This is a genomic window from Luteibacter sp. Sphag1AF, assembly GCF_014192715.1.
In the GTDB taxonomy this organism is placed as follows: domain Bacteria; phylum Pseudomonadota; class Gammaproteobacteria; order Xanthomonadales; family Rhodanobacteraceae; genus Luteibacter.
Genome location: NZ_JACHYH010000007.1, coordinates 1 through 115,343, shown reverse-complemented (window position 1 = coordinate 115,343; position 115,343 = coordinate 1). Strand labels below are relative to the sequence as shown.

General features: G+C 63.2%; 89 protein-coding genes and 2 pseudogenes (1 of these 91 running past the window's edge). 46 read left to right on the top strand and 45 right to left on the bottom strand.

What is annotated here, in order from left to right; translation table 11 throughout:
• Together FHW69_RS15885 and FHW69_RS15880 are read left to right on the top strand one after the other, a co-directional pair.
• On the top strand, positions 1-563 hold the 3' portion of the coding sequence (locus tag FHW69_RS15885) for an NAD-dependent epimerase (RefSeq protein ID WP_183424078.1). 448 nt of this gene lie to the left of the window's left edge; 563 of the gene's 1,011 nt are visible here — the last part of the coding sequence; its start codon lies off the left edge, out of view; it ends in the stop codon at positions 561-563.
• A 32-nt stretch (positions 564-595) separates the two neighbouring features.
• A complete protein-coding gene (locus FHW69_RS15880) occupies positions 596-2,254 on the top strand; it encodes a GMC oxidoreductase (RefSeq protein WP_183424077.1) in 1,659 nt (552 codons plus the stop codon).
• Positions 2,255-2,325: 71 nt separating this feature from the next.
• On the opposite strand, the gene FHW69_RS15875 is transcribed toward FHW69_RS15880, so the two are convergent.
• Together FHW69_RS15875 and FHW69_RS15870 are read right to left on the bottom strand one after the other, a co-directional pair.
• Positions 2,326-3,576: a hypothetical protein gene (locus tag FHW69_RS15875; protein ID WP_183424076.1), complete on the bottom strand. Its 1,251-nt coding sequence runs from the start codon at positions 3,574-3,576 to the stop codon at positions 2,326-2,328.
• On the bottom strand, positions 3,573-5,978 hold the full coding sequence (locus tag FHW69_RS15870; RefSeq protein ID WP_183424075.1) for a type IV secretory system conjugative DNA transfer family protein: 2,406 nt from the start codon (positions 5,976-5,978) through the stop codon (positions 3,573-3,575). Before FHW69_RS15870 ends, FHW69_RS15875 begins: the two co-directional genes overlap by 4 nt.
• A 306-nt stretch (positions 5,979-6,284) precedes the next feature.
• Between FHW69_RS15870 and FHW69_RS15865 the strand changes: the two genes are divergently transcribed.
• Positions 6,285-7,685: a TIGR03013 family XrtA/PEP-CTERM system glycosyltransferase gene (locus tag FHW69_RS15865; RefSeq protein ID WP_183424074.1), complete on the top strand. Its 1,401-nt coding sequence runs from the start codon at positions 6,285-6,287 to the stop codon at positions 7,683-7,685.
• Positions 7,686-7,699: 14 nt separating this feature from the next.
• Here FHW69_RS15865 and FHW69_RS15860 read toward each other — a convergent pair whose 3' ends face one another.
• On the bottom strand, positions 7,700-8,332 hold the full coding sequence (locus tag FHW69_RS15860; protein WP_183424073.1) for a DnaJ domain-containing protein: 633 nt from the start codon (positions 8,330-8,332) through the stop codon (positions 7,700-7,702).
• Positions 8,333-8,476: 144 nt separating this feature from the next.
• Between FHW69_RS15860 and FHW69_RS15855 the strand changes: the two genes are divergently transcribed.
• From FHW69_RS15855 to FHW69_RS15780, 16 genes are all read left to right on the top strand, one after another.
• Positions 8,477-9,139 (top strand): hypothetical protein, encoded by a 663-nt coding sequence (locus FHW69_RS15855; protein WP_183424072.1) that lies wholly within the window; start codon positions 8,477-8,479, stop codon positions 9,137-9,139.
• Between the two features lie 23 nt (positions 9,140-9,162).
• On the top strand, positions 9,163-10,113 hold the full coding sequence (locus tag FHW69_RS15850) for a transcription factor jumonji JmjC domain-containing protein (RefSeq protein ID WP_183424071.1): 951 nt from the start codon (positions 9,163-9,165) through the stop codon (positions 10,111-10,113).
• 172 nt (positions 10,114-10,285) lie between these two features.
• A complete protein-coding gene (locus FHW69_RS15845; protein WP_255494848.1) occupies positions 10,286-17,464 on the top strand; it encodes a polyketide synthase in 7,179 nt (2,392 codons plus the stop codon).
• Positions 17,461-22,374, top strand: coding sequence for a non-ribosomal peptide synthetase (locus FHW69_RS15840; protein WP_183424070.1), 4,914 nt, complete (start codon positions 17,461-17,463; stop codon positions 22,372-22,374). The genes FHW69_RS15845 and FHW69_RS15840 overlap by 4 nt, the downstream gene beginning before the upstream one ends.
• A 33-nt stretch (positions 22,375-22,407) precedes the next feature.
• A complete protein-coding gene (locus FHW69_RS15835) occupies positions 22,408-23,538 on the top strand; it encodes a glycosyltransferase family 2 protein (protein WP_183424069.1) in 1,131 nt (376 codons plus the stop codon).
• Complete coding sequence (locus tag FHW69_RS15830) at positions 23,532-24,641, top strand: polysaccharide deacetylase family protein (RefSeq protein ID WP_183424068.1); 1,110 nt, start codon at positions 23,532-23,534, stop codon at positions 24,639-24,641. The genes FHW69_RS15835 and FHW69_RS15830 overlap by 7 nt, the downstream gene beginning before the upstream one ends.
• The gene (locus tag FHW69_RS15825) at positions 24,629-25,891 is read left to right on the top strand and encodes an O-antigen ligase family protein (RefSeq protein ID WP_183424067.1); all 1,263 of its coding nucleotides are present in this window, start codon (positions 24,629-24,631) and stop codon (positions 25,889-25,891) included. The genes FHW69_RS15830 and FHW69_RS15825 overlap by 13 nt, the downstream gene beginning before the upstream one ends.
• Positions 25,891-27,243 (top strand): phenylacetate--CoA ligase family protein, encoded by a 1,353-nt coding sequence (locus FHW69_RS15820; protein ID WP_183424066.1) that lies wholly within the window; start codon positions 25,891-25,893, stop codon positions 27,241-27,243. The genes FHW69_RS15825 and FHW69_RS15820 overlap by 1 nt, the downstream gene beginning before the upstream one ends.
• Before the next feature lie 2 nt (positions 27,244-27,245).
• Entirely contained in the window at positions 27,246-28,364 is a 1,119-nt protein-coding gene (locus tag FHW69_RS15815) for a glycosyltransferase (protein WP_183424065.1), read from the top strand.
• Positions 28,361-29,530 carry a glycosyltransferase family 4 protein gene (locus FHW69_RS15810; protein ID WP_183424064.1) on the top strand — a complete coding sequence of 390 codons (1,170 nt, stop codon included), beginning with the start codon at positions 28,361-28,363 and terminating at the stop codon, positions 29,528-29,530. Before FHW69_RS15815 ends, FHW69_RS15810 begins: the two co-directional genes overlap by 4 nt.
• On the top strand, positions 29,527-30,168 hold the full coding sequence (locus FHW69_RS15805) for a polysaccharide deacetylase family protein (RefSeq protein WP_183424063.1): 642 nt from the start codon (positions 29,527-29,529) through the stop codon (positions 30,166-30,168). The genes FHW69_RS15810 and FHW69_RS15805 overlap by 4 nt, the downstream gene beginning before the upstream one ends.
• Entirely contained in the window at positions 30,168-31,337 is a 1,170-nt protein-coding gene (locus FHW69_RS15800) for a glycosyltransferase family 4 protein (protein WP_183424062.1), read from the top strand. The genes FHW69_RS15805 and FHW69_RS15800 overlap by 1 nt, the downstream gene beginning before the upstream one ends.
• The gene (locus FHW69_RS15795; protein WP_183424061.1) at positions 31,334-32,494 is read left to right on the top strand and encodes a hypothetical protein; all 1,161 of its coding nucleotides are present in this window, start codon (positions 31,334-31,336) and stop codon (positions 32,492-32,494) included. The genes FHW69_RS15800 and FHW69_RS15795 overlap by 4 nt, the downstream gene beginning before the upstream one ends.
• On the top strand, positions 32,491-33,285 hold the full coding sequence (locus tag FHW69_RS15790; RefSeq protein WP_183424060.1) for a formyltransferase family protein: 795 nt from the start codon (positions 32,491-32,493) through the stop codon (positions 33,283-33,285). Before FHW69_RS15795 ends, FHW69_RS15790 begins: the two co-directional genes overlap by 4 nt.
• Positions 33,282-34,055 (top strand): polysaccharide deacetylase family protein, encoded by a 774-nt coding sequence (locus FHW69_RS15785; RefSeq protein ID WP_183424059.1) that lies wholly within the window; start codon positions 33,282-33,284, stop codon positions 34,053-34,055. Before FHW69_RS15790 ends, FHW69_RS15785 begins: the two co-directional genes overlap by 4 nt.
• A gap of 115 nt (positions 34,056-34,170) precedes the next feature.
• On the top strand, positions 34,171-34,395 hold the full coding sequence (locus FHW69_RS15780) for a hypothetical protein (RefSeq protein WP_183424058.1): 225 nt from the start codon (positions 34,171-34,173) through the stop codon (positions 34,393-34,395).
• A 17-nt stretch (positions 34,396-34,412) separates the two neighbouring features.
• Here the strand turns inward: FHW69_RS15780 and FHW69_RS15775 are convergent, their stop codons facing one another.
• The 9 genes from FHW69_RS15775 to FHW69_RS15735 are packed head-to-tail and all read right to left on the bottom strand — an operon-like array spanning position 34,413 to position 44,539.
• Complete coding sequence (locus FHW69_RS15775; RefSeq protein WP_183424057.1) at positions 34,413-35,945, bottom strand: oligosaccharide flippase family protein; 1,533 nt, start codon at positions 35,943-35,945, stop codon at positions 34,413-34,415.
• Positions 35,942-37,588 (bottom strand): hypothetical protein, encoded by a 1,647-nt coding sequence (locus tag FHW69_RS15770; RefSeq protein ID WP_183424056.1) that lies wholly within the window; start codon positions 37,586-37,588, stop codon positions 35,942-35,944. The genes FHW69_RS15775 and FHW69_RS15770 overlap by 4 nt, the downstream gene beginning before the upstream one ends.
• Complete coding sequence (galE, locus tag FHW69_RS15765; RefSeq protein ID WP_183424055.1) at positions 37,585-38,589, bottom strand: UDP-glucose 4-epimerase GalE; 1,005 nt, start codon at positions 38,587-38,589, stop codon at positions 37,585-37,587. The genes FHW69_RS15770 and galE overlap by 4 nt, the downstream gene beginning before the upstream one ends.
• Positions 38,586-39,422 carry an alpha/beta fold hydrolase gene (locus FHW69_RS15760; protein ID WP_183424054.1) on the bottom strand — a complete coding sequence of 279 codons (837 nt, stop codon included), beginning with the start codon at positions 39,420-39,422 and terminating at the stop codon, positions 38,586-38,588. Before FHW69_RS15760 ends, galE begins: the two co-directional genes overlap by 4 nt.
• The gene (locus FHW69_RS15755; RefSeq protein ID WP_183424053.1) at positions 39,415-40,203 is read right to left on the bottom strand and encodes an alpha/beta hydrolase; all 789 of its coding nucleotides are present in this window, start codon (positions 40,201-40,203) and stop codon (positions 39,415-39,417) included. Before FHW69_RS15755 ends, FHW69_RS15760 begins: the two co-directional genes overlap by 8 nt.
• Entirely contained in the window at positions 40,200-41,513 is a 1,314-nt protein-coding gene (locus FHW69_RS15750) for an outer membrane beta-barrel protein (protein ID WP_183424052.1), read from the bottom strand. Before FHW69_RS15750 ends, FHW69_RS15755 begins: the two co-directional genes overlap by 4 nt.
• Positions 41,514-41,569: 56 nt before the next feature.
• Positions 41,570-42,331 (bottom strand): polysaccharide biosynthesis protein, encoded by a 762-nt coding sequence (locus FHW69_RS15745; RefSeq protein ID WP_255494847.1) that lies wholly within the window; start codon positions 42,329-42,331, stop codon positions 41,570-41,572.
• A gap of 3 nt (positions 42,332-42,334) precedes the next feature.
• Positions 42,335-43,879: an XrtA system polysaccharide chain length determinant gene (locus FHW69_RS15740; protein ID WP_343204037.1), complete on the bottom strand. Its 1,545-nt coding sequence runs from the start codon at positions 43,877-43,879 to the stop codon at positions 42,335-42,337.
• Between the two features lie 36 nt (positions 43,880-43,915).
• Positions 43,916-44,539, bottom strand: coding sequence for an XrtA/PEP-CTERM system exopolysaccharide export protein (locus FHW69_RS15735; RefSeq protein ID WP_183424051.1), 624 nt, complete (start codon positions 44,537-44,539; stop codon positions 43,916-43,918).
• A gap of 173 nt (positions 44,540-44,712) precedes the next feature.
• Here FHW69_RS15735 and FHW69_RS15730 point away from each other — a divergent pair, with 173 nt between their 5' ends.
• Both FHW69_RS15730 and FHW69_RS15725 read left to right on the top strand, forming a co-directional pair.
• Positions 44,713-45,507, top strand: coding sequence for a YdcF family protein (locus tag FHW69_RS15730; protein ID WP_183424050.1), 795 nt, complete (start codon positions 44,713-44,715; stop codon positions 45,505-45,507).
• 118 nt (positions 45,508-45,625) lie between these two features.
• On the top strand, positions 45,626-46,189 hold the full coding sequence (locus FHW69_RS15725) for a hypothetical protein (RefSeq protein ID WP_183424049.1): 564 nt from the start codon (positions 45,626-45,628) through the stop codon (positions 46,187-46,189).
• A gap of 230 nt (positions 46,190-46,419) precedes the next feature.
• Here FHW69_RS15725 and FHW69_RS15720 read toward each other — a convergent pair whose 3' ends face one another.
• The 6 genes from FHW69_RS15720 to FHW69_RS15695 all read right to left on the bottom strand — a co-directional run bounded on the left by FHW69_RS15720 (position 46,420) and on the right by FHW69_RS15695 (position 50,740).
• A complete protein-coding gene (locus FHW69_RS15720) occupies positions 46,420-46,734 on the bottom strand; it encodes a response regulator transcription factor (RefSeq protein WP_183424048.1) in 315 nt (104 codons plus the stop codon).
• 209 nt (positions 46,735-46,943) lie between these two features.
• Positions 46,944-47,594, bottom strand: coding sequence for a response regulator transcription factor (locus tag FHW69_RS15715; RefSeq protein WP_183424047.1), 651 nt, complete (start codon positions 47,592-47,594; stop codon positions 46,944-46,946).
• Entirely contained in the window at positions 47,567-49,138 is a 1,572-nt protein-coding gene (locus FHW69_RS15710) for a histidine kinase (protein ID WP_183424046.1), read from the bottom strand. The genes FHW69_RS15715 and FHW69_RS15710 overlap by 28 nt, the downstream gene beginning before the upstream one ends.
• 228 nt (positions 49,139-49,366) lie before the next feature.
• Positions 49,367-49,753 carry a VOC family protein gene (locus tag FHW69_RS15705; RefSeq protein ID WP_183424045.1) on the bottom strand — a complete coding sequence of 129 codons (387 nt, stop codon included), beginning with the start codon at positions 49,751-49,753 and terminating at the stop codon, positions 49,367-49,369.
• A gap of 90 nt (positions 49,754-49,843) precedes the next feature.
• Positions 49,844-50,383, bottom strand: coding sequence for a DUF4142 domain-containing protein (locus FHW69_RS15700; protein ID WP_183424044.1), 540 nt, complete (start codon positions 50,381-50,383; stop codon positions 49,844-49,846).
• Positions 50,384-50,500: 117 nt separating this feature from the next.
• A complete protein-coding gene (locus tag FHW69_RS15695; protein ID WP_183424043.1) occupies positions 50,501-50,740 on the bottom strand; it encodes a hypothetical protein in 240 nt (79 codons plus the stop codon).
• A 160-nt stretch (positions 50,741-50,900) separates the two neighbouring features.
• On the opposite strand from FHW69_RS15695, the gene FHW69_RS15690 reads away from it, so the two are divergent.
• Positions 50,901-51,380: a hypothetical protein gene (locus FHW69_RS15690; RefSeq protein WP_183424042.1), complete on the top strand. Its 480-nt coding sequence runs from the start codon at positions 50,901-50,903 to the stop codon at positions 51,378-51,380.
• A gap of 23 nt (positions 51,381-51,403) precedes the next feature.
• Here FHW69_RS15690 and FHW69_RS15685 read toward each other — a convergent pair whose 3' ends face one another.
• Entirely contained in the window at positions 51,404-53,071 is a 1,668-nt protein-coding gene (locus FHW69_RS15685) for a methyl-accepting chemotaxis protein (RefSeq protein WP_183424041.1), read from the bottom strand.
• 244 nt (positions 53,072-53,315) lie between these two features.
• Between FHW69_RS15685 and FHW69_RS15680 the strand changes: the two genes are divergently transcribed.
• Positions 53,316-54,443 (top strand): sterol desaturase family protein, encoded by a 1,128-nt coding sequence (locus FHW69_RS15680; RefSeq protein ID WP_183424040.1) that lies wholly within the window; start codon positions 53,316-53,318, stop codon positions 54,441-54,443.
• Here the strand turns inward: FHW69_RS15680 and FHW69_RS15675 are convergent.
• Positions 54,440-55,819, bottom strand: coding sequence for an FAD-containing oxidoreductase (locus FHW69_RS15675; RefSeq protein ID WP_183424039.1), 1,380 nt, complete (start codon positions 55,817-55,819; stop codon positions 54,440-54,442). The genes FHW69_RS15680 and FHW69_RS15675 overlap by 4 nt on opposite strands.
• A gap of 206 nt (positions 55,820-56,025) precedes the next feature.
• Here FHW69_RS15675 and FHW69_RS15670 point away from each other — a divergent pair, with 206 nt between their 5' ends.
• Together FHW69_RS15670 and FHW69_RS15665 are read left to right on the top strand one after the other, a co-directional pair.
• Positions 56,026-56,841, top strand: a complete 816-nt coding sequence (locus FHW69_RS15670) for a class III extradiol ring-cleavage dioxygenase (protein WP_183424038.1) — start codon at positions 56,026-56,028, stop codon at positions 56,839-56,841.
• A 78-nt stretch (positions 56,842-56,919) separates the two neighbouring features.
• On the top strand, positions 56,920-57,258 hold the full coding sequence (locus tag FHW69_RS15665; protein ID WP_183424037.1) for a hypothetical protein: 339 nt from the start codon (positions 56,920-56,922) through the stop codon (positions 57,256-57,258).
• Between the two features lie 3 nt (positions 57,259-57,261).
• Here FHW69_RS15665 and FHW69_RS15660 read toward each other — a convergent pair whose 3' ends face one another.
• Positions 57,262-57,759, bottom strand: a complete 498-nt coding sequence (locus FHW69_RS15660; RefSeq protein ID WP_183424036.1) for a nuclear transport factor 2 family protein — start codon at positions 57,757-57,759, stop codon at positions 57,262-57,264.
• A 295-nt stretch (positions 57,760-58,054) separates the two neighbouring features.
• Here FHW69_RS15660 and FHW69_RS15655 point away from each other — a divergent pair, with 295 nt between their 5' ends.
• The 4 genes from FHW69_RS15655 (at position 58,055) to FHW69_RS15640 (ending at position 63,588) form a co-directional block, all read left to right on the top strand.
• Positions 58,055-58,213: a hypothetical protein gene (locus FHW69_RS15655; protein ID WP_183424035.1), complete on the top strand. Its 159-nt coding sequence runs from the start codon at positions 58,055-58,057 to the stop codon at positions 58,211-58,213.
• A 79-nt stretch (positions 58,214-58,292) separates the two neighbouring features.
• Positions 58,293-59,132 carry an endonuclease/exonuclease/phosphatase family protein gene (locus tag FHW69_RS15650; RefSeq protein WP_183424034.1) on the top strand — a complete coding sequence of 280 codons (840 nt, stop codon included), beginning with the start codon at positions 58,293-58,295 and terminating at the stop codon, positions 59,130-59,132.
• A gap of 50 nt (positions 59,133-59,182) precedes the next feature.
• Positions 59,183-60,475, top strand: coding sequence for a YCF48-related protein (locus FHW69_RS15645; RefSeq protein ID WP_183424033.1), 1,293 nt, complete (start codon positions 59,183-59,185; stop codon positions 60,473-60,475).
• A gap of 188 nt (positions 60,476-60,663) precedes the next feature.
• The gene (locus FHW69_RS15640) at positions 60,664-63,588 is read left to right on the top strand and encodes a TonB-dependent receptor (protein WP_255494846.1); all 2,925 of its coding nucleotides are present in this window, start codon (positions 60,664-60,666) and stop codon (positions 63,586-63,588) included.
• Here the strand turns inward: FHW69_RS15640 and FHW69_RS15635 are convergent, their stop codons facing one another.
• Positions 63,589-64,710, bottom strand: a complete 1,122-nt coding sequence (locus FHW69_RS15635) for an NADH:flavin oxidoreductase (protein ID WP_183424032.1) — start codon at positions 64,708-64,710, stop codon at positions 63,589-63,591.
• A gap of 103 nt (positions 64,711-64,813) precedes the next feature.
• Here FHW69_RS15635 and FHW69_RS15630 point away from each other — a divergent pair, with 103 nt between their 5' ends.
• Together FHW69_RS15630 and FHW69_RS15625 are read left to right on the top strand one after the other, a co-directional pair.
• The gene (locus FHW69_RS15630) at positions 64,814-65,224 is read left to right on the top strand and encodes a helix-turn-helix domain-containing protein (protein ID WP_183424031.1); all 411 of its coding nucleotides are present in this window, start codon (positions 64,814-64,816) and stop codon (positions 65,222-65,224) included.
• Between the two features lie 504 nt (positions 65,225-65,728).
• Positions 65,729-67,240 (top strand): acetyl-CoA hydrolase/transferase family protein, encoded by a 1,512-nt coding sequence (locus FHW69_RS15625; RefSeq protein WP_183424030.1) that lies wholly within the window; start codon positions 65,729-65,731, stop codon positions 67,238-67,240.
• A gap of 4 nt (positions 67,241-67,244) precedes the next feature.
• Here FHW69_RS15625 and cyoD read toward each other — a convergent pair whose 3' ends face one another.
• From cyoD to cyoA, 4 genes are read right to left on the bottom strand one after another with little or no spacing between them, the layout of a single operon-like run.
• The gene (cyoD, locus tag FHW69_RS15620) at positions 67,245-67,568 is read right to left on the bottom strand and encodes a cytochrome o ubiquinol oxidase subunit IV (RefSeq protein WP_255494845.1); all 324 of its coding nucleotides are present in this window, start codon (positions 67,566-67,568) and stop codon (positions 67,245-67,247) included.
• A 59-nt stretch (positions 67,569-67,627) separates the two neighbouring features.
• Positions 67,628-68,233, bottom strand: a complete 606-nt coding sequence (gene cyoC / locus FHW69_RS15615; RefSeq protein WP_183424028.1) for a cytochrome o ubiquinol oxidase subunit III — start codon at positions 68,231-68,233, stop codon at positions 67,628-67,630.
• A 4-nt stretch (positions 68,234-68,237) separates the two neighbouring features.
• Positions 68,238-70,214, bottom strand: a complete 1,977-nt coding sequence (cyoB, locus tag FHW69_RS15610; RefSeq protein WP_183424027.1) for a cytochrome o ubiquinol oxidase subunit I — start codon at positions 70,212-70,214, stop codon at positions 68,238-68,240.
• A 6-nt stretch (positions 70,215-70,220) separates the two neighbouring features.
• A complete protein-coding gene (cyoA, locus tag FHW69_RS15605; protein WP_183424026.1) occupies positions 70,221-71,171 on the bottom strand; it encodes a ubiquinol oxidase subunit II in 951 nt (316 codons plus the stop codon).
• A gap of 222 nt (positions 71,172-71,393) precedes the next feature.
• Here cyoA and FHW69_RS15600 point away from each other — a divergent pair, with 222 nt between their 5' ends.
• Positions 71,394-72,716: a PLP-dependent aminotransferase family protein gene (locus FHW69_RS15600; protein WP_255494844.1), complete on the top strand. Its 1,323-nt coding sequence runs from the start codon at positions 71,394-71,396 to the stop codon at positions 72,714-72,716.
• Between the two features lie 9 nt (positions 72,717-72,725).
• On the opposite strand, the gene FHW69_RS15595 is transcribed toward FHW69_RS15600, so the two are convergent.
• Positions 72,726-73,121 carry a helix-turn-helix domain-containing protein gene (locus tag FHW69_RS15595; protein WP_183424024.1) on the bottom strand — a complete coding sequence of 132 codons (396 nt, stop codon included), beginning with the start codon at positions 73,119-73,121 and terminating at the stop codon, positions 72,726-72,728.
• A gap of 82 nt (positions 73,122-73,203) precedes the next feature.
• On the opposite strand from FHW69_RS15595, the gene FHW69_RS15590 reads away from it, so the two are divergent.
• Entirely contained in the window at positions 73,204-74,061 is an 858-nt protein-coding gene (locus FHW69_RS15590) for an SDR family oxidoreductase (protein ID WP_183424023.1), read from the top strand.
• Positions 74,062-74,097: 36 nt separating this feature from the next.
• Here FHW69_RS15590 and FHW69_RS15585 read toward each other — a convergent pair whose 3' ends face one another.
• Together FHW69_RS15585 and FHW69_RS15580 are read right to left on the bottom strand one after the other, a co-directional pair.
• Positions 74,098-74,595 carry a hypothetical protein gene (locus FHW69_RS15585; protein ID WP_183424022.1) on the bottom strand — a complete coding sequence of 166 codons (498 nt, stop codon included), beginning with the start codon at positions 74,593-74,595 and terminating at the stop codon, positions 74,098-74,100.
• Between the two features lie 84 nt (positions 74,596-74,679).
• Positions 74,680-74,949, bottom strand: coding sequence for a hypothetical protein (locus FHW69_RS15580; protein WP_183424021.1), 270 nt, complete (start codon positions 74,947-74,949; stop codon positions 74,680-74,682).
• 242 nt (positions 74,950-75,191) lie between these two features.
• Between FHW69_RS15580 and FHW69_RS15575 the strand changes: the two genes are divergently transcribed.
• On the top strand, positions 75,192-76,454 hold the full coding sequence (locus FHW69_RS15575; RefSeq protein WP_183424020.1) for a gamma-glutamyl-gamma-aminobutyrate hydrolase family protein: 1,263 nt from the start codon (positions 75,192-75,194) through the stop codon (positions 76,452-76,454).
• 7 nt (positions 76,455-76,461) lie between these two features.
• On the opposite strand, the gene FHW69_RS15570 is transcribed toward FHW69_RS15575, so the two are convergent.
• Positions 76,462-77,118 carry a TetR family transcriptional regulator gene (locus tag FHW69_RS15570; RefSeq protein WP_183424019.1) on the bottom strand — a complete coding sequence of 219 codons (657 nt, stop codon included), beginning with the start codon at positions 77,116-77,118 and terminating at the stop codon, positions 76,462-76,464.
• A gap of 90 nt (positions 77,119-77,208) precedes the next feature.
• On the opposite strand from FHW69_RS15570, the gene FHW69_RS15565 reads away from it, so the two are divergent.
• Positions 77,209-77,874, top strand: coding sequence for an O-methyltransferase (locus FHW69_RS15565; RefSeq protein ID WP_183424018.1), 666 nt, complete (start codon positions 77,209-77,211; stop codon positions 77,872-77,874).
• Positions 77,875-77,933: 59 nt separating this feature from the next.
• The gene (locus FHW69_RS15560) at positions 77,934-78,806 is read left to right on the top strand and encodes an SDR family oxidoreductase (protein WP_183424017.1); all 873 of its coding nucleotides are present in this window, start codon (positions 77,934-77,936) and stop codon (positions 78,804-78,806) included.
• Between the two features lie 52 nt (positions 78,807-78,858).
• On the opposite strand, the gene FHW69_RS15555 is transcribed toward FHW69_RS15560, so the two are convergent.
• Entirely contained in the window at positions 78,859-79,782 is a 924-nt protein-coding gene (locus FHW69_RS15555) for a hypothetical protein (RefSeq protein WP_183424016.1), read from the bottom strand.
• A 384-nt stretch (positions 79,783-80,166) separates the two neighbouring features.
• On the opposite strand from FHW69_RS15555, the gene FHW69_RS15550 reads away from it, so the two are divergent.
• The 4 genes from FHW69_RS15550 (at position 80,167) to FHW69_RS15535 (ending at position 84,107) form a co-directional block, all read left to right on the top strand.
• On the top strand, positions 80,167-80,484 hold the full coding sequence (locus FHW69_RS15550; RefSeq protein ID WP_183424015.1) for a hypothetical protein: 318 nt from the start codon (positions 80,167-80,169) through the stop codon (positions 80,482-80,484).
• A 169-nt stretch (positions 80,485-80,653) separates the two neighbouring features.
• Positions 80,654-80,836, top strand: coding sequence for a hypothetical protein (locus FHW69_RS15545; RefSeq protein ID WP_183424014.1), 183 nt, complete (start codon positions 80,654-80,656; stop codon positions 80,834-80,836).
• Positions 80,837-80,922: 86 nt separating this feature from the next.
• Positions 80,923-81,354: a hypothetical protein gene (locus FHW69_RS15540; protein WP_183424013.1), complete on the top strand. Its 432-nt coding sequence runs from the start codon at positions 80,923-80,925 to the stop codon at positions 81,352-81,354.
• Positions 81,355-81,557: 203 nt separating this feature from the next.
• Entirely contained in the window at positions 81,558-84,107 is a 2,550-nt protein-coding gene (locus FHW69_RS15535; RefSeq protein ID WP_183424012.1) for a TonB-dependent receptor, read from the top strand.
• Positions 84,108-84,153: 46 nt separating this feature from the next.
• On the opposite strand, the gene FHW69_RS15530 is transcribed toward FHW69_RS15535, so the two are convergent.
• From FHW69_RS15530 to FHW69_RS15500, 7 genes are all read right to left on the bottom strand, one after another.
• Positions 84,154-85,833, bottom strand: a complete 1,680-nt coding sequence (locus tag FHW69_RS15530; protein ID WP_183424011.1) for a ShlB/FhaC/HecB family hemolysin secretion/activation protein — start codon at positions 85,831-85,833, stop codon at positions 84,154-84,156.
• A 50-nt stretch (positions 85,834-85,883) separates the two neighbouring features.
• Positions 85,884-94,118: a YDG domain-containing protein gene (locus FHW69_RS15525; RefSeq protein ID WP_183424010.1), complete on the bottom strand. Its 8,235-nt coding sequence runs from the start codon at positions 94,116-94,118 to the stop codon at positions 85,884-85,886.
• Positions 94,119-94,478: 360 nt separating this feature from the next.
• Positions 94,479-98,009, bottom strand: a complete 3,531-nt coding sequence (locus tag FHW69_RS15520; RefSeq protein WP_183424009.1) for an ATP-binding protein — start codon at positions 98,007-98,009, stop codon at positions 94,479-94,481.
• Positions 97,999-98,781: a response regulator gene (locus tag FHW69_RS15515; protein ID WP_343204040.1), complete on the bottom strand. Its 783-nt coding sequence runs from the start codon at positions 98,779-98,781 to the stop codon at positions 97,999-98,001. Before FHW69_RS15515 ends, FHW69_RS15520 begins: the two co-directional genes overlap by 11 nt.
• 90 nt (positions 98,782-98,871) lie before the next feature.
• A complete protein-coding gene (locus FHW69_RS15510; RefSeq protein ID WP_183424008.1) occupies positions 98,872-99,762 on the bottom strand; it encodes a LysR family transcriptional regulator in 891 nt (296 codons plus the stop codon).
• Positions 99,763-100,026: 264 nt separating this feature from the next.
• Entirely contained in the window at positions 100,027-102,237 is a 2,211-nt protein-coding gene (locus FHW69_RS15505; RefSeq protein ID WP_183424007.1) for a CocE/NonD family hydrolase, read from the bottom strand.
• A 131-nt stretch (positions 102,238-102,368) separates the two neighbouring features.
• A complete protein-coding gene (locus FHW69_RS15500) occupies positions 102,369-103,196 on the bottom strand; it encodes a LytTR family DNA-binding domain-containing protein (RefSeq protein WP_183424006.1) in 828 nt (275 codons plus the stop codon).
• 176 nt (positions 103,197-103,372) lie between these two features.
• Here FHW69_RS15500 and FHW69_RS15495 point away from each other — a divergent pair, with 176 nt between their 5' ends.
• From FHW69_RS15495 to FHW69_RS15485, 3 genes are all read left to right on the top strand, one after another.
• On the top strand, positions 103,373-104,539 hold the full coding sequence (locus tag FHW69_RS15495; RefSeq protein WP_183424144.1) for an AAA family ATPase: 1,167 nt from the start codon (positions 103,373-103,375) through the stop codon (positions 104,537-104,539).
• A 111-nt stretch (positions 104,540-104,650) separates the two neighbouring features.
• Positions 104,651-105,037 carry a VOC family protein gene (locus tag FHW69_RS15490; RefSeq protein ID WP_183424005.1) on the top strand — a complete coding sequence of 129 codons (387 nt, stop codon included), beginning with the start codon at positions 104,651-104,653 and terminating at the stop codon, positions 105,035-105,037.
• Positions 105,038-105,085: 48 nt separating this feature from the next.
• Positions 105,086-105,478, top strand: a complete 393-nt coding sequence (locus tag FHW69_RS15485; protein ID WP_183424004.1) for a hypothetical protein — start codon at positions 105,086-105,088, stop codon at positions 105,476-105,478.
• Between the two features lie 116 nt (positions 105,479-105,594).
• Here FHW69_RS15485 and FHW69_RS15480 read toward each other — a convergent pair whose 3' ends face one another.
• A complete protein-coding gene (locus FHW69_RS15480) occupies positions 105,595-108,198 on the bottom strand; it encodes a TonB-dependent receptor (RefSeq protein ID WP_183424003.1) in 2,604 nt (867 codons plus the stop codon).
• 699 nt (positions 108,199-108,897) lie between these two features.
• Between FHW69_RS15480 and FHW69_RS15475 the strand changes: the two genes are divergently transcribed.
• A complete protein-coding gene (locus tag FHW69_RS15475) occupies positions 108,898-109,566 on the top strand; it encodes a dihydrofolate reductase family protein (RefSeq protein ID WP_183424002.1) in 669 nt (222 codons plus the stop codon).
• A 30-nt stretch (positions 109,567-109,596) separates the two neighbouring features.
• On the opposite strand, the gene FHW69_RS15470 is transcribed toward FHW69_RS15475, so the two are convergent.
• Both FHW69_RS15470 and FHW69_RS15465 read right to left on the bottom strand, forming a co-directional pair.
• Positions 109,597-110,097, bottom strand: coding sequence for a hypothetical protein (locus FHW69_RS15470; RefSeq protein ID WP_183424001.1), 501 nt, complete (start codon positions 110,095-110,097; stop codon positions 109,597-109,599).
• 55 nt (positions 110,098-110,152) lie between these two features.
• Positions 110,153-110,578: a hypothetical protein gene (locus tag FHW69_RS15465; RefSeq protein WP_183424000.1), complete on the bottom strand. Its 426-nt coding sequence runs from the start codon at positions 110,576-110,578 to the stop codon at positions 110,153-110,155.
• 261 nt (positions 110,579-110,839) lie between these two features.
• Between FHW69_RS15465 and FHW69_RS15460 the strand changes: the two genes are divergently transcribed.
• Together FHW69_RS15460 and FHW69_RS15455 are read left to right on the top strand one after the other, a co-directional pair.
• Positions 110,840-111,814 (top strand): phytanoyl-CoA dioxygenase family protein, encoded by a 975-nt coding sequence (locus FHW69_RS15460; protein ID WP_183423999.1) that lies wholly within the window; start codon positions 110,840-110,842, stop codon positions 111,812-111,814.
• A 64-nt stretch (positions 111,815-111,878) separates the two neighbouring features.
• Positions 111,879-112,442, top strand: a complete 564-nt coding sequence (locus FHW69_RS15455; protein ID WP_183423998.1) for a hypothetical protein — start codon at positions 111,879-111,881, stop codon at positions 112,440-112,442.
• Here the strand turns inward: FHW69_RS15455 and FHW69_RS15450 are convergent.
• The 4 genes and pseudogenes from FHW69_RS15450 to FHW69_RS15430 form a co-directional block, all read right to left on the bottom strand.
• Positions 112,439-112,660 (bottom strand): annotated as a pseudogene (locus tag FHW69_RS15450) (DUF1428 family protein); the annotation flags it as partial. The gene FHW69_RS15455 and the pseudogene FHW69_RS15450 sit on opposite strands and share 4 nt — an antisense overlap.
• A gap of 81 nt (positions 112,661-112,741) precedes the next feature.
• On the bottom strand, positions 112,742-113,083 hold the full coding sequence (locus FHW69_RS15445) for a hypothetical protein (RefSeq protein ID WP_183423996.1): 342 nt from the start codon (positions 113,081-113,083) through the stop codon (positions 112,742-112,744).
• 1,176 nt (positions 113,084-114,259) lie between these two features.
• A pseudogene (locus tag FHW69_RS15435) lies at positions 114,260-114,503 on the bottom strand (transposase); the annotation flags it as partial.
• 40 nt (positions 114,504-114,543) lie between these two features.
• Positions 114,544-115,056: a hypothetical protein gene (locus tag FHW69_RS15430; RefSeq protein WP_183423994.1), complete on the bottom strand. Its 513-nt coding sequence runs from the start codon at positions 115,054-115,056 to the stop codon at positions 114,544-114,546.
• Positions 115,057-115,343 lie beyond the last annotated feature (287 nt).

Genomic DNA, 115,343 nt, shown 5'->3' with positions numbered 1-115,343 from the left:
CACTTTACGCGGCCACGAAGAAAGCCAACGAGCAGATGGCCCATAGCTACGCGCACCTGTACGGGCTTGCGTGCACCGGCCTGCGCTTCTTCACGGTGTACGGCCCGTGGGGTCGTCCGGACATGGCGCTGTTTCTCTTTGCGCGAAAAATGCTTGCCGGGGAACCGATTCCCGTGTTCAACCACGGCAAACATACGCGCAGCTTCACCTATGTGGACGATATCGCCGAAGGGGTGGTGCGCACGCTGGACCACCTGCCCGTGCCCGATCCGCAGTGGGACGGCCGCATGCCCAATCCGGCCACCAGCGGCGTGGCACCGTATCGCCTCTACAACATCGGCAACGAAGAACCCGTGCCGCTGATGCACTACATCGACGTGCTTGAATCGTGCCTTGGCCGCAAGGCCACGCTGGAGATGCTTCCGCTGCAACCGGGCGATGTGCCCGACACGCAGGCCGATGTGTCCGGCCTGATATCGGCCGTTGGATATAGACCGAAAGTGTCGGTAGAAACCGGTGTTGCCGAATTTGTACGCTGGTACCGCGACTATTACCGGGTGTGACGCCCCAACAAGCACCTTGGCCGGGAGGCTCCGTGATCGTCGATTACTTCCATCACAACGGCCCATCCACGGTGGATGCCGACTTGTGCATCGTGGGCGCGGGCGCCGCAGGCATCGCCATCGCCCGGAGTTTTCTCGGCACTGCTACCACCGTGTGTATCGTGGAAAGTGGCGGCCTGGGAGGCGAAGAGCGCACGCAGGCGCTGTACACCGGAAGCTCCGTAGGAAGTCAGCCATTTGATCCGGGCAGCTCGCGCATGCGCGTGTTCGGCGGAAGCTGCAATCTGTGGGGTGGCGGTTGCATACCGCTCGGCCAGCAAGACATGGGGCCGCGCGACTGGGTGCCACACAGCGGCTGGCCCCTGGCCTATGAAGAACTGGAGCCCTACTACCTGCGCGCACGCGACTATTGCCGCATCGAGCCGCACGATTTTGCCAACGGATCGTTCCTTGCGCCGCTGGCTCACACGCCCATACCGTTTGATGCGGACAAGCTGGTCAACCAGGTTTTCGCACGCAGCCCGATCCTGTTCGGACGCGCCTACCACGATGAACTCGCCCAGGCGCCCAACATCACGGTGCTGTTGCACGCCAACCTGCTGGAGCTGATGCCTTCGGACGACGGTGCCACCGTACGCGAAGCACGCATCGGCACCTTGAGCGGACGTCAGGGCAGCATTCGCGCGCGTCACTACGTGCTGGCGTCCGGTGGCATCGAGAACGCCCGTCTGCTGCTGCTTTCGTCCCATGTGGTGAAAGAAGGACTGGGTAACGCGCACGATCTCGTCGGCCGGTTCTTCATGGACCACCCCAGCGGCAGCCTGGGCACCGTGCATACCGAAGACCCGGCACGGCTCACCACACCCTACGACCGCAGCCTGGGCAAGGGCGTCGCGCCCTCGTTTCCGGAAATCGGCCTGTCCACCCAGGCTCAACGTGCGCACGGCATGCTGAGTGGTCGCGTCCACCCCTTCCCTGTCGAAGGCGACGTGCCCAAAGGATTGCGCGCACTGCGCGAGTTGCGCGCGTCGTTGCGCACGCGAAAACTGGACGAGAACGCCGTGCTGGAAGCGCGCCTGTGTGCTGCGATGAAGAATGGCCCTTCGGCGGGCGACAGCACCGTCGCCGGCAGCACCAGCAAGCTGACACTTGCATGGCGGCTTGGGCTCGGATTGGGTGACATCGCCAAAGCGGCTTACCAGAAACTCGCCCGCCGACCGACCGTCGCCAGCCAGCACGTCGAGCTGATCGGTTATTTCGAGCAGGCCCCCAACCCCGACAGCCGCATCACGCTGAGTAACGACGTGGACGCACTTGGCCTGCGCAAAGTCAGTGTCGATTGGCAACTGACCTCACTGGATCGCCACACCTACCGCACCTCAGCCGCCCTCTTCGGCGCCGAACTCGCAGCCGCATGCAACGGACGGTTTGAACCGGCGCCCTGGATCACCGATGAATCACTTCCAGTGGAAGTGCATGGCACCGCCCACCACATCGGCACCACCCGCATGTCCCCCGACCCCGCACAGGGCGTGGTAGACACCAACTGCCGCGTGCACGGCATCAACAATCTCCACATCGCCGGAAGCTCTGTCTTCCCCACCGGCGGCTGGGCATTCCCCACCTTCACCATCGTGGCCTTGAGCCTGCGTCTGGCCGAACACCTGCGCGAAATCATGACCGTGGTTTAGCCGCTGTATGCGTGTGGGAGCGAACTTGCTCGCGAAAAAAGTGGCTCCCAGCCCGATCGCTTGCCAAACCACTACAACCGCATCACCGGTCCCCGATGCCGCATGGTCACCTCCTGCCGCGCCACCAGCTCCCGTTCCATCGCCTGCTGCATGGCCAGTTGCCTGGCCTCTTCATCCAACTGCTGCGCCAGCTCCATGCTTTCCTCCCGGGGCGGTACGCGCGTCTCCATGTCCAGGGTCAGCGTGCGGTCGGGCATGCTGATCGTGATCTGATTGTCTTCAAGCTGCGCGTCCTGCACACAGCCGGGCCGGCGAAAACCCGCCCGCCGCACATCGCACGCCAGCACCGCGACCTGATCGTCGGATACCTGCATCGGCAACTTCACCCGCAGCTCGGCATATAACGGATCATCCCCGGGCACGGGCGTACTCGCCCGCGGCTTGCGCACGGCCACCGGATGCGGCGAAGGCAGCAGCTCGCTGCGGTCTTCGGGGTGAATTTCATCGCGGGCGCGCTGGCGTTCAAGCCGGAGCCTGTAGGTATCTTCCAGCCACGCGTGCGCGTCCGGATGAGTTACGCGGGTCATCAGCGGCGGATGTCGGGGCGTGACGGCGGCCTGCACGTGCGTCCACGCACCCATGCGGTCGCGCTGGTAGTAGTCGTGCCTTGTGCCGATGAGCGTGGGATTCGTGTGTGGGCGCTCGATCGTCGCAGCGGAATACGCGCTCATCATGTCCACACTGTAGCTGCGTTGTTCGCGTGCCGGCATGCTGTCCAGCGTGACGACCTCGGCGAGTGTCCTGGCCATGCGGTTTGCGCCGCCAAAGCGGTTGTCGAGCATGCTTTTCCAGAGCGCCGCGGTCTTGATCTCAGCGCCTCTTTCGTCGATGCGAAGAGCCTGAAGGACTTTGCGCGGGGTCCACGCGTCCCGATCCACGTGGATCTTGTCGAAGCTCAGTTCGTGAGCCGTCTGTACATCGATGACCGGCAGATTGAGGGCCAGATCAGCCCGCTGATATTTGTTCATCCGCTGATGACGAAAGGACAGATCTTGTCTGATCAAATCAACGCCAAAGGCGTCCCATTCGCGCTCGGTCAGCACCCTGCCGTTATGGGTCTTCGCATACTCCTGTGCATACAGATTGGCGACCGCGCCGGGCATGTTGTCGTTGCGGACCACGCCCAGAGCGAGAAGACCATAGCCATCGTTTCCGGGGAGACTGGCCAGGTAGTTCCAGTAGCGTTCGCGATTTCCCCTGCCAGCGTAGTAGGCAAGTATTCGCAGGTCTTTCTCGGACAACCCTGCAAGCGCGGCCGTCATGCATGGACCTCCGCGTTCTTGAGCAGTGCACGAACATGCGCTTCAAACTGCGCCCAGTACGGCAACAACACGCGCATGTAGTGGATCGAGACATGGGCTTTGTACTCAGGAATCAAAAATTCGTGAGTGCAATTGGACCGGCGACCGTCACGCTCGATGTCATCGATGACACGCCCCTGTTCGATATGCAGCCCATCCGGGAATAGGTGCGATGAGCAGCGGATGAACGTGGTGGGAATACCTTCCCTATCGAGCTGCACGAACCAGTCATCGTTATTTTCCGGCTCGGAAGCGCGGCTATTGGGGCCGTGATATTTCGTATAGTGCGCCTTGATCTTGTCGAAGTTTGCGTAGTACGGCGTCAGCCCGTGGACCGGCTCACCCTTGATGCGCATATCCAGATTCCAGGCCGGATTGTCGCGTTGCTCCGGATCATCCGGACTCATCGGTTGGATCGATGTCATCATGAGGGTTCGATACCCTTCGTCCGTTCGCCGTGATACGTGTACGACCGTTATCCGCAGCGTTGAAAAATACGTTTCCGGATCGTCGTGAAAATCCACGCCCATCGGTATCGGCTGCATGGCGGGCCAGCGCACAGCGAGGTCAAGGGTGTCCCGATCATCCTGACCGTCCTGCCAATTGAACAGGTTTTTGGGCAGCTGAAAACGCTGCCTTCCCAGACACGCCTCCAGCATCTGATTCCCCGGACGCCGCGCGGGCGGACGGGCGCCGCACGGGTTCGGCCCCGTGGTGTCGTTGATCGGCACGGGGGAGGTGGTGCATGCCGCCATCAGGGAAGCGACAAGGGCGATGATCGGTTTGGGCAGGGGCATGGGTTCTCCGGGAACATGAGGCGGCGGTGACAACGGTGGGGGGTACCGTGGCGTGCGGCTGAGTACCGCCTGGCGAATACCGGGGCCGGTGATGACTTGCTGACGTCGACGCAGGGTCATCAGCTCGGCGGACGTGGGCAGGCCAAAGGACGCCCGGCTGGCCCCCTGGGCCACATGCGCGTCGTGAAACACGTCCAGTGCCGCCCTCTGCGCCTCGGCCCCGGCAAGATGGGATGGCGCCTGCACCACGCATCGGCTGAAGCGCCGCATCACCTCCGGCGTGGTTCGGTGGTAGACCGCCTGCAAACCTTCCAGCCCTTCGACGGTGGCGAGCCAGCGCATCGTGTGCGAGCCGTGGGTCAGGCTGTTCAGGCGACCGAACCCCTCCAGCTGATGGATCACGACCAGCGGCCGGGCCTGGGGATCGTGGTGTTGCAGGTGCGCCCGCCACTGGGCAACGAAGGTGTCGATCACCAGCGATGCGCCTCGACGCCGGTCGGCGGGGATATGCAGGTAGAGCGTCGTGCGGCGCGGATCGCGACGTGCAAACACGTTCCCGCAGCGGTCCACGGCATCGCTGTCCGCGTGACGCGGCGCAAAGGGTGCCAGCGGCTCGCGCAGTTCCTGCCAGACCCTGGCGAGGGAGGCTGAGTCCAGAGCAAGCCACTCCTGGAGGGCATCGCGCGTGGAAGGCTTCAGCCCCGGATGATCGGCCAGCATCCTCAATGGGCGGTGATCCGGATCATCCTCGCACGCACGGCACACCCGACACAGGTCAGTCAGTGAGACGACGGTGCCCGGCTCGTCCCCTCCATGCAGCACGTCGTCCAGCGCGTAAATCAGCGTCACGAAGGCATGGCGGACCTGACTGGCAAGCAAAGGATGTCGCGACGACGTGGCGGGATACCAGTGCGCGGCCAGTTGCCGTAACGCCTCGTCATCCCAGCCATGCGGTGTCCACGCCTGCCGCAGCGGATTCCACGCATGGCCACCGCCGAAGGGCATGACACTCACCACCGCGTCTCCACGGGCGGCACGCCATTGCGCCGTTGCCTTATACGTGACGCTATCGGTGTCGATGACCAGCACCGGGCCATCGACATGCCGCAGCGTGGCCATCAGCGCCAGGCCCTTCAGGCGAGGTCCTGCCACCAGCACCGAGGCCGTCTCCGGCGCGAACAGGTTTTGTCCGAAGCGTGACCCCATGGCGATGCTGCCTCTGCGCTGGCCTTGCCGCATCCACTCGCGAAGGCGCGGCTTTGCAAACGGAGGAACCGGGGCCGGCCAGCAAGTGCGCTGGTAGTCGTGCAATTGCCAGCCCAGCCACGCAAAGAACAGCAGCGTGGGAAGGAAGCCAGCAAGGCTCCAGCAGAGGAGGCCGGTGGCGATCGGTTTGATGTTGGGCGCGCTGAGGTTGTTCCAGAGCACCAAGGTCATCAGGGGGCCATGCACCGGATGCCGAACGTTGTACACCCAGGAAATCAGGGCACTGGCTACGCTCATCGAAACGACCAGCGCAATGAATACAAAAACCAGCGCACAAAAACGTTTTGCCCATGGCTCCATGCCAGGTCCTCAAGAAGGTGAATACGATCCGTGTCCGACGATGATGGCATAGCGCTCGAACGCGCGCCGAGTCGATGGGCACACGTCACGCGTGGAAAGTGATGGGGTTGGCGGGTGTCATGTGACGAGTCCACGTCGCGAGCAATCTCGCAGGAATTCGCGAAAACCCACCCCACCCCGGCCGGCTACACCATCCGGCCTATCCAATCCTGACCGTTCGGCGCATGGCGCGCGGGCATCCCGAAGACTAACGTCGGCTTCGCCTCCAGGGAGGTTCTGCACACAAACGGCAAAGAGGTCATGAGGATGCTTCGGATTCTGCGTCTGCGCATCGTGCGCTGGCTCCTGCTGCTGGGCGTCTGTGAACTGCTTCTTCTGGCAGGTTCGCTCAACGTCGCCATGTATCTGCGATTCTTCCTTTACCCGGACGATCTGGCGGAGTTCACCCAGCATCTGCCCCAACGGTCGTTTGTTTTCGCCGTGGTCATCTTCCTGGGCATGCTGGCTCTTGGCGAATACCGCACCCACCTTCGCACCAACTGGCTGGGCATCGTGGCGCGCCAGGCCGTGGCTTTTATACTGGGCGGCATCGGGCTGGTGGTCGTTTATTACGCCATTCCCCAGGCGTACGTCGGCCGCGGTGTCCTTTCCATGGCGCTGGTGATCGGCTTCCTTGCCGTCGCCACGTTCCGCATCGCATTCATGCGGCTGGTGGAACTGGAAGCCCTCAAACGGCGCGTCCTGATCCTGGGCGCCGGCGAACGCGCTGCCCAGATTCACAACCGCATGCGTCGCCGTTCCGACCGTCGCGGCTTCACCGTGGTGGGTTACGTGCGCTGCCCCAACGATCCCATGGTGGTACCCGAGCCTCTGGTCATCACCACACAGCTGCCGCTGCATGCCATCGCCACGCATTACCAGGTCGATGAAATCGTCGTGGGGGTCGACGACCGTCGCGGGCGCCTGCCCATGGACGATCTGCTGGAATGCCGCCAGGCCGGCGTCACCATCACCGACCTGACGACCTTCTTTGAACGTGAATCCGGACGCGTGCAGCTTTCCCTGCTTGACCCGTCCTGGCTCGTATTCTCCCGGGGTTTCAATGCAACACCCATGCATCTGTTCGTGAAGCGATGCTTCGATATCGCCGCCGCGCTGCTGATGCTAGCCCTGCTCTGGCCGCTGATGCTGCTGGTCGCACTGGCCATTGCCATTGAATCAGGCCGCGGCCAGCCCGTGATGTATCTGCAAGAGCGCGTGGGGGAACACGGCAAGCCCTTCATGCTCTACAAATTCCGCAGCATGCGCACCGACGCCGAATGCGACGGCGTGGCCCGCTGGGCCTCACAGGGTGACAGTCGCGTGACCCGCGTCGGCCGCATCTGCCGCAAGCTGCGCTTTGATGAACTGCCGCAGCTATGGAATGTGCTCAAGGGCGAAATGAGCATCGTGGGACCGCGCCCGGAACGTCCGCAATTCGTTGCCGATCTGGCGACCAAGATCCGTTACTACACCCTTCGCCATTGCCTCAAGCCCGGATTGGCCGGATGGGCCCAGCTCAGCTATCCGTACGGAGCATCGGAAGAAGATGCGGCGGAGAAGCTGAAATACGATCTGTTCTACGTGAAGAACCACAACCTCTTACTCGACATGGTGATCCTGATCGAGACGGTGGAGGTCGTGTTGTTCGGACGTGGTGCACGCTGATGAAAACGCACCGGTCAGCGTTGTGGTCGGGTCTGGCTGGTGGCAAGGGTATGCATCGGCGAGCTGTACCAGTCACTGACACGGTCATGCTCGAAACGAATCCAGGAGGGACCATAGTCCCATTGATCGTCGTGCATGAGCAGCGGCTCCCCCTGCACGCTGCGCACTTCGTCACGCGACATGCCCAATGTCAGCGTCGGCACCTCACTGCTGCTGGCAGAGCGGCTGGCTACGCCATCCACGGCTACCGCACTCCCGCCTTCGTCGGCCGTAGCGAACGGATCCAGTTGCCACACCAGTACCGCGCCGATCACCACGGCGGCGAGCAGCACCCAGCGCATCCGCGATGCCGGGGCCTCACGGACATCACGCCCGGGCAAGGGCTGCGATACGTAGTCACGCGTGATCGTGACGCGCGGCCCGGCCGAGGCGCCGGGCAATCGACCGTGCCTGCGCAGGAAATCCATCGCCGCGCTGTATTGCGCGGTAACGCCCTGAAGTTCGTTCGCGCTGTCCGCACCGGGAAAACGATCCGGGTGCAGTTGGGCGACGTGGCGGCGATACGCCTGCTTGAACTCGGCCACGGCACAGTCGGGACCGACTCCCAGCTTCTGGTAAAGGTCGAGGAAATCGGTCTCACCGGACACAGCACATCCTCTTCATTGCCGTCGGCCCCCAGCGTCGCGCACAGCGCGCACGGCGGCAAGCACAATTTGCACACGGGCCGCCGGATCAGAAGCCTCATATGGGCGACGGGTGCCTGTCTTGCGATGGCCGCATCAGGAGTCGCCATGGCCACCTCGCCCCCGGCGCTGGGCGCGCATACGCTGCTTGGCGTGGGTGAGGGATCGGGCGTGTCGCCCGCTGTCACCGCGCCGCTGACCACGCAAACCACGGGCAGCTCTTTCCTGGTGCTCGATGGTGGCTACATCAGCAACAACGGCACGCCGGCAGACAGCTATGGCAACCGCTGGAAGCGTGTGGCCCAGGTGCCCTACGGCAACGAGTACGGCGACCGCTTCGACGTGAAAGCCTATGTGGCCGACAACGCCCACGGCGGCCCGGACCACACGGTTCGCATCAACAAGCCCGGTGAGCCCGCTGGCGAGATATCCGTGCCCTTCATCGAGATTCGCGGCGCGAACACGCTGCACGCGATGACCAGCACCTATGCGCCGCCTGCGCTCGTCGTCACCAGTGGCGCCGTGCAGACGACCGGGCCGGCCACGCTGATTGCCGTGTGGTGGGGCGATGGCGGCGTGAAGAAGATGACTGCCGAAGCAGGCGATGGCTTCACCGTGATTGACCGCTTTACCGACCTGCCCGACGAAAGCGGAGTGCAGGTCGCGGTTGCAACGCGCCAGGTGGCAGGACCTGGTGTCTGGCAGGTCACCTGGACTGCCGCCCCCGTACAGGGCGCGCTTCTGTTCCTGTTCGCCTTTCAGGCGCCCTGACCTCACGCGCGGAGAGCACTGTCATGCTCGGCACCTATCTTTCGACCTCGCGGTACGACGAACTGCTTCAGCACGGACGCACGGTCTCCACGCCCCTGCTTCATTTCGACGAGGAAGTGGTCACCCAGTCATACAACCGCGCCCCGTTCCTGATCGGCCATGACCTCACGGCTCATCCGATGTTTTCGCTGACCAGCCTGTTCGCGCTTTGCCGCCGTATGCCCGTCGAAAGCATCCTCTATCGCATGGGCGCCATCCCCGGCAACGCTGACCTGGATACGTCCTACGACCGTTACCGCGCCGGTCTCACTCTGGACAGCGTGCTGGACGGCTTCGAGGAACATCAAGCGTACATCTGCATCAACAATCCCGAACGCGACCCCGCATACGCCCCGCTGATCGAAGGCCTGATGGGTGAAGTAGCGTCGCGCACGCATGCGCTGGACCCCGGCATCACCTGGTTTTCCACCTATGTGTTCATCTCCACGCGCGATGCGGTCACGCCGTATCACATGGATCGGGAGATGAACTACCTGCTTCAGTTGCAGGGCAAAAAGACCGTATATCTGTGGGACCCCATGGATGAAACCGTGATGTCTTCCCGCGAGAAGGACCACCTGCTTGCCCATGTGGGTGGCCGGCCACCCTACAGCGAGGCGATCGAGCCACTGGCCACCGAATGGAACCTCACCCCCGGCCTGGGCGTGCATCACCCGTTCATTGCTCCGCACCGAGTGCATACCGGTTCGGAGCTGTCGGTGTCGCTGGCCCTCACTTTCCGCACGCGCCACTCGGACATGGCCACCGATGCACATCGTCTCAACGCGCGCCTGCGCGGCCTCGGTCTGCATCCCCGCGCCGTGGGCCGCAGCGAAGTCGTTGATCGCGCCAAATGCCACGTGGCGAGGCTGGGTCAACGGGTGCACCGGGGCTTCGATGCACTGGCTCATCGGGGCATAGACCAAACGGCCTAAGGCCAATAGCCCGGCAAATGCAGGAAAAAACGCGCCTGACCACACTTCGGTTAGCCCGTATGCCGTATTCCACCAGGCGCGCTTCGCACTGACGATAGGCACAAGGGGAAAGGGTCGTTCCATGCCGGGCAACGCATGGCCTTTTTGAGGAAGCGTGAGAGAGCGAGAGTCCATGAATCCGTTCATTACGGCCAACCGCACCCAGGACGATACGCCGCCAACGCTGGTCGATGTGCTGCCCTGCCACGTCGCCCAGGTGGGCCCGCGCTGGAAGCACTACGAATACGCGCTGGACGCGGCCCTTCCCGAACTGGTCGAACACGCCGTGCTCAAGCATGGCGTGGGAGCTGAGATGCTTTTCTGCATCGCGCTGGGCCTCGTGGAAGCGCGCCTGACCGGCGCCAGCCGCGTTCCCGCATGGCGCAGCTACGATGGCGTGAATCTGCGCGCTTACCTCACCATCGACGACGATGCCAGCCACGACGCGTGGCTGACGCAGCAGATCCATGCGCTGCTCGCCGCCGAAGTTCACGCCCGCGGTCATGCGCCATGGATCGTGGTGGACACCGATACGCGCCCGGCCTGCGATGGCCCGAATGCCAGCGACGAACCCTGCTGCGGCAGCCGCTGGCGCCTGATGATCGAATCGCCCGCCCGTATCCAGGTCGACTTTCCGGCACCGTTCACCGATGCGGCCATGGATCTTCTGGCCGGCGCCGTCGTTGAAGTGCTCTGCACGCTGCTTCACGAAGGCGCGCGCTCCATGCACGACGTGGGAGTAATGAGCGCCGACGAGCGCCGCCGCATCCTGGAAGACTTCAATCACACGGCCCGTCCGCGTCGTGCCGGAGACACCGTGCACTCCCTGTTTGCCGAGGTCGCCGCTTCCAGTCCCGACGCTGTGGCACTGGCATGGCAAGACGGCACGCTGACCTATGCGCAGCTGGACGCGCAATCCTCGCGCGTGGCAGCCGGCCTTCTGGCTGCGGGCATTCACGCCGAAGCGCCTGTTGGCCTGCTCGCCCTGCGCTCGCCGGGCGCGATTGTCGCCATGCTGGGCATCCTCAAGGCCGGCGCGGCCTATCTGCCTCTGGACCCCTCCCAGCCGACAGAGCGCCTCAATTTCATGCTGGCCGATGCCGGCGCCACCACCGTCATTGCCTGTGGCGCCACGGCAACCGCCGGGCTGACCGCCACCGTGCTCGACATCAGCCATCTGCCCGCCGAAATCGCCCCTGCGCTGCCGCCTGGCACGGGCGAGTCGCTGGCGTACGTGATGTACACGTCCGGCTCCACGGGTACCCCGAAGGGTGCGCAGATCGAGCATCGCTCCATCATCCGGCTGGTGCGCGATGTCGGCTACGTTGCGCTGACCGCCGACACGCGCGTGCTGCACGCCGCGCCACTGGGCTTTGATGCAGCCACCTTTGAAATATGGGGGCCGCTTCTGAATGGTGGCACCTGCGTCGTGCACCACGAAGCCGTGCCCACCGCATGCGGGCTGGAGGAAAGCATCGTTGTCCACGGTGCCCGCGTCGCCTGGCTGACTGCCGCTCTGTTCAACGCCATCATCGACGAGAACCCGGCCAGACTCGCTGGCCTGAAACACATCATCACAGGCGGCGAAGCGCTGTCGCTCGTGCATGTGCGCAAGGCGCTGGAAGCGCTGCCGAACACGCAGCTCAGCAATGGCTACGGTCCCACCGAATGCACGACGTTTGCGACCACCTGGGCCATTCCCCGCGAGCTGGACCCGGCGCTGCAAAGCGTACCTGTGGGTCGGCCCATTGCAGACACCACGCTGTATGTTCTGAACGCGCGTGGAGAACCCGTCCCAGTGGGCGTAACCGGTGAGCTGTACATCGGTGGCGCGGGCGTGGCGCGTGGTTATCTCGGCCGCCCCGAACTCAACGCGCAGCGCTTTCTCAACGACGTATTCGCAGGCTCAGGCGGACGCCTGTACCGCACGGGCGACCTGGTGCGCTGGCGTGAGGACGGCACACTTGAATTCATCGGCCGCCGCGACGGCCAGGTGAAGATTCGCGGCTACCGCATCGAACTGGGCGAAATCGAACACGCCATGCATGCGCTGCCGGGTGTCCGAGACGCGGCTGTGATCGCGCGCGACGACGATCACGGCGGCAAGCGCCTGCTGGCCTACTACGTGCCGTACCCGGATGCACCTGCGGCCGCCGCCTTGCGCGACGCGCTGGCCAGGACGCTTCCCGCCTTCATGCTGCCCGCCGTCTTCGTACCGCTGGAGTCCATGCCGATCACCGCCAACGGCAAGCTGGACCGCCGCGCGCTTCCCATCCCCGGCAACGACCGCCCGGCGCTCGCTGGTGACTATGTGGAACCGGTGAACGACAACGAACGTGCGCTTTGCGGCATCTTCTCCGACCTGCTTGGTATTGCCCGCATCGGTCGTGACGATCACTTCTTCGACCTCGGCGGTTCATCGCTGCTGGCGACGGCTGCGCTTGCGCGCATTCATGCCGGTATCTCGACCGCCGTCAGCGTAGCCAGCTTTTTCGCTGCTCCCACGCCCGCCGCCATCGCAGCGAGCCTGGCCCAGGCAGCCCCGGCACCGGTCGCCGAAGCGCCACGCGATATGCCCGCAGCCTCGCCGGTCGCGATCACCGCCATGGCCGGGCGCTTCCCGGGCGCCGCCGACGTGGAAACGTTCTGGGACAACCTGTGTGCATCGCGCGAATCCATTACCACCTTCACGCGCGAGGATCTTGATCCTGGCGTGCCTGCGGATGAGCGCGACGATCCGAACTATGTATTCGCGCGCGGCATTGTCGATGGCGTGGAAGATTTCGATGCCGCCTTCTTCGGTATGTCGCCCCGCGAAGCCGAGCTGACCGACCCGCAGCAGCGCATTTTCATGGAGCTGTGCTGGGAATGTCTTGAGCGCGGCGGCTACGTGCCCGATGCCCAGACGGCGCCTGTCGGCATCTTCGCCGGCATGCACAACGCCACATACTTTCAGCGTCATCTGCAAACGCATCCGGAGCTGATTGCCCGCTTTGGTGCTTTCCAGACCATGCTGGGCAACGAAAAGGACTATCTGTCGACGCATGTTGCCCACAAGCTCAACCTCACCGGCCCCGCCATCAGCATGAACACGGCGTGCTCCACGTCGCTGGTGGCCATCGCCCAGGCATTCGATGCGCTGCGCGCCGGCCGCTGTGACATGGCCCTGGCGGGCGGCTCGTCGATCACCTGTCCGCCGCGCAGTGGCTACATCGCGCAGGAAGGCTCCATGCTGTCTCCCGACGGCCATACGCGCAGCTTCGATGCGAACGCGCGTGGCACCGTTTTCAGCGATGGTGCCGCCGTGGTCCTGCTCAAGCGGCTGGACGACGCACTGCGCGACGGCGATCCGGTGTATGCCGTGATCCGTGGCGCCGCCGTCAACAACGATGGCGGCGGCAAGGCCAGTTTCACGGCCCCCAGCAGTGCCGGTCAGGCCGCCGTCATCACGGCCGCGCTGCGCAATGCAGGCGTCGATGCAGGCTCGCTCTCGTATGTGGAAACCCACGGGACGGCAACTCCGCTCGGCGATCCCATCGAGATCGAAGGCCTCACCCATGCGTTCCGCAGGCACACCGCGGCTACCGGCTTCTGCGCCATCGGCTCGGTTAAGAGCAACGTCGGTCACCTGGTCATGGCGGCCGGTGCGGCAGGCGTTATCAAGACGGCGCTCGCGCTGGCCACAAAGCAGATTCCCGCTTCACTGCATTACGTCGCACCCAACCCGGCACTCTCCCTCACATCCTCCCCCTTTGTGGTCAATGCCGCGTTGACGCCGTGGACGCACGGCGAATCGCCACGTCGCGCAGGCGTCAGTTCGTTCGGTGTGGGCGGCACGAATGCCCATGTGATTCTGGAAGAAGCACCCGCGCGCACACCGTCCGACCCCGCTGAAGGCGCGCAACTGTTGCTCGTTTCCGCGCGTTCAGACGCTGCCGTGCAGCATGCCTGGCAGCAGCTGGGTGCGCATCTTGCCCGCGCGCCGGAAAGCAACCTTGCGGACGTGGCGCTGACGCTGGCTCACGGCCGCAAGGCGTTCGCGCAGCGTAGCTGGCTGGTGGCGGACGATGCGGCCCAGGTGGCAAGCCAACTCGCCGATCACGCTGCGCCCGTGCGCCAGGTGTCTGCGCAGCACGCGCCTGTCGTCTTCCTTTTCCCGGGTCAGGGCTCGCAGTACGCCGGCATGGGTCGTGAACTGTATCGCCGCGAACCGGTTTTCCGCGATGCGCTGGATGCCTGTGTCGAAGCACTGCGTGATGACCTCGGTTTCGACCTTGCCGAACGCATGTTTGCCGATGATCCGGAAGCACTTCGCGAAACATCGCTTACTCAGCCGGCGACGTTCGCTATCGAATACGCGCTGGCCAGGCTGTGGATGAGTGCGGGGGTGCGTCCTGCCGCCATGATCGGCCATAGCGTCGGCGAGTTCGCTGCCGCCGTGCTCGCGGGTGTCATGTCGCTGGGTGACGGCGCGCGGCTCGTTGCCCGGCGAGGCAAGCTGATGCAGGCGATGGCACCCGGGACCATGCTGTCGGTACGCATGGATGCCGCCTCGCTCGCTGCGCGCCTGCCCGCCGAGCTTTCACTCGCTGCGGAAAATGCGCCGTCCGCGTGCGTCGTTTCCGGAGAAACCGCGCCTATCGAAACCTTCCGTGCAGCGCTTGATGCCTCTGGCATCGCCTGCCGCGTGCTGCATACCTCGCACGCGTTCCACTCCGCCATGATGGACCCGGCACTGGCTGCGTTCCGCGCCGAAGTCGCCGCGATCACCCTGAATGCTCCGGACATGCCGATCATCTCCACCCTGACCGGCATGACCCTGACCGACAACGAAGCGATGTCCGTCGACTACTGGACACGTCATCTGCGCGGCACGGTACGCTTTTCCGGGGCCCTTACCACCCGGCTCGATCAGGGCACGCATGTGTTCCTCGAAGTGGGCCCGCGCAACACCCTGACCCTGTTGACCCGCCAGCATCCGAATGCCCGCCAGCATGTGACCGTCGCTTCCCTGGCCGACTCGGCGACCGCCGAGCGCAGCACCTGGCTGGACGCGATGGGCCAACTCTGGGCCAGCGGCGTGGACGTCGATCTATCTGTGCTTGACCGCCGCCAGCATCGCCAGCGTGTGCGCCTGCCCACTTATCCCTTCGAGCGTCGCCGTCACTGGGTGGACGCCTTGCCGCAAGGCATCGCGCCGGCCATCGCGCCCGATGTCACCCCTGCCACTTCCATGCCCGCGTCACCGGAGCCGTCCATGGCCATGCCTGCCGCCCCCCGCACGAGCCGCCTCATTCCCGAGCTCGCGGCCCTGTTTGAAGAGGTTTCCGGCAACGACTTTGCCGACAGCGCGCCGGATGCCAACTTCCTCGAACTGGGCCTGGATTCGCTGTCGCTCACCCAGGTGGCGCTGCAATTGCAGAAAACGTACGCGCTGAAGATCACCTTCCGCGAGCTGATGGAAAACTGCTCCTCGTTCACCGCACTGGCCGCGCACATCGACCGGCTTCTGCCACCGGAAGCCAGCGCGCCTGTCGCTCAGCCCGCGCCTGCCGCCCCATCTGTCGCTGCCGCGAGTGCGCCCGCCACCACCGTCACGGGAAATCTGATGCAGGACGTGATCCAGCAGCAGATGCAGATCATGCAGCAGCAACTGGCACTGCTTGCCGGTGCGCCGAGCGCGGCTGTACCAGCGCCTGCCGCGGCAGTAGCCAGGACACCGGACGCGCCCGTCGCCGACACCGAAGAAGCCGCACTGGCCCACACCACTTACGACGTCAAGAAGGCATTCGGCGCCATCGCACGCATCCATTCCACGTCGACCGAACTGACCACGCGCCAGCGCGGACGCCTGGATGCTTTCATGCGCCGCTACATCGCGCGCACCGCTGCGTCGAAGGCCTATACGACAGAACATCGCGACCATCTGGCCGATCCCCGCGTGGTGAATGGCTTCCGTCCGTTGCTGAAGGAAATGATTTATCAGATGGTTGTAGAGCGCTCGAAAGGCTCACGGGTCTGGGACATCGACGGCAACGAATATATCGACGCACTCAACGGTTTTGGCATGAACCTGTTCGGCTGGCAGCCGGACTTCGTGACCAGCGCCGTGCGCGCACAGCTAGACACCGGCTACGAAATCGGGCCACAGCACCCTCTGGCAGGCGTGGTGGCGCGGCAGATCTGCGACCTCACCGGCTTCGACCGCGCTGCCCTGTGCAACACCGGCTCTGAAGCGGTGATGGGCACCGTACGCATCGCGCGCACTGTCACGGGCCGCGACACGCTGGTGATCTTCACCGGCTCGTACCATGGCATCTTCGATGAAGTGATCGTGCGCGGCACGAAGAAGCTGCGCTCGGTTCCGGCGGCTCCCGGCATTCTGCGCAACACGGCCGAGAACGTGCTTGTGCTTGATTACGGTACGCCCGAGTCGCTGGCCATCATCCGCGAGCGCGCCTCCACCATCGCCGCCGTGCTTGTAGAGCCCGTGCAAAGCCGCCGCCCGGATTTCCAGCCGCGCGAATTCCTCCAGGAACTGCGCGCCATCACCGAAGACGCGGGCGCGCTGCTCATCTTCGACGAGGTGGTCACCGGCTTCCGCACGCACCCGCGCGGTGCGCAGGCCATGCTCGGCATTGATGCCGACCTGGCTTCGTACGGCAAGGTGGTCGGTGGCGGATTCCCCATCGGCGTCATCGCAGGCAAACGCCGCTTCATGGACGCACTGGACGGCGGCCACTGGCAGTACGGCGACGACTCCGTACCCACCGTAGGCGTCACGTATTTTGCCGGCACGTTCGTACGCCATCCGCTGGCGCTCGCCGCCGCTCATGCGGTGCTCACGCATTTGTCCGAAGCGGGCCCGGCGTTGCAGGAATCGCTGAACGAGCGCACCGCTGCATTCGTGGACGAATTGAACATCTTCTGCACCGCCGTCGGCGCGCCGATCAAGGTGGTGCACTACGCCTCGGTGTGGAAGACCACGTTCCCGGAAGACCACCCGATGCAGGAATTGCTGTTCGCCATGATGCGCAGCCGGGGCATCCACATCCTGGATAACTTCCCCTGTTTCTTCACCACTTCGCACAGCGAAGAAGACTTCGCTGCGATGGCGAAAGCCTTCAAGGATTCCGTACTGGAGTTGCAGGAAGCCGAATTCCTGCCGCGCCACATCCTTGAAGCCCGCACGCTGGACGTGGATCGGCCGCCGGTCGAAGGCGCCCGCCTGGGCCGCGACGCCGAAGGCCATCCCGCCTGGTTTGTCCCCCATCCCGATGTCCCCGGAAAGTATCTGAGGGTGAACGCATGACTCCGAACGACGTGATGGCGGCTACCCAGGCTGTCGACTACGATCCCTTCGCTGGCGTGGCGCTTGCGCGCGTCGTCCCGACCACGGCGCCGCAGCGCGAAATCTGGCTGGCCTCCACGTTGTCCGAAGAGGGATCGCTCGCCTATAACGAATCTGTCTCGCTGGAACTCACCGGCCCGCTCGACACCACCGCTCTCGTCGCGGCTCTCGCGGACCTGGTTACCCGGCACGAAGCCCTCCGCGCGACCGTGAGCGTCGACGGCGAAGAACTGTGCATCGCACAGGAGCGCGACCTGCCGTGCCCCCTGGTCGACCTGGCCACGCTTGATGCAGCGGCGCAGGCCGCCGCCATTCAGGCCGCGCTGGACGACGCCGTCACCACACCGTTTGATCTCGAGCACGGTCCCCTGTTGCGCGCGTCACTGCTGCGCCGCGGCCCGCTGCATCATGTACTGGTCCTCACCGCCCATCACATCATCTGCGATGGCTGGTCCTTCAGCGTGCTGATGAATGATCTGGCCACCCTGTATGGTGCGCGCGTCGCCGATGGCTTCGCACCGGCACCCGCGGATTCATTCGCCGCCTACGCGATGGAAGAAGCCGTGCGTGCCCGCGGCGCGGACAACGCGGACGCGCGCTCCTACTGGGTGTCGCGCTTCAGCGGCAGCGTGCCGTCCCTGGATCTGCCCACCGACCGGCCACGCGCCCGCCGCCGCACGTTCACCTCGCGCCGCGAAGACCGTGTGCTGGACGCTGAACTCGTCTCGGCCATACGCCGCATGGGCGCCAAACGCCATGCCAGCCTCTACGCCACGCTGCTTGCGGGCTTCGCGCTCGCTCTTGAACGCATCAGCGGCCAGCAAGACCTGGTGATCGGCATTCCGTGCGCAGGACAGGCTGAGGGAGGTCACGATGCACTGGTCGGACACTGCGTCAACGTGTTGCCGCTGCGCACAGAAGTGAAGCCGGAGCAGTCGTTCGGACAGCTGGTGGACGACGTGCGCGGCGGCCTGCTGGATGCGTTTGACCACCAGCAGTACACGATTGGCAGCCTGCTTGCCCACCTCTCGCTGCCGCGTGATCCTGCGCGTCTTCCGCTGGTGAGCGTGCTGTTCAATCTCGATCAGGCACTGGACACCTCCACGCTCAGTTTCCCGGGCCTTGGCTTCACCTTCTCGGCGAACGCACGCCGCTACGAAAACTTTGAACTCTTCATCAACGCCGTACAGGTCGACGGCACCCTCCGTCTGGAATGCCAGTACAACGCCGACCTGTTCCAGCCGGCCACCATCGCCGCATGGCTTGAGGCCTACGAGACACTGCTGCGCGGTGCCACCGAAGCACCCGATGAGGAAGCCCGTCGCCTGCCTGCCGTATCCGATGCGGGCCGCCAGGCGATCATCGCCATGCAGCCCGCGCCCACGCCGTATCCGGAGAACCGGCTCGCCCACGAAGCCATGGAGCAGCAGGTCGACGTCACGCCAGCTCGCGCTGCCGTACGCCACGGAGCCGAGCGGCTGAGCTATATCGACCTGGAGCATCGTGCCAATCGCATCGCTCACTGCCTGCGCAAGCGCGGCGTGGGACGCGGCTCACTCGTCGGCTTGTGCGTGTCGCGCGGTACCGACATGGTGGCGACGCTGCTTGGCGTGCTCAAGGCAGGCGCAGGTTATGTGCCGCTGGATCCGGCGTTCCCTGCTGACCGCCTGGCCTTCATGGTCGAGGATGCAGCACTGGCTGCACTCATTGTGGACGTGCCGCCCACCGCGTTTCCGTTTGATCCGGCGAAAACGCTGATCCTCACGCATGATCGCGACGAAATCGAGCACGCCCCCGCCACGCGCCTGCCACGCGACGAACTCTCTGCCACCCCGGATTCCGTAGCGTATGTGATCTTCACCTCTGGCTCGACGGGCCGCCCCAAGGGTGTGCGCGTGCCCCATGGCGCGCTGTCCAACTTCCTCACCAGCATGCAACGCGTTCCCGGCATCTCCGAAGCCGACCGGCTGGTAGCCGTGACCACGCTGTCGTTCGACATCGCTTTCATGGAACTGATGCTCCCGCTGTCCGTGGGAGCCGAGGTGATCGTGGCCGATCACGACGACGTGCGTGATGGCGCCGCGCTGCGCAACCTGGTGGAGCGCAGCCACGCCACCATGATGCAGGCCACCCCCGCAGGCTGGCGCATCCTTATCGAGTCCGGCTGGCAGGGCCATTCCGGATTCCGCGCCGTGTCGGGTGGCGAGCCGCTGGCCGTCGATCTGGCCGAAGCGTTGCTGCAACGCTGCGGCAGTGTCTGGAACGGCTACGGCCCCACGGAAACCACCATCTATTCCACGTACTGGGCTGTGAAGGCGCCCCGCGAAGGCATCGTCATCGGCACGCCCATCGCCAACACCACCGTCTACATTCTCGACGCTGCCGGCTCGCCGTGCCCGCTGGGAGTGCCTGGCGAAATCCATATCGGTGGCGCGGGCGTCACGCTGGGTTATCTCAATCGCCCTGAACTGACCGCCGAGCGCTTCGTGCGGGATCTGTTCTCACCCATGCCGAACGCACGCATGTATCGCACGGGCGACCGCGGTCGCTGGCTGGCCAGTGGCCAGATCGAACACCTGGGTCGCCTGGATTTCCAGGTCAAGGTGCGCGGCTATCGCATTGAGCCGGGCGAAATCGAGTCGGTACTGGTCGACCTGCCGGAAGTGGCACGTGCGGTCGTCATGGCTCGCGAAGATCGTCCGGGCGATGTGCGGCTGGTGGCCTATGTCGTCGGGGTGGATGGCGCCAGGCTGGACGAAGGCACGCTGCGCACGGAAATGAAGATGCGCCTGCCCGATTACATGCTTCCGCAGCACGTGATGCTGCTGGATGCCATTCCGCTGCTCCCCAACGGAAAGACGGATCGCCGCGCGCTTCCTGCACCACCCGTGCAGTCGGTGGCCACCGCGACGGATCGCACGCCGCCGCGCAACGACGACGAACGCCGCGTCGCCGCCGCGATGGAAGCGGTGCTCGCCCTTCCGGACCTCGATGTTCGCGACAACTTCTTCGCGCTGGGCGGCCATTCCCTGCTGGCCGCGCAACTGACCGCGCGTCTCAATCGCGAATTCTCGGTGAACCTGTCGTTCCGTACGCTATTCGACGCACCAACCATCGCCGAACTTGCCCTGGCCATCGCAGACCTGAAGGCCGCCGGGCATGAGTTCGCGCATCACCCCATCGTTCGCCGGCCCATTCAGGACCGCGCGCCCGCCTCGCTGATGCAGGCGCGCCTGTTTGCCCTGGAAGAGATGCAGCCGGGCCGCGTGACCTACAACGCGCCTTCTGCGCATCGCCTCACCGGCCTGCTGGACACGGCCGCATTCGAGCAGGCCTTTGCCGCACTGGTGGCACGCCAGGCCAGCCTGCGCACGTCGCTTCGCCGCGAGGGTGACGCCATCGTGCAGGTGGTGGCGCCGCACTTGCCCACCAGGCTTTTCCCCGCCGAAGACCTCTCAGCGCTGCCACCGCATGAACGCGAACGCACCCTCATGCGCCGCCTCCAGCAGCTCACCGACACGCCGTTTGATCCGGCCACCGCTCCGCTGTTCAGCGCGAAGATGTTCCGCCTGTCCGACGAGAACCACGCGTTCTTCTTCATGCCGCATCACATCATCTGGGACGGCTGGTCGTTCGACATCCTTTATGCCGAGCTGTCGGCACTGTATCGCGCCTTCTCGCGTGGTGAACCCTCGCCACTGGCTGCGCTGCCGGTCAGCTACGGCGATTACGCCACCTGGCATACCCAGTGGCTGGAAGGTCCGCAGTTTCGTGAGCAGCTGGAATTCTGGAAGGACCGCCTGTCGCGTTGCCCCGCCGCGCAGGCGCTGCCCACCGACATGCCGCGCCGCCCGGGCATGTCCGGCAAGGGTTCTACCGAATGGATACGCGTGTCACGGGACACCACCGATCTTCTGCACGAAGTGGCACGCAGTGCTGATGCCACGCTCAACATGACGCTGCTTGCGCTGTACTACGTGCTGCTATCGGGCATGTCCGGGCAACAGCACCTGGTCGTCGGCACACCCGTTCGCGGGCGCAACCAGACCGAGGTCGAATCGGTGATGGGTTACTTCAACAACCTGCTCCCGCTGCACGTCAGCATGCATCCGGAGATGACCTTCCTCGACTTCGTTCGCCATGTGAAGAGCGTAGCCCTGGAAGGGTTCGGTCATCCCGATGTGCCCATGGAATACCTGACCCGCGAGCTCAAGGTCAGCCACGGCGGCGGCAACGTGCTGTACCAGGCACTGTTCTCCTTCCAGGATGCACGCCAGCGGGTGGTGGACTGGGGTGGTCTGGAACATGAGCAGATCCTGCTGTTCCAGAGCGGTGCCACGGAAGACCTGGGGCTCTGGTTCCTGGAGAATGCACGCGGCATGGTCGGTGGCGTGACCTACAACGCCGACCTGCTTCACGCGACCACGGCAGCCACCATGCGCGACCGCTATCTGTCACTGCTGGCCAGCGCCGGGCGGGATGCGCGGCAAACAGTGGGAAGCCTGCGCGAACTGGCCGAGGGCATGATGCGACCGGCGACAAGCGCGACGGTCACCCCGACGCCTGCACCGATCCTGGCGACGCACACGGCGACGCGTACACCGTCCGAAGCGATGCTTGCGAAGCTCTGGGGCGAACTCCTGGATGTATGCGACGTGCATCCGGGCGACAACTTCTTCGACCTCGGAGGTCACTCACTGCTTGCCGTCGACATGGCCAACCGTGTACGCCAGGGCACTGGCGTACAACTGAACCTGCTGGACATCGCGAACGGCACACTCGGGACGCTGGCGGCGGAACTGGATGCCGCCGGTGCACGTGGGGCGCGCAAGCCAACCTCTCTGTTCGGCAAGCTTTTCGGCCGGCGCTGAGACCATGTCCAGCATCGGTTCGGGGGGGACCGAATGACTTACCTGGCCGAACTCGCCTGTTGGGGCAGCCTGTTGCTGCTCGCCCACGTGTTCGTCGGCTATCCGCTGATGACCTGGGCGCTTGCGCGCATGTCGCCGCGCCCTGTGGCCCGCGCGCCGATCACGCCAACGGTCAGCATCGTGGTGGCGGTGTTCAACGGCGGGCGCCGCATCCGCGCACGCCTGGCCAACCTGCGCGCGCTGGACTATCCCGCCGACCGCATCCAGATCATCATCGTCTGTGACGGCTGCACTGACGCCACCGCCGCACTGGCCCGTACCAGCGGCGACACGCGCGTGATGGTCATCGAGAATCCCGTGCGTCGCGGCAAGGCCGCATGCATCAACGACGGCGTGGATGCTGCAACCGGCGAGGTGCTGCTGTTCACCGACCTGCGCCAGAAACTGTCGCCACGCTCGCTGCGCGAGCTGGTTGCCAACCTTGCTGACCGCACGGTGGGCGCCGTGGGCGGCGAGTTGCAGATGGAAGATGTCCGTACCGGCTTTGCACAGGGTGTGGATGCCTACTGGCGCTACGAAAAACGCATCCGCCTTTCCGAAAGCCAGTCCGGCTCCACCATCGGCGTCAGCGGCGCGCTGTATGCCATGCGCCGCGAACTCTTCCTTCCGCTGCCCGACGGCACCGTGCTGGACGACGTGCTGGTGCCCATGCGTGTCGCCGCCGTCGGCAAGCGCGTGGTGTTCGAGCCCCGTGCCATCGCCTGGGATACGCCCTCCCAGCATCCTGAGGCCGAACGCAAACGCAAGATCCGCACCCTGGCCGGGAACTACCAGCTGCTGCAACTGGCGCCCTGGCTGCTATCGCCGGCAAGCAATCCTTTGTGGTTCCGTTTCATCAGCCACAAGCTCCTGCGCCTGATTGCTCCCTGGCTGATGGTTCTTTTTGCGATTTCCACGGCCGCGCTTGCCACGCGGCACTTGCTCTACGCAGCCATGTTTGCCGGCCTGCTGGCCTTTGCCGCCCTGGTCGTCGCCGGGCACCTGCTTCCACGCGTTGCGCGCTGGCTGCCCGTCCGGCTGGCCACGGCGTTCTATTACCTGAATCTTTTTTCGGCGCAGGCCCTCTTGGCCTTCGCCCGCCATCAAGGACTGCATTTATGGTGAAGATGACGATAGCTGAAGGCCGGGCCTCGGGCATTCGCGGACGCCTTGGGGAGCTGTGCTACTCCAGCGGCCTGCTGCATTCGTTGCAGCGCGCGCGCTCATGGTGGCGCAAGGATCTGCGGATTCTCGCCTATCACCGGATCATGGATTATCCCGATCCGGATACCTATGACTTCGATCTTGAACTCATCAGCACGTCGCCGGAGCGCTTCCACGACCAGATGAGCCTGCTGCGCAGGCGCTTCCGGCCCATGCGCCTCACCGATGTGGCCGAGGCACTGGATGCCGGTGAGGCGCTGCCCCCGGATGCTGTCGCCGTGACCTTCGACGATGGTTACGACGATAACTATCGCGTGGCTTTTCCCATACTGCGCGACCTGGGCATACCTGCCACGTTCTTCGTTTCCACCGGCCACATCGACACCGGCAAGCCGTTCCTCTATGACTGGCTGGTACACATGCTGCTGCGCACGGGTGCGCCGTCGCTCGTGCTGCCGGAGCTGAACATCGACATGCCGATGCCTGCACGACGTGACGAAAAGCGCGCACTGGCGGGCCTCGTGCTGCTGCGCATGAAAGACATCAGCGCCCTGGAACAGTCGGCCATGATTGACCGTCTGGAACGCGACTGGCGGATGCCGTCGCTGTGCGCGCCTGCACAGTGCCGGCCCATGACCTGGGATCAGCTGCGCGAGATGCACGCAGCGGGCTACGAAATCGGCTCTCACGGCGTGTATCACCGCATGCTGGCCAAGCTGCCCGAAGACGAAATGATCCGCGAAATCCGCGCATCGAAGGCAACGCTGGACCGGGAGCTGCCCGAGCGGGCGGCATTGATGTCCTATCCGGTGGGCGGTGACCGGTCGTTCAACCAGTCGGTGATCGAGGCGACACGCGAAGCCGGCTTCCGCGCCGCCTGTTCGTACATCTGTGGCACCAATGCTGATCCGTCCACCAATCGTTACGCCCTGTACCGGTTGCCGGTGGAGCGTGACATGGGGCCGGGCTGGTTTGCCGCCATGCTGACTCTGCCAAAACTCATGAGCTACCCGACCATTCACCACGAAACGGGTAGCGATCCGGTGGCTGCATGTTCCCCCTGATTCTCTGCTATCTGGTTCTCACGATCATTCGCCCGCAGGATTATCTGCCGGGCCTGGTCGGTGTCCCCGTTTTACCCGTGGTTCTGGTGCTGGCCTTCGTGGCGTGGCTGGCGTCGGGCAAGAAGAGCTGGAACGCCCCGCAGCTCATCCTCCTGCCGATATTCCTGGTCGTCCTGATGATTTCCCAGCTGGTCAATGGCTGGGCGGGCGGCGCGGTGGATGAGCTGGTGAAGTTCGGGCCCACGGTCATCTCGTTCTGGATATTCGCTGCCGGCTGCACCTCCCGACGCAATGTCGTGCTTGCCATGGCGACCTTCACGCTGTGCGCCATGGTGCTGGCGGTGCATGGCGTGCAACAGGCCACCACGGGCGTCGGCTGGACCGGCATGCCGCTGGGCGAGGAAGGCCGGATCCAGTATGTCGGCATCTTCAACGACCCCAACGATCTGGGTCTGCTGTTCGCCGCCACGTTGCCCATGGCCGTCTTTCTGAGCAAGCGCGGTGGCTTCCTGGGCCGCGTGTTCTGGCTGGCCGGCGCATTGCTGCTGCTTTACGCCGTCTACCTCACCAACTCACGCGGCGCCCTGCTTGCCGTGCTGGTGGTGGCCGGCGTGTATGTGTGGCACAAGCGCGGACTGCTCACGGCCGGCGTGCTCGGCGCGGTGGGCCTCGCTGCCATGAAACTGGTATCTGCCCGCATGCAGGAACTGGACGCGGACGAAGAATCCGCGCTGGGCCGTGTGGATGCCTGGTATTCCGGCCTGCACATGTTCACCTCCCATCCCATCTTCGGCGTGGGTGCCGGCAACTTCACCGAATACAACGACCTCACGGCGCACAACTCCTTCGTTCTTGTGCTCGCAGAAACCGGTTTCGTCGGCTTTGTGCTGTGGCTGGCCTTCGTTGGCTACAGCTTCTGGATGATGCTGACCGTGCTCCGGTACAAGCCCGACTTCAGTGACGACCCGGCCAGGGCTGCGGAATGGGCGAAGGAGCGCACCATCGCGCTCACCCTGCTGCTGGTGCTGTGCGGCCTGTTCGCCGCCGCATTCTTCTTGAGTCGCAGCTACATGATCGTTCTATACCTGCTGGCCGCGATGGCCGTGGGTTACTACATCGGGGCACGCCAGCGCTTCCCCGACCTGCCGGCCTTTGAGCTCTCGCGCAGCGGCTGGCGCTGGGTGCCGGCCGCCATGGGGGGCGTTGCTGCCCTCTTCGTGCTGGTGGCCGTCCTGCTGAGGACCGGGTGATGAACACGCTCTACGAACACGCCTTTCGCCACGTGCTGTTTCCGGCGTACGAAAAAGGGCTGCGCCGCCGGCACACACTGGACTACATGAAGCGTTACGAAGCCGACCAGTGGCTGGACCCGGAACGTCTGGCCGCCCTGCAATGGGAACGGCTTCGCCGCCTTCTGGAACACTGCGCGCAAGAGGTGCCCTACTACCGCCGCCGCTGGCGCGAGCTGGGCATCCAGGTCGGCGACCTTCGCAACCTGGCCGACTTCAGCGCCCTGCCGGTTCTGGACAAGGCAGAAATCCGCGCCCACTTCGACGAATTCAAAGCCGACTCGCTGAAAAACCAGTTGCTCTACAAAGCCACCGGCGGATCTACCGGCGAACCACTGCGCTTCGGCTACACGCGGGAAAGCAACGACCGGCGCATCGCCGTGATGTGGCGCGGCTACGGCTGGGCGGGCGCGCGCATGGGCAGGCGCACGCTGTTCCTGTGGGGTGGTTCGGTGGGCGAGCCCACGCGTGCCCACCGGATGAAAGACCGCATCTACAACGCCGCCTTTGGTCGCCGCATGCTCAACACTTTCCGCATGAGCGAGTCGACCATGAGCGACTTCGCCGACCAGATCGACCGCTACCGCCCGGCCGTCCTGGTGGGCTACGTCGGCGCGTTGTACCGGCTGGCCGAATGGCTGATTGCCACTGGCCGGCGCGTGTACGCGCCCGAAAGCATCATCGCTGCCGCCGAGACGCTGCATGATTTCCAGCGCGATGCAATGGAAGAAGCGTTTGGCGCCCCGGTGTTCAATACTTACGGCTGTCGCGAATTCATGCTGATCGCGGCCGAATGTGAACACCACAGCGGTCTTCACATCAATGCCGACCACCTGCTGGTGGAACTGGCCGGCACCCATGGCCCCGTGCCCCCCGGCCAGACCGGCACGGTGGTCGTCACCGACCTGTCCAACTACGGCATGCCCCTGCTTCGCTATGGAAATGGCGACATGGCCACCTCCTGCACGCAGGGATGCCCGTGCGGACGCGGTCTGCCGCTCCTCGCCCGGGTGGACGGGCGCATTCTGGACGTGATCCGCACGGCTGACGGCCGTGTGCTGCCGGGTGAATTTTTTCCCCACATGCTCAAGGACGTACCCGGGGTCACCCGCTTCCAGCTGGTGCAAAAGCGCCTCGACAGACTCGATCTGGCCATCGTCAGAAACGCAGCATTTAACGATGCCTCATTGGCCTATATCCAACGGGAAATCGACAAGGTCCTTGGCCAAAGCGTAGAACTTCATTACCACTTTCCAGACGATATTCCCCTGACGCGAAGTGGAAAACTCCGCGTCACCATCTCAGAGCTTTGACCATGAATATCACCCATGTCGTTGAAAGCCTGGATCGCGGCGGACTGGAACGCATGGTTCTTGAGTTGGTGAAGCTTCAGCATATCCAGGGTCACCGCTGCCAGGTGGTGTGCCTTTACGAAACCGGTTCACTGGCGCACGAACTGGACGCCCTCGGCATCCCCGTCATGGCCTGCAAGAAGCGCAATGGTGTGGACTTTCGTGCCCTGGCCCGCGTCCGTGAGCAGGTTCGCCGGCACGACACCGAGGTGATGCATACCCATAACGCGGTAGCGCATTACCAGTCGGTACTTGCCACCTGGGGCATGTCCCTTCGTGTCATCAACACCCGGCACGGCATGGGCGGCAATCAGCGCGCACGCCGCCGCGAATGGTTCTACCGCCGCGCGCTGAGCCGCACGCATACCGTGGTGGCCGTCTGTGAAGCGGCACGCACTGATGCCATTCGCCGGGGCATCGTGCCGCGCGCCAAAGCGATGGTCGTGCCCAACGGCATCGACGTGGGGGCGTTTCACGTCACCAATGCGCAGATGCGCCTGCGCCTGAAGCGCATCCTCAGGCTGTCCGAACGCAGCGAGATCATCGGCACCGTCGGCCGGCTGAACTGGGCAAAAGATCAGGTCAACCTGATCCGTGCCTTTCGCCACGTGCACGACCGTCGTCCCGACACCGCGCTGGTGCTCATTGGCGACGGCGAATTGCGCGACGAGCTGGAAATCTGTGCCGCGTCCGAAGGCGTCAGCAACAGCGTGTACTTCCTGGGAGATCGCAGCGACGTGCGTGACCTGCTCCAGGGGCTGGACCTGTTCGTGCTTCCCTCCATCAGCGAAGGCTATTCCATGGCACTCCTGGAAGCGTGCGCGACAGGGCTACCCATCGTCGCAACGGCCGTGGGCGGCAATGCGGAGATCGTGCACGATGGCTTCAGCGGACACCTGGTGCCCGCACGCGATGCCTGCGCACTGGCCGAGGCCATGCTGGAGCTGCTGCGCGACCAGACCGAAGCCCGCCGTTATGGACAGGCTGCGCGCGCGTGGGTCGAGCACCACGGATCACTTCGCGCCATGGCCTCGCGCTACGGCGCGCTGTACGACGGACAGGCCACGCGGAGTCCGGCATGAAGATCCTCATCCTCACCAACCTCTTCCCCACCCCCTACGATCCGCTGCGGGGCGCGTTCAACCGTCAGCAATTTACCCGGCTGGCAGAGCGTCACGAAGTGGAAATCATCACGGCCGTCGACTTTCGCCAGCGCATGCGCGGAACGAAGGGAGATCTTCAGTTTCCCCACATGAAGACCGGTCACTTTGTGTTCGTGTACCCGCCGCGCTTCGGCCGCGCGTGGCACGCGCTGTGCTGGTACTTCTCACTGATGTGGCAGCATGGAAGACGGCTGGCCCACGAACATTACGATGTGCTGCTGGTGAGCTGGGCCTATCCGGACGGCGCCGCGGCAGGCTGGGTCGGCAGGCGCCTGGGCATCCCGTATGTCATCAAGGTGCACGGCAGCGACCTCAACGTGCAGGCCAACCACGTGATGCGGCGATTGCAGATTCGCAATGCGCTCAAAGGCGCTGGTGCGGCCATTGCCGTCAGTCGTGCACTGGGCGGCAAATTGCGCACGCTGGGTTGTTCGCCGGATCGCGTGCACGTGATCTACAACGGCATCGACAGCGACGTGTTCTCGCCCGACCCGGACGGCCAGGCACGTGACCGCCTGGGCCTGGTCGATGGCCCGATCATTCTTTACGTGGGCAACCTCAAGACCAGCAAGGGCTGCGTCGACCTGGTCGAGGCCATGCCGGAGGTGATTGCCGCCCATCCCACTGTCCGCTTCGTGGTGATCGGCTCCGGCGCAGATCGTCAGGCCATGATCCAGCGTGCCAACGAACTGGGATGCGCGGAACACCTGGACCTGCGCGGCGCATGGCCCCACGCGCAACTTCCCGACTGGTTCCGCGCAGCAACCCTGCTGTGCCTGCCCAGCCACAACGAAGGAGTGCCCAACGTGGTGCTGGAAGCCATGGCATGCGGCACCCCGGTGGTAGCCACGCGCGTGGGTGGCATACCCGAGGTAGTTCCTGATTATGCGGGCGCGCTGGTACCCCCTCACGACGCGCGCGCGCTTGCCCACGCATTGACCGACACGCTTTACCGCACGTTTGACCACGAAGCCATCGCGGCACACGCCGCGGGCTTTCGCTGGAACGACAACGTGGATGCACTGGAACAGGTGCTCCATGACGTCGCGCTCGCCCACTCCCTCCCCGTTGGCGCCTCCGCATGAGCTGGAAACCCAGCAAGAACGATCTGCTCGGCCTGCTTCCCGACCGTCTGGTACTGACCCGCGGCGGTGCTGCGGGTCAGGCCCGCTACCTCAGTTTTGACGACGGCCCGGATCCAGTCCACACCGAACCACTGCTGGACCTCCTGGCCCGGCATGACGCGAAAGCAAGCTTCTTCCTCGTAGGCAAAAAGATCGAAAAGCATCCCGACATCGTGCGCCGCATCGTTGCCGACGGCCACATGATCGGAAACCACTCCTACAGCCACTGGTCGTTCACGCACATGAACCTTCAGAAGCAGCTCGATGAAGTCCATCGCACCGATGCCTTGCTGTCGAAGTTCGACAGGCGCGATCACCATGCGATGCGGCCACCCCATGGCTACGTCGGTGCGGGCCTGATGCTGCATTTCGCAATAAAGCGGCGCAGCTTCATCTACTGGTCCTACGACAGCCTCGACTACCAGGTGGATATGGCCCGCGAACACTTCATCAGGCGTCTGCGTGAGCAACCACCCGGCCCGGGCGACATCGTGCTGATGCACGACGACAATGCACGCGCGCTGGACGCCCTGGAAATACTGCTGCCCGAATGGCGTCGCAGCGGGTTTCATTTCCGCGCCCTGCCGGCGGGTGACTGATGAACATCATCTACCACCACCGCACCCGCGGCCGGCACGTGGAAGGCGTGCACATCCGCGGCATCGTGCATGCGCTGCGCGAGATGGGCCACGAGGTCACGGTGGTGTCGTTCCCCGGCGCCGATCCAGAGCACGAAGCGGCGCCGGCCGCAGGGCATGCGCGTCGCAGTGGCCTGGCACGGCTGATATCGGGCATGCCCGGCGTGCTGTTTGAACTGCTGGAACTGCTTTACAACCCCGTTACCTGGTTCCGCGTGGGTGGCATGCTGCGCAATCCGCGGCCAGACCTGATCTACGAGCGCTACTCGCTGTTCCTGTTTGCCACCGTCTGGCTGGCCCGCATGCGCGGCATACCCATCGTGCTGGAAATCAACGACTCAGCGCTGGTCCAGCGCGTGCGCCCGCTGCGCCTGAAGAAACTTGCGCGGTACATCGAGGGCTGGTGCATGCGCCAGGCCACCGGGCTGGTCTTCATTTCCACGTGGTTCCGCGATCAGGCCATTGACGCCTACGGCCAGATAGCGCCATCGGTCATCTCCCCCAACGCCGTGGACCTCAGCCGTTTCGATCCTGCACGGTTCGACGCCCGGCGCCTGCGCGCCGAACGTGGCCTGAGCTATCGCATCGTATGCGGACACATCGGCGTGTTCGCTCACTGGCATGGCGTAGATGCCTTCGTGGAAGCCATTGCGGCACGGCTGGCCGAAGTACCCGAACTGGCACTCGTGTTCGTGGGTGACGGCGTTACCCTGCCGGCCGTACGCGCGCTGGTGGCCGAACGCGGCCTGGCTGACCGGGTGATCCTGCCCGGCCGCGTGGGCCACGACGAAATCGCCAGCTGGATCGCGTGCATGGATTACGCCGTGCTGCCCAATTCCAACCACTACGGCTCTCCCATGAAGTTGTTCGAGTTCATGGGCATGGGTGTTCCCGTGGTCGCGCCCGACTATGCCCCGGTCGCCGAAGTCATCCGCGATGCGCAGACCGGCTGGCTGTTTCCTCACGGGGAAACCGCCGCGTGCGTGGAACGGGTACTGGCACTGGCGCTGTGCGTGGAGGAACGCAGGCGGATCGGAACCGCTGCCCGCGACTACATCCGCCGCGAGCGGCAATGGCGCAACAACGCCGAGCAACTGCTCAGCCTGCTGCCGTCGGCATCCGCGTCATGACTGCCCTGATCGTGGTCATCTTTTTGCTGATCGCGTTCGCGGTGCTTCTCACGCTGGCCCTACGCGCGCGCAACATGCAGATCTGGCTCTGGGGCTATCTCACGCGCCGCCGCCCTGAACTTAAGGACGGGCCGGTCCATGTGATGTTCTGCTTCGTCGACCATTTCGAGCCCGGCTGGGGCAAGGTGAACCTGGATACCCAGCGGGCGCGCGTGGACCGCTGGTGCCGCGAGTACCGGCAGATGGCCGAGCGCCACCGGGATGCCGATGGCGTGCCGCCGCAGCACAGCTTCTTCTATCCGGAAGAGGAATATGCCGAGGAACATCTGAACAAGCTGGCCAGCCTGTGTGCAGACGGATACGGCGAAATCGAAATCCACCTGCACCACGACAACGACACGCCGGACAACTTCATCGCCACCATCGACCGCTTCAACAAGCTGCTGCACGAGCGCCATGGCGCGTTGCCCGCCGACCCGGTCACCGGCCAGTTGCGCTTCGGTTTCATCCACGGAAACTGGAGCCTGGACAACTCGCGCGCGGACGGTCGCTGGTGCGGCATCAACAACGAACTGATCCTGCTGCGCGAACTGGGCTGCTACGCGGACTTCACCCTCCCTTCGGCACCCAGTGACACGCAGACCTCCACGTCCAACGCGATCTACTACGCGACCGACGACCCGCACGGCTGCAAGTCCCACGACAAGGGTGTGCCCGTACGCGTGGGCGGCCGTGCCAGCGGCGACCTGATGATCGTGCAGGGCCCGCTTGGCCTCAACTGGCGCGAACGGCGCTGGGGCATCATCCCGCGCATCGAGAATTCCGATGTGCGCAAAGCCTGCCCACCCACACCGTCACGCGTCGATGCGTGGGTTCAAGCCGGTATCCACGTGGAGGGCCGGCCCGAGTGGATCTTCATCAAGGTGCACACGCACGGCACCCAGGAGCGCGACATGGACACGCTGCTCGGCGAACCTGCCGACGCCATGTACACCCATCTGGAAACCCGATACAACGACGGCCAGAACTACGTGCTGCATTACGTTACAGCGCGGGAAACCTACAACATCATCAAGGCCGCAGAAGCGGGAAAGAACGGCGACCCGAACCGGTGGCGCGACTTCTCGCTTCCCCCGCCGCCCAATCGCGCGCCATGAGCACGCCCCGCAGTGTGTTGATCTGCCACGCAGGTGACCGCTTCGACCGCGAAGGCCTGGCCGCGTGGCTCGACTCGTTCACCACACTGGCCGGCATCGTGGTGCTTGAAGAAACCCGCGCGCAGGTCATCGCCAGGTTGCGACGTGAGATCAAGCGCGTTGGCTGGCTGCGCATCACCGACGTGCTGGCCATGCGTGTGTATCAGCAACTGGTGCTGGCACGCGCCAACCGGCGCTGGCTCGAAAGCGCGTTGCAAACCATGGAAAGCGAGTATGGCGGCGCGCCCCATGTCCCCGTGCTGGTCGCGTCCGATGTCAACGACGAGCGCGTGCTTGAATTTCTGCAAGCCCAGCGACCGGACATGGTCATCGCACGATGCAAGCAGCTGCTGAAACGCAAGGCGCTGTCGCTCGCACCGCTGGGCACCTTCGTGATGCACCCGGGCATCTGCCCCGAATACCGCAACGCGCACGGCTGCTTCTGGGCGCTTGCCGAACGTGATCTCAACCGGGTAGGCATGACGCTTCTGAAGATCGACGCTGGTGTGGACACCGGGCCGGTCTTTGGACGCTACTCTTATCCGTTCGATGAGAAACGCGAATCGCACGTGGTGATCCAGTACCGTGTCGTGTCCGAAAACCTCGAAAGCCTGCGCGACAAGCTTCTGGAAATTGCCCACGGTTACGCGGTCCCTGAAACCAGCGAGGGCCGCAGCAGCGCCGTCTGGGGACAGCCCTGGCTCACGCGCTATCTGCGATGGCGCATGGCAGCGCGGCGGGTTGCGTCATGAAACGCACGACGCTGATGTATCACGACGTGGTAACCGACAGCGCACACTGCGATGACAGTGGCTTTACGGGGGCTGCGGCAGCTCATTACAAACTGGATACGGCACTGTTCGAGCGCCACCTGAAGGCATTGCTTGCCACGGGCCTGAGATTTCCGGCAGTCCAAAGCAGCACCGATACCGATGTGATTCTCACCTTCGACGACGGCGGCAGCAGCGCCAGGCACATTGGTGCCTTGCTCGACGAGCACGGTATGACGGGTCATTTCTTTATCACCACCGCACGCATTGGCCAGCCCGGCTTCGTGACGCCCGCCGACCTGCGGGCATTGCGCGAGGCCGGTCACGTCATTGGCAGTCACTCGCACACGCATCCTCACGACATATCGCGATTGCCGCGCGCACAGCTTGAAAGTGAATGGACACAAAGCCTCAGCATCCTGTCTGGCTTGCTCGGCCAGGCGATCGACTGTGCCTCTGTTCCTGGTGGATTCACCTCGGAAAGCGTTAAAAATGCCGTTTCTTCATGTGGCATCAAATATCTGTTCACATCCGAACCCGTCACGACAATAGGCAAATCCGCCGGATGCGATGTCCTTGGACGCTACGCCATGTTTCGTGCGAGTAGCGAACGCGATGCGCACCATCTCGCTTTAAACAAGGGTTTTTTGCGCGAAAGCCAGTGGCTTTCCTGGAATGCAAAGCGGCCGTTAAAACGTTGGGCCCGTCCCGCTTATGCGCTGATTCGGCAGTGGAAACTGGGCGCTGATTGACGCCTACAACCAACGGGATATTGTCGCCACCTTCACACACCCCCGACTATGCGACGACAGGGCAATGCTTTCGGCGACGGTCCATTGTCGCCGTCCCAATCACGCTGGGGTGCACATGGCAATCGGCACGCTCGTGAAATACAACGCCCGCAAGGGATGGGCCATCCTCCGTCCGGACGACGGCGAACCCGAACTGCTCGTCGACATGGTGGACATCTACGCCCTTGCCGCCGAAGCGGGATGGGACCCGGTACGCGCACGCACCCGCGTGCACTTCGAGTTGAAGATCGTCGACCGTGGACGACGTGCGTACCACCTGCACTGTTGCGAGCCCGCGTAAGTCTCCTCAGTGAGCCGCTATGACGCTCCCTGCCACGGGGCCAGTCCACGCATCAGCCAGCGCCCGGGCGCGCCCAGGCGTTCGGCAATGGCACCGATCAGGCGATAGTCGTCGTCGTTCCAGTAACGCATCACCACGCTCGCGGGCAGGAAGATCACGGTGAAGAGCACCGAGCCCACAAGAAACGCGTAGCGCCCCGGAATCACGTCGGTCACCCACCAGCCAAGGCCCGTGGCCACCAGCGCGATCACGGTGAGCTTCAGCATGGGTCCAAGCGGCAGCCCCCATGCGGTGGCGCGACGCAGGTAGTAGATCGACAAGGCCAGTTCGCACAGTCGCGTGCCTGCATACGTCAGCACCGCACCGGTCAGGCCAAAGGCGGGGATCAGCGCAATGCCCAGCACCGCATTGGCCGCCAGCGAGATCACCGCCATGCGCACACGGTCGCCCTGCCGGTCCACCACGGTCTGGAACGCCGTGATGCCGTTGACGATCAGCAACAGGCCGGCAAGCACCAGCGTGGCTTCAATGGCGGGAATCGCGTCTGTATAGCGGTTGCCGTACATCAGGTGCACCAGATCCGGCGTGGCGATGACGCCGATGCCGGCGATGGCCAGACCCGTGGCCCAGTAGAAGCGCGTGGCTTCCGCGAGCAGGCGCGTCGCGTGCTCGTGACCGCGTTCGCCATAAGAGCGCGCCATGTAGGGCAGCAACGTGGACGTGAGGCCCACGGAGAACATCTGCACGGCCCCGCGGGTCAGCGTGGCGGCGATGGCAAAGAAGCCCACGGCCGTCGAGGTGCTGAACGCGTTGAGCAGGAACACCTCGATAGTGCTCGCCTTGAATGAACCCAGCAGCACGATCAGCGCGGTCAACCGCAGATGCCGGCGCAGACGTTCGCTGATGTCGTCAGGCACCGGGCCGGCGGAGAACGGCTTGCAGTAGTGGCGATACGCCATGCGGTTGATGACGTTCAACATAAGGCAGGCCACAGCGAAGAGAGCCACAAATCCCAGTAGCCCGACGTGCGCGAAGGCGGCTGCCACGATCAGCCCGACACCAATCACTCCCGCCACCACCGTGGCGATGGCCTCGGTTTCAAAATGCTCCTGGCCCTTGGCAATCGCCACCAGCATGGCGTAGTTGGCCTTCGCCGCCACAGCGATGACCACCAGCAACGTCGCAGGGAACAGGAAATCGTGCCATTCGGACGGCTGCCAGAACATCACCACGATGAGGAAGAGCGAAATCACCACCAGCGAGCTGAGGTGCTGCGCCCGGGAGAGCCGGTGCGAAATGTGCGAGGCGATATCCGGTCGCCCTGCCCCTTCCGCTTCTGCGATGAATTTCATCGACGAAGTAGTCAGCGCGTGGTTGCTGCACACCAGCAGCCAGCCGCACAGCCAGACGGTGAACGCATAACGGCCGAAATCGGCCGGACCCAGCGCGCGCGCGATCCACACGCTCATCAGGAGGCCCAGCGCGTACTCGATATACGTGGCCACCGATACGATGGTCACACTGCGCAACGCAGCCAGACGGCGATTCATGGCGACACTCCCGTCGTGACGGCAACCGCCCGGGTACCCGATGCACCGCTGCCTGACGGCTGGCGAATCATCCACTGGGCCACACCGGCTCCCCGATTGTTCCAGTTGAAACGGCGCGCCGTATCCGAGATCGCGGCGCAGGAGGGCGCATAAGAGGAAGCCAGTGCGGTGAAGCGGCGTTTCTGTGCGGCAGCGGCAGCCGGATCGGTTTCAAAGTACCAGGCAGCAGCGACGGCCAGCCCCAGCTCCACGGTGTGTGCGTCGCTGTACCAGCCTTCGGAATCCTGAATCGTGTCGAGGTTGTGCGAGTCCGCATGGGCGGATGACCAGTACCAGGCAATCTGCCCATCCGGGCCAGAGCACGGGTTGCGCCAGTCGTGCGGATTCACCAGATGATCGTGCGCGATCCAGCCATAGCGTTCGAGGTAGCGTCCGAAGCCGGAAATCATGCCGGGGATGCGCGGATCGGCGGTGACCAGCCAGGCATGCCACAGGCCGTCGATGATGTTCTCACTCATCCATGGCGAGGCACCGCGCACGTCGGTAGCTGCGTCGTACGTGTCGTTCTCGTGCATGGCCCAGCTGTTGCGCCATGAGCCATCGTTGCCCAGCCCATCGGGGTTGGCGCGCTGATGATCGGCCAGCCAGTCGAGACGTTTCTTCACGTAGGCCAGGTAGTCCGGATCGCCGGTCAGCTCATAGCCGGACACGGTCTCGATAAGCCCGAGGCCTGCAAGCCGTTCGGTGAAATAGTCCGAGGGTGCCTTGTAAGCACCGGCGCGGGGGTTCCAGCCGCCGTTGTCCCACAGGGTCATCATGTGATCGACGGTTTCGGTGTCGTGCATGCTGTCGTCGCCGGTCAGCCCCACGGCGAGAAGAATCGGTTCGATGTACACGTATTTCACGTCGCAGGGCTTCTTGTCGTATGTCCATCCGCCCGCACACATCGGACTCATGGCAAAGCCGTCTCTTCGGATGCCGCTCATGTAATAGCGGTAGCTCGCTTCGGCCGCCTCAAGATAATCCTCACGACCCGTGCGTACATAAGCCTTGAACAGTGTGCTGGGGCGATCAAACAGCCACGCTGTAGGATCGGCGGTCGGCAGCTTTTTCGCCCACGCAAACTGCGCCGACACATAGCCCGCATAGGGTTCATCACGGGTAGCCGGTATCTGCGGGCCGGCCATCTGCGATGCGCACAGCCAGGCGGCGGTCAACACGCCCAACGCCGCTGGCCGCGCCTGGGCACCGCTGCCTTCCAGCCCATCGGCATAGTTCCAGCCGGCATCGTCACGCGTGCGTGGCTGGCCCACGATGAAGTAATAGGTACTGTCCGCGCCGGTACCCTGCGCGACAAACTGCGCCCGCACGGCGCGAACGCCGCCGCCGCGCACGTACCACTTCAGCATCGTCGTCACGTGCGCGGGTACTTCCGTGCCCTGCTCGTCCACGATGCGCACCAGGTGTGGATCGGCAAGCGAGGCCGGAGCAAACGGAATGCCGACCGAAACGCGCACCGGTCCACGTCCCGTGCCCAGCCGGTGCACCACGATGCGCTGCGCGGCTGGCAACGGCGTGGCCGCATGCACGACACCGAAGCACGCAAGCGCACCGAGAAAGACGATCAGCAGGCGCCGCATCATGCGACGAATGCAACGCGATGGTCCAGCGAAAGCAGGCGGTATTCCCACTTCAGGGCAGTACCAACAATCGCATCCAGATCATCGAAACGGGGCGTCCAGCCGAGCCGCTGTTTCAGCTGGTCGCTGCATGCGATCAGCATGGGCAGATCGCCCGGGCGGCGTGGCAGTTCGCGCACGTCCAGCGCGTGACCGGACAGCCGGGCCACGGCATCGATCACCTGACGCACACTGTATCCGTGTCCGTAACCGCAATTGAGCACGAGGGAATCGCCACCGTCGCGCAGATGGTCAAGCGCGTTCAGATGTGCGGTGGCCAGGTCTTCCACGTGGATGAAATCACGGATCCCGGTGCCGTCCGGCGTGTCGTAGTCGGTGCCGAAAATCGAGACGTTCGCACGCTTTCCCACCGCATGCTCGCAAGCGACCTTCACAAGCAGTGTGGCCTGCGGCGTGGAATGACCAATACGCCCTTCCGGATCGCAGCCGGCCACATTGAAATAACGGAGGATCACGTGACGCATTGCCCCAGTGGCCGAGTGATCCTTCAGCATGGTCTCGGACATCAGCTTGGACGTGCCATAGGGATTGAACGGGCGCGTCGGCGTGTCCTCGTCCGCGATGCCGTTGTCGGTGAGGCCGTAGACAGCCGCCGTAGATGAAAAAATGAACTTGTCGACATGCGCATCGGCGCAGGCCATCAACAGGTTTCGCGTGTTGCACGTGTTGTTGCCGTAGTAGCGCAAGGGATCCGCGACCGAGTCCGGCACGACCGTGTGCGCCGCGAAATGCAGCACGGCATCCACGCCGTGATCCAGCATCACCCGGTTCATCAGCGTCATGTCGCCCACGTTGCCCACGATCAGCTCCGCGCCGCGCACAGCGTCGCGGAAGCCGGTGGACAGGTTGTCGACCACCACCACACGGTCACCACGCGCAACCAGCCGCTGGACCACGTGGCTACCGATGTACCCGGCACCGCCGGTCACAAGTACTGCGTTCATGAGGTACTACCCGCTCGTTGAACAGGAAAATTGAGACTCAGCCATTGACCAATGCGCTCGATCAGCCGCTGACGGTCGGGCGTGAGGACATAGGTGTGATCGCTCTCGCGCACGAAAAAGGTGGTGACCTCCGGGCTGCGCATCACCGCGCCGAAGCACTCGCGGAACTGGCGCGGGTGGTTGAAAAAATTGCTGATGCCGCCGCTGTAGATGAGGCACAGCCGCATCCCGCGCTCCACCATGCCGGTGAAATCCGCCCTGACCACGGCTCGTGGCGACGCTGCCACCGCGAACACGGGCTGGGCCTGCGCACCCGGCACGCCCTTTGCGGCGCGGCGACGCGTCAGCCGGCGCAGCAGGCTCGCAGGCTTCATCAGCCGGGGCAGATAGTGGCGAACCTTGAACCCCAGCGTCCGGTACGCATAGCCGTCCATGAACACGGCACCCGCAACACGCGGATCCGTGCACGCCACCACGTGAGCGTTCTGGGCTCCCGAGCAAAGGCCTACCAGGACGAAGCGCGAACATCCGGCCTCGTGAGCCAGCAGATTCATCGCATCGTCCACATCGGCGCAGATCTGTTGGTGCCTGGTCTGCGATTCGCCGCTGGAGCCGCTGTCGCCAATGGTGGAAAGATCAAAACGCAAGGTCGGATAACCCAGCGTATTGAGCGCACGGGTCAGCTCGACGTGCAGGCGGAACGGCCCGACGTGATGAACCAGCCCGGCATTAAGAAGCACCACGCCCGTGGTCTCGCGCACGCCCGTGGGAGGCAGACCGGCAACCCCCACCAGATGCGAGGCGCGGCCAAAGCGGAAGGCTTCCTCATGCATGGGCGACCTCCTTCAGATGACCGGTCACCGCCCGAATCACCGGCTGGGAAAGAATCGCCACTTCCATCCGCTCCAGTTCGTCCCAAGGCGTGGCGGACTGAAGCCGCACGACCTGCGCCTCGTCGCCCACCGTGTGGCGCCATGAGCGCGCCACACGGTCAGGCTGGGTATCCACGACCAGCAGCGGCACGGCGGGCGGTTCCACATACAGTTCAAGAAGCTGGCGGCGAAGGCGGTCGCTGATCGCAAACCCCTGCCATTGGCCCGCAATATCGGCTGCCGTGCGTGACGCCATGAAGCGGCTGCTGTCTGTACGCAGGGCTTCCTGCAAGGCATCCAGTCGCGCTACGTGACTGCCGCCTTCGAGCACAGGGTCCCAGGCCACGATGCCGGCAAAACGCGCCTCCGTTGCCGCGGTGATAGCAATACTTGCTCCCAGCCGCGCTCCGAACGCGACCACGCGGTCGACGCCCGAATGCCTGCGAAGCTCGTTGGCCGCCTCCATGGCGTCGTCGACACAACGGTTCCAGTCCAGTCCGGCACTGTCGCCAGCCGAATCGCCACTGCCGTAGTAGTCGAAGCGCAGCGCTGGCACACCTTCGGCCGCCAGCGCCTGAGCAAGCTGGCGGTACAGACGGTGGCAGCGGATCTGGTCCTGCCCCAGCGGCGGGCAAAGCAGCACCGCATGCGGCGCGTCGGGCGCTCCGGGGTGAAACAGCCCGAAGAGTTCCCTGTTGGCGCCGAAGAAGCGCGGCATTTCCTTCAATGCTCCTGTGCTCATCGGTGGTACACCACGCCGACGAATATCTCCGTATCGCGGTAACTCTGGTCCACCGCGCTGCTGTTGCGACGCTCGCGGCTGAGCGAGGCGTGCCAGCTCCAGTGCTGATTCACCTGCCGGTTCAGATCAAGCCCCACGCGAAGCGTGTTGTCGCGCCGGTCCAGCGTCTGGTAGTCCAGCCGTTCGCCAATCGCAAACGCCGAGAGCGTGAGTGTCGGTCGAATGCGGTAGCCCACCCCGACACTGATGTCCTTGCTGACCTGATCGAACGTCGGGTCGTTGAGGTAGTGAAGCTTGGAATAGCCCGGCTGCACGGAGACATTGAGCCGATCAGAGCGCCACGTGTAGCTGAGGTCGATGCGCCGCTCCAGATAGACCTCAGAGTTGATGACTGCATCGCCTGTACCGATGCCGGTATTGCTGCCACCCAGGCCACTGGTATCCATGGGCGTGGTTATCAGCGTTGCACGTGGATCGAGCAACATGTCCTGCGCTGCATCGGCGTACTGGTATGCACCGGTCACGTTGAAAGTACTGCGCGTGGTCGGACGCCAGCTCAGCGACAGCCTTGCCAGCGGGCTGGTGTCGTGGCCGCCCTGATCGAAGCGCAACTGCGTTCCGCCCAGCAACACGTCGGTGTCGAAGCGGGCCAGGTTGCTGGTATAGCGGACATAGGCCTCGTCGCGGTCATAGTCCGAGCCGGCAGCGGTGGTGTCGCGGAAGTCGACGCGCTGCGCTTCGACATTGAAGGACAGCTGGTCCGTGGGGCTCAGGTCACGGAACAGGCGCAGTGCTGCCACGCCGCGAGAGGAGTTGAATTCATCCACCTTCGAGGCGTAACTGTTGACGTAGCGTAATTCGGCCTGACCGCGCAAAGCGTCACCCAGAAGGAAATGAAACGTCGGACCCAGGGCCACCACGTTGGTCTGTTGCTGGTTGCCTGGTGCGTTACTGGCCAGCGAATCCACCGGTTGCACACCGGCATAGTCTTCGATGGCGAAATCAAGCCGTTGCGGTAGGACGGTCCAGTTGGCCTTGCCGGCAAGCTCCGTCTGCGTCTGGTTGTCGAATTTTCCGCCCAGGTAGTCGTTGTACTGAAGCACACCCACCACGTTGGCCTGAATCGTCGAACCTGCCTCGTTGTATGTGAAATTCACACCCGGCGTGAACACGTTCTCCGAAATCGGATTGGTCGTGCTCAGCGCGATATTGTTGTTGTGCTCGATACCCGCAAACAGGCTGTAATCGAACGTTCCCGCCCATACCGCGCCCGGAAGCGCGGCAAGCGCCAGGGCGATGGAACGAGCCATCCTGTGTGTCGCCGGCATATACCCTCCACGTGGATCATGGTCCCATCCGCTGGGGTTCACGGGGTCTGGTTGAAGACAACACCAGCGAGCTTGTCGGGCTCGAAATTCGCTACCGCCTGATTGATGGCCCCGGGCGTGTCGCGACCATACCCCGCCACCACGATCACGAAGTCGGCAAGATCGGAAAGAATGCGTGCGTCGGGCGAACCCTTGACCGCCGGGCCGTCCAGGAAGATGTATCTGTCCGCGTACCGGCTGCGCAGCGAGTCGATTACCGTGCGCATGCGGAAAGATGAGAAGTACTCGCCACTGTTTTCACGGGACTTTCCCGCCGGAATCAGTCGCAGGCGCGGGATGCCCGTGCGATAGAGGATGGGCTCCACGCCGATGCTGGGATGCTCGAGGAAATCGATGAGGCCACCGGTATCGGGCTCCACGCCCATCGCCTTGTGCTGATTTGGGTAGCGCAGGTTGCAGTCGATCAGCAGGCTGGTCTTTGCCTCATCGAACGCAAAGGCGGCTGCCAGATTGCGGGTCACGAAGCTGCCTCCGGAGCGGGGGCTCACCGAAACCACCAGGGTGACGAAATTCTGCTTGCCTGCCAGCCCGAGCAGCCGGGTACGAATGCCACGAAACGCATCGGACTGCATGCGCACCGATTCCTCGCGGTGGATCATCCGCCGCTGCTCCAGTTGGAACGGCGCCAGCGTGCCATCGGTTTCGCGCATGCGTGCGATGGAGTGGCCCGTCTCCGGACGCGTCGGTTCGAGCGATGAGGGTGTATGGATCGACGGCACATCATTGGGATGCGTAGACATGAACTACCCCTTCATCCGGAGCCAGAACATAACCAGGTACACCGCTGCCACGCCCAGGATGATCAGGACCAGCAAGGTGTTGTTGAGGCGCTCGCGACGACGGTCCCGTGGCGTGGGATAGAACGGCACACCGGCCAGCACGGACAAGCCCGTGCTGCGCTCCAGCTGCCATACCGAACGTACGCGTGGATCGAATCGCACCAGCGCAAACAGCAGTCCGAACGGCACCGCCAGCGACAGCCCCATGCCAGCCAGGCCAAAGTGCATGAAACGCAGGCCCGAGGGCACCAGCGGCATCACGGCAGGGTTCTGAATCTGGAAGGTCAGGCCACGCTGCTCGGCATCGAGGTTCATCGACACGCGTGCATTCTCGCGGCGCTTCAGCAGATCCTGATAGACATCGCGATTCACGTTGTAGTCGCGGGTCAGTTCGGAGGTCACGTTTTCGGAGTTCGCGATGCGCTTGCTGCGTTCCAGCTCAGCTTCCAGCATCGACTCAGTGACCCCGATGCGTGCCGAACTCGCTGCGATATCTCCGCGCGTGGCAGCCATCTGCAATTTCAGCTGCTGATATAGCGGATTCATGCGGATGCCGTTGTCCACGGGGATCGGCGTGCCCGCCGCTGCGGCGCCCTTGCGCGCCTGATCGGCCTGCGCCATCTGCTGGCGAAGATCGGCCATCTGGTGGCGGACGCGGATCACGTCCGGGTATTCATCGGTGTAGGTCAGAAGAAGCGTGTCCAGTTGCGTCTGCAAGCCGGCCATCTGGCTGGCGTACACACCATCATTGGTCTGCACCGCATTGACTTCCGACTCGCCAGACAGCTGCGCTGCGAGCGCACCTTCCTGCGAGCGCTTCTCCATCAGGCTCATGCGCGTGTTTTCAATCTGGGTACGCAGCTGGGATATGCGCGCCAGCGTGTCTGCCTCACTGCCCGGACGCGCGTCGGCATTCGCATCGCGATAGTCCTTCAGCTTGTCTTCGGCATCGGTGAGCTTGGTGCGATACATCTCCACCTGGCTGTTGATGAACTCGTAGGCATCGCGGCTTTCGCGCTGTTTGGAGGCGAGGCTTTCGGTGATGAACAACTGTGCGAACTGGCGGGTCACCACAAAGGCGCGGGCCGGATCAGAGTCGAAATAGGTGATGGTGATGAGATTGTCGCGGGAGGTCTGGATGTTGGTCCGCGCCTTGATGGCTTCGATCAGCCGGTCCTGTTCCACCGGTGACGGATTGCTGGCCATCCAGCCGCCCGCCACAAGAATTTCGCTCATCACCTTGCGGCTGAAAATCACGTCGCGGGCCATGCCTGCGCGGTTCTTGTTGGCCGTGGGCGATGCGGCGCCCTCCATCAGCGGCGTGATGATGCTGGCATCCTGCGCCAGGATGCTGGTGGAGGCCTCGTATTTCTTGGGCCACACCGCGCCGATGGCGAGTGCGGCAAGCGCAATGGCTGCAAAAATCAGTCCGAGCGTCAGGCGGCGGCGGTGCGCTTCGATGGCCAGCGCAGGCAGCATGCCGCCAAAAGGGGTAAGTTCACCGCTCACGTCGAATCTCCTTCGGCACTATGCGAGCCGATCGGTTCAGAAGGCACGCTGAGGCACCGTGATCACGTCGCCGGGTTGTACCGGGTAGTTGTTGGCCAGATCGCCCTGCTGGAGGATTTTCTCCAGACGCACCGAATACGCCGTGGTTGCGCCCGATTCGGTGTGGCGATACAGCTCCGTGCGGTCAGGCGCGGCAAATTCCGTGGTGCCGCCAGCGGCAAGCACCGCGTCAAGCACCGTCATGCCCTGCCGGTAGGGAATGGAAATGGGTACGCGCACTGCACCGGTCACACGCACACGGGACAGGTATTCATGGCTGCGCAGCGCGGTGAGAATCACCGCCACCTGCGGGTCACGCACGTAGTCGTTGAGCTTGGCCTTGATCTCGGCCGAAACATCGTCAGGCGTCTTGCCACCTGCCACCACATCGCCGATCAGCGGCACGGTGATCTTTCCATCGGGGCGTACCGGCACACTCACGCTAAGGTCGGGGTTGTGCCAGACGGTAATCTGCAACTGATCGTCAACGCCGATCAGATACGTGTTCACCGCCGGGGTATCGACGCTTGCGCGGGGAGGTGCACTGGTAGAACCACCGGTGGCACATGCCGTGACCAGCCATACGAGGCACAGCACCAGAAGACCGTTGACGTTTTTCATGACCAGACTGCCCCTGCCGGAAACATGAACTCACCCTACCCCCTTGTGCTGCCACCGTCGCCTGACCATCAAGGCGATTCCGGTAGGCCACTGGGCCTATGCCATCGGGCTGGCTGGCGTGTGGCACGCTTCTTGAGATGATCTGCCGACCTGTCCGTCGCGAGGAAAACGCTGTGCTGACGCTGTCGAGCATCGCCGGCCTGCTGACCCATCCCGGCACGCAGGCCATGCTGTTGCTGCTTCTCGCTCTCGCTCTGGCCGCCCTTCGCCGGGTCCGCGCAGCCAGCGTCTTCACGGGTGTGGCGTTGACCTGGCTGTGGATCGCGTCCAGCCCGGCGTTCGCGCTGTGGTTACAGAACGGCCTTGCGCTGTGGCCACCCAAAGCCGCCGATGCCTATGCCACAGCCGATGCCATCGTGGTGCTGGGCGGCGGTGTGCTGCCCGATGCCGTCGCCGACAGCCCGGACGATGAAGCGGCACAGACCACGCGGCTCGGCTTCGGGCTTCAGCTCTACCGCGCCGCACGCGCCCCCGTGATGCTGCTGTCTGGTGGAGACCAGGCGCGTCACATGGCGCGCGACCTCGAAAATCAGGGCGTACCTGCACGTTCCCTGCTTCTGGAAGACACCAGCGCCAATACGCACGAGAACGCGGCCAACTCCGCGGGCATCCTCAGGCAACACGGGATGGAAACGGTGTTGCTGGTGACCACGGACATTCACATGCCACGCGCAGCCGCCTCCTTCGCCCATGCAGGCATTCGCGTCATTCCGGCACCGACGCCCGATCCGGGCCTGGCCTCCCATGCGAAGTGGTGGCCGAATCGTGCTGCACTCACCCTGTCGGCGCGCTGCCTGCGCGAGCACGTTGGCATCTGGAGCTACCGGTGGCGCGGCTGGACATGGACACCGGAAGAGACCGCCGTCCACGCCGACCGCATGGCCACGCCTTCCCTGCGACGTGCCTGAGCAACGCGCCCCGCTGCATCGCCAGTACAACTACTTAGGCCACCGCGGTACTTGTTCGCTGGTGACACACCACGACGCGACAATACTGAAAGCTCTTTCCGCCACAGAAGACGTCATCATGCCGGGTCACGCCATTCGCCTTTCGCGCTTTCTGGCCTCCATGCTTGCCGCATCCGTCGCGTGGAGCGGCATCGTTACTGCCCAGGTGAGCACATCCAACGTCGTGCATCTCACGGGCAAGATCGTGAAGGTGGATCACGCCACGCGACACGTGACACTACGTGCACCCGACGGCCACGAAGAAACCGTATCGGTCAGTCCTGATGTGCGTAATTTCGATCAGGTAAAAGCAGGCGACCAGGTAAACATCGACTACACGCGTTCGCTGCTGGTGCAGATGGAGCCGAAGGGTGAAGTCGGTGCGACGGCCAGCGAGTCCATTGCCCGTGCTCCACAGGGTGGACTGCCCGGCGCCGCCGGCGTGCGCCGTCTCGTCACCACGTCCAAAGTGATCGCGGTAGACACCACGCAGAACACCATTACCCTGGAAGGCCCGAACGGCCAGCAATACACACTGGGCGTGGAGAAGCCCGAGTGGCAGGCGCGCCTGAAGAAGGTGAAGCCCGGTGAATACATTCGCGCCACGTACGACGAAGGTCTGGCCGTCGCCGTCACCCAGTAAACCTGAGTCGGGGGGGAGCACTGCCTCCCCCGACACTGTCAGCTCCCCAGCGCGCCCGGCGCACAAGGATCAAAGAGTCCGTCCCCCGCAGCCACCGCGGGACGCCCGGGGTGGGGGCGCCCGCCTGATGGCGGGTAGTGGCTGCGGAAGACGGAAAACCATTCGACGTCATGCTCGCCTGCGCGCCCCGTCCGGGACAGCGAGGAAGTACGGCTTTCAACGCGGTAAAACTACCGTAAGCCTTCCCTAGAGCAGGCCAGTGACGGCGACACAAAACGCTTGCCGCCAGGCGCCGGGCACACGGCATCAACCAGGTCTTCCCCGGCTTCGGCCTTCAGCACATAACCGCTTCCCAAGGTGAGCGCGAGGCGCGCCAGCGCCGGATCGTCGTGCACGACAAGAAACACCCCGCTCGACGCGGGCTGCAACGAGGTGATCTGACGTGCGGCCTCAATGCCATACATGCCTGGCATGCTGATGTCCGTCACGATGACGTCGGGCAACAGGCGCGATGCCGCCGTCACCAGCGCCTGGCCGTGGGCCACCCCTGAAGCACGTCGAACTGATCTTCAAGACGCTGGCGGATATCTGCCGCCACCGGGGGATGATCTTCAGCGAGGACCCATGTCGCGCGCGCCATGGGCGTTCTCCTGGAGCGAATCGGTGCCCACACACGGCGCGGCGGCATGCAGCGCAACAAGCGAAAAACACCTGCTGCGCCGCTGGGTAAAACGACTCCGGAAAACTGCCCGGGTCAGAACAGCAGGCCAAGATCCTCGGAGCGGCGCACCAGCTCCAGTGTCGAATGGACGTCCAGGATCTGCATCATGGTGTACTTGTGTGCTTCGACCGTTCGCACCGACAGACCCAGCTCGGCCGCGATCTGCTTGGAACGCAGGCCGCGCCCCACCAGACGCAGCACTTCGCGCTGCTTGGCGGTGAGGTCGTGCAACTCCTGCAATCGGCCGCGCAGGTAGCGCGCGCCAAGCGATGGGGTGACATAGGTGCCGCCGGCCAGTACCTGATGCAAGGCATTGACCAGATCTTCGCCTGCGGAAAGTTTCAGCACATAACCATTGGCTCCCGCACGCATGGCGGCGGCGGCCAGTGCCGGTTCGGCATGCATGGTCAGAAACACGAAGGGCGTCATGTTGCCCTCGGCGCGCAATTCCTTGAGCACATCCAGGCCGTTGCCATGCGGCATGTTGACGTCCGAGAGGACCAGGTCGGGCTTCTCCCGACGCACCACTTCAAGCAGAGACCGGCCGTCACTGGCCAGCGACACCAGGTCGAATTCGTCGGCCAGCAGCCGCTCGATTCCCTCCGCAACCATTCGATGATCGTCCGCGAATGCGATACGGGCGACTGTCTCCGGCTCTACGTCGGCAACGGAATACGTATGCATACATCCACTCCCTTCCCAGGTGACGTGCGCAACTCGAAACTGCCCCCCAGCAGCTTCGCTCTCTCGCCCATGCTGATGAGCCCTATACCTCGTTTTCCCCCGTCCTCCGGCACGTGCGACAGAAAACCCACGCCATCGTCGGAAACAAACAACGTTGCCTTTACTGAATCCACTGTCACCGCCACGTATACGCGGCGTGCAAAAGCATGGCGAATGGCGTTGGCCAGTGCTTCCTGCACCACGCGATAGAAACACAGGCTTATGTCAGCAGGCAGGTCATTCGCCTTCCCCTCAACCTCCAGTTGGATAGAGGGCCCCTTGTGATGACGCTGTGAATTGCACAGCGCATCCAGGGCACCGGCCAGGCCTGTCTGGCGCAGCATGCTGGGATGCAGTTCGTGGGAAAGGTGACGAACGTCGTTGGATAGCTCCATCAGTGCCCCCTGGATGCGGGCCACCGACGACTGCTCGGGGATGGCCACACGGCGGCGCAGGGCCGACAACTGGATGGACACGGCCGCCAGCCGCTGGTTGACGTCGTCGTGGAGGTCGCGGGCAAGCCGTGCCCTCTCCTGCTCCTGGGTGGCAATCAGCCGGCCTGCCAGCTCGCGCACCTCCCGGTTGGTCGCGGCAAGATCCTGGCGGATCACGACCCGCTGCTCGATGAGCAAGCCCAGGCCAAGCGAACCCACCGCCATCGCCAGCGACCAGAGCTGTACGGCCAGCGTGGTGAGCGGCGGCGTGGACGCCAGAAAGGGACCTTTTCCCATCACCGAAATCTGCGCCGCAATCACCGCAACCACCGCGATGCAGATCGCCGTACCCGGCATCCGCCCCACGCTGCTTGCGGCCAGAATCAGCGGTGCAGGTGCCACAAGCAGCAGCGGCCGGAGACTTGGCTCGTCGCCATAGTGATACCAGAGGATGGCCAGCAGGGCCGTGGCGGCCACCAGCGACACCACCTGCGCCACCTTCGGGCTGGGCATGCCCGCCCGGCTCTGCCTGGCCGTGGCCACACTGACCCACACCGGGACGTACAGGACATAGCCCAGTGAATGGGCCAGCGCGATATTGGGCCAGTCCGACAGCACGTCACCGCGCAACGGCGTGAACTGGCTCATGTAGTACGTCGCTTGCGCCGATACCAGCGGCAACGCCACGAGCGCCACCAGAACGAACGCAAACAGCCTGCGAAAGTCTTCCATCGGCGCGCCATTGCCCGGCATTTGCAGCAGCACGTGTGCTGCGACAGGACATAGCAGCAGGGGCGGCGCGATGACCAGCGCCACGGACAGGGCAGGAAGACCGAATATCAGCCCGAGCGCGATGATGCCAAGGAACGCCCCGGCGACGCAGCCCGGCCAGGCTGCCCTGCCCGTGCTCAGCAGCAGCGCCAGCAGCACCGCCCCGGGAAACCACGCCGTATGCGCCCCGCCCTGGTGGCTCCAGATAGCCGCAGACAGCAACTGCGCCAGCGCGCAAGCGACAAACGCGACGGCGCTCCATAGCCAGTTGCGCCGGTTGTCGGTCAACGTGTGGTGCACCAACCCTTCTCCCGCCCACGTGAAAGGGATAAGCGATCAACGAACGGGTGCCGCGGGATCCCCCCTGCTTCGGCAACGGGCCGACTATACGCGACGTTACAAGCCCCCGATGTGCACAAGTCATGCACGGGGTCGCAGTTTCAGCTGATATTGGATGTCGTCCACGGACACAGGCCCGCAGGGACGGGCCTGTATTCGGTCGTGACGATGGTGTTTCCCGAGTAAGCGTCAGGCCGGCGTGTGACACACCGCTTCGATGTTGTGGCCATCCGGATCAAGCACGAACGCGGCATAGTAATTCGGGTGGTAGCCCGGACGAAGGCCAGGTGCGCCGTTGTCTGTGCCGCCAGCCGCCATGGCCGCAGCGTAAAACGCGTCCACCGCCGCGCGGTCGGTCGCCACGAAAGCGATATGCGCGCCGGGGGCTGGCGTATGTCCGTTGCCCACCCAGAACACCGGCTTGTCGGCCGTGCCGTAACCCACATGACCTGCCGCGCCGGTCTGCTCGGGCGTCACTTCCATCACCACCGATGCTCCCAGCGGCGCCAGTGCGCTTGAGTAAAACGAACGCGAGCGGGCGAGATCCGATGCGTTGATACCGATGTGATCGAGCATGTCTTTTGCCTGTTCCGTGGAAGACCGGGACGCAGCATACGATGAACGCCAACGGGTGGCAGCCGTGCCACCCGTCATGCATTCAGCGGATCAGCGCATCGGCAGCTTGTGTGCCATGGCCGCGTGCTCACGAAGCGTGGGCAGCGTCTTTGCCGCAAATGCCTTCAACTCCGGATTCTTGCCCTTGCTCGATTCTGTCTCGAAGATGGCGATGGCCTCTTTGTGATCGGCCACCATCTTCTGCGCAAAGCGTGCATCGAACTCCTTGCCGGACAAGCGGGACAGTTCATCGGCGAACTGCGCATCTTCGGGCTTGGGGGCGTCGGCAATCTGATAACCGCGCTGGCCGGCGACTGCGTGCTTGAGTTCTTCATTGGCCGCGGTGTGGTCAGTGACCATGCGCTGGCCAAATGACTTCACGGCATCGGAATGGCCCTGAGCCGCGGCGAGTTTGCCCAGCGCGATTTCAGCCGCGCCAGCGGCGCTGGCATTGCGAACGAAACCTTCGTCCGTACCGGACGTCTCGGACATGGCTTCAGGACCGGACTGCGCCAGCGCCGGAAGAGACGCAATGGCGCCCACACAGGACAGGGCAATGAGCGCGCAGGCGAGATGGCGACGGTTGGGCATGGGATTATCCTTGAGCGTACACGCGGCAACAGCGCCGCAGGCCCCAAGGTGTCGCATTCAGGCGATGAAGCGACCGTATACGCCGCGCGACATCCGTCGTCAGCTGCGGGCGGGGCTTTACGCCGTTTCGGTCGTGTCGTGCCGCTGGTCCATCCAGCCGTTGGGCTTGCTCATGGCCCACTCGATGCGTCGGGCCACCAGACAGCCGATGGGCCGCTGTGCTTTCATGCGGGCCAGGGCATTGGCATCAAAACCGCCAATGCGTTTTGCCTGTGCCTCGACGCTGAAGATGCCCTCTTCTTCCATGAGACGCAGGAGCTGGAGAAGGTTTTGGTGCCTTGTCTGTTGCAGATGCATGAGAATCCCCCCGGGTGCTCATCAGGTTGATCGGCCTTGCGGCATACATCTTGAGCCTGGGCATGTGAAGACGGGAACTACATACTGCCTCCAGGCGTCAAACCCCCTGTGCACCGGAACGCGTCCGGCGCGTTGATGCACCTGTATCCGGAGCGTGTCCATGAAACTTTCTTTGCGTGTTGCCGCCGTCGCCCTGTCGCTTGCCGTGTCCGGCGCGTGGGCGCAAAGCGCCAGCCAGCCGCTGAATCTGAAGCTGCCCCCGTCCGACTTCCCGCCGCCTGCCAGCACCGCGCCCCCGGCCACCCCGTCCACCGGCACGGCGGCGTCAGGCTCCACGGCCACCGCCACGGGGCGCAAAGATCCGCCGGGCACCTACTACGGCGACCAGTCCACCCGTATCCAGGGAGACGACCTGGCCGATGGCGTGCCCCGTTGTGACGACGCCACCTATAACAAGCCCGAAGTGCACGGCAGCCTGACCGCAGGCGTGGTCAGTTCAAGCCGTGGCGGCAGCGGCAATTACCAGGCCGGCGCGGTCAACCTCAGCCAGCGCTTCGGCGATTGCAGCCACCCGACGGGCGGCATCAGTATTTCCATCGGAACCGGCACCGGCAGTTTCAGCGGTGGACGGGGGCGCTGAGCAGCACCCCCGCACGAGGTTCCTCAGAACTCCTGCCACACACCGGCAAGCTCCGGCTCCCGCCCTTCCACGCGGCGGGCCGCCGGACGCGGCGCTTCCACGCGCGCAATGACCGGGGCCGTCACGACGGCGGGCGCCGTATCGGTGGCCACCGCCTCACCGGCTATCCGGAAGAACGACACCTGGCGCATCAGTTCCTGGGCCAGTTCCAGCGTGTTGCGGCTGGCCGCGCTGGCTTCTTCCACCAGCGCCGCGTTCTGCTGGGTGACCTCGTCCAGTGCCGTCACGGCGTCGTTGACCTGATCAATACCGGCCGACTGCTGCACGGAGGCGGCAGCAATCTCGCCAATGATGTCCGACACGCGCGTGGCGCCGTTCTGAATGACTTCCAGTGATTGCCCGGTGCGACGCACCAGCTCGGCACCCACGCTGACGCGCTCGCCGGTCTCGTTGATGATCGACTTGATATCCCTGGCAGCCTTGGCACTGCGCTGAGCCAGCGAACGGACCTCGGTGGCCACCACGGCAAAGCCACGGCCCTGCTCGCCCGCACGAGCCGCTTCCACGGCAGCGTTCAGCGCCAGCAGATTGGTCTGGAATGCAATTTCGTCGATCAGCACAGCAATTTCGCCGATATCGCGGCTGGCTTCTGAAATACGCTGCATGGCATCCACCGCCTCGAGGGCCACCTGGCCGCCCGACTGCGCGTCGGTGCGCAGCGAGGAGGCGATCTTCAGGGCCTGACCCGCTCCTTCAGCGTTCTGCTTCACCGTGGCAGTCATTTCTTCCATCGAGGCTGCGGTTTCTTCCAGCGACGAGGCCTGTTCCTGGGTGCGGCTGGACAGATCGTCGTTGCCGGCAGAGATGTCTTTCGCCGAGTGCGTGACCTGCGAAGCGTTGTCGCGCACCTGCTTCACAATGGAGGTCAGCTGTTCGTCCATCGCGGCCAGCGAGCGCAGCGTGTCAGACAGCTCGTCCCTGCCCTCGACCACCAGGCCGTGACTGAGCTCGCCCTGGGCGATGCGCTCGGCCAGCTCGCGGGCGCGCAGCAGCGGACGCATGACCGCACGGATCAGCAGGAACGAAGCGACGGAAACCACCGCAATGCCCAGCAGCAACACGATGATGGTGATGACGACCGTGCGGTGCTCGCGCACGGCCGAGGCCGAGAAGGCTTCCTGAGCCTGCTTCTCGTTTTCCACCACGATCTTCGCGACCACGGCGCTTTCGTCGTCGAACTGAGCCCTTACCGTTGCGAGCATCAGGGCCAACGCCTTGTCGCGCTGACCGGCTTCCAGCAGGTCAAGTACCTGACCTTCGCTGTCGTGCACCTTCGCACGGGCGGCAATGAACGCCTTGCACAGCGCGTCTTCCTCGGCACTGTTGACCAGCGCGGGGTAATAGCCATTCCAGAAGGTGTCGATACGCTTGCCGTTTTCCGCAATACGCTCACGGGCGGCCACCACGACCTCCTTCTCGCCAGTGAGCAGGGCGCGGTTGATGGCGTTGCGGTTCTCAAGCGCGAGTGCGCGCACCTCGCCCACATCCACGATGGGTTTGAGCGTATCGGAGAAAACCTTGCCCATATCCGTCTGGGTGCGCTGCAGGGAAACCAGTCCCATCGCTCCGACAAGGAGCGCAACGACGAGGGCAATAGCCATCGTCGCGATAATTCTGAACTTGATAGTCATGACGGTACGGCAAAGCCTGTAGCAACGGAGAGGGTTCCGTGACTATCGGCAGGGTGGGCACCGCCTGAAGGCCTTGAGCTCAAATATTTCAATCATTCGTAACAACTGACACGTTTGTGCGAATAGCGGGCTGTCATTCGCATTTACTTACGTGGTGACGACATGCCTTTTGCGTGGAAAGGTCAGCGAAAGCCGGCGGTATCATGTTGCGGATGTTCCGAAGCGAAGAAGATGGCCCCGCACGATGTTTGAATTCTGGTCTCACCTGGTCGACTGGTTCAGCAGCCACGCTGTCATTCCCCTTCTGACGGCGCTGCATCTGAACGGCCTGGCGGGTAACCCGGACGAAATTTCCGAGGCCGTGCTGATCTCGGTACTTCAGGTGGCCATCATCGGATTTCTGTTCCGCCCGCTGGAAAGCATCATCCCGGCGGAGAAGTGGACCGACCGCAAGCTCACCCGCGTGGACTACCAGTACACGTTGCTGATGCTGCTGGGCATCTTCCCGATGTTCACCTATCTGGTGCTGACGCCGTTCAACAACTATTTCGGTGGCGGTGGCGACAGCACGGGCGATGATTCGCTGCTCAGCATCACCCGCTGGATTCCCGCGCTGAACGGACATCCGCTGGCACTGTTCCTCGTTTACTACGTCATTTACGACCTGGTGTACTACTGGATGCACCGCCTGCAACACGCGCTGCCGTGGTGGTGGGCACTGCACAGCATGCATCACAGCCAGCGCCAGATGAGCTGCTGGACCAACGACCGCGGCAGCCTGGTGGACGGCTTTCTCCAGTCGATGGTGCTGGCCGTCGTTGGCCTGCTGATTGGCGTGGCACCGGCAGAGTTCGCATGGCTGATGCTGCTGGGCGAGCTGGTGCAGAACTTCTCGCATGCCAATGTCCGCATCCGCTTCGGGCCCGTGTTTGACCGCGTGTTCGTGGCGCCGACCTTCCACCGCCTGCATCACATGCTGGTGGACCCGGAGCGTCCGAACCTGCACAACTGCAATTTTGGCCAGGTGTTCTCCGTCTGGGACGTGCTCTTCGGCACTGCCCTGTACGGCGAGCCGGTACGCCCCACGGGCGTGGGCGACCCGATGGTCGATGTGGACAACAACTATGGCCTCATCGGCCTGCACTGGTCGGCGCTGCGGCGCTTCTGGGGCGCCGTGACTTCGCGGGCCGGATGGCGGCTGGGCGAGGTGGGCTTCGGACCCGACTACCGCCCCATTCCCGTGGATCAACTGGACCTGCATGCCCTCGCTCACCACATTACCCAGCCCCGCCAGCCAGTCGCCGACACGGCGCCTGTCGCGGAGCCCGTGGAAGATGCGGTGCTGGCCGAAGCGACGCCCGAGCGCAGTTAATCGCGCACGGGCCTGACGTCGCCGGCCAGCGTCGGCAGCAGTTCGGACACCGTGGGGTGGATCGGCACCGCCCACTTCAGCATCGACACGGGCTGATCCGCGTTCATCAGGTCGAGGATGCCGTGAATCGCTTCGTCCCCGCCGGTACCCAGAATCGACGCGCCAAGAATGCGCTGGCTACCGGCATCCACCACCAGTTTCATGAAGCCCTGCGTTTCGGCCTTCTCCACGGCCCGACCCACCCGCGTCATGGGCCGCGTCGCCATCTCTATGGCATGCCCTGCCGCCCTCGCCTGCGTTTCGGTCAGACCCGCGCGACCCAGCGGCGGGTCGATATACAGCGCGTAACCGGGCACGCGATCTTCCACCCGGCGTGATTGACCGTCCAGGAGATTCGCCGCCACGATTTCGTAGTCGTTCCATGCGGTATGAGTGAACGCGCCACGGCCGTTGCAGTCGCCCAGCGCCCAGACCCCCTCGACGCTGGTTTGCAGGCCTGAATCGACCTCGATGTAGCCACGCCCGTCCGTCCGGATGCCCGCGACATCCAGACCCAGATCATCCGTGTTCGGGCGCCTGCCCACGGCCAGCAGCACATGACTGCCCACCACCTCGGGTGATCCGTCGCGGCAATCCACGCCCACGCTGACGCCGTCGCCGTGTTTCGCAAGCCGGATGCAGCAGGCGTCGGTGCGAATGGCGATACCTTCGGCTTTCAGAATCTCTTCGACCGCTGCCGACACGTCCGGATCTTCCCGCGAAATCAGGGAGGGGCCCTGCTCCACCACGGTTACCTGCGCGCCGAATCGCCGGTACATCTGCGCAAACTCAAGGCCGATGTAACTGCCGCCCACGATCACCAGATGCGCAGGCACCGACTCCAGCGGAATGATCGTGCTGTTGGTCAGATACGGTACATCGTGCACGCCGGGCAGATCCGGGATGCGGGCGCGGCCACCCACGTTGATGAACACGCGGTCGCCTTCGACTGTGTCATCGCCCACGGCAAGTACACGCGGCGCCACGAAGCGCGCATGACCGCGAATGAATGTCAGTCCATGCATGCCTTCCAGCCACGCTTCGTTGCCGTGTCGCGAATCCAGAATCACCTTGCGTGCGCGGGCCGCAATGGTAGGCATGTCGATGGACACCTCGCCGGTGATGACGCCGTACTCCGCAGCGCGTCGCGCCATGTGCGCCGCGTAGGCGCTGGCCACCAGCGTTTTAGTCGGCTTGCAGCCGGTATTCACGCAGGTGCCGCCGACCAGGTGGCGCTCGATCAACGCAACCGACTGCCCTGCTTTGGTCAACCGCGCCGCCAGCGCGGGGCCCGCCTGGCCTGCGCCCACGATGACCGCATCAAAGCGCCGTTTCATGCGGCACCCATGGCACGAAGGTGAGTCATGACGTTCTCCTGTGGCAATGGCGCCAGTGTGAGCGATCACCGGATTATCCGCCTGAAGGATCTGTTGTTGCGCACGCCATACACATCGTTTCCCTCACGCGGCTGGTGAAGCCGGCAGCGGGTCGATATCTTGAGGATCAACCGTGGCTCGCCACGCTTTCACATGGACAACGCCTCATGACCACGCTCCGCCAACCCGTCTTCTTCATTTCCCATGGCGGCGGCCCGTGGCCGTGGGTGGATGGCATGAAAGACATCTTCGCCCAAACAGCGCGCGAGCTCGCCGCGCTGCCCGCGCAACTGCCAGCCCGGCCCAGGGCGGCGCTGGTCATCACGGGTCATTGGGAAGAGCGCGAGTTCACGGTGTCCACGGCCCGGCATCCCGGCATGGAATACGACTACTCCGGCTTCCCCGCGCATACCTATCAACTGAAATACAGCGCTCCGGGCTCGCCTGAACTGGCCGCGCGTGTGACCGAATTGCTGGCCAGCCATGGCATCACCGCCGGACAGGACCCGCGACGCGGTTTCGATCACGGCACCTTCGTGCCGCTGTGGCTCATGTACCCGGAAGCCGACGTGCCGGTGGTGATGCTGTCGATGAAGTCCGGTTACGACCCGGAAGAACACCTGCGCGTGGGAGCGATGCTCGCACCCCTGCGCGACGAAGGCGTGCTCATCATCGGCAGCGGCCTCACGTATCACAACATGCGTGGCTTCGGCCGCGACGAGTCCACTTCCGTTGCCCAGGCCTTCGAGGACTATCTCAACCGCGCCATCGAACAACCCGATGCCAGCGTCCGCAACCGGATGCTCGTGCATTGGGAAGATGCGCCGGCCGCGCGCCTGGCCCATCCTCGTGAAGACCATCTCGTTCCCCTGATGGTCGTGGCCGGTGCCGCAGGCCAGGACGTGGGCCGCCGCGTGTTTGTGGATCACGCCATGAAAGTGGCCATGGCGTCCTACGAGTTCGGCACGCTGCCGGCGGCGTAGTCATTACGCCAAGCGGTTAGCATTTCACGCGCCGCCCTTCGACTATGATCCGGCCTTTATCAGGGGCGGGGAAAGCCGGTGACCGACAAGCCTTCGACGAAGAGCGTTCTTCATGTGCGCCCGTCCCATTTCACGTCAGGCGTAGCCACGGGCCTGCACATCACCGGCCCCACCGACGACGGCTTCGTGCACCTGCACTTCTTCCGCGAAGTGCAGCGCATCACCAACGACGATGTACCGGCGCGCATACCGGCACCGAACGAACTGGAGCTGGACTGGAGCCGTGCCCAGGCCAGCATCCATCTGCACCGCGAGGAACTGGCCGTGATCTCGGTGCCCGCCGAACGACTGGAAAGCATGTGCCGTTCGCTGACTAGCGCCGCGCAGTTTCTGGCGAAGCTGCGCGAGCTGGCCTGAGTCTTACCGCTTCACTGGCGCGGGTGGTGCCGGAGGCGCCAGTGGAGCGGGCGGTGCAGGAGGCGGCGGAATCGGTGTGTATTGCGCCGATACGAGCACCCAGCCACCGATTCCTTTCTGCACAGTGAGCCCCACCGTCATGTGCCGTTCGCGACCACCTGCGGTCAGCGCCATGCTGGTCGTGAGAAAGGCGATGTTGCCCGACATGCGCGTGTTGAATGCACCGAACTCGATGGGTGGATAAGCAACTTTCTTGTCCGGCGCATAGAACGAAATGACGGCAGCACGCTCATCGACTTCGCCGCGTGGACTTATCTCCACGAAGCCCGGCGCAAGCACACGCTCCAGCGCGGGTACATCGAACGCAGCCTCTGCCGCGAAGTAAGCTTTTGCAGCGGCCTCGGGCGTGGCGGCTCTTGACTGTGCCATCGCGGAACTGCCGATACCCATGGCGAGCGCGGCTACAACAAGAACGCCGGGTGTGAATCGTTTCACGCGCATCGTTGCACTCACGTCACGTAGGTGACGCTGACTACACCGCATGTCACACCCAACCACCATGTGCCACAGGTCACCAGATCGCGTCGCGTAATGCGTATGCCGTAACGCATGCCGTCCGGACATCCTGCGTCCGTCCGTGTCCGGACACGCAGCAACCGTCCGCGGACACATGACGCATCGCGTTCACCGCAAAAAAAATGGCTAAAACACGGGCTTGTGGCTACTTCGCAACGTTGGCATCGGCCTTGCAACACCTCTGGCACAAGCCCTCAACACAACGTTACGGAGCACTGCCATGAAATCTGAAACCATCCTCCTCCAGGGTCTCTTCGCCGCCTGCCTGCTGACCTGCCTGCTGACCTTCGGCGCCATGCTGACGTCGCACCCCGAAGCACCGCGCGTCGCTACGACGCACACCGCACCGGCGCCGGTTGTCGTGGCTGCGGAAGGCTGATCGTGATGTGTCAACCCGATGACATCCGCAAGCAGGGATCGCTATAGTCCAAAGCCCCATTTCTCCGGCGGCTCTGGATATGACGATTTTCAAGCGACTTCCCCTGCTTGCGGCTCTCACGGCGGCCATCATGGCTCCCGCCATTCAGGCGGCCGAAGCACTGAACGTCATGACATTCAATGTGCGCACGATCAACGGACCCGATGGTCCGAATCGTTGGGAAATGCGCGCACAGCTTTTCGCCGACACCATCGCCCACATGCATCCGGACGTCATCGGTACGCAGGAGCTGTCACAGGCACAGGGTGACGAAACAGTCGCAAAGCTCCCCGAGTACACCTGGTTCGGTCGTGACCGCTTCGGCACGCACAAAGACGAACACATGGGCATCTTTTATCGCCACGACCGCCTGAAAGTGGTGGAGTCGGGCGATTACTGGCTTTCAGACACACCGGACGTACCGGGCAGCATGACCTGGGGAAACATCTATCCGCGCATGGTCAACTGGGCGCTGTTCGAGCGGCTGTCCGACGGCAAGCGTTTCTATCTCATGGACACCCACCTGCCCTATCGCGACAACGACGAAGAGGCTCGCACCCGCTGTGCGCAGGAAATTCTCGCGCGTATTGCCCGGCTGCCCAAAGACATCCCCGTGTTCGTCACGGGCGACTTCAACACCGGTCCCGAAAGCGAAGCCCATCGCCTGCTCACCTCGGTACTGAAAGACGCCCGCCTTGCCGCCAGCACGAAGGAAGGGCCGGAAGCCACGTTCCACAACTTCACCGGCAACCCCGACCATCGCATCGACTGGATTCTTTATCGCGGCGCAAAGGCCACCCGGGTGTCGACCGTCACGATGTCGCGTGATGGCCGCTATCCGTCCGATCACTTCCCGGTGCAGGCCACCTTCGAGCTTTGACACCCAGTCGGTATACGATGCCCGCCTGCTCATACGGACAGGACACCTCGATGACCACTCGCTGGCTCTTCCCGCTGCTGTGCGGATTCAGCCTCGCTGCCTGCGGCCCGCACGACGCTGCCGCACCAGCCGCCACCGCGCCAGCCGGGCCGTCGGCGTCAAACCAGCAGCCCGCGTATCCGCGATGCGATGGCACGCCCCACGGCAATCACTGTGTCGATCTTTCCGACGGCCTCAACCCGAACGAGTACGAAGTCGCTTCCGTGAAGGCGGTGGACCTGCCGCTGAAAGACGGGACGCATGAAGCCGTGGCCATGGGCCTGCCGGGGAAGAACGCGTTCTTCAACGACGTGGTGGAAAACCCGGGCGGCCGCATCATCGCAGTGGGCGGCCCAGGCCTGGTGGTCGCCACGCGCGACGCAGGCCCATGGCATGTGATGACCCACATGCCTTACGCCAACACGCTCAATGGCATCGCCGTGGTCAACGGCACCCGCGCGTTCACGGTGGGTGACGAAGGCGCGATCCTGCGCACCCAGGATCACGGCGACCACTGGGAAGCCTTCAACGCCACCTTCGCCGACTACAAAGACCCGCAGTTGCGCGAGATGCGCCTCGGCGGTGACAGCCGCGCCAAGAGTTATCACGCCGCCTTCGGCGATGAGGCCATTGGCCTGGTGGTGGGCCAGGCCGGTGTGCGCGACACGGTCGAAGCGGCCATCCTGCGCACCAACGATGGCGGCAAACACTGGAGCCGCGTGGCATTGAGCAACGCGCCAGAGAACGTCGCGCTCCAGCAGGTGTCCTTCTCCGATCCCCATACCGCATGGACGGTGGGCAGCCTGGGCACCGTGCTTCGCAGCAACGACGGCGGCAGCACCTGGTTGCCCGTGTCGCTGGACAAGACCGACGTGCACCTGATGGGCGTGGATTTTGCCAGCGACCAGCATGGCTGTATCGGCGGCGGCTACAAGGTGTGGTGCACGTGGGATGGCGGCAAGCAGTGGCAGGCAGCCGCTGTCGATGTGCCCAAAAAGCTGGACGACAACGAAGCCCTGGCCCTGACCCGGCTGCGCATGCGCGATCAGGACCATGGCTGGTTCATCACCCGTGACGGCCTGATCTTCACCACCGTGGACGGCGGTCATCGCTGGCAGCTGTGGATGAACGTGGTGGAGGCCTCGCACGGCAAGCTCACCGGCATCGAACTGTGGGGCCTCACGCTCGGCAAGGACAAAGCCTGGGCCGTGGGCGTCGGCAGCTTTGCCGAAGGGAAGACCACGCCGGGCATGCTGGGCAGTTCGCCGCTGCTGATGAACTGGAACATCCCTCCCCGCTCGTGAAATGCGCGGGAATTCACGCCGTTTTCGTGAACCCCGTCTCCCTCGGGCGCAACATGCTGCGACGCATGATGACAGTGAGGTGACCGCGCCTCATCCTTCCGCCGGCTCACAGGGACAGCCGGCCGATCTGCCGTCGGATGCCTCCCTGACGTGCCCAGGGGCTGTACATCTCAACGACGGGGAATTGCATGAAGCAACGCCGCATGCCGCGGACTCAGGTCGCGCGCGCTATCGCACGACCGCATCGCCTGGCTCTTGCCTGTGCTGCCGCCTTGACCATGCTGGGTGCCAGCACGGTGATGGCGCAGGACAACCAGCCACCGCAGGACACTCCCGCCCCGGACGCGGCCAAACCGCCCGCCAAAGCCGCCACCAGGAATGCCACAAAAAACGCCAGGCCCAAGTCGGAAGACCAGGTCAGCCAGCTCGATGCCGTGGTCGTCACCGGCATCCGTGGCAGCATCCAGAACGCGCTGAAGGCCAAGCAGAACGCGGACAACATCATCGAGGCCATCTCTGCCGAAGACATCGGCAAGCTGCCCGATGCCAGCATCGCTGAAAGCCTGGCGCGCCTGCCCGGCCTTGCCACGCAGCGCGTGGATGGCCGCGCCAATGTGATTTCCATCCGCGGCCTGTCGCCCGATTTCGCAGGAACCACGCTCAACGGACGCGAGCAGGCCACCATCGGTGAAAACCGTGGCGTGGAATACGACCAGTACCCGTCCGAACTCATCAGTGGCGCCGCCGTCTACAAGACGCCGGACGCATCGCTGATCGGCCAGGGCCTTTCAGGCACCGTGGATCTGCACACGATCAAGCCGCTGGACCTGCCCACCCGCGCGCTGGCCGCCAACATCCGCGGCGAATACAACTCCAACGGCAACCTCAACCCGAAAACGGGCGTGGGCGATACCGGCCACCGTGCCAGCTTCTCCTATATCGACCAGTTTCTGGATCACACGCTCGGCGTCGCCATCGGCTTCGCGCAGCTGGATTCGCCTGTGCAGGAAAAGCAGTACCAGGCGTGGTGGTGGAGCGTCGACAATGGCTCCGCTGGCATTGATCAGAACTGGGGTGGGGCGCACACTCCCGGCATGCCGGACAATGTGCTGTCGCAGGAAGGCATGCAGTTGCGCGCCAAGTCGGAAACCCAGCTGCGCAACGGCCTGATGACCGTGCTGGAGTGGGCGCCTGGCGACAGTTACCACTCCACGCTGGATCTGTACTACTCCACGTTCAACCAGAAGACCTATACCAACGGCGCACAGTGGTCCAGCAGCCCGTACGACAACGTGTCGTACAGCAACGTGGGCGTGACCCCGTCGCTGCCCTATCCCATCGTCACCAGCGGCACGGTCTCGGGCCTGAAGCCCATTCTTCAGAACGAATACACCCGCGAACGCGACAAGCTGTTCTCGGCTGGCTGGAACAACCAGTACGACTTCGGCAACGGATGGCAGGCCACCGCCGACCTGTCTTATTCCAGCGCACGCAAGCGCCTGCGCGACGCCTACCTGTTCAGCGGTCTTCCGGGCGGCACGCTTGCCGATGCGGATTTCAACACGCCCACGGGCGACGGCTATCCGGACTTCCGCCCGGGCGTGAACTTCGCTGATCCTTCGACCATCATGTTCACGGACCCGAACAACTACGGTTACAACGGTCGCGAAGAGTTCGACGCGCAGAAAGACACCATCAAGGCCATCCGCCTGGAAGCGACCCACCCGCTGGGATGGATCTTCAGCTCCATGACGTTTGGCGCCAACTACTCCGAGCGCACCAAGACCAAGCAGGCAGACGTCTATTTCGCCTGGCTCAATGGCAATGGCTCGGACAACACGTACAACCCCCTGTTCGCCACGCCGATCAACCCGGCGTTCCTGCGCGGCCCCACGTCGCTCAGCTACGGCGGCATTCCGGGCATCATCAACTACGACGTCCTCAGTGCACTGAACAGTCAGTTCTACCTTACCCCGCAAAACCGCGAAGGCGACTGGAGTCGCAACTACACCGTCCGTGAAAAAGTGCCCGTGGCATACGTGAAGTTCAACATCGACACCATGCTGGGCAGCATTCCCTTGCGCGGCAACATGGGTGTCCAGTTCGTTCGCACGGACCAGTCGTCCCAGGCTTTGCAGACCAATGGCGACACGCTCGTCGGGCAGATCAACGATGGCGTGAAGTACAACAACGTACTGCCCAGCCTCAACCTCGCCGCGGAAATTGGCGACAAGCAGTACCTGCGCTTTGGTCTGGCCAAGTCCATGGCACGAGGCCGTATCGACGATGAAAAGGTTGCGACCTCCGCCAGCGTGGCGCGCGTCACCGACGGCCCTGCTGCTGGTCAGAATCTCTGGTCGGGCAGCGGCGGCAATCCGCACCTGAAGCCATATGTGGCCGTGGGCACCGATCTGTCGTGGGAGAAGTATTTCGGTCAGTCCAGTTACGTGGCGGCAGCCGTGTTCAACAAGAACCTGCTGAACTACATCTACAACGAGACGACGCTGGACTACGACTTCTCCAAGTACACCAACGACACGCCGACGCTCGTGCCGAACAGCAAATACGGCTCATTCACCCGTCCGCAAAACGGCAACGGCGGACGCATGCAGGGCCTGGAATTGTCCGGTGCGCTGGAGGGCGGCCTGATCGCGCGTCCGCTGGACGGCTTCGGTGTCCAGGCCAACTTCTCGCTGACCAACAGCAGCCTTCCCGTCAGCGCGGTGTCCACCATTCCTGGTAGTCCGTCGACGTTGCCGGGGCTGTCGCGCAAGGTGGCCAACCTGGCTGTGTACTACGAAAAGTACGGCTGGTCGGTACGCGTTGCCGAACGTTATCGCTCGTCGTTCACCGGTGAAGCCGTCGCGCTGTTCGACCAACTGGGTTACACCAAGGTGGAAGCCGACAAACAGACCGACTTCCAGCTGGGTTATGCCATTGAACACGGCCAGTGGAACGGGTTGTCGGTGCTGTTGCAGGTCAACAACCTCACCAACAGCCCGGCCAAGACGGTGCAGATTTCGGGACTGCCCAATGGCGTGAAGGTGTCGCGTCCACTGGAATACGACACCTTCGGCCGTACCGTCATGCTGGGCCTGAACTACCGCATGTAATCAGGACAGCTCGGCAAACGCGGCGGCCGTGAAACCCTTCAGGCTTTCACGGTCGTCCGCGCGGACCTTGCGAACCCACTGCGGATCGGTCAGCAACGCGCGACCCACGGCAATCAGGTCGAATTCGTTGCGCTCCATCCGGGCCACCAGCTTCTCAAGATCCGTGACCTCGGACGACTGGCCGCCAAACGCCGCCATGAAGTCGCCGGAAAGGCCAACCGAACCCACGCTGATGGTTGCCGCGCCCGTGACCTTCTTCGCCCAACCGGCGAAGTTGAGACCCTCTTCGCCGTCGATCTCCGCGAATTCAGGCTCCCAGAAGCGACGCTGCGAGCAATGCAGGATATCCACGCCCGCTTCCACCAGCGGCAGCAGCCACTCGGCCAGGCCATCGGGCGTGTGCGCCAGGCGAACCTTGTAATCCTGCTGCTTCCACTGACTGACCCGCAGAATCAGGGGGAAATCCGGGCCCACGGCTGCACGCGCTGCCTTGACGACCTCGGCGGCAAAACGCGCCCGTTCACGGATGGTGGCGCCACCGAAATGATCGGGGCGTTCGTTGGTGCCTTCCCAGAAGAACTGGTCGATCAGATAGCCGTGGGCCCCATGAATTTCCAGCGTATCGAAGCCAAGACGCTTCGCGTCGGCTGCGGCGCGACCGAAAGCAGCGACGGTATCGGCAATAGCCTCGTCACTCATGGCCACGCCACGCGGCTGACCCGGGGCGACCAGGCCCGACGGACTTTCCACCGGCGCATCCGGAACCCATTCAGTACGCGGATTCGTCGTGGAACCGGTATGCCACAGCTGCGGCCCCATCTTGCCGCCCGCCGCATGCACCGCGTCGATCACGTGCTTCCAGCCGTCCAGCGCCGGGGCGCCGTGGAAAAACGGAATGCCCGGATCGTTGCGCGATGCCGGACGGTCAATCACGGTGCCTTCGGACAAAATCAGGCCGACCTCGCCTTCCGCACGACGGCGGTAATAGGCGGCGATCTGGGCATTGGGCACGCCTTCGGGCGCGAAGGCGCGCGTCATCGGAGCCATCACAACGCGGTTCTTCAGGCTCAGTGATTTGAGCTGGAACGGGCGGAAAAGAACGTCGAGGTTTTCTGCTGCCATGACGGGATATCCAGAGTCTTGAGATCATCTCAAGGTATCATTCGTATACCAAGCGTCAATAACGCACTAGAATGCGACCAGGTAGCCCCGAGGAAACCGCCCCATGAGCGTGCAGCCCGAAAACGCCAACACGTACGGAAAAGGCATCTGTCCCAAAGACGTGCTGACCCTGGCCGATTGCCCGAGCCGCCTCCTGCTGGACCAGATTGCCGACAAGTGGTCGGTGCTGGTGCTGGCAGTGCTCAAGGAAGGACCGCTGCGCTTCAACATGATCAAGCGCCGCCTCGAAGGCATTACCCAAAAGGCCCTCACCCAGACGCTGCGCCGGCTTGAGCGCAACGGCATCGTCTCCCGTCACGTCATTCCCGTCTCGCCCATCGCGGTGGAATATCAGGTCACGGCGCTGGGCAAATCGCTGGATCAACCATTCCGCGCGCTGTACGAGTGGACCTTTCTGCATCTGCCGGAAGTGGAACGTGCGCGTCAGGCATTTGATGAGCGCCATTCGGGGTAGATGACCGCAGCCAGTGCGCGAGATAGGTGCCCACGCAACGTCCACACAAGTGGCCCCGTCATCCGCCTGCATGCGGGCATGCATAGGCGATGGCGCGGCAAGCACACCCGTCCCGATCCATGCCCCGCCTGCGCACAGAACAAACCTGCTCATGCATGCTCACGCGTGCATGCGCGCAGAACGCCTGGAATAATTGCTCTTCGCAATTAATTCATCTGTCATGCCTGGCCAACATCATGAGCCATCCATTGAATGATGTGCCGTAAAACAAGGCATTTTCCGGCAATTCAAAAGGAAACATCAGCACGCGCTGCATCACATCAGATGCCATGTATGCCTGATTTCTACAAACGACTTTCGCAACACGAACACGCGCGCTAATCTTATGTGGCTAAGCGGCTGCCTTGGTCGCTATGGGTTACCTCAAGTGAACGTCAGTATCCGGTTGTGTGGTTTGCGTCGTCCCTTCAACACCACGGGACGTCGCGCCCGGGCCGCATTCGTATGAGCGGCCGTATCGCCAACGCTGCGCTCGCCGCAAAGGTGATGAGCGCCGACGACGCCGCTGCCTTTATTCGCCACGGCATGATCGTCGGCATGAGCGGCTTCACAGGCTCCGGCTATCCCAAGGCTGTTCCCACCGCTCTGGCTGCCCGTATCGGGCGCGAGCGTGACGCGGGGCATCCGATGCGCGTTCGTGTGTGGACCGGCGCCTCCACGGGTCCGGAGCTGGACGGCGAACTGGCGCGGGTCGATGGCATCGAGCTGCGCCTTCCGTACAACTCCGATCCCATCGCGCGCAAGAAGATCAACAACGGCGAGATGGAATACGTCGACATGCACCTGAGCCAGGTCGCGCCGATGGCGTGGGAAGGCTTTCTCGGCGAGCTGGACATTGCCGTCGTGGAAATCTCCGGCATCCGCGAAGATGGCTCGCTGATTCCGTCGTCTTCGGTGGGCAACAACAAGACATGGCTTGATCGCGCGAAGGGCGTGATTCTTGAGGTGAACCGGTGGCAGAGTGCATCGCTGGAAGGCATGCACGATGTCTACTACGGCACGGCCTTGCCGCCGGATCGCAAACCCATCCAGATCACCCGCCCGGACGACCGCATCGGGCAGGCGTACTTCAACTGTGACCCGGACAAGATCCTGGCCATCGTGGAAACCGATGGCCCCGACCGCAACCTGCCTTTCGCCGCACCGGACCATTGCGCGCGCGATATCGCAGGGCATCTGCTGGAATTCTTCACCCATGAGGTAAAGAAGGGCCGCCTGCCGCCGTCGCTGCTTCCGTTGCAGTCGGGCGTGGGCAATATCGCCAACGCTGTGCTTGAGGGTCTGGTCAACAGCCCGTTTGAATCCATGACCTCCTATACCGAGGTCATCCAGGACGGCATGCTGAGCCTGCTGGATTCGGGCAAGCTGCGCATGGCTTCAGCCACGGCGTTCTCGTTGAGCCCGGATGCTGCCGCCCGACTCAACGACAACATGCCGCGCTATCGCGACAAGATGATCCTGCGCCCGCAGGAGATCAGCAATCATCCGGAGGTGATCCGCCGCCTGGGCTGCATCGCGATGAATGGCCTGATCGAGGCGGACATCTACGGCTCGGTCAATTCCACGCACATCATGGGGTCGTACATTCAGAACGGCATCGGTGGCTCGGGCGACTTCGCACGCAATGCCTATATCTCGGTATTCATGACGCCGTCCGTCGCGAAGAACGGAGCCATTTCAGCCATCGTGCCGCAGGTCCCGCATGTTGACCACATTCCGCAGGATGTGCAGATCATCGTTACCGAGCAAGGCCTGGCCGACCTTCGCGGCCTGTCGCCGAAGCAGCGCGCGAACGTCATCATCAACAACTGCGCGCATCCGGATTACCGCCCGGCGCTGGCTGATTATTTCCGCCGTGCCAACGACACCTCCTACGGCAAGCATGCGCCGGTGCTGCTCAACGAGGCGCTGTCGTGGCACGCGCGTTATCTTGAAACCGGGTCGATGCGTCTGTGACGCCCTACTCGTGTGACATCGCCTGAGGCACGCTCATGCCGTGCCCGGGCATCATGTTCACATTGGCGTTGTGCATCACCCACAACGATCCGGCCACGATGATGGCGATCAAGAGGCCCGTGCACAGGAAAATGGCCGTGTTTTCGCGCTGCGATTTCGCCGTACCCATGTGCAGGAAATAGATCAGCTGAACGACCAGCTGCACGACCGCCAGCAACACCAGCACGCCCAGACGAAGATGCGGCGGCACGACGCCGCTCATCACCGTGCCAAACGATCCCAGCGTCAGCGCCAGCGATATCGCGAAACCGATGGCATAACTGCGCATGCTTCCATGCGAGGCGTCCGCCGCATGCGGCGAAGGAACAGGAGGATGGTTGCCGGTCATCAGACAAACTCGCGCAGATAGACGAAGGTAAAGACGCAGATCCAGATCAGGTCCAGGAAATGCCAGAACAGGCTCAGGCAGGCGAGCCGGCGACGCGCGATGTCGTCCAGCCCGAAGCGCAGCAACTGGTGCACCATCACCACAATCCACAGCAATCCGCAGGCCACATGCAGGCCATGCGTGCCCACCAGCGTGAAATACGCCGACAGGAATGCGCTGGTGCCGGGCGTCGCCCCCTCATGAATGAGCTTGGCAAACTCATACACCTCCATGCCGATGAACGCCGCGCCGATCACAAAGGTGACCATAAGCCAGCGGATGACGCCCGCGCGCCGCCCTGCGTGCAGGTTCAGCATGGCCGCGCCGAACGTGAAACTGCTGACGAGCAGCAGCAGCGTTTCGCCCAGCACGAAGGGCAGCTCGAACAACTCCCTGCCGCCAGGCCCGCCCGCCGTATTGCCCGCCAGCACACCGAATGTGGCAAAAAGCACCGCGAAGATGAGGCAGTCGCTCATCAGGTAAATCCAGAAGCCCACCGTCGTGAGACTTCCCGCCTCGTGCCCGTCGTGATGCGCGGCGACGTGTTCCACAGTTGTGACAGTCATGGCTTCAGGCCACCTCAGTGAGCTGCGCGTAGCGCGCGTTTTCGATCCGTTCCACCTCGGCAGCCGGTACGTAGTAGTCCACATGGCGGTCGTAGGTCCGCGCAATGAACGTGCCCACCACACCGATCAGCGAAATGATCGCCAGCGGCCAGATGTGCCAGACCAGCGCAAAGCACAACACCAGACCGAACATCGACACGATGAATCCCGCGCCCGTGTTCTTCGGCATGTGAATGTCTTCGTAGTCAGCAGGCTGCACGTACGCACGCCCTTCCCGCTTGTCGTCCCAATGCTGCTCCAGCGAAGTGATCGCGGGCACGTGAGCGAAGTTGTAGAACGGTGCAGGTGACGCCGTGGCCCACTCCAGACTGCGGCCATTCCACGGATCGCCCGTCGTGTCACGGTGCGCATCGCGGTCACGGATGCTGACGTAGAACTGGATGAACATGGCCAGGATGCCCGCTGCGATGGTCAGTGCGCCGCACAGCGCCACGATCAGCCAGGGCTGCCATCTCGGGTCCTGATAGTGATTCATGCGTCGCGTCATGCCATCCAGGCCAAGCACGTACAGCGGCATGAAGGCCAGATAGAAGCCCACCAGCCAGCACCAGAACGACACCTTGCCCCAGAACTCGTTGAGCGTGAAACCGAACACCTTCGGGAACCAGAACGTGATGGCCGCGAGGCATCCAAACAGCACGCCGCCGATGATCACGTTATGGAAATGGGCGACCAGGAACAGGCTGTTGTGCAGTACGAAATCCGCACCCGGCACTGCCAGCAATACGCCGGTCATGCCGCCGATAGCGAACGTGACCATGAAGCCGATGGTCCACAGCGTGGAAGAGTGATAGCGGATGCGTCCCTGATACATCGTGAAAAGCCAGTTGAACAGCTTCACTCCGGTCGGAATGGAGATGATCGAGGTCATGATGCCGAAGAACGCGTTGACGTTGGCGCCCGAGCCCATGGTGAAGAAGTGGTGCAGCCACACGAAGAACGACAGCAGGCCGATGGACGAGGTGGCATACACCATCGACTTGTAGCCGAACAACGGCTTGCCCGAGAACGTGGCGATGATTTCGGAAAACGCACCAAAGCACGGAAGAATGAGGATGTAGACCTCCGGATGACCCCAGACCCAGATGAGGTTGATGTACATCATGGCGTTGCCGCCAAGCTCATTGGTAAAGAAGTGCATGTCCAGATAGCGGTCGGCCGTCAGCAGCGCCAGCGTCGCGGTAAGCACAGGGAACACCGCAACAATCAGGATGTTGGTGATAAGCGCGGTCCAGGTGAACACAGGCATCTTCATCAGCGTCATGCCGGGAGCACGCATGCGCAGAATCGTGACTACGAGATTGATGCCGGTCAGCAACGTACCCAGGCCTGATATCTGCAATGACCAGATGTAGTAGTCAACGCCCACCGTCGGGCTGTACCCCAGTTCGGAAAGCGGTGGATACGCAACCCAGCCCGTGGCGGCGAAGTCACCCACGAACATCGACATCATCACCAGCACCGCACCCACGGCAGACAACCAGAAGCTCAGTGAGTTGACGAAGGGAAAGGCAACATCGCGCGCGCCGATCTGTAGCGGCACGATCACGTTCATCAGGCCAAGAATCAGCGGCGTGGCCACGAAGAAGATCATGATCACGCCGTGAGCGGTAAAGATCTGGTCATAGTGGTGTGGCGGCAGATAGCCTTCCGCGCCATTGGCCGCTATCGCCTGCTGGGCGCGCATCATCAGCGCGTCCGCAAAGCCACGCAGCAGCATCACCAGTGCCAGGATGATGTACATCACGCCGATGCGCTTGTGGTCGACCGAGGTCAGCCACTCTTTCCACAGATACGTCCACTTGCCGTAATACGTGATGGCACCGAGCAGCGCCGCGCCGCCCAGCAGAACCACCACGAGCGTGCCCATGATGATGGGTTCGTGGTACGGGATGGCTTGAAGAGTGAGCTTTCCGAACATGGCAGGTTACTCCGCGCTGGCTTTCATGCTTTGCATGGACATCGCGCCCGCCGTCGGGCGCGCTTGCGGCCCACACATGTCACCGAGACCGGTGGGCTGCATGTACTGATTGACGACACTGTCGAAGAGCGTGGGGTCCACGTTGGCGTAGATGGCCGGCTGCCCAGGCGTTTCGGGCTGGGCGAGCGTGCGATACGCGGGCTTGTCCAGCATGTTTTGTTCAGCGCGCACCTGCGTCACCCACGCATCGAAGGCGCCGCGCGAGGTCACCGTGGTCTTGAAGTGCATGTCCGAGAAGCCCGAGCCGCTGTATGCCGCGGAGCGGCCGTCATACACGCCTTCGTGGTCGGAGATGAGGTGCAGCTTCGTCTGCATGCCGGCCATGGCATACACCTGACTGCCCAACTGCGGGATGAAGAACGAATTCATGATCGAGTCGGCAGTCAGCCGGAAATTCACGGGCGTATTCACCGGCAGCGTCAGCTGGTTCACGGTGGCGATGCCGTAGTCCGGATAGATGAACAGCCACTTCCAGTTCAGCGCGACCACATCCACGCGCACGGGTGCCTGGGTCGATTCGATGGGGCGGTATGGGTCCAGCGAATGCGTGGTGCGCCAGATGAGCACGGCGAGAAACGCCACGATCACGCACGGGATGGCCCACACCACCACTTCGATGCGCGTGGAATGCGCCCAGTCCGGTGAGTACGTCGCTTCGGTATTGGTCTCCCGATAGCGCCAGAAGAAGTACAGCGTGAGTGCGATGACCGGAATGACCACGGCCAGCATCAACCCCAGCGACACGAGAATCAGGTGCTTTTCCTGCGCACCGATATCGCCACGCGGATCAAACAGCACCATCTTGCATCCGCTGAGCAAACCCAGGGCGAGCACAGCGGGAACGCGGCGCCATCTGCTGTGCGGTGGCCGCAGAGCGGCGACCGTTGAATCGGACATGAGAACACCTGACTTGCGATTGCCTCTGCATAGCGATGCCTGCCGCCTGGTGTGTCCAGGCTGCGGCATGGGGACGCGATGCATGGGCGGGGGAGAATTCAGGCGCATACTAGGCGTCGACATTCCCCATACATCGGCGACAAAGTGACGCACACGAAGGCCCCGGAGCCCCTCAGTCAAACGCCCGACTGGACCACCCTGGCCGTACATGGAAAAGGCCCGATGTACCTGCGCATTGTCCAGGGGATCGAAAGCGCCGTGGCCGAAGGGAGCCTGCGCACAGGCGACCGCATGCCCGCGCAACGCCATCTGGCCAGGGTGCTCGGTGTTGACCTCACCACGATTACCCGCGCGTACGACGAAGCGAAAGCACGCAAGCTGCTGATCGCGCGCGGCGCACTGGGTACGTTTGTGGCAGCGGCACAGTTCGATCTGGCGCAATTGATCGACCTCGGCATGAACATCCCGCCGATGCCCGAACACGTGGACTTCGCCGCACTGCTGCGGCAGGGCATCGGCCAGGTGCTCACCCACGCCGACCCCGCCTTGCTGATGACCTATCACCCCGGCGGTGGCAGCGATGCCGACCGTCGTGCCGGGGCGTTATGGCTCAAACCGTTACTCGGCAACGTGCCGGCATCACGCATCGTGACCTGCCCCGGCTCACAGGCGGCGCTGGCCGCGCTGGTGCTTGCGCACACGCTGCCTGGTGACGCGGTAGCCATGGAGCCGCTGGTGTATCCGGGCATCATGGCCGCCGTGCGGCAACTGGGACGTCGCGTGGTCGCTGTGCACGTCGACGCGGATGGCATGTGCCCCGAAGCACTGGGCGATGCCTGCCAGCGTGACGGCGTGCGTCTGCTGTACCTCAATCCTGCGCTGCAAAATCCTGTGGCGACAACCATGCCCGCCACCCGCAGGCAAGCCATCGTGGAAGTGGCAAGGCGTTGCCACATTCCCATCGTGGAAGACGACCCGTACAGCCTGCTGGCTCCGGAGCCTCCGCCGCCACTGGCGGCTCTTGCACCGGATAACGTGCATTACATCGGCACACTGTCCAAGTGCCTCACGCCCGGCCTGCGCACCGCGTATGTGGTGTCACCGGATGCAACGGGCCAGCAGCGGTTTCTGCACGCGCTGCGCTCGGTCACGCTGATGTCCACGCCACTGATGACCTCCGTGGCAACCCAATGGATTCACGATGGCACGGCGGCGCAATTGCTGGCGGACATTCGCGCGGAATGCGCGGCGCGGCAGGAAATGGCGGCGCGCGCGCTGCGCACGAGGGACCTGGCCATCGGCCACGGCATCCATATATGGCACGCCCTGCCCGATCACTGGACGTCCATGGATCTGGCGCGCGATGCGCGCGCTGAAGGTCTGGCCGTGCGTTCGTCCGAGGCGTTTCGTGCGGGCGCACACGCGCCCAATGCCATCCGCATCTCGCTGGGTGGCGTCGCGCAGCGGGCGCGCCTGGGTGCCGCGCTGAAGCGACTGGCCGCACTCATCGAGCGCGGCCCGGATCACGGTGACGTGATCATCTGATCGGGTGAATTACGCCGCGCGCTGCACGTGCGCCTGAAGCACCCGCGACAGATTCAGCTCGATCCAGTCGCCTAGTTGACGCACCTGCACGGCAACTTCCACGCCCAGCGGCGTGAGGCTGTATTCCACATGCGGCGGCACAACCGGCAGCGACTTGCGCAGGATGAAGCCATCGCCTTCCAGCGCCTGAAGCGACTGGGCCAGCATCTTTTCACTGACACCGCCGATTTTGCGGCGCAGTTCGCTGAAGCGATGCGTACCGTCCAGAAGCACGATCAACGACAACATGCCCCAGCGGCTCGTCACGTGCTTGAGCACATCCCTTGAGGGACATTCGGTCGCCATCAGGGCGCCCCGGCGCAGTTGGTCGGTCAGCGTTTCCGGGACAGGAATCTTGGGCTTCATGGGTACTTACCTTTTTGTACGTACTTACCAAAGGTTAGTTTAAGGCCTAACCTGTACTTCTTTCCACCACGGAGTGCTTCCCATGTCCCTCGTCGTTACCGGTGCCACCGGCCAGCTTGGCCGCCTCGTGATCGCCTCTCTCCTGCGCACCACCCCCGCTGCCGATATCGTTGCCCTTGTGCGCAGCCGCGCCAAAGCGGCCGACCTTGAAGCCCTTGGCGTCACCCTTCGCGAGGCGGATTACGGCCGCCCCGAGACCCTTGCCCAGGCCTTCCGTGCCGGCGACAAGGTGCTGCTGATTTCCTCCAGTGAGCTGGGCAAGCGCGACGCCCAGCACCGTGCCGTGATCAAGGCCGCCTCGGCGGCGGGCGTGGCCCAGGTCATCTATACCAGCGTGCTGCATGCCGATACCTCGAAGCTCGGCCTCGCCGCTGACCACCGCGATACCGAAGCCGCGCTGGCTGCGTCCGGGTTGTCCTGGGTGGTGTTGCGCAACGGCTGGTACACCGAAAACTACGCGGCCAGCATTCCGCCGGCCCTGGCCCACAACGCGTTCATCGGCGGCGCGGGCAACGGCAAGATCTCCTCGGCTGCACGTGCCGACTACGCCGACGCCGCGGCCATCGTGCTGACGCGCGATATCCCCAGCGGCACGATCTATGAACTGGCCGGCGACGAGGCATATACGCTGACCGAATTTGCCGCCGCCATCGAAAAGGCGGCGGGCAAGCCGGTGCCGTACGTCGATATGTCCGAAGCGGAGTTCAAGAAAGCACTGGAAGGCGCGGGCCTGCCCGAGCCGGTCGCTGCGCTGCTTTCGGACTCCGATGCGGCCGCCGCCAAGGGCGCCCTGTTCGATGACAGCAGGACGTTGAGCAAGCTGATTGGCCGTCCGACCACGCCGTACGTCGACACGGTGAAAGCCGCCGTCAAAGCCTGAGGGCGCGCGGGAGTGGGGTTGCCCCGCTCCCGCTCATCAGCGTGACGGGTTGCCGACGCCGTTGACAGACAGCGCATGACCGATGACGCCGGTCAGCCAGCGCGCGTCATGGCGCGCGAACCACAAGCCGGCGCACATCAGTGCGATACCAAACAGCATGGCGCCAAATGAAACGATGGCGGCGCGCTCCATGTCGATCAGCACGATCACGCCAGCGGCCGTCATCGCTACCCAGAACAGCATGAACACCTTGGCCAGCCAGTGCAGGCCAAAGCGTCCCGTCAGCACGGTGCGGCCACCGACCTGCTGAAACTGACCTTGAAAAACCGTCTTGAACGAGTTGCGCGCCAGCGGGATCTCCCGATGCAGCTCCACGCTGAAATTGGTCACCCGCCCCGCGGGACGCGACTGATTCCACGCGATGGATTCGCTGGTCGCCGCCTTCAGACGGGCCACCGAGGCAGCAAGGTTGTAGCCGCTTTCAAAGCGAACAGGCTCCGAGCCGAGCCAGGCATCTTTCAGAAGCTGAAGCATGACCTTCCTGATGTCCCTTTCATGCCATGCATTCTGACCGATGCCCGCGCGCAGCCACAACCTTGCTGCGTCGTGGAAAAAGCCTCAGCGCGGGCAATCCAGGCGCACGGCGTCGCCGTCCTTGTAGGCATAGTATTCCGTGCACACAACGCTGCCGGACGTAACCCGCCGCCGTCCGATATCGCTGGCTGACAGAAACTCCACCGGCGAGGTCACGCCGTTCCGGTTCCAGTCCATTTCGGCCCAGGTGTATCCCTGATGCCAGGCGCTCGCGCTGCGCATGGCCAGATACGGCGTGGCGAAGACGACGAGTCCGACGGTTGCCGTCCAGAAAACATGTGCTGGCTTATTCATTCGATGCGATTCCTTCGCGTCCGGCGCTGGCTGAGGATCAGCCGTGAATCATTAACCCAGAAATGGGCCGGAGGCGAAAGGCCATGAGGGGACAATCTGGCCACAATGCGAAGCGTCGCACGCACGTGGGCACGCTACTCCGCAGAATTGGCAAACCTCCGGCACAAGCGCCATTGTGTGGCGCATTTGGCATAAGCTGCCCACTTGCGGCTGGCGTTTCCAGCAACCTCTGCGGGGTGGTCATGGGTCACCGAAAGTTTGAAAACCCCCAGCAGGGCCGGTTGGGCTTCGTCAAACGTCCCCAGCGCATCTCGCCGCGCGAGGTGCTTGCACGCGGAGGCATTGTTGCCGGCCCGTACGGCACCCCCGGTTTCATCCACGCAGGGGGTCGGACACGCGAATCTGCCCGCTCGCCCGTCGAGCAGGCGCAGGTCAGCCGGCAGGTCTCGCGCACATTGCAGGCGCGCCATCCGGTGGAAGTGCAGCCCATCACCATCTCCCATCGTGAAGACGGGCGAGGCTCGGGCGCATTCTGGGACCACTACACCCTGCGCACGGCGACAGGCCGGAACACACTGGCCAGTCATCGCAAGAGCGTGAAGCCCGTGGTGACGGCCCCGGGCCAGGAAAAGGCCAAGCAATTCTCCGGACGCCTGCCCGGTGAACGCGACACGCCCGGCGCCACGACCGGCGTGGGACACGGCTTGCTGTTCATTGCCGGGGGCAACCATGGTCTGGCCTCGGAAACACCGCGCAACGCAAGCCACACGCCCAAGGGCGATGCCGTGAAAAGGCAGGCTCGCCGCGACCGCCATGAAACGTTTCTGATGAGCCAGGCGCGCCTTACCGGGCGACCGGTGCTCGCGGTATGCGGCGGCTCCTGGCGGGTGCTGGAATCATTTGGTGGAAGCACGCGCGGCGTGGAAACGAACACGCACCAGACACGACAGATGCCTTACCTCACCAGCAAGGGTGCAGTGGCCAAAGTGGCGTCCACGCACGCTGTGGATGTCATGCCCGGCACGATGGTCCATCACGCCTTCCGCGACGATGCCGGCACCACGCCCTCGCACGTCAACTCGGCGCACTGGGCGGTAGCCGAGGAATCCAGGCCCGGACAGTTGAGCGGCGTGCCGCGCGTGGGCTTTCCCTCGCGGCCCCTGCTTGAGGTCAGCGCACGCGGCCCGACGCCCCATGATCCGCCGTATCTGCGCAAGGCAATGCCTTATCACCGCAGCAGCGTGGAAGCATTTGAAAGCAGCCACGGCGCGCCCGTGATGGGCATCCAGTGGCATCCGGAAGCCTACGATCGCGGCTTCTCTTCCGTGGAACACCAGGCCAACGGCCGCTTGTTGAACTGGATGGCCAAAGCAGGTGACGCCTATGAAGCCCGCCGGGAAATGACCGCAGACTTCAGCAAGTGGGTCGGATCAGCCCGATTGCTTCCCACGCGCCTGAAACAGAACGCGGCGTTCATGACCGCACGGCGAAACGCTCGCCTTTAAGGCGAGCTCACGCACGTTGTTTCTTGGCAACGGCGCGACTGCCGAGCCCCGCCAGATACGCGCAAAACATGTCGGCCATGGCGTCCGCATACGCCTGAATGTCGCTTTCGGTGCGCTGGCTTTCCGAGAGCTGCTTGCCCACCGCGCTCAACGTCGACATGACCAGGTCTGCCGCCAGTTCGCGCTGTACCGGTGAGGCGTGAGGGAGCGTCTCGCGCATGAAGTTTTCCACGATCTGATCGCTGCCGGCACGTGCCTCGCGCGCTTCCGGAGCGTCGCGATACAGTGGCGCGGCATCGTCCAGCGCCACGCGCATGGCAGCTTCCTCGCACTCCGTGCGCACAAAGGCATGAACCAGCGAACGCAGTCGTTCAAAGGGCGTCTGCGTGCTGTCCTGAAGAATGCCCTGGAGCAGTTCGGCCGTCTGTCGCCATTCGTCGCTTTGCAGACGAAAGAGAATGGAGGCCTTGTTCGGAAAGTACTGGTAAAGCGAGCCGATGCTCACACCCGCTTTCTCGGCAACCCGGGCCGTCGTGAAACGCTGGGCGCCCTCTTCGGCCAAAACCTGAACTGCCGCCTGGAGAATGGCTTCGATCAGCACGGTCGAGCGGGCCTGGGTGGGCTTTTTACGCAGGGAAATTGCGGGTTTTTGCCGGTCGGCCATGGCAATCAGGAATGCGAATAGGAAAACTGACGAATTAATCGCATTCTGATCCGGCGTCAAGTCCTGACCTTTCCGACCCGGAGATTGTGCATGTCCACCCTCACCGCCACACCCCTGGCCCCCCTGCTGAATCGGCTTTTCGTAGAAGCCGATGCCACCTCGCCCGCCGACAGCCCGCTGTGGGCAAACATGTCACGGGACGACCATGCGCGCCTGATGAGTAGCAAGACCGACTACGCCGATTTTTATGCTCAGTTGAAAGACTATCCACTGGCCGTCTCGCGGGAGACCGGCGCACTGCTGTACATGCTGGCGCGCAGCACCGGCGCACGCACCATTGTGGAATTCGGCACCTCGTTTGGCATTTCCACGCTGCATCTTGCCGCGGCATTGCGCGACAACGGGGGCGGCCTTGTCATCACCAGCGAATTTGAAGCCTCCAAAGTGGCGCGCGCACGCCACAACCTGACAGAAGGCGGCCTCATCGACCTGGTGGAAATCCGCGAGGGCGATGCGCTGGAAACGCTGTCGCGCGACCTTCCTGAAAGCATTGACCTGCTGCTTCTGGACGGCGCCAAAGCGCTTTATCCACAGATACTGCACCTCGTGGAAAGCCGCCTTCGTCCCGGCGCGCTGATCGTTGCGGACAACGCCGAATACAGCCCGGAATACCTGGCGCGCGTACGCTCACCGGTAAACGGCTATCTCTCCACGCCGTTTGCAGAAGATGTCGAACTGTCCATGCGCCTGCGCTGAACATCCATCCATGGCCGTCCTATTGCGGATGGCCAAATGAAACCCCTGGGAGCATTTGCATGAAAGTATTCGTCACCGGAGCCACCGGCTGGGTCGGCTCCGCCATCGTCAGGGAGCTGCTTGGCGCCGGCCATGACGTGCAGGGCCTTGCCCGCTCGCAAGACAAGGCAGCCGCACTGGCCGCAACTGGCGCGCGTGTGCTGCACGCGTCGCTGGACGACACCGATGCGCTGCATCGTGCCGCATCCGAAGCCGACGCCGTGATCCATACTGCGTTCAACCACGATTTCGCACGTTTTGCGGAAAACGCGGAACAGGATCGTCGGACCATCGAGATTCTTGGCAGCGCCCTGGAGGGCTCGCAGCGTCCGCTGGTGGTGACCTCCGGCCTGGCACGGCTCGCCTCGGGCCGCCTTGCCACTGAAGCGGATGTGCCTGATCCGTCGTTCGCGCGAAAGTCCGAAATGGCGGCGCGTGCCGTAGCGGATCGGGGCGTACGCGCGATCACCGTCCGACTGGCGCCCAGTGTGCACGGCCCGGGTGACTACGGCTTTGTTCCCATGCTGATCCGCATGGCTCGCGAGAAAGGTGTGTCGGCCTATGTGGACGAGGGCAGCAATGGCTGGGCAGGCGTCCACCGGCTCGACGCAGCACGCCTGTATCGCGCGGTCATCGAGAAAACATCATCCCAGTCCGTCTTTCACGCCGTGAGCGACGAAGCCGTACCCTTCCGGCAGATTGCCGAAGTGATCGGGCGCCGCCTGGGCGTGCCTGTGGAGTCACGCGGGCCCGAGCACTTCGGCTGGTTCGCCCACTTCGCTGCACTGGACATGTCGGCGACAAGTGCGCACACGCGTGCGCAACTGGGATGGGAACCCACGGAGGCAGGCTTGCTGAGCGATATCGACCAGCCGGTCTACTACGTTTCGTAAATGTCGCAAACGCACCCCGCCAGCGGCACACGCGCTGTCGGGGCGCGCGGTGTCAGTTGGGAAACAGCTTCTTCTGCTGATACCACCAGCGACCCCAGACAGCACCGCCCATGAGGCCAAACAGCCAGGGCACGACGACCGCCCAGGGTTCAGCTGACGAAGCCGCCGCAGCCCACAAACCCGCCTGGAACAGAAGCATCGCTGCCAGCCCGACGAATCCGAATTGCCATGCGTATTCCTTGCGCTGGTAGATGCCGCTGGCCAGCCACAGCAGCACGATGCCCACTATGGCGGCACCAAAGCGCAACCGGTCATCGGCAAACGGTGCCAGCGCCAGTCTGCGTAGACCCGGCGAGGGATAGACATCGGCCCATGCCGACATCAGATGCAGCGCACCCGCGACCCCAGTTGCCCATGCCCAGCGGCGCGTCGCCGTGACTTCACCGGCCAGGATCGTGCGGTGATCGGTGGCCATCTGCACATCGCTGCGCTCGCCGCCCAGCGCGTTGCGAATGAGGTTGCTCAGCCACGCCGGATCATTTCGCGCCCACCAGACGCTGAACGTCAGCAGACCGACGCCAGCCAGCGGTACGAAGATCACCGTCGCGTCCCCCTGTTTGCCCTCGATGAGCATAGCGGCCGCGCCCAACGTGGCGAATCCGATCCACATCACGGTGAATAGGCGGGTGAGCCAATGCACGCTGAACTGCCCGGTCAGCACCACGCGCTTGCCCACCTGCTCAAACTGTCCTCGGAACATCGGCCTGAACGCATTGCGCATCAGCGGCACATGGTGATGAAGCGTCACCGACTTCGCAGATATTCGCCCAACGGCACGCTCTGTCATGGCAGGAAACATCGTGGGGCGACTGGTCGCCGCCGCCAGGCGCGCCACGGATTCGTCCAGGCCGTAATGACTTTCAAAGCGAACCGGCGGCGAGCCGAACAAGGCATCTTTCAAAAGCTGAGCGAGCATTCCTTTCCCCTGTACGAACGGCTCAGATAGGCGATAACACATTCCGGACTTTACGAGGTGGCAACTCATGCGTCCAACCACACGTGCCTGCCCTGCATAACCATTGCGTAAATTTCATGCGATTTAGGTTGACACTCCCGGGACCCGGGCGTACTTTGCGCGGGCCTTGGGACACCCCCTGGCACGTCCCCATCACCCAACAGCGAGATATGGACAGTAACCCTCCCAGTCGATGCGCTGGCTTCGGATATGACATGCCGATGCCTGCGCGCCAGTTATCCAACGTAAGCCCCAACGGCGACCGCGTGCGGCCGGCCGGCGCTTTCCTCGACTAGGGAAGACCGGCTCACCTCGCGCCGCCGATGGCGCTTCACGAGGTGAGTCATGAACAAGCTGCAACTGCGTGCGGCCCGCCTTTGCGCGGCCAATGCGACCGTGTCGCGTAACGCCCTGAACCCGATCCTCCATCTGTCCCGGCACACGGTTTCCCCGATGTCGCGCTCACAGGCAGCCGTCGTTCCGGCCAGCCCGAGCCTGCATGCCCATTGGGTCCGCAATGCCATCACCGGCACGCTGGAATGCGTGTGGGCCAGTGAGGCTGTGGCCGAACCGCCCATGCGTACCATCACGCCTCACGGCCACGCCACGCTACGCGTGCTTCGCCACATCCGGCGCAAGCACCTGCGTCTTGTGCCCCGTTAATCCGCCCAAAGGAACCCCGCTCTATGCGACCTCCTCCAGAGCCCGATAGCGACACTTTCATTCCTCGTCGCGTGGACACGCACGTTACGCCTCCTGCTCAGGCCATCACGACCTGACGCCGGCTCGCGTCCGTGTTGCCCCATGCGGCAAACACTTAAGGACCGAGCCCATGACATTCATTTCCTTCCTTCGCCAGGCGCGCCAGCCGATGCGCACGCCTGACCGCCTGCTCAACGTCTACTTCGCCTGCCGCACACCTGCGCCACGCCGTGCGCCAACTGTCATCAGCGGACTGTGGCGAGCTTCTGCGCGTCTTCGCCATGCGATCCGCACAAGACGCCCGTCGATCTGATCGGACAAACAGGACGCCGGTCGCCTTGAGGCGACCGGCCCATTCCCTGGCCGGCGGCAACCGTCGGCACGCAGCGAAAAACACTCATGAAGAACATCCATTTCATCGGCGAATGGTTTGATTGCGACGTCGCACGCCACGTACTGGCGGATCCCCGCGCCATCCAGGCACGTTGCATGCGACACGTCACCCGGCGGCACCTGCCGATCAGCTACGACTACTTCACCCTCAATGCCACGCACGGTGTGATCGGTGCCATGACCGGCAACGGCATTCACGTGGTGCTGCGCACCGTACCGGACACCAGCATCGTGAAGGCCGACCTTTTCGTCAGCCAGGGCGATACGGCCACCATCAGCGCGGCCATGCAGCTGTTTGACGGGATTCGCGACGAGTTCCGCCCGATGCGGGCATTGCTCCATCGTGTTGGAAACACGCCCGCCGCGAATGCACAGGGACGCACGCCCCGTGCGCCCACGGAGGTATTGCGCCTGAGTCAGGCAAGACGCGTCGTGTAACCGAACCCGCCCAGCCACTTCCACGAGAGGGGAGCTTCCCGACTCTCCAGTTCCAGACCGCCTGATTTCCCTTCGCTCCTTGCCATCGCGGCAGGACAAATGATTTGCGCACCCGCGCCTTCCCCAACAGCCGATGCGTATGCACCGACTGCAGGCGGCGCTGTGTCCGGAAGAACCAACACCAAGCATTTTTTGGGTGAACCATGAAACACAAGACATTGACCGTCGCCGTCCGGAACATCATCGCGGCGAACGTCGCGCTCACGGCACTATTCGCCACACCCGCTTTTGCACAGAACCAGCCCATCGCGCAGACAGCATCCGATAGTGCCCCCGCACAGCTGGAAGGCATGCAGGTCACCGGATCGCTGATCAAAAGCTCGGACAAGACGGGCTATAACCAGGTGCAGACCGTTACGGCAAAAACCATCCAGGAAAGTGGAGCTGCCACGGTGGCCGACTACCTGCGCAACAACAGCGCCAATTCTGGAAGCAGCTACAACGAAAGCACGGTACTCAACCAGTCGCCGGGCGCTACCGGCATGGCACTGCGCGGCCTGAGCGTGAAATACACGCTGGTACTGATCGACGGCCAGCGCGCCGCACCCTATGGCTTCGCTTCGGGCGGCACCGATACGTTCTTCGACCTCAACACGTTGCCGCTTGACGCGATTGACCACATCGAGATCGTGAAAACCGGTGGCGTCTCCGAATACGGGTCCGATGCCATTGCCGGCGTCGTCAACATCATCACGAAGAAGGACTATCAGGGCGTACAGGTAGACGGAAGCGTCGGCGGCGCGCAGCACGGCGGCCAGGGCACCACGAACCTGAGCGTGCTGGGTGGCTTTGGCGACCTGCAAAAGGACCGCTACAACGTCACGGCCGCGCTCAGCTACTACCGGCAGAGCGGCATCTCGCTCGCACAGCGTGATATCACCCGAAGCCAGGATTACAGTGGCCTCAATGGCGGATTCTTTGCGCAACCCAGCTCGTTCTGGAGTACGCCCGAAGGCCCTCAGGCATTGGCGCAATGCGGGCCGGGTTCCACGGCCACGCCGGCAGACAACAATCTGCAGACGAAGTCCCAAGGCACCGTGTGCTCGCGCAATGGCGCCGATGCGCAATCACTCGCCGCGCAGGCAGAACGCCGTTCCCTCAAGGTCCACGCGGATTTCAAACTCAGTGACTACAACATTGCGTTTGTCGACCTGTGGGGCAGCCACAACACCACCACGCTCAACTCAGGACTGGCGGGCTTTGGTGCCGATGCGCTGGTTCCGTCGCTCTATCACGTGGCCGGAACGGGCTACGCGCCGTTTGCGCCCACGGTCGATGGAACACCGCTGACGTATTATTTTCCGGGTGCGCAGGCGGTCAACACGTCGTCCGATTTCTATCGCATCCTGGCCGGTGCGCGCGGCTCGTTCACCACGCCGACATGGGGTGACTGGGATTGGGCGGCATCCTATGGCCACTCCGAAAGCAACGCGACCAACGCCTATACCCATCAGATCAACGCTGCGGTCGTGCAGAACTATCTGAACAGCGTGACGATGAGCACGTTCGATCCGGCTACGTTCAACACGTTGCCCGGGCTCTTTGGCACCTCGCGTGACCACGCCACGTCACGCCTTGACTCGCTGGACGCGACACTGTCCACGACGAATCTGTTCGCGTTGCCGGCAGGCGATGTCGGTATAGGCTTTGGCGCGCAGTTTCAGCATCAAAGCGAGTACATCGGCCCAGGCTCGCTGGATTTCGTGAACCCATACACGCAGGCGGTGAACGGACAGCGCAACGTTGCGGCGGCCTACTACCAGGTGGATGTCCCGCTGCTGAGCACGCTTTCGCTCAGCCAGTCGGGACGATACGACCACTACAACGACTTCGGCGGAGTGTTCTCGCCACGCATTGCGCTGCGTTATCAGCCGGTCGAGCCGTTGACCTTCTACGCGTCGTACAACCTCGGCTTTCGCGCGCCCACCCTCATCGAGCTGGATGGCAAAGGCAGCGTCACCTATCAGGCGGTCGGCAACCAGAACATCAACGAGTACTTCGTCGGCAATCCGGACCTGCAACCGGAAAAGACCCGCAACTACAACGTCGGTTTTCAGTACTCGCCCACCGTCAACACCGACATCGGCTTTGACTGGTACAAGATCAACGTCAGCAACGTCATCAGTCAGCTCAACATCGTGAAAGAAGTAGAGGCCAACCCGGGGCAGCCGTTCTACGCCCTGCCCTACGCCAACATGTCTTACCTTCACACCGAGGGCTTTGAAACGACGTTCCGCCAGGCCATACCGACTCACTCAGGCACGTTCGCGCTCTCCGGCGACTGGGCCTATGTGTGGCACTTCAAGATTCCCGACAGCATCGTCTCGGACTTCGCAGGCAACAACGGTGCGAATGACACGGTGTTCGGCGGCGCGTTGCCACGCTGGAAGGGCAACACGGATCTGAGCTGGACGAGAAGCCACTGGACCACGAAGCTGACCTGGCAATACACCGGCCCGTACAAGCAGGTGATTGTTGCCGGCTCCCATGCTCCCTCCTACAGCGTGTACAACATGTCAGTGAGCTACACCGGCTTCCCTCACTGGAAGCTCTACGCCAACGTTGACAACCTTCTCAACCGTGCACCGCCGTATGACCCGGTGTGGACGTTCACCTATCGCGGCTATTACGACCCGTCACTGTATGAGTTCGTAGGCCGGTTCGCCCAGATAGGCGCCACTTACACCTTCTGACATACGCACTGTGGGAGCGAATTGCCTCCCACAGTTTTTTTCAGAATCAGAATCCTTTCTGGACTTGCAGCCACAAACGCAGGTTGCGGGTCTCGCCAGCCATTTCCGGGCGGGCGCCGATCGGGTGAGCCAGGTCGGCGCTCACCGACCACTGGTCGTCGTTCTGCCAACGCATGCCCACGCCCACGTCCTGCATGTGGACGTTGTTGGTGCCGGGCACGAAACGGTCCTTGTAGATGCTGACGCGGCCGCCGTCCAGGAACGCCGTGGCGATCAGCGTGCCAGGCAAGCCCACATGCAGCGTGCGGCGATACTCAAGGTTGAGCATCTGTCCCTGCGAACCGGCGATCACGCCCGTGTCGTAACCGCGCAGGCTGTTGGGGCCGCCGAGGCTGAACTGTTCGACGGTGTCTACGTTCTTGTTCGACCACTGTCCGGAGAAGCCCAGATAGATCGCGTTGTTCTCAGACAGCACCTGCAGGCGCGCAGCCGACAGCGTGTACTTAAGATAATGGCCGCGCGTCTGTGCGCTGATGGCGTCGATAAACTCGGCCAGATAATCATTGAAGCCCAGCATCCCGTATGTCGCCGCGACGCTGAAGTTGGTCACGCCATGGGCATCAATCTGGTCGCCTGCCAGCGTCGCCGTCCACCCATTGGTATGACGGAGCGTGCGCAGGCCCACAATGTCGATGGAATCATTCAGGTGTCGGCGGTCGTAGCCGAGCTGACCATACAGGTTGCCATCAGTGGAGCGGATGATCGGCTGGCTGATGAACACGCTGGCCACCTGCGCCGTGCCATGTGCGTCCAGCACGCGGAGGTCGCCCTTGAGCTTGTAATCCAGCGCAGATACCGAAGCACCCACCACCGTGCCCTGACCGTTCAGCAGATAGCGATAGCCAAGGCGGCCATAGTTCATGTTGGAACCGGCCGTCAGTGCCGAGGCATCCAGCACGTCGCCCTGGTGGAACAGCCCATTGACGCTGAAGGAACCGGACATGCGGGCACGGCCCGTGTAGCGGTTGCCGTAGTCGTCGAGGCCAACGGTGCCGGTATAGCGCGGACGGTCTTCTGTACTGACCAGCAGATCGGATGTGCCCGGCTCGTCACCCGGACGCAACACCGAATTCTCGCGCACACCGGGAATGTCGCCCAACAGGAGCAGGCTGCGATCAAAGCCATGATCGGACACAGGCATGCCCGGCTTGAGCGGATCGAGCGTTGCCTGTAGCGGACCATCGTGCGTCTTGCTCTGGTTCTGCAGGATCACCTTGCCCAGCCGGGCTTCCTGGACGGCAATGCGCACCGTGCCACCGGACAGTGTCTGCGGCGGCAGATAGGCCACCGTCAGCGGATAGCCGTGTGCCCGATATGCCGCGGTGATGCGCGCCGCGAGATCGTTGAGCTGACCAATCGTCAGATCCTGGCCTTCTCCGGAGGCGACCAGCGCGTGCAGATCCGGCCCAGGCAGCAACGTGGCGCCCGTCACCTCAATGGTGGTGACGTGAACCGGAGCGCTGTCCACAGGCTGCGCCGCGCTTTGCGGCGCCATCTGCAAACCGGTGTCATCAGCCTTCTTCGGCTGCGGAGCAGGTGCCACCTGGCGCAGAAGGTCGCCGCTCTGCGGCACGCGCACCTGGGCGGTGGCGGCTGAGCCGATGGCCAGAAGGATGCAGGCGCCAAGAACATTCGCGGCACGCTTGGGAAATACACTCGTTTTCATCAGTCAACCAGATCAAATAGGAAAGAGTTGTCGCATGCGGAACGCGCGCATCAATGCAGCGCATCCGCAGGCAGGCGCACGCCGCCGTCAACCACCGACAAGGAGAGGCCTGAGTGGAAGTCGGCACGCTGAAGGTTCTTCTCGACAGGCTGACGGGTCTTCTTGTGGTTGCCCGAGTACGGGCCTGAAGTCACGTACGCAGCCATGCCATACGGCGTGGCGATCACGTCGTGGCCGAGCACGCCATCCACCTGGGCCAGCGCATTGGCTGACGGCCCCTGCCCGAAGTTCTGCTTGATGCTGGCCGTGGTGTCGGTCGCCTCGTTGAACGCGTAGTTGCCCGCATCCGCGCCCGTGGCGTAGATGCCGGTGACCGATACCGCCTTGCCGTCGCCTACCATCGCGTCACTGAACAGCGAAGAGGTGGCGCCGAACGCGATGACGTCGCCAGCCAGCACGCCGGTGTAGCCGAGGTTGACGATGGCCTTCGCATTGCCGTCGAAGTATTTGTCGTTGCCCTGTGCCGTCACCGCGACCTGGAGTTTGCTGATGCTGGCCGTCGTGGTCGGATTCACCGTCAGCACGTAGTTGCCAGCGTCCTCTCCGGAAATGCTGCCGTTCACGCCCACCGTCTTGCCGTTGGCAGCGTTCTTGTCGCCGAACCGGCCCGACGTGCTGAGCGCGAGGTCATCACCCGCTATCACGCCCGTCAGCACGCCATGCGTGATGGCCGAGGTGTTGCCGTCGTACACCTTGTCGTCGGCCGTGATGCCGGCCGTGATGGCCAGCGGCGTCACGGTGGCGACATGCGTACCGCCCAGCAGTGTGTAATTGTCGGCAAGCGTCGCCCCGTTGCCGGTCAGGGACAGGCTGCCCAGGTCGGCCAGCGCGCGATTCGTGGCCACATTCTTGCTCGCCAGGATACCCGCGCCACTCACAGTGAGCGATTCACCCGCAATACCCGCGATCACGCCCATATTGCCGAACATCGCCGCGCCCCCGACAGCCGTACCGTCATAGACGCGCGTGCCGGACAGGTTGAGCACTACCCTGTAGATATCGGCAGTCGTGGTGTCGTTGGTCGTCAGCGTGTAGTTGCCCGCATCGTCACCGGTCAGTGCACCGGAGACATTCACCGTCTTGTTGTTGCCGGCGTTCTTGTCGGCAAACAAGCCCTGGCTGGTCATGGATACCGTGTCGCCATCCAGCACGCCGGTCAACGTACCCTGGGTGGATGTGTGCACGTTGCCATCATAGGTCTTGCTGCCCGCAACGATGTCGCCATTGATCGCACGCGGGGTGATGTTGCCCTTCGTCTGCGCGCTCGTGTTGAACACGTAGTTGCCCGCGTCATCACCGGCCGCCGCGATGCCGTCCACCGTGATCGTCTTGTTGTTGGCGGCATTCTTGTCGCTGTACAGCGTGCTGCCACCCGTGAAAGACACCTGGTCGCCGTCGATGATGCCCGTGGAGCTCAGGCCTGCGCTGGCGAGCGCATTGCCGTCATACACCTTGTTCGAGCCACTGGCATCCACCACGATCGTCTTCGGCGTGACGGCGGCGGTAGTCGTTGCGGTGGTGTTCCAGCTGTAGTTTCCTGCGTCTTCGCCACCCACCACGATGCCGTTGATGGCCACGGTCTTGTTGCTTCCGACATTCTTCGTGTCGAAATTGGCCGAGCCGTAGCTCACCGTCAGCGAGTCTCCCCCAAACAGGCCGGTGATCCCGAGCATGGCCTGCGCCAGCGTGTTCGCGTCGTACACCTTGTCCTGTGCCGTCGCACCGATGGTCAGGGCATAGGGCGTGATGGTGAAGGCATCGGTGCCGCCAACCAGCGTGTAGTTGCCTGCCTGGGCGCTGCCGTTGCCCGTGAGTGCCAGCGTGCCCAGATCGAAGTCACCCGTACCCGATGACGTGCGGTTGTAACCGGCCACGTTGCGCGATGCCGTGTTGCCCGCACCGCTGAGCGTGAGCGTTTCGCCATTCGCACCCGCGACCACGCCGTTGCTGCCGAACTTGTTCGCGGCGGCCGTCGTGGTGGCATCGTAAACGCGCGTGCCCACGAGGTTGATGACGTAAGGCGTGATGTTTGCCGTCGTCGTGGCAAGCGTGTTTCCCAGTGAGTAGTTGCCCGCATTGGCGCCGGACATGCCAATGCCGGTGACCGTCACACCAATGCCGTTGGCCACGTTCTTGTCGGCGAAGAGGTTGGACAACGACGTGAAGCTCACGTCATCACCTGCCACCAGGTCGGCGCTGCCCAGGGTGGCCTGCGAGCTCAGTGTGCCGTCGTAGACCTTGTTCACGCCGCTGGCAACGACATGGATGACCTTGCTGGTGATGTTGGCCGTCACGTTGCCCGGCTGGGTCAGCACGTAGTTGCCTGCATCGTCACCGCCCACCGTCATGCTGGTCGTCACAGCCTTGCCGGTGCCGACGTCCTTCGTGTCGAACAGGCCGGTGTCGGCGTTCTGGAGCACAAGGTCGTCACTGCCCAGGCGGCCCTGAAGAACCGATCCGGACAGAACCGCATTGCGGTTGCCGTCATAGATCTTGTCCGCCGCCACTGTGCCCACCACGGTAAGCGCAGCGGGGGTGATCGTGTACGTATCGGTGCCGCCCACCAGCGTGTAATTGCTTGCCAGCGCCGCACCGTTGTTGCCGAGTGCCAGCGTGCCGAGACCAAAGCCGCTGGAGGCGGTGTAGGTACCCACATTCTTGCTTGAAAGAGCACCCGAGCCGCTCAGAAGCAGCGTCTCGCCCGCCACGAGGTTGCCCAGTGCCAGCGTGTTTGCACTGGCGCCCATGGTCGTGTCGTAAACGCGGCCACCGGACAGATTCAACACGCGCGGCGTGATGCTGGCCGTGGTCGTGGTGGTGGTGCTCGACAGCACATAGTTGCCTGCATCGCCACCGCTCTTGGTGATGCCCGACACCGTGACCGTGCGCCCGCTGGCCACGTCCTTGCCATCAAACGTGCGCGTCGTGCTGGCGAAGTTGACCGTATCGCCTGCAAACACGCCGTCGGATCTCACGCTCGCCGTGGCGGCTATGGTGCCGTCGTACTGCTTGTCCTGTGCGATGGCCGACGGGTTGATGGTCTTGGGCGTGATGTTCGCCGACACACCCACGGGCTGCTGAAGGATGTAGTTGCCGATATCGTCGCCGCTCACCGTCATGTGCGTGGTGACGGTGCGGCTACCCACGTCCTTGCTGCTGAAGGTGCCAGTCAGCGCGTCGCCCAGCGTCACTGCATCGCTGCCCAGCACGCCCTGGAGCGTGGCGCCGGAGAGCTGCGCCAGCAGGGTCTGGTCGTAGATCTTGTCGGCGGCCAGGGTGCCAGTGACGTTAAGCGTGGCCGGCGTGATGGTGACCCAGTCGGTGCCGCCGACCAGGGTGTAATTGGTAGCCGACCCGGTGTTGTTTCCAAGCGCCAGCGTGCCCAAATCAAGGAATGCGCGCTGCGATCCGACGTTCTTGGTCACCAGGTTGCCCGAGCCGGTCAGCGTCAGACGCTCGTTGTTCACACCGGCAATCGTGCCGCCCGTGGTGAACAGCGAAGCGTTGGCGCCAATGGTGGCGTCGTAAACGCGGGTGCCGGTCAGGTTGATGATGAAGGGGGTGATCGTGCCCAGCACGCCTGACGCCGAGGTCGGCAGCACGTAGTTGGACAGATTGGTGCCGGAGGCCGCCAGGAAGTCCGACACGGAAAGCGTGGACTGCAGGCCAATGCCCGTGCCTGCGTTCACGCTGTTGTACTTCGCCGATGACGACTGCGGAACCGTGGCACCCTGCCCCGCGATGAACCCGTCGAGGGTGTAGTCACCCGCAGTCAGCGTCACCGAGTTGGAGCCGTCGTACGGCTTGCTGGGATTGCCGGTGATGGACGCCGTGATGGTGCGACGGCCGATGTCGGTCGTGAGGCCGCTGACCTGATCAATGCGGTAGTTGGAAGCGCGGCTGCCGGACAGATCGAAACCGCTGGTGGTCACGTTGAGGCCGTTGGCAGCATCCGCAGAACGCACGCTGCCCGAGGCTCCGGAGGCGTCCAGGTTCACGTTGCCCGCGTCCGAAGCAAACACGCCCGAGAGCGTCGCGCCCGCCGTGTTCAGGCCAATGATCGTGCTGCCGTCGTAGATCTTGCCGATGGCCGACACACCGTTGATCGTCAGCGTGTACGGGTTGATGTTGGCCGTGAGACCCGCCACCGGCTGAAGTACGTAGTTGCCTGATTCCGTACCGGAGATCGAGAAACCCAGTGCCGTCACCGCCTTGCCGTTGCCTGCATCCGCATTGGCGAACACGCCCGTGGTGCCTCGGGTCAGCGTCACGCTGCCGGTATCCGCCTCCACCAGACCGACCAGTGTGGCGCCTGCGCTGTTGAGGAGCGCGCCGGTCGTCGTGTCGTACGTCTTGTTCAGTGCGGTGACGCCAAGGACATAGAGCGGCGCAGCCAGGATGGCACCCGTACCCTGCGCCATGGTCGGCAGTTCGTAGTTCGACAGCAGCGTCTGGGAGTTCGGCATGAACGAGGTAACCGCCATCAACGCGGTAATCTGCTTGTTCACGCCGACATTCTTGGTGTCGTAGTTGATCGACGTGGACGGCACTACGTCGGCCCCTTCACCCGGCGCGAACCCGTCGATGATGTAGTTTCGCGGCAGCAGCGTCAGGTACGTGGTGCCGTCATATACCTTGGTCGGGTTGCCGGTGATCGACGCGGTCAGCAGCGCCTTGGTGATCTCGCCGGTACCGTAGGCCATGTCCGGCAGATGGTAGTTGGCAAGATTGGTGCCTGCATTCGCAACGAAGTTGGACGGATCGAGCGTGGCCGAAATGGCCTGTTTGCCCACGTTTTTTGAGGCAAACGTGCCAACGGTCTGATTGACCGTGGCGCCGTCGTCGTTGAGGAAGCCGTAGAGAATGAAGTTGGCCGAAGTCAGCGCAGCCAGCGTGCTGCCGTTGTACGCCCGCGTCGGGCCGGTGATGCCTGCGGTGATGTAGCCCGCCACATCCTTCGGAATGATCGTACCCATGCCGGTCATGACGGTGGGCAGATCGTAGTTCGACAGCAGCGTGTCGCCGATCACGGCAAAGTCGGCGTCGGTGAGCGACACCGTCACGTTGCGCTGGCCCGCATCAGCCAACGCATACAGGCCGTGGGTCTGGGTCACCGTGGCGCCTTCACCCGCGATGAAGCCAAACAGCTGGTAGTTGTCGGCGTTGAGCGTCGCGTCCGTGGTGCCGTCGTAGGTCTTGGTCGGGTTGTTCACCAGCGACGCGAGCAACGGTGCCTTGGTGATCGTGCCGTTGCCCGTGATCGTGGTCGGGAAGGTGTAGTTGGACAGCAGCGTGTCGCTGCCCAGGCTGAAGTCCGACGGCTCAAGCAAGGCGGTTACCAGGCTGATGCCTGCATTTTTCGAGGCATACGTCGCGCCAGCGCTCTGACTGACCGTGCCCGATTCGGCCCCCTGGAAACCGGTGATCGTTACGTCGCCGGACTGGAGCGCCGCGTTGGCCGTGCCGTTGTACGTGCGCGTCGGGTTACCGGTGATGGAGATGTTGAGCTGGGCAGGCGTGATGTTCGCGCTCAGATCGTTCGGCTGAGTCAGCTTGTAGTTGCTGCTGCCCGAGCCGCTCAGCGAGAAACCACTGGTCGACACGCCGATGCCGTTGCCGACGTTGCGCGTCGCGAACGTGCCGGTGGCGCCGGAGGTCAGCAGCGATATGTTGCCGGAGTCGGCGTCGACCAGGCCATTGAGCATGGCACCGCCCAGCGCCAGCGCTGCCACGTAGGTGGCGTCATAGCTGCGACTCAGTGCTGAAATGCCGCTGATCGTCAGCGTCCTGGGCGTGATGGATGCGGTGACATCCGTCGGAAGCACCAGGTCGTAATTGGACGCCTTGCTGCCCACGAGCTGGAAGCCTGTCGTGATCACCGACTTGTTGCTGCCAACATTGGCATTGGCGAACAGGCCTGCACCGGCAGTGCTGTCCAGGATCGCGTCATCTGTATCTGCCGCGATGACGCCGAAGAGCGTGGCGCGTGTCTTGTCCAGCGAGGCGGTCAGGGTGCCGTCGTAGATCTTGTCGTTGCCGAGCAGGCCGGACAGCTGCACCTTCGCCTTGTTGATCGTGCCCAGACCCGTGGCCGTGGTGGGCAGTGCATAGTTCGACAGCAACGTGCCATTGCCCGCCACGAAGTTCGATTCAACAAAGTTGGCAATGACGTTGCGCGTGCCCGCATCTGCCAGGTCATAGCCCACGGAATTGGGCTGACCGAAGGTGACGCTCTCCCCGGCCACCAGTCCGCTCAGAAGATAATTGGACGAGTTGAGCGTCGCCGTCGTGGTGCCGTTGTAGGTCTTGGTCGGGTTGTTGATGATCGCGATGTTGAGCTGGCGTGGATCAATCAGGCCGATGTTGCCCGAGACGCTGCCACCCGCGACGCCATAGCCGTAGATCTGCACGCCCGTCGAATCGACGAACGAATAGGCGGCGCTTGAACCGGGCGAGGTCACAAGAATGCCGTTGCCTGCATTCTTGTTGCCGTACGTGCCGCTTACGGCAGCAAAGCGATCACCATTGATAAGGCCCGAGCTGACGAAGTTGCCGTTGGAAAGCGTGGCATCCGTCGTGCCGTCATAGGTTTTCTGCACCGTGCCGGTCAGGCCGGTGATGGTTACCGTCGGCGCCACCTTGTAGAGAAAACCATTGCCCGTGCCCAGCGGCGTGGCGCCAGCCGCTGCGTTGTACTGGATGAACTGCGGTGCAAGACCGCCGCGAACGTCCTGGGTCGGATTGTTCGAATAAACCAGCCACTTGCCCGACGCTGACGAGAGCGCATTGGCGCCCGCCTGATTGATGAAGTTGTTGGCGGCCGTAAGCGTGACGCCCGCGCCACCTGCTACGGTCGCACCCGATCCAAGCGTGATGTTACCGTTGCCACCGTTGCCGTTGGCCTTCATCACCACGCGCCCCGCGCCGTTGATCGACGCGTTGACGTTGATGGCGCGGTAAGCGTCCAGCGTCAGCGTTGCAGCCGCATTGTTCCAGCTGATGGCCGCATTGACGTTGATGTCGCCAACACCTCCCGCATTGGGCGTGCCGTAGCCGCCCGTACCGCTGTTGGTGGTCTGCTCGGTAACGTTGGTGCCGCCGTTGAGCGCGCCGGAAATGGTGGCCGCCGCATCGGCGTCGATGGTCAGGTCGTACGGATCAATCAGCCACGTGCCCGCCTTGCCATGCGGCGCGCTGGCGTTGACGGACGCGGCACCGATATGCGCAAACGCACCTGAGGTCTCGATGGTGCCGCCGTTACCACCGTTGGGCGCGCTGGCATCCAGCGTGCCGCCCACGTTGATCTGACCGGCCGTCATGCCGGCCAGCAGCACGATTTCTCCGTTGCGGTTTTCCACCGTCTGCGCGCGCACCACGCCGGAATTGTTCACCACGCTGGCCAGCAGCGCATCAGCAGCACCGGCTGTCATGAAGACGCGGCCGCCGTCGGCCTGCACGAGCTGGCGGTTCTCCACCAGATTGTTGAGCGTGCTGCGGTCCACCTGCATATGCATCAGCTGGCTGCCCGCGAAGGTCAGCGTCACCTGGCTGCCGCCACCCATCGCCACCGTACCCAGCTGCGCGCTGATGGTGCCCTGGTTGGACACGGTGTTGCCCAGCATCGCCACGTAGCCACCATCGGCCGCGCGAATGCTGCCCTTGTTGACGACGCTGGCCTTGCTGTTGCCGCTGAACGTGCGCGTGTTCGAGTTCAGCGAGGCGTCGGAGGTGTCCAGCGTGGAGGCCACCAGACCACCCACGTTCACCTGCGCGCCCTGTCCGAACAGCACGCCGTTCGGATTGATCAGCCAGACCTGGCCGTTGGCGTTGAGGTTGCCGTAGATCTCCGAGGCGCTGTTGCCCAGGATCCGATTGACCGCGATGGAGTCGCGTCCCGGCTGCACGAAGTTGACCGTCTCGTTGCTGCCGATGTCGAAGGTCTGCCAGTTCAGCGAGAGGTGCTGGCTGTTCTGGTTGATCGTGGTGATTGCACCGTTCTGGTTGATCGAGCCTGCGCCCGACACAATCTGGCCACCGGTCTGTCCGGCATGCGCAGCACCCGCGGCGCCCAGCGCCAGGCAGACAGCGGCGGCGATGCCAGCCATGCGAGGCGCGCGCTTCGACTCCCCGGCGCTGGCCACCGGGCGGCTGCCCCGGGCCAGTTCGCTCGCTGCGACCCACTGCGAAGTGGAAGCATTCCAGCACAGACGGTAGATGCGATTCATGCGTTGCTTGACCTTCAGATGTAGTGCAAATCGAAAGCGCGCGTCCCGTGGGCGCGCGTGGATGCTGAACGCGGGACGAGCAGCCCCATAGCCCGACACGGAACGTGGCGTGCGGTCACTGATGTGGTGGAGTCCCTGTAAGACACGTCGCCTGACAAACCCGGTCATGGAATGCGGGTGTCACGGCGGTGCAGCAAATTCTAGAGACGGGGTGGGCTACGGATAAGGCAGCACGACGGGAACTTGTGTCATGCCGGGCATGACAATCGTCCGCCCGGGCAAAGGAGCCTTCAGGCATGTGTCAATCAGTGAGGGCCGCGTTACTGGGCCGTCAGGCCATCTGGCCGAAATCGCGCTTTGCTACGCGATCTGGTCCTGCGCTCGGCCATCGACAGGTATTTTGCCCACCAGGTCCATCACGCATGCCATGAAGGTATCGGCATCGGCGGGCTTCAGCAGCGCAGCGTCGATGCTGTCCCGTCCACCCGCACGAACGGGCGGAAGCGCACAGTACAATAATACGGCCGCGTCGCCACACTCGCGCCTCAGGCCGGCCATCAGTTCCCACGGGTCGGCATCGGGCCAGCGAGGGTCGATCACGATCAGGTCGGGAGTCTGCTCCCGGAGGCAGCCCGGCAGCGCATCTGCCGAGGTTACCGGGGAGGTCTGGAAGCCATAGCCGTCCAGAAGATCGCAGAGCACGGCCCGCAGCGCTGGCTCCGGTTCTGCCACCAGCACAATGCGCCCTGCGCCATCCATGTCGGTTGCCATGCCGCCTGACGCAAATCCCGGCTCGATGTCGCGCTCGTCGGCCAGCGGCAACACCAGCTCGAACCAGAAGCAGCTGCCCTTTCCGGTATGTCCGGCCTGCACGTGCAAGCGGCTGTTCATATGGCCAAGCAGGCGGGTCGCGATGGCCAGTCCCAGGCCAGTGCCTTCCCTGTCACGGGCATTGGCGCCGCGCTCGAAGGGTTCGATCAGTCGTTCTGCTTCGTCTTGGTTCAGGCCTATGCCGGTGTCATCCACCTCGAAGCGCAGCGTGACGTGTGCCTCCGGCGCACCGGAAACCACATCCACATGGAAGGCGATACGTCCGTCGCGGGTGTACTTGGCTGCGTTGCCCAGCAGGTTGGAAAGTACCTGACGGAGGCGATGAAAGTCGGCGTGCACCACAGGCGGAAGGGTCGCGGCCCAATGCGATGAGAAGTGATTTCTTTCGCGCATGGCCAGTTGTGCGGCGTTGCCTGCCAGCTCTTCAAGGAAGCTGTAGAGGTATCCGGGCGCCGGTTCAAGCTGCATCTCGGTCAGCTCGCCGCGCGAGAACTCCAGCAACTCGTCGATGAGTTCCATTTGTCGCTGGGCCTGGCATTCGATGAGCTGAGGATAATTGACACCCGTCTTTCCGCCGCGCCATTGCCGAACCGCATCAACGATGGCGGAAAGCGGCGAACGCAGGTCGTGGCTGATGTGGGCCAGCAGCATGCGTCGTGCATGGAGCACCCGTTGCAGTTCGGCAGTGCGTTCGGTCACCACACCTTCCAGTCGATGGGCATGCACGATCAGCACGTGCATCCGCCACCGCCATATCAGGGCCGCCAGCGCCAGCAAGCCCAGTGCGCCAGCCAGGAAAGCCCACCAGGTCAACCACCACGGCCGTGCCACTGAGAACTCCAGAGTCACCATGTCCGACGTGGTGCGCCGGTTCTCGTCGATGGCCTGCAACTGAAACCGGTAGTGCCCGGAAAGCAGTGCGGCATAGCGGATTTCCCGCTGGGTAGTCTCTACCCAATCGTTGTCGAGCGGTTGCAGGCGATAGCGGAATCGCACGGGATGCCCGGCGCTGTTACCCAGCACGCCCACTTCGATATCCAGCGCTTCACTGCGCTCATGCTGTATGCCGCTGGACGCAAGAACGTCCCGGTCGCCATAGCGGGCGGAAAGGATCAGCGGCGACATCGTGCGCGGTGCCAGCAGCTGCGCAGGCTTCAATACATGGGTGATTCCAACCGGCGCACCAATCCACACGCTGCCGTCTGTGTCTGCGAGAAACGCGCCGTGATTGGTTTCGTTCCACAGCAGACCGTCGCGCGTGGAAAGGCGTGTCCACCGACCATCGGCCAGCACGTCCACACCGTTGCCACCACCCGCCCAGAGCCGGCCTTCGTGATCAGGCCGCAGGAAATAGAAACGCGTAGCGGCGAGCAACGGATCATTCACCGGCGACATGGCCACCGTGTCGGCATCGGTGACCTGGCCCACCAGCAGGCCAGGCTGCAACGAACTCAGCCAAAGGCGGCCATCGGGCGTTGCAGCTACGTTTTCATACCCGCCCGTAACGTCTTCCGGGGTAACCCGGACCTGCACCCAACCCGAGGCGTTGCGACGGAACAGGCCCGAGCTGCAAGTGACCCACAGGCGGCCAAGCCGGTCTTCGGCCACATCCGAGCACATGGTGGCGGGAATCAGCGAGGGAGCCGCACGTATGACCTCGCCGGATGTCGGGTCCAGCTCGTAGAGACCGCCCAGCGTGTAAATCCAGAAATGGCCGGCACGATCCAGGTGCGCGCCGCGAATCAGGTAAGGCAGCGTCCCCACGCAGAGCGTGCGGCCCGTGGCGGGCTCATAGCGGACCACGCGTCCATCGAACAGGAAATACCAGATGTTTCCAGCGGCATCCGCGATCACGGCATGTGCCTGCACGGGAGGCGGGACATCCAGTGGCCAGCGATGCGCACGTGCATCGCCCGGCACCAGCACTTCGCCACCACCTTCGCTGGCCAGCCAGATGCTCTTCGCATCACCGCGCGCCATGGACCAGATGAGGCTGTCGCTCAGGCCCTGGGCGACAGTCCAGTTTTCCACGGCATCGTTGGTGCTCCAGTACAGCACGCCGCGACCATAGGTGCCTGCCCACACCATGCCGTCGTGGTCGGTGACCAGCGCGGATACGCCGACGCCCGGCAGTCCGTTGCTGCGGTTGAACAGTTCCCACTCACGTCCCGTCCAGCGCGCTACGCCCTCGTCGGTACGGGTGAGGATGCGTCCTGCGGCGTCTTCGATGATGTCGATGTTGGTGGCCGCCACATCACCGTGGCCGTTCGGGATGTCCCGCGCCACAAACCTGTCGCGCCCCGCCGGCAGCATGCGCACCGTGCGCATGCCCCTGACCCAGAGGCTGCCATCGGCGGCGCTGACGAAGCCCACCCACTTGTCTGCGGGAACGCCTTGTGCGGGCCCAAACTCAGTCAGGGTGTCGCGGTGAAGCCGGCAGATCAGGGCGCCACAGCCAAACCAGATATCCTCGCCATGGCGATAGACGGCCGCGAAGTGCGCCGCTCCCATCTGGGGAAGCCGGCTTTCCGACAGCAACGGTGCGGCCATCCACTCGCCATCAGCCTGCGGGATGAGGCGCAGAAGATGATGTCCGCTGACGACCAGCATGCCGCCCTGCCCGTCGGACGCCAGTGTTTGCCCTCGATCTGCCAGCACGGTCTGGCCCGATGGGCGTACCCACGAAAACTGCCCGTTCGGGTCACGGCGCTGCAAGCCCGAGCGTGTGCCTACCCACAGATGCCCCGCCTCGTCTTCCGCAAGGCTGATGACTTCGGAGGTATGAAATCCCTGATTGGCCGTGGCCGGACTGAAGCCAACGCCATCGAACCGGTAGAGGCCCTGCTCCGTGCCCGCCCATAGCGAGCGCTGGCGATCTTCCAGCAAACGCACCACCGACAGGCTGGCCAGGCCGGTGTTCTGGTCATACGTGCTGAGCGGCAGCTGCGCATGAGGCGAGGTCGCCTGCCCCGTCTGGATGGCCGCAAGCGCCAATGCGAGGAGAGGAAAGGCTCGGCGCGCAAGCCAGGCGAGCGCAACCGGGATGCGGTCAGCCCACATGATCAACGGCCACGTCGACGCCCTCGCCCTCCTGCACCGCCTTGCGATATTGCGATGGCGTCACACCCATCCGCGTGCGGAAGGCCGTGGTGAAATTGCAGGCGCTGCGAAAACCGATGCCCTCGGCGATGTCCTGCATGCCCAGCGACGTATCGGCCAGCAGGCGCTTGCTCTCCTGCAAACGCTCTTCGCGCAACCAGGCAAACACCGTCGTGCCCATGCGCTGGCGAAACAGTGCGGACAGTCGCTTGTCGTAGGTGCCCACGTCCCGCGCAATCTGTTCCAGCGTAAATTCTTCGGACAGCCGCCTGCGCATCAGGCGCATGGCCGCGCGCAGCACCACATCGTCTGGCGTAACGCGGATTCCATCGTCTGACACCGCTGGCATGGCTCGCGGCGCAAGGCGCAGATGAATGCGGACGCGCGCCACCAGTTCGGCGGGCTCGCAGTTCTTGAGGATGTAGTCGACCCCGCCGTGGCTCAGGCCCTCAAGCCGTTCTTCAACCGTGTTGGCGGAGGTCAGGAAAAGGATGGGAATCTGCCGCAACTGCGGCACTTCCTGCATCAGACGAAGAAAGACAAAACCGTCCACCTCGGGCATGCGCACATCCAGCAGCACCAGATCGGGCGCCATGGCTTCCGCGCGCTGCAAGCCCTGCGCGGCGTTGGTGGCAATACTCACCCGCCAACGCTGCGAACGAAGCGTCTGAATCAGCGAACCGATGTGTTCCGGCGTGTCGTCGACCACCAGAATATGCGGCATATCCAGCACAGACAAAGCGCTTTCCCCAATACACGTACAGGCCGTGCAAGGCCCCCCGCCGGGGAGTATATGCCTTCCCCGCCGCATCGGGAGATGGCGTCAGGCGGGCACCGCGGCAGGCATGTCGCGATACCGGGCTTGAATGAAGCGCACAAAGGTAAGCGCCGCGTCGCCCACCGCCCGGCCGGACATGGTCAGTGCGTGAATCGGCAGCGAGGCGGGTTCGAAGTCCTCAAGGACCACACGCAACTGCCCGCGCGCCAGATCCTGCGCGCACAGATAATCAGGGAGCTGGGCGAAGCCGAGCCCTGCGCGTACGGCGGCAAGAAGCGCATTAAGGTCACCTGAGGCCATGCGCGGATGGCCGCTGCCGGGAATCGACCCGCGCGACGAAGTGCTTCCCGGCCCTGCATCGCCCGTATATCGCAGCGTCTGCTCGCCGCTAATCTGCAGCGGATGCGTCGGCACCCCCACGCGCTTGAGCAAATCGGGGGATGCCACGGTCATCAGGCGAACGCGGCCCAGCCGCCGCGCCACGATGTCGCTGCTATCCGGAATGTCTTCCTGGAGACTCAGAACGACGTCGGCCTCCTGCCGCACCAGCGACTCCATGTGGCCGTCGCTGGACCCCAGCGTGACCCGAATAGACGGATGGCTGCCAGAGAACGCGGTCAGAAGTTGCGCCACCATCGGCACCAGCAGGCCCTGCGCGCTGATGCGCACGAAAGTGGCTCCCGCATCCCCTGCAATGGCGGCCCGCTCGGCCAGATTCGCCGCCTCACACATCGCGGATGCATGCCGATAGACATCCATTCCGGTTGCCGTCACCGAGAAGCGCCTCGCATTGCGATGCAAAAGCTGCACGTCCAGACGCCGTTCCAGCTCAATAATCCGGCGACTGAGTAGTGACCGGGTGGTGCCCATCGTTTCGGCGGCCGCAGAAAAGCTGCCCGCATTGACCACCTGCACGAGCAGAAACAGATCGGCCATGTTGCTCATCCGTTCCATGCCGCTCAATGACCCGTGATGCCCACCATGGTTGAAACCGGCCCGTTACGCGCTTCTGAGAGCGCGCGCCGGGAGCCTTCTGACCCGTGATTTCAGACGAAAATCGAGGCGGGTCGGCGGCGACCATAAAGGCGGGTTTGGGAACACATCTTTGCTTGCGGGTAAAAAACCTTTGCGCCAGATCTTTTCTTTTGTGACCCCCCTCGCAGTTTGGCCTGCTGGTGCCGAGGTGAACGCCACAAAACCTCAGTGAGGCGCCTCCCTGACGCCCAGCTCAAAATGGCTTCCGGAAGCGAATTTCACCTGCAATGGCTCACCCGCATCCTCGATGGATTCACCGCTCACATCCCGGCCAGTTCCGTAGTTGATCTGGATCGAAGGCACCTTCGGCACGCCGACCACTACGACAATGCGACTGCCGGCAGACAAGAGGCGCGCGGTAAGCGTCTGGCTTTGAAATGACAGGGTCTGGGACCTTCCCGGTTGCAGCAGGTGCCGGGTGCTGCGGTCCTGCATGAAGCTGGCCCGGCCCAGATAGGAAGCAAGGTCGAGATATTGGCCATCCGCCCTCAATTCGTAGAAGTTGACCGCGAGATCGACGTCACGCTTGTTGATCGTGACGTCCAGCTGGCCGGTGAACACGCCATCCACTTCCAGAGCGGATTCAAGCGGAGCGGTTTCCCATACCAGTGAGTTGCGGACGTCTGGCGCGTTGGCAGGAGGCTGGAAATCGGCGTCACTGCGGTCGCGCAAGTTGACCTTCAGCACCGGAGGCGGCGTTGCGGCTGGCGCGGCCCTGAGCAATAGCGCGCCGCCTTCGCGGGTGCCGGTCATGTACAGGCGCCGGCGTTCCGTTGCCATGGCATCCAGCGTCGATACGTGCCGCCAGGTGTTGGCGCCCATCACTTCAAAGTTGATGCGGTCGCTCAGCAGGTCGGGCAACGGTGCTCCGCGAAACACGTGGTCGAACCATTGCAGCCGGATGTTCTGCAAATCGAGTACAGCGACGCGGTCGATATCGGCTCCGCCAATGCCCGGCAGCACGCCGGTCTGCATGGCGGTGTGATGGTACGGGCCGATCAGCATGCGGTGATCGGCCGCCGGACGGTACGCCAGGTGTTGCGCAAAGTAGTAAAGCGCGCCAACCATCCCCCCGTCGTAGTACCCCGTCTGCACGAATACCGGGATGTCGATGCTGGCAAACTCATCCTTATACGGGATCAGACGCTGCCAGTACGCGTCGTACGCCGGGTGCTCCAGCCACGTGTCGAACACGGGATTGGGCGTGCCGTCGATCTTGTCCATGTCGCCATATGGCCGTCCGCTGGCGTACCACGCTCGGGCAACGCCGGCCCAACGGGCGCGGTTGCCATAGGTTTTATCGTCGAGGCTCTTGATGTTGGTCGTATAGAACGGCCAGGGGTAGATGAAGCTCTGGAACACGTTGCCCTGCATGGGCGTGTCGATGCCGGGTGCATTGGTGGCATTGGTGGCTATCGCCTTGAGTGCCGGCGGATGACGTTTGGCGGCAGACCACTGTGTAAAACCGTTGTAGCTGCCGCTGAACATGCCCACGCGGGCGTCGCTCCAGGGTTGCCGGGCCAGCCACTCGATGACCGTTGCCGCGTCGTCGCCATCGTGCTCATAGGGCACCGCCGCACCCGGACTCCGTCCTTTGCCGCGCGTATAGGCCACAACACCTGCGTAGCCATGCGCGGCCATCGTGATGGCGTCGCTGAGGCTCCAGTCGTCCTTCGCGTAAATGGTGAAGTTCAGCAGTGCCGTGAGTTTCGCTGCGGGCGCCACTCGCGGGCGGACGATCATCACCGCGATCATCGCCCCATCGGGTGTCGGCACCAGAATCTGGTCGTCGATGACGAACCGGCGAGCGGCGTCGGCGCGGAGCAATGGCTCAGATGCCGGCATGAGGTAGGTCCATGCTTCCACGGCCTCTGTCGCAGCGATCACTTCAGCGGCGGTGGCGCAGGTTGCCAGCGCCCTTCCCTCGCATCCTCTGGCTTCGGTCGCGGCATCCGCACGAAGGGCGTCCAGGTCTGCGTCGTACCAGGGGAGGACCCGGGCCATCTGGTCATCGGGAAGTGCGTCGTAAAGTTCACGGAACGCCCGACGCAGAGCGGCGGATGATGGCGCACCCGCAGCTTGGTAACGTTTCGCCCGGGCGAAGATCGTCAACGGCACGAGGGCCGGTACGCGCCTGGGGTCCACGGAAGCGTAAACAACCGAAAGGCGATTGAGCGTTGCCTCCGCATCACCGAATCGCCGGGCAGCAAGCTGCAAACGGTACAGGGTGACCAGATCGGCCGGCTTGCTGGTTTTGGCATACGCCGGAATCAGGGCGGCGGCAGTGGCCGAACGTTCGGCCGCGTCCCCCGCCTGAGAGGCACCGGGCAACGCCACCATCGCAGCCAGCAGCCACGACAACGAAATGATTTTCATGCGGAGGTCTCTCCCGGGAAGGCATCGGTGAACGGCGACAAGAGAGGCCGATGCTCACGCCATGCGGGAAAGAGCGGTCAGATATTCGGCGAACGGACACGGCGCTTCGGCGAACGGGAGCCCCGCAACGGCTAAATGACGCGATCCCGCAACAGCCTGGCGCCAGCACGGCTGGTAGACAGCGTCTGCCCGTTCTCCATGTGCAGGAGAAGGCGGCCACCACCGGCCGATTCGGCCCGGGCGATGTATTGCACGTTGACGATCAGGGAGCGGTGCACCCGAACATACTTCGCCGGGTCCAGGGACCGGGCGAACTCCGCCAGCGTCACCCGTACCAGATGCTTGCCGGTAAGCGTGCGCACTTCCGCGTAATCGTCGGCGCCCCCGATGCTGACCACGGTGTCGATATCGAGCGGGCGAAGCTCTTCGCCGATGCGGACGAAGTAGCGGGACAGGGACGGATCGGTACGCGGTTCGACCAGAGCCTTTGCGTCAGCGATGTCGTCGCGGCTTGCGGAAACCTCGCTCTCACGTCGCGCCTGCGCCAGCAAGCCGTGCTGCGCATGCACATACGACACCATGACGATCAGCGCATAGGTCGTCACATTCTCCAGCGACTGCCATGCGGCGCCGGCCATCGAGAAGGGCTTGATCAGGAAGCCGCCGGGCCCTGCGCCATTGAGAAGCCCCAGAAGAACGATCAGCACGACATAAGACAACACCACGAAGGCTGTCCCCATCAGCACATGCGCGCCGATCTGGACCCAGGTGGACGAACCGATAAGCCGCTTTACGACAACCCGGCGCACTATCGCGCCGAAAAGCACCACGGGCACGGTATTAGCGGCCCCGGTGAGCATGCAGTCGATGAAGTCCAGCCCCATCGCCAGCCGGATCGTCAGCGTATACGCCACGAAAACAGCAAGGATGGCCAGCAGGTCGAACGTTCGCAGCTTCATGGACAGTGGTGCGCTCGCGCCGTGGCTCAGGGCGTGAAGCTTGCGGGGATATGGGCGGCGCTTCAACCTCGCGTCAGGCATGGGCAACCTGTCGCCTCCGGATCTCACCATGGGAGACCCGGCCGTCGTAGCATCCGCACGATGCGCCACGAATGGATTCCCGGGATGACCTCGCCATGCTGACCACGCTCGCCTTCGCCAACTACCGATCGCTCAGATCGCTGGTGATTCCGCTGGGCCAGCTCAACCTGGTCACCGGCCCCAACGGCAGTGGCAAATCCAATCTGTACCGCGCCCTGCGTCTGCTGGCCGACTCGGCCAATGGTCGGGTCGGCGCGGCACTGGCCCGCGAGGGTGGCCTGACCTCCGCACTCTGGGCGGGCCCGGAGCATATTTCGCGGCGCATGTGCCAGGGCGAAGTGCCCGTTGAAGGCACCCTCCGCCGGGACCCTGTAGCACTGAAGCTCGGTTTTGCCGGCGAAGACTTCGGCTATGCCATCGACATGGGATTCCCACCGCCGCCAAAATTTCCCACCGCCTTTGCGCTGGACCCGGAGATCAAGTGCGAAAGCATCTGGAGCGGCCCGTTTCTGCGTTCGTCCAATGTGCTGCTGGATCGACGCGGCACCATGGCGCGCGTGCGCGATGGCCGAAGCTGGCGGGTCGTGTCTGACCATCTCGACCGGTTCGAGAGCATCTTCACCCAGATGGCTGACCCCGAACGGGCGCCCGAAGTGATGCGCGTGAGAGAGACCATCCGGGGATGGCGGTTCTACGACCACTTTCGATCCGACCACGACGCCCCTTCCCGGCAAGCCCAGCTTGGCACGCGCACGGTCGTCCTCAGTCACGACGGCGCTGACCTGGCAGCCGCATGGCAAACCATCCTGGAAATTGGTGACGCCGACTCGCTGATCAACGCTGTCGACGATGCGTTTCCGGGTGCCACGGTCACCATATCGGTGAGCGACGGTCGCTTCACCCTGCTGTTCATGCAGCCGGGCCTGCTGCGGCCACTCACCGCCATGGAACTGTCAGACGGAACGCTGCGCTATCTCACCTGGATCGCTGCGCTGCACACGCCACGGCCGCCCCCGCTGATGGTGCTGAACGAACCGGAGACAAGCCTGCACCCGGATCTGCTGCCCGCCCTCGCCCGCCTCATCACCCAGGCCGCCTCACATACGCAGATGTGGGTGGTCTCGCATGCGTCACGCCTGGTAAGCGCGCTGGAGCAACAGCCTGCCTGCCAGACCATCATGTTGGAGAAAGACTTCAGCCAGACGCGCGTGGTGGGTCAGGGTGCACTGGACGAGCCAGCCTGGTATTGGCCTGAGCGGTAATCGTGCTTGAAATAAAGTTGTTCTGAGAGTTAAGTGAGCCTTCGCGGCTGCACGGGGGAATCCACGCCCCATCCAGCATTCTTTGATCCCGCCACACTTCGGAGTGTTCCCATGAAACGGGTTACAGGTATCGGAGGCATCTTCTTCAGCGCGAAAGACCCTGTTGCGCTGCGCGCCTGGTACAAAAAGCACCTGGGCATCGACGTGCAGGATTGGGGTGGAACGGCATTCACATGGGCCGACGAATCAGGCAACCCGACCACCGGCACAACGGTCTGGTCCATCGGCAAGGATGACGGCAAGCACTTCGCCCCGAGCCAGTCGACCTTCATGATCAACTATCGTGTCGACGATCTGACCACGTTGTTGCAGGCGCTTCGCGAAGAGGGATGCAACGTGCTGGAGGCAACGGACGATTCTGGGTACGGAAAGTTCGGCTGGGTCATCGACCCGGAGGGCAACAAAGTCGAACTGTGGGAACCGCCTGCGGGACAGTGACCGGCAGGCCATTTATCAACGCCTCATGCATCGGAACAAGGATCACGGATGAAACCACTGCTGTTATTGGCCTCGATGCTGCTCCCCAATATCGCTGCTGCCACCGACACCTTCGATGAGCGCGTGACGACGGCCAGGCAACTGGAGGAATCGCCCGAAGGCCGAACCTATAGCCGCGTGTTCTACGCCGCCATCGGCGAACAACTCGGCACAGCAATGAGGCAGTGCTTTCCGCCCGAATCCACCAGCGATACGGATCGGTTTACCGTCGTTGCAAATGTGCTTTCCAATGGCACGGCGAAACAGGTTGAGGTGCGGCCGGAAACGAAGATGTCGGCATGCTTCCGCGACAAGTTCGCTGGCATGCATTTCCCTTCGCTTCCGTCCTACGCGGGGGCGAATGGATTGCCTGTTTTCATTGACTGGAACATCAAGCCCTGAAATGCAGGCGGCTCGGCCGCATACCTGCGTCGCAGGGCAATGAAGCCGCCGCCGGCTTTGTTATCGCACCAGCCGGCCGCAGCCAAAAGGGGGCATCCGTGCCCTTTTTTCTCCACTCAGAAGCGGTAGTCCGCCTTGAACGACAGCGTGCGGCCCTGAGGATCGGTGAGCGAGCTGTCGTAGTACGTGTTGGACGGGTCCCACGGCGGTCGGCGGTTTTGCAGGTTTTGAGCGACCAGGGTCAACGTGGTGCGCGCAATGCCGTGGTACGCGACCGACAGGTCAACGGTGCTCCAGCTTTTCACGCGGGACGGAAATGCCAGGTTGGCGGGGATATTGTCCGGATTCTGGCGATAGCCCCCGGTGTAGTACCAGGTGACTGTGCTGTCGAAATCACCGACGGCCCAGCGAACGTCCGTCGAACCGCGCCACTTCGGCAGCGCACCGAAGATGTTCGTCCCTGCCCCGTTGATCCGGGGATCACCCGCCACCTGCGACGAGCGGAACTGAAGCAGTCGGCTCCAGCTTCCGCCAAAGGTCAGGTCACCGAACGAACCGGTGTGTACCGTGTGGCGCAGATCAAAGTCTACGCCGGACGTCGTGCGTCCCTGCTGGTTCTGGTACTGGTTATAGACCGTCAGCAGCTGACCCACGCTGTTTCGCACAATACGGCTTCCGTAGATCTCCGGATGGGCCACGATGTATGTGAGGTTGTCCGGGCCGATCAGGCCGTTCTGCACGATGTGGAAATAGTCCACTCCGATGCTGGTATCGGGCGTCGGCGCGATAACGAAGCCCGCGTTGTAGTTCTTCGAGCGCTCGGGTTTCAGTTTCGGGTTGGCGCTGTAGATGTTGGTGACAGCGCGTGCGCTTCCCGGCGTGATCGGATCGTACGGGTCAATCACCGAGCTGTAGCTCACCGCCGTGCTGTTGGTGATTTCGGGAAGCGACGGCGCGCGGAAGCCGCGCGAGAACGATCCGCGAAGCAGCAGCCATTCCTCCGGCTGCCAGCGCAGGCTGAACTTGGGCGCGAAGGCATTGCCGAAGTCGCTGTAGTGATCGAGGCGTCCGGCAACGTTCGCTTCCAGCGTGGTGAGGATCGGTACATTGAACTCGGCATAGCCCGCCGTTACACGACGCGAGCCTTTGATGATGTCGAGCGCCGGTCGAAGCTCGGTGCCTGAAAGCACCGCGTCGGAGGTCTGCGAGTCGATGGCTTCGCGGCGGAACTGCGCGCCCGTGGCCACATTCACCGTGCCTGCCGGAAGATCGAACAGCGGGCGCGTGGCCGTCAGGTCCACGCTGTCCAGCTTGGACACCGCAGGACGCAACGTCGCCAGACGCAACGCATCGACGGCCGACTGCGGGTTCTCATCGGAGGCGAGGTCGTAGCCACCGTTGGCCAGCAGCCCCTGGAAGGCATAGCGATTACCGAAGTTGGTCACCCGTTCACTGAGGCGGCTCTCCGAGTGCAACGCGGAAGCCTCCCAATCCCACCCAGCTGTCCTTCCACGGAGGCCGACCAGCAACCTGTTGAAGATCTGACGGTCGCGCTTGTTGCGCGGGCCAACCTGCCAGAGATTCGTATTGACCGGCGTGACGACGTTGTACGGATTCGCCGGATTGCCCACCGGCAGAGCCGTGGCAATGTTGTCCAGGGACTGAGTGTTGTTGTTCCATGCGCGCAAGCCGTTGCCGATGGAAAGTGGCGGCGAGAACGTGAAGCTCGTGGTGTTGCGACTGTAGATCCACTCGCCATACGCCTGCACGCTATCGGTGAGCTGGAACGTCCCGCGAAGTACGCTGTGATAGCGTTCGACACGCGGCATCAGCGTGTTGTATGGCGCGGGGTTATAGGCCCACACGTCCCCCGTTTTTCCCGGACTGATGGCGCCATAGGGCTGTAGGGAAACCGGGCCGACCGCGTTGGCAAAACGATCCGTCGCATTGTTGTTGTAGTAATTGGTGGGCACCCATCCCAGCGTGCCACCGGGCTTGTTGCGAAAATCGCTGTCGCGCAGCCAGCTGACGTCGTCCTGCTGAAGCCGGTCGCGCTGCTGCGCATCAAAGGCGAAGTAGAGGTTATAGCGATCCTTCTTGATATCGCCGTGGCCCGCCTGGAAGTGGAACGTGCGCTCACCCTGCCCCGTGCCTTCCGTGCTCTGGCCGTAACCGGCACCAAGCTCTGCACCCTGATAGTTCTGCTTCAGGATGATGTTGACCACGCCTGCAATGGCGTCCGATCCGTAAACGGCAGATGCACCATCCTTCAGCACTTCGATGCGTTCCACCGCTGAAAGCGGCAGAGAGTTCAAGTCAGCGAAGGTGTCCTGCAACTCGTTGGCGGTGGCGTAGTTGGCCACGCGCTTGCCATCCACGAGCAGCAGCGTGTTCTTGGCGCCGAGGCCGCGCAGGGAAATGCTGGCCGTGCCTGCCGAGAAACTTCCTGTGTACTGCTCGTTGAAACTGTTGCCGCTATTGGCCGAGATCGAACGGAGCACGTCGGGAAGATTCGTCTTGCCGCTGGCGACGATCTCCTGGGCCGTGATGACCTGCACGGGGCTCGGACCCTCACTGTCAGTCGTCTTGATGTTGGAGCCGGTGACGACCACAGCGTCGAGGCTGGTGGACTTGCCATCAGCGGCCGTGGTTTGTGCCTGCACGATGGATGCGGAAAGCGACCACGCTATCGCGAGGGGAAGCAGGGATTTCTTCAACATGATTGTCTTTATCGAGTGTGGGGAGAGACTGTCCGGCGCGATGCGCGGACAAAGATGCACGACAAGCCCGCCCGATCAGCGCTGGGGAGGCGCGGAGCGGGTGTCAGACAACGGTCTGAACGGTCAGAGAGAGTGGACGAACAGCAGCGCGCTGCCGCGCAACGGCGGCATGGATGTGTTCGACGGGAATGAGAGGGGTTCGCGGGATACGAACCGGACCTCTACGCTATGGGGCCTGTCCGGAGTGGACGGCGCAGGAAATCAGCAGCAACAACACATCGCCAGCGGGCGATGCGTCATACCGATAGTCTGATTCCGAACCGTTTGGATGGCCAAGCGTCTATACCTCTGGGGCAAATGGGACGTCGTTATGGACGGCCATGTGCTTTTTATCTTGCGAACGCGTGGCCTGTCAACCGGTTTGAGGGAGATGCGTTGGCGCGTCAACGCTGACGGATATGCATTCCCGCCTTGCGGGCGAGTGGTGAAGACATGGGTCGGCGCGGCGATAAGAGCGGCGTATTGCGAGCCCGAGGGTCAACGGATGCCTTACAAATCTCATCATAATCAAAGCTATAAGTCCGCAGGCGAGTTATTTCAGCCACTTGCCTCCCGTCCAGTGGTGACCTAGGCTGCACTTGCTCCATCACTTGCACAAGCAAGCGTGCGCGATTGGCGCTCTACGACCGAGGCGTTCCCATGCGAAAGCTCATCGTATCCACGTTCGTTTCACTGGACGGCGTCATGCAGGCGCCCGGCGGCCCCACGGAAGACCCTACTGGCGGGTTCGCTTTTGGCGGCTGGATGCTCAACTACGCAGGCGAAGGCATGGACATGTCCAGCGCCGGCTTCGATGGAAAGCATCGCGAGCTGCTTCTGGGACGGCGGACCTACCAGATATTTGAAGCATTCTGGCCGTATCAACCGGCTGACGATGACATTGCGACCACATTCAATGCCACGAAGAAGCACGTGGCATCACGCACATTGACGTCACTGGGCTGGAACAACTCGTCGCTACTGAAAGGCGATGTTGCCTCCGCCGTTGCACACCTCAAAGCTCAATCCGGTCCTGACCTGCAAGTGATCGGAAGCGGCAACCTGGTACATACCCTTCAGGCTGCATCACTGATCGACGAATACCACGTCTGGACGTTCCCACTGATTCTGGGACGCGGCAAACGCATCTTCAGCGACTCCGCTGCCCCCACGGCACTTCGACTGCTGCGGTCACAGGTTTCAAAAAGTGGCGTCGTGATGAGCGCCTATGTGCCTGAAGGCGACATTCAGCCGGGCACCTTTGCCACACTCGATCCAAGCGAAGCCGAATTGGCGCGACGCGAAAAGATCGCCAGAGGATCGTGGTAATTGCGACGATTTGCAGCGCTCAGTTAGTCATTACAGTGCGCGCGTAAAGTGGTTGAGTCGCATGACGCGGGTGTTGTCGTTTCCGGGATAGACGACGGTTTCGACGAGATTGTTGCCATCTGGCGCCACCGAATAGATTCGCGTCGAAACCAGAACCCCATCCTGCTGCAATGCCATCACCAGGACGTTGGGCACAGGGTGCGTCAGCGCCACGTGATCGGCTTCGGGGCTGCTATCGAGGTTGACGTAGGTTCCATCCAGCCCGGGCTTCGACACGGAGTGGACCTCTTCACCGGACGCATAGACAATGTCCACCTTCGTGGCCCATTTGTTGCTGCCCGCATCCGCAAACGTGAACCTGACGCTTTTCGGTCGCTGATCGGGCGGCATGGGCAGGCGCGATGTATCCAGCAACCAGCTGCCGAGCAACGGCGACATGGTTGCGGGTGCCGCAGGGCCGGCCGCCAGCGTGGTTGACGTCGCGACCACGGCAACACAGGCCACGACGAAAGTTTTCGTCAGCAACTTCATGTCCATTCCTTTTCTTGCGAGGATTCAGGGCAGATCGACGGCACGCGCACGCGGGCTATTTCCCCGGAACAACTGCGGCCCGGCAGATCATGCCGCCTTCATGTGCGACGGTAACGTTGAGGTTGCCGTCCTGGAACTGCGTTTCCTTCTGCCCGCGCGCAATGAGTGCGTCCGCCGCATCCCGCGATATGCCCAGTGCCGCGACGAACAGCTCGCTGCAAGTCTGCGGACCCACAGCCTCAGGTGCCGTGAGCATCCACGCGTTGTCTTTCGTAGACTGCTTTACGACCAGCCAGTGATCGGAAACCAGCGTGGCGTCACCATCCCCGGGCTGACGGCGAAGCGTCATGTCAGGGCCATGCATGTCCCTGTTCCACGTGGCCAGAAACGCATTCGGATCCATGTCGATCCGGTACTGCGTACTGCATGCAGACTGAGTAGCCGCGATAGCCATCGCAGCCATCAAGAACGACTTCTTCATTCCCCCTCCCCTGCCATCCCTGTTGCCCTTGACCGGAATCGAGGGCGCCCTATGCCTGTCTGACGGACAATGCCTGATTGGCGCAGTGGCGTCGAGAGGGCCGCGGCCCCCCGCGCCGCTTGCCTGGCGAGGCGAATATCGACACGCCAGGCATACCCTTCCCCACCGCCCCAAAACACCTCATGATTCCAAGCGGCGCTCCACGGGCGCCCAGGGGATGGAACAATCTTCAAAGCAGTGGGGAACAGGATGGTCGAGGCGGTGACGGGGCTTGGTATTGAGCAGTTGCATACGTATTGGGCGTGCCAGCGCACGCCGGGCTGCGTGGCGCGGCTGCCTCAGGATGTGGAGAAGACACTGCTCGCCGGCTTGCGGCTCAACGTGCTGGAAACCCTGCGCTACCTGCACCACGAACAGCCGAGCTTTGAGCAGTTTGAAACATGGATTATCGAGCGAAGCGGCAGCGGCCTGACGGAAGCGTCACTGGATCGCCTGCGGCGTGCCCTGGCAGGAGAAATGGTTGGTTCCGAAGTTGGTAATCTCGATCATGTAGAAGGTCTGAGCGCGGAGGACCTCGCCCACTGGGACGAGCACGGCTACGTCATCCTTCGCAACGCCGTCAGCGCGGAAGCAGCGATAGCCGCCGAGAGCGCCATCTACGAATTTCTAGGGATGAGCCGCGACGATCCGGAGTCGTGGTATCGCGAATCACTGGGTCATTCCATCTGGGTGCCGTTGCTGCGGCATCCCGCGCTGGTTGCCAATCGTTTCGCGCCGCGCATTCATAAGGCTCATGCGCAGCTGTGGGGGCGCGAAGATCTGTGGGTCACCATAGATCAGGGCGGATTGAATCCACCCGAGTGCGACAAATGGCATTTTCCCGGGCCGCATGTGCACTGGGATGCAACACTCGCCGAACCGCATTGCCTTGAGTTGCAGGGCATTCTGTATCTGGCCGACGTCGCAGAAGATCAAGGCGCATTCAGCTGCGTGCCGGGCTTTCATCGCACGCTACCGCAGTGGCTGAAGCGTGTTCCGGAAGGAACGACCGCGCAGGATCATGCACGGAGCACCCTGACCATGACGCCCATTGCCGCCAAGCGTGGCGACATGATCATCTGGCATCACCTGCTACCTCATGGCAGCAGTCCAAACCGCGCGCAGCGACCGCGCGTGGCGCAATACATGTCGCTACGGCCTACGCGCTATGCGTATACCGAGGAATGGAAGAATTGATTGAGGCGGGTCGCCTGCGAATGCGGCCCGCGATGGCGATCACCAAACAGAAGGGAATGCATTTATGAGTCAGAGCGTGACAGCACGAATAGCCAGCCTCCTGGTGCTTTTCTGCGTCTGCACATGTTCCGCGCACGCCCAAGTCGAAGAACCCACGCGCGTCTCGGTTTGCCAGCTACTCGACGATCCGGGGCGCTACAACCATGCATTGATCGAGGTAACCGGCAAGGCGGAACGTGCGTTCGAAAATTTCACCCTCGGATATACCGACTGCACGGGGGCGAGCAGGCACAAGGCAGTGTGGCTTGAATACGGCGGCAAAGAGTCCTCCGGCACCATGTATTGCTGTGGTGTCACACAAGACCGGAAGCGATCGAAGCCACTGGTGGTTGAAGGAATCACGACGAAGCTGGAGGTCGACAAGGCCTTTCGGAAGTTCGACAGGATTATTCAGAAGGAGCCATCTGCAGAGGCACAAGTCACCGTGGTTGGGCGATTCTTTTCAGGGGAGAAACGTAAGTTTCCCGCAGGTTTTTTTTGGAGTGGTTACGGACACATGGGGTTCTTTAGCTTGCTGATTATCGAGCGGGTTGTCGGCGTTGAAAGCACGCCGCTCAAGACCCCTTAGTCCGGCAGACTAACCACTGACTTGAAGCCGCCAAAGATCGTGCGTTTTCCATCGAACGGACAGTCAACGGCGGCTTCCATGCGCGGGGCTTGCATTAATTTCGCCATGCCGGCATCGCGAATGACCTTGTCGGGCCACTCCACCCAGGAGAACACCACGGATTCATCCTGCCTAGCCTGCACGGCGCGGCGGACATCGGCAACCTGACCCTCTGGCAGGCAGATCACTCAATATCCGAAGAACGAAACGGCCTGATGCCTGCAACCTGCTTCTTTCCGTTCGAGCCGAGGCGTTATTTTCTATGAGCCAGACAAGCCTACCGCGAGTAAGACGCCGACAAAGGCCCCCAGGGACGTGAACAGGGCGCCCAGCGCATGGCGTCTGAGAAGCTGCTTGCGTATCGACAGCAACAGTGCCTTCGCTTCACGCATACCGTCGCTATCATTGGGGCCGATCAACTGCTGTGGCCTGAAGAGGTAATCGAAGCCAAACGACGAACTAGCGTAGAAATCCAGGAACTCACCGTGTGCTTTGGCGATCCTCTTTGCCTCGTTGGCCGTCTGCTGCCCGCGAATCATGTTCCACAGCGTATAGGCAAGGCCCGGCGCCGCGCCAAGAAAAAAGCCAATTTCACCACTCATTGATTCAAATCCTGTCGTATGGTGGATGGATCGTCCGGCTGCCGATTCGGTGGCGGTTGTGGGGGGGGAGGGGGCGGCGGCGGTGGGGCCTTTGTTGCTGGACCCACAGTGACCGTCGGCTGGGGCGGCTTGGAACCTAGCCACGTCACCCCCGCGGATTGCGTGACAGAAGTGTGGATCTCAACAGGGGCAATCGCGATTTTGGAGCCAATTGTTAGCGTCCTGGTGCGCTTGCAATCTGTGCACAGGCTCTGCTCATAGCCAACCGACACGACGTCCAGCACATTGACCGCCCCGCCTGCTGAAACGTTACTACTGGCGGAAGCCATTTCTTCCGCAGAATCTGCAGGGGAGTAACTAAGCGCAAGCCCGCCGCCGACACCGATATCGGTAGTTGCTAAGCCTCCTATTGATCCGTATCCGCCTAAGCGCCAAGTAGCCGGGTTCCAAGAGGGCGTACTAAACGTGATTTGGCCCGTAACCGTGCCTCCACCCTGCGCAGCGGCGTTAAAAGTTCCACCAATCGCGACGGTGGCTCGTCCATCCGGATCAATGAATCGGTATGGATTATCGTTCGCGTAGCTATAACGGCTCATATGACTGGGTGATCGCCATACCGCCCTGAGCGGGTCCGTACTGAGAAATCGGCCGATAACTGGGTCATAGTAACGCTGCTGCATGTACACCAAGCCCGTGTCAATGTCGCTGACATGCCCCGTGTAGCCAGGCCCTTGCGCGGCTACGCCCAAGGCCGCACTGCCATACGGACGGTAATCCGTGCTGCTGATGACATTGCCTGCGGCGTCTGCCGTCGCCAACAGGTTGCCTTCGGGACTGGTGTAGTAATAAGTGATGGTCTCTGTCGCGTGCACCCGCGGCACGCCAACGAGCGCGGCGAGAAGCAAGATACCTGCGCGCCGCCAGCGCCCCCGCTTTCCGGAGGCCGCAATCGCATCTACGATCCGCGGCTTTGCAACCTCGCGATAATCCGAAGTTATGTAAGTCGTCATCCAGCTATCTCGAAGCCCCTGATCAATTAGACGGATCTGACCCTCTAGTTGGCCAAGTCCGAGGCAAGGTTATATCCCCTATTTCCATCGAGCAATATATATGTCGCCGATAACGTTGAACGTGCGAAAGCGCCAGCCATCCTTGAAGCGTCCTCGTACTTTCGAGTCATCCAGAAGTAGATGTGGTTGATGGTGCCATGGCGTAACTGACGGGCGACAGGCCACCGAGAGAGCGATGTGGCCGGTCATGGTTGTAGCGGTGTTGCCAGTCGTCGGTCATACGCCGGACTTCGGCGAGCGTGGTGAAGACGTAGCGATCCAGCACTTCGGTACGGAAGGTGCGGTTGAAGCGTTCGATGTACGCGTCCTGAGTGGGCTTGCCTGGCTGGATGTGCAGCAGTTCGACGCCATGACGTTGCGCCCATGGCTTGAGCGCCGCACTGATGAACCCTAGCCGTTGTGCAATCGCAGTCGTCGCGGGGCGCCGCGAAGCTCAACGAGTTCGTCCAGAACGCGAATGACGCGTTGCGAGGGCAAGCTCGTATCGATTTCGATACGTAGCGACTGGCAATTGAAATCATCGTTGACGTTGAATGTGCGGAAACGGCGGCCCGACCATAGGGCGTCGCTCATGGAATCAGCCGACCAGGTGTGATTAGCCTGCATGGGAATCTCCAGCGGTTCGCGGGTGCGCTCGGACCAACGACGCTTGCCACGACGTAAAAGGTTCAGGCGCAAGCCCACATAGACCCGCCAACTGCGGGTCTTGCCAAAGCCCTGAGGCCGAAGCGCCTGATCGAACAGCAGGCCGAAACCGTGACCCGAGTTGCCTTTCAGGTGCGCCTCGATGGCGGTGAACAGCGGGCCATCGTCGCGCACCCGTGATCGGTAGTGGCGCACCGAACGCGACATCCTCAGCGCGCGATCCGCACGCCGGGCACTCAGGCCACGATGGGTTTGCATCGCCAGGCTCAGCTCCAGTCGCCGAGCCTGGCTTAGAGCTTTCGCGACAGGACATCCTTCAGCGCGTGGCGCTTCACCGCCAAGTCGGCGTACATGCGCTTGAGGCGCGCCAACTCCGCTTCAACATCCTTCAGATGCCGTAGCCGCAACACCTCCATGCCTGAGTATTTGTTCTTCCAGACTTAGTAGGTCTGAAGCGTCCTCGTTGGTTCGAGCCAGACGGAAGTAGAGTTTCCCATCCAAGGAGCTCTATATGAAGAAGTCGAAGTTCAGCGAAGAACAGATCG

Excerpts from the sequence above, each read along its gene's own strand:
- FHW69_RS15475 (WP_183424002.1), top strand. The coding sequence starts at position 108,898 with ATGCGAAAGCTCATCGTATCCACGTTCGTTTCACTGGACGGCGTCATG.
- FHW69_RS15800 (WP_183424062.1), top strand. The coding sequence starts at position 30,168 with ATGAACATCATCTACCACCACCGCACCCGCGGCCGGCACGTGGAAGGC.
- FHW69_RS15445 (WP_183423996.1), bottom strand. The coding sequence starts at position 113,083 with ATGAGTGGTGAAATTGGCTTTTTTCTTGGCGCGGCGCCGGGCCTTGCC.
- FHW69_RS15715 (WP_183424047.1), bottom strand. The coding sequence starts at position 47,594 with ATGCATACGTATTCCGTTGCCGACGTAGAGCCGGAGACAGTCGCCCGT.
- FHW69_RS15850 (WP_183424071.1), top strand. The coding sequence starts at position 9,163 with ATGCTCGGCACCTATCTTTCGACCTCGCGGTACGACGAACTGCTTCAG.
- FHW69_RS15670 (WP_183424038.1), top strand. The coding sequence starts at position 56,026 with ATGACCACGCTCCGCCAACCCGTCTTCTTCATTTCCCATGGCGGCGGC.
- FHW69_RS15600 (WP_255494844.1), top strand. The coding sequence starts at position 71,394 with ATGTACCTGCGCATTGTCCAGGGGATCGAAAGCGCCGTGGCCGAAGGG.
- cyoB (WP_183424027.1), bottom strand. The coding sequence starts at position 70,214 with ATGTTCGGAAAGCTCACTCTTCAAGCCATCCCGTACCACGAACCCATC.
- FHW69_RS15755 (WP_183424053.1), bottom strand. The coding sequence starts at position 40,203 with ATGAGCACAGGAGCATTGAAGGAAATGCCGCGCTTCTTCGGCGCCAAC.
- FHW69_RS15510 (WP_183424008.1), bottom strand. The coding sequence starts at position 99,762 with ATGGCCGATCTGTTTCTGCTCGTGCAGGTGGTCAATGCGGGCAGCTTT.
- FHW69_RS15825 (WP_183424067.1), top strand. The coding sequence starts at position 24,629 with ATGTTCCCCCTGATTCTCTGCTATCTGGTTCTCACGATCATTCGCCCG.
- FHW69_RS15805 (WP_183424063.1), top strand. The coding sequence starts at position 29,527 with ATGAGCTGGAAACCCAGCAAGAACGATCTGCTCGGCCTGCTTCCCGAC.
- FHW69_RS15520 (WP_183424009.1), bottom strand. The coding sequence starts at position 98,009 with ATGTGGGCTGACCGCATCCCGGTTGCGCTCGCCTGGCTTGCGCGCCGA.
- FHW69_RS15570 (WP_183424019.1), bottom strand. The coding sequence starts at position 77,118 with ATGGCCGACCGGCAAAAACCCGCAATTTCCCTGCGTAAAAAGCCCACC.
- FHW69_RS15550 (WP_183424015.1), top strand. The coding sequence starts at position 80,167 with ATGAACAAGCTGCAACTGCGTGCGGCCCGCCTTTGCGCGGCCAATGCG.
- FHW69_RS15695 (WP_183424043.1), bottom strand. The coding sequence starts at position 50,740 with ATGCATCTGCAACAGACAAGGCACCAAAACCTTCTCCAGCTCCTGCGT.
- FHW69_RS15575 (WP_183424020.1), top strand. The coding sequence starts at position 75,192 with ATGGGTCACCGAAAGTTTGAAAACCCCCAGCAGGGCCGGTTGGGCTTC.
- FHW69_RS15785 (WP_183424059.1), top strand. The coding sequence starts at position 33,282 with ATGAAACGCACGACGCTGATGTATCACGACGTGGTAACCGACAGCGCA.
- FHW69_RS15635 (WP_183424032.1), bottom strand. The coding sequence starts at position 64,710 with ATGGCAGCAGAAAACCTCGACGTTCTTTTCCGCCCGTTCCAGCTCAAA.
- FHW69_RS15530 (WP_183424011.1), bottom strand. The coding sequence starts at position 85,833 with ATGAAAACGAGTGTATTTCCCAAGCGTGCCGCGAATGTTCTTGGCGCC.
- FHW69_RS15835 (WP_183424069.1), top strand. The coding sequence starts at position 22,408 with ATGACTTACCTGGCCGAACTCGCCTGTTGGGGCAGCCTGTTGCTGCTC.
- FHW69_RS15775 (WP_183424057.1), bottom strand. The coding sequence starts at position 35,945 with ATGAATCGCCGTCTGGCTGCGTTGCGCAGTGTGACCATCGTATCGGTG.
- cyoD (WP_255494845.1), bottom strand. The coding sequence starts at position 67,568 with ATGCGCAGTTATGCCATCGGTTTCGCGATATCGCTGGCGCTGACGCTG.
- FHW69_RS15485 (WP_183424004.1), top strand. The coding sequence starts at position 105,086 with ATGAAACCACTGCTGTTATTGGCCTCGATGCTGCTCCCCAATATCGCT.
- FHW69_RS15560 (WP_183424017.1), top strand. The coding sequence starts at position 77,934 with ATGAAAGTATTCGTCACCGGAGCCACCGGCTGGGTCGGCTCCGCCATC.
- FHW69_RS15590 (WP_183424023.1), top strand. The coding sequence starts at position 73,204 with ATGTCCCTCGTCGTTACCGGTGCCACCGGCCAGCTTGGCCGCCTCGTG.
- FHW69_RS15735 (WP_183424051.1), bottom strand. The coding sequence starts at position 44,539 with ATGAAAAACGTCAACGGTCTTCTGGTGCTGTGCCTCGTATGGCTGGTC.
- FHW69_RS15840 (WP_183424070.1), top strand. The coding sequence starts at position 17,461 with ATGACTCCGAACGACGTGATGGCGGCTACCCAGGCTGTCGACTACGAT.
- FHW69_RS15845 (WP_255494848.1), top strand. The coding sequence starts at position 10,286 with ATGAATCCGTTCATTACGGCCAACCGCACCCAGGACGATACGCCGCCA.
- FHW69_RS15490 (WP_183424005.1), top strand. The coding sequence starts at position 104,651 with ATGAAACGGGTTACAGGTATCGGAGGCATCTTCTTCAGCGCGAAAGAC.
- FHW69_RS15500 (WP_183424006.1), bottom strand. The coding sequence starts at position 103,196 with ATGAAGCTGCGAACGTTCGACCTGCTGGCCATCCTTGCTGTTTTCGTG.
- FHW69_RS15645 (WP_183424033.1), top strand. The coding sequence starts at position 59,183 with ATGACCACTCGCTGGCTCTTCCCGCTGCTGTGCGGATTCAGCCTCGCT.
- FHW69_RS15580 (WP_183424021.1), bottom strand. The coding sequence starts at position 74,949 with ATGAATAAGCCAGCACATGTTTTCTGGACGGCAACCGTCGGACTCGTC.
- FHW69_RS15525 (WP_183424010.1), bottom strand. The coding sequence starts at position 94,118 with ATGAATCGCATCTACCGTCTGTGCTGGAATGCTTCCACTTCGCAGTGG.
- FHW69_RS15780 (WP_183424058.1), top strand. The coding sequence starts at position 34,171 with ATGGCAATCGGCACGCTCGTGAAATACAACGCCCGCAAGGGATGGGCC.
- FHW69_RS15790 (WP_183424060.1), top strand. The coding sequence starts at position 32,491 with ATGAGCACGCCCCGCAGTGTGTTGATCTGCCACGCAGGTGACCGCTTC.
- FHW69_RS15660 (WP_183424036.1), bottom strand. The coding sequence starts at position 57,759 with ATGCGCGTGAAACGATTCACACCCGGCGTTCTTGTTGTAGCCGCGCTC.
- FHW69_RS15465 (WP_183424000.1), bottom strand. The coding sequence starts at position 110,578 with ATGAAGAAGTCGTTCTTGATGGCTGCGATGGCTATCGCGGCTACTCAG.
- FHW69_RS15760 (WP_183424054.1), bottom strand. The coding sequence starts at position 39,422 with ATGCATGAGGAAGCCTTCCGCTTTGGCCGCGCCTCGCATCTGGTGGGG.
- FHW69_RS15820 (WP_183424066.1), top strand. The coding sequence starts at position 25,891 with ATGAACACGCTCTACGAACACGCCTTTCGCCACGTGCTGTTTCCGGCG.
- FHW69_RS15655 (WP_183424035.1), top strand. The coding sequence starts at position 58,055 with ATGAAATCTGAAACCATCCTCCTCCAGGGTCTCTTCGCCGCCTGCCTG.
- FHW69_RS15745 (WP_255494847.1), bottom strand. The coding sequence starts at position 42,331 with ATGTCTACGCATCCCAATGATGTGCCGTCGATCCATACACCCTCATCG.
- FHW69_RS15545 (WP_183424014.1), top strand. The coding sequence starts at position 80,654 with ATGACATTCATTTCCTTCCTTCGCCAGGCGCGCCAGCCGATGCGCACG.
- FHW69_RS15830 (WP_183424068.1), top strand. The coding sequence starts at position 23,532 with ATGGTGAAGATGACGATAGCTGAAGGCCGGGCCTCGGGCATTCGCGGA.
- cyoC (WP_183424028.1), bottom strand. The coding sequence starts at position 68,233 with ATGACTGTCACAACTGTGGAACACGTCGCCGCGCATCACGACGGGCAC.
- cyoA (WP_183424026.1), bottom strand. The coding sequence starts at position 71,171 with ATGTCCGATTCAACGGTCGCCGCTCTGCGGCCACCGCACAGCAGATGG.
- FHW69_RS15700 (WP_183424044.1), bottom strand. The coding sequence starts at position 50,383 with ATGCCCAACCGTCGCCATCTCGCCTGCGCGCTCATTGCCCTGTCCTGT.
- galE (WP_183424055.1), bottom strand. The coding sequence starts at position 38,589 with ATGAACGCAGTACTTGTGACCGGCGGTGCCGGGTACATCGGTAGCCAC.
- FHW69_RS15675 (WP_183424039.1), bottom strand. The coding sequence starts at position 55,819 with ATGAAACGGCGCTTTGATGCGGTCATCGTGGGCGCAGGCCAGGCGGGC.
- FHW69_RS15640 (WP_255494846.1), top strand. The coding sequence starts at position 60,664 with ATGAAGCAACGCCGCATGCCGCGGACTCAGGTCGCGCGCGCTATCGCA.
- FHW69_RS15630 (WP_183424031.1), top strand. The coding sequence starts at position 64,814 with ATGAGCGTGCAGCCCGAAAACGCCAACACGTACGGAAAAGGCATCTGT.
- FHW69_RS15705 (WP_183424045.1), bottom strand. The coding sequence starts at position 49,753 with ATGCTCGATCACATCGGTATCAACGCATCGGATCTCGCCCGCTCGCGT.
- FHW69_RS15795 (WP_183424061.1), top strand. The coding sequence starts at position 31,334 with ATGACTGCCCTGATCGTGGTCATCTTTTTGCTGATCGCGTTCGCGGTG.
- FHW69_RS15865 (WP_183424074.1), top strand. The coding sequence starts at position 6,285 with ATGCTTCGGATTCTGCGTCTGCGCATCGTGCGCTGGCTCCTGCTGCTG.
- FHW69_RS15685 (WP_183424041.1), bottom strand. The coding sequence starts at position 53,071 with ATGACTATCAAGTTCAGAATTATCGCGACGATGGCTATTGCCCTCGTC.
- FHW69_RS15430 (WP_183423994.1), bottom strand. The coding sequence starts at position 115,056 with ATGCAAACCCATCGTGGCCTGAGTGCCCGGCGTGCGGATCGCGCGCTG.
- FHW69_RS15650 (WP_183424034.1), top strand. The coding sequence starts at position 58,293 with ATGACGATTTTCAAGCGACTTCCCCTGCTTGCGGCTCTCACGGCGGCC.
- FHW69_RS15815 (WP_183424065.1), top strand. The coding sequence starts at position 27,246 with ATGAATATCACCCATGTCGTTGAAAGCCTGGATCGCGGCGGACTGGAA.
- FHW69_RS15505 (WP_183424007.1), bottom strand. The coding sequence starts at position 102,237 with ATGAAAATCATTTCGTTGTCGTGGCTGCTGGCTGCGATGGTGGCGTTG.
- FHW69_RS15480 (WP_183424003.1), bottom strand. The coding sequence starts at position 108,198 with ATGTTGAAGAAATCCCTGCTTCCCCTCGCGATAGCGTGGTCGCTTTCC.
- FHW69_RS15810 (WP_183424064.1), top strand. The coding sequence starts at position 28,361 with ATGAAGATCCTCATCCTCACCAACCTCTTCCCCACCCCCTACGATCCG.
- FHW69_RS15770 (WP_183424056.1), bottom strand. The coding sequence starts at position 37,588 with ATGATGCGGCGCCTGCTGATCGTCTTTCTCGGTGCGCTTGCGTGCTTC.
- FHW69_RS15540 (WP_183424013.1), top strand. The coding sequence starts at position 80,923 with ATGAAGAACATCCATTTCATCGGCGAATGGTTTGATTGCGACGTCGCA.
- FHW69_RS15875 (WP_183424076.1), bottom strand. The coding sequence starts at position 3,576 with ATGACGGCCGCGCTTGCAGGGTTGTCCGAGAAAGACCTGCGAATACTT.
- FHW69_RS15555 (WP_183424016.1), bottom strand. The coding sequence starts at position 79,782 with ATGCTCGCTCAGCTTTTGAAAGATGCCTTGTTCGGCTCGCCGCCGGTT.
- FHW69_RS15595 (WP_183424024.1), bottom strand. The coding sequence starts at position 73,121 with ATGAAGCCCAAGATTCCTGTCCCGGAAACGCTGACCGACCAACTGCGC.
- FHW69_RS15535 (WP_183424012.1), top strand. The coding sequence starts at position 81,558 with ATGAAACACAAGACATTGACCGTCGCCGTCCGGAACATCATCGCGGCG.
- FHW69_RS15855 (WP_183424072.1), top strand. The coding sequence starts at position 8,477 with ATGGCCACCTCGCCCCCGGCGCTGGGCGCGCATACGCTGCTTGGCGTG.
- FHW69_RS15625 (WP_183424030.1), top strand. The coding sequence starts at position 65,729 with ATGAGCGGCCGTATCGCCAACGCTGCGCTCGCCGCAAAGGTGATGAGC.
- FHW69_RS15495 (WP_183424144.1), top strand. The coding sequence starts at position 103,373 with ATGCTGACCACGCTCGCCTTCGCCAACTACCGATCGCTCAGATCGCTG.
- FHW69_RS15690 (WP_183424042.1), top strand. The coding sequence starts at position 50,901 with ATGAAACTTTCTTTGCGTGTTGCCGCCGTCGCCCTGTCGCTTGCCGTG.
- FHW69_RS15870 (WP_183424075.1), bottom strand. The coding sequence starts at position 5,978 with ATGGAGCCATGGGCAAAACGTTTTTGTGCGCTGGTTTTTGTATTCATT.
- FHW69_RS15725 (WP_183424049.1), top strand. The coding sequence starts at position 45,626 with ATGCCGGGTCACGCCATTCGCCTTTCGCGCTTTCTGGCCTCCATGCTT.
- FHW69_RS15750 (WP_183424052.1), bottom strand. The coding sequence starts at position 41,513 with ATGGCTCGTTCCATCGCCCTGGCGCTTGCCGCGCTTCCGGGCGCGGTA.
- FHW69_RS15470 (WP_183424001.1), bottom strand. The coding sequence starts at position 110,097 with ATGAAGTTGCTGACGAAAACTTTCGTCGTGGCCTGTGTTGCCGTGGTC.
- FHW69_RS15680 (WP_183424040.1), top strand. The coding sequence starts at position 53,316 with ATGTTTGAATTCTGGTCTCACCTGGTCGACTGGTTCAGCAGCCACGCT.
- FHW69_RS15565 (WP_183424018.1), top strand. The coding sequence starts at position 77,209 with ATGTCCACCCTCACCGCCACACCCCTGGCCCCCCTGCTGAATCGGCTT.
- FHW69_RS15455 (WP_183423998.1), top strand. The coding sequence starts at position 111,879 with ATGAGTCAGAGCGTGACAGCACGAATAGCCAGCCTCCTGGTGCTTTTC.
- FHW69_RS15585 (WP_183424022.1), bottom strand. The coding sequence starts at position 74,595 with ATGCTTCAGCTTCTGAAAGATGCCTGGCTCGGCTCGGAGCCTGTTCGC.